The organism is Kosakonia pseudosacchari (assembly GCF_015167415.1).
Classification (GTDB): Bacteria; Pseudomonadota; Gammaproteobacteria; order Enterobacterales; family Enterobacteriaceae; genus Kosakonia; species Kosakonia pseudosacchari.
The window spans coordinates 864,193-979,535 of record NZ_CP063425.1 but is presented as its reverse complement, the minus strand read 5'-3'; the positions used below and the strand labels follow the sequence as shown (position 1 = coordinate 979,535).

96 protein-coding genes, 3 tRNA genes and 3 rRNA genes (2 of these 102 only partly in view) are annotated in these 115,343 nt (G+C 54.4%); 37 read left to right on the top strand and 65 right to left on the bottom strand.

The window, feature by feature from the left end:
- On the bottom strand, window positions 1-790 hold the beginning of the coding sequence (gene cysI, locus IP581_RS04485; RefSeq protein WP_097401349.1) for an assimilatory sulfite reductase (NADPH) hemoprotein subunit. It extends 923 nt beyond the left edge of the window; 790 of the gene's 1,713 nt are visible here — the first part of the coding sequence; its start codon is at window positions 788-790; its stop codon lies beyond the left edge, outside the window.
- Window positions 790-2,595 (bottom strand): NADPH-dependent assimilatory sulfite reductase flavoprotein subunit, encoded by a 1,806-nt coding sequence (gene cysJ, locus IP581_RS04480; protein WP_097401348.1) that lies wholly within the window; start codon window positions 2,593-2,595, stop codon window positions 790-792. The genes cysI and cysJ overlap by 1 nt, the downstream gene beginning before the upstream one ends.
- Before the next feature lie 355 nt (window positions 2,596-2,950).
- On the opposite strand from cysJ, the gene queD reads away from it, so the two are divergent.
- Complete coding sequence (gene queD / locus IP581_RS04475; RefSeq protein ID WP_017458754.1) at window positions 2,951-3,313, top strand: 6-carboxytetrahydropterin synthase QueD; 363 nt, start codon at window positions 2,951-2,953, stop codon at window positions 3,311-3,313.
- 98 nt (window positions 3,314-3,411) lie between these two features.
- Here the strand turns inward: queD and IP581_RS04470 are convergent, their stop codons facing one another.
- Together IP581_RS04470 and queE are read right to left on the bottom strand one after the other, a co-directional pair.
- Window positions 3,412-4,197, bottom strand: a complete 786-nt coding sequence (locus tag IP581_RS04470; protein WP_097401347.1) for an SDR family oxidoreductase — start codon at window positions 4,195-4,197, stop codon at window positions 3,412-3,414.
- Between the two features lie 232 nt (window positions 4,198-4,429).
- A complete protein-coding gene (gene queE, locus IP581_RS04465; RefSeq protein ID WP_193821842.1) occupies window positions 4,430-5,101 on the bottom strand; it encodes a 7-carboxy-7-deazaguanine synthase QueE in 672 nt (223 codons plus the stop codon).
- 198 nt (window positions 5,102-5,299) lie between these two features.
- Here queE and IP581_RS04460 point away from each other — a divergent pair, with 198 nt between their 5' ends.
- Window positions 5,300-6,238 (top strand): TPM domain-containing protein, encoded by a 939-nt coding sequence (locus tag IP581_RS04460; RefSeq protein ID WP_193821841.1) that lies wholly within the window; start codon window positions 5,300-5,302, stop codon window positions 6,236-6,238.
- Between the two features lie 299 nt (window positions 6,239-6,537).
- A complete protein-coding gene (locus IP581_RS04455) occupies window positions 6,538-7,647 on the top strand; it encodes an SDR family oxidoreductase (protein WP_086873153.1) in 1,110 nt (369 codons plus the stop codon).
- A gap of 64 nt (window positions 7,648-7,711) precedes the next feature.
- Here the strand turns inward: IP581_RS04455 and eno are convergent, their stop codons facing one another.
- From eno to rlmD, 5 genes are all read right to left on the bottom strand, one after another.
- Window positions 7,712-9,010, bottom strand: a complete 1,299-nt coding sequence (eno, locus tag IP581_RS04450; RefSeq protein ID WP_086873152.1) for a phosphopyruvate hydratase — start codon at window positions 9,008-9,010, stop codon at window positions 7,712-7,714.
- Between the two features lie 81 nt (window positions 9,011-9,091).
- The gene (gene pyrG, locus IP581_RS04445; RefSeq protein WP_017458748.1) at window positions 9,092-10,729 is read right to left on the bottom strand and encodes a glutamine hydrolyzing CTP synthase; all 1,638 of its coding nucleotides are present in this window, start codon (window positions 10,727-10,729) and stop codon (window positions 9,092-9,094) included.
- 352 nt (window positions 10,730-11,081) lie between these two features.
- Window positions 11,082-11,873 (bottom strand): nucleoside triphosphate pyrophosphohydrolase, encoded by a 792-nt coding sequence (gene mazG, locus IP581_RS04440; RefSeq protein ID WP_086873151.1) that lies wholly within the window; start codon window positions 11,871-11,873, stop codon window positions 11,082-11,084.
- A 64-nt stretch (window positions 11,874-11,937) separates the two neighbouring features.
- Window positions 11,938-14,175, bottom strand: a complete 2,238-nt coding sequence (gene relA, locus IP581_RS04435; protein WP_017458746.1) for a GTP diphosphokinase — start codon at window positions 14,173-14,175, stop codon at window positions 11,938-11,940.
- A gap of 52 nt (window positions 14,176-14,227) precedes the next feature.
- Window positions 14,228-15,529 carry a 23S rRNA (uracil(1939)-C(5))-methyltransferase RlmD gene (gene rlmD, locus IP581_RS04430; protein WP_193821840.1) on the bottom strand — a complete coding sequence of 434 codons (1,302 nt, stop codon included), beginning with the start codon at window positions 15,527-15,529 and terminating at the stop codon, window positions 14,228-14,230.
- A gap of 57 nt (window positions 15,530-15,586) precedes the next feature.
- Here rlmD and barA point away from each other — a divergent pair, with 57 nt between their 5' ends.
- Entirely contained in the window at window positions 15,587-18,355 is a 2,769-nt protein-coding gene (barA, locus tag IP581_RS04425) for a two-component sensor histidine kinase BarA (RefSeq protein WP_193821839.1), read from the top strand.
- Between the two features lie 153 nt (window positions 18,356-18,508).
- Here the strand turns inward: barA and IP581_RS04420 are convergent, their stop codons facing one another.
- The 4 genes from IP581_RS04420 to IP581_RS04405 form a co-directional block, all read right to left on the bottom strand.
- Window positions 18,509-19,648, bottom strand: a complete 1,140-nt coding sequence (locus IP581_RS04420) for a glycerate kinase (protein WP_097401343.1) — start codon at window positions 19,646-19,648, stop codon at window positions 18,509-18,511.
- 87 nt (window positions 19,649-19,735) lie between these two features.
- The gene (gene gudD, locus IP581_RS04415; RefSeq protein ID WP_193821838.1) at window positions 19,736-21,076 is read right to left on the bottom strand and encodes a glucarate dehydratase; all 1,341 of its coding nucleotides are present in this window, start codon (window positions 21,074-21,076) and stop codon (window positions 19,736-19,738) included.
- A gap of 21 nt (window positions 21,077-21,097) precedes the next feature.
- Entirely contained in the window at window positions 21,098-22,438 is a 1,341-nt protein-coding gene (locus IP581_RS04410) for an enolase C-terminal domain-like protein (RefSeq protein WP_086873146.1), read from the bottom strand.
- Complete coding sequence (locus tag IP581_RS04405) at window positions 22,438-23,793, bottom strand: MFS transporter (RefSeq protein ID WP_097401340.1); 1,356 nt, start codon at window positions 23,791-23,793, stop codon at window positions 22,438-22,440. The genes IP581_RS04410 and IP581_RS04405 overlap by 1 nt, the downstream gene beginning before the upstream one ends.
- A gap of 73 nt (window positions 23,794-23,866) precedes the next feature.
- Here IP581_RS04405 and IP581_RS04400 point away from each other — a divergent pair, with 73 nt between their 5' ends.
- On the top strand, window positions 23,867-24,103 hold the full coding sequence (locus IP581_RS04400; RefSeq protein WP_086873144.1) for a hypothetical protein: 237 nt from the start codon (window positions 23,867-23,869) through the stop codon (window positions 24,101-24,103).
- A 71-nt stretch (window positions 24,104-24,174) separates the two neighbouring features.
- On the opposite strand, the gene IP581_RS04395 is transcribed toward IP581_RS04400, so the two are convergent.
- From IP581_RS04395 to syd, 4 genes are all read right to left on the bottom strand, one after another.
- Window positions 24,175-24,624 carry a flavodoxin gene (locus tag IP581_RS04395; RefSeq protein ID WP_193821837.1) on the bottom strand — a complete coding sequence of 150 codons (450 nt, stop codon included), beginning with the start codon at window positions 24,622-24,624 and terminating at the stop codon, window positions 24,175-24,177.
- A gap of 5 nt (window positions 24,625-24,629) precedes the next feature.
- On the bottom strand, window positions 24,630-25,424 hold the full coding sequence (gene truC, locus IP581_RS04390; protein ID WP_193821836.1) for a tRNA pseudouridine(65) synthase TruC: 795 nt from the start codon (window positions 25,422-25,424) through the stop codon (window positions 24,630-24,632).
- Window positions 25,424-25,753 carry a YqcC family protein gene (locus IP581_RS04385; protein ID WP_086873267.1) on the bottom strand — a complete coding sequence of 110 codons (330 nt, stop codon included), beginning with the start codon at window positions 25,751-25,753 and terminating at the stop codon, window positions 25,424-25,426. Before IP581_RS04385 ends, truC begins: the two co-directional genes overlap by 1 nt.
- 631 nt (window positions 25,754-26,384) lie before the next feature.
- Window positions 26,385-26,930 (bottom strand): SecY-interacting protein, encoded by a 546-nt coding sequence (gene syd / locus IP581_RS04380; RefSeq protein ID WP_086873142.1) that lies wholly within the window; start codon window positions 26,928-26,930, stop codon window positions 26,385-26,387.
- Between the two features lie 69 nt (window positions 26,931-26,999).
- Here syd and queF point away from each other — a divergent pair, with 69 nt between their 5' ends.
- The 5 genes from queF to xni all read left to right on the top strand — a co-directional run bounded on the left by queF (window position 27,000) and on the right by xni (window position 33,357).
- Window positions 27,000-27,845: an NADPH-dependent 7-cyano-7-deazaguanine reductase QueF gene (gene queF, locus IP581_RS04375; protein ID WP_193821835.1), complete on the top strand. Its 846-nt coding sequence runs from the start codon at window positions 27,000-27,002 to the stop codon at window positions 27,843-27,845.
- 118 nt (window positions 27,846-27,963) lie between these two features.
- The gene (ppnN, locus tag IP581_RS04370; protein ID WP_086873140.1) at window positions 27,964-29,328 is read left to right on the top strand and encodes a nucleotide 5'-monophosphate nucleosidase PpnN; all 1,365 of its coding nucleotides are present in this window, start codon (window positions 27,964-27,966) and stop codon (window positions 29,326-29,328) included.
- Window positions 29,329-29,779: 451 nt separating this feature from the next.
- A complete protein-coding gene (locus IP581_RS04365) occupies window positions 29,780-31,069 on the top strand; it encodes an HAAAP family serine/threonine permease (RefSeq protein ID WP_086873139.1) in 1,290 nt (429 codons plus the stop codon).
- A 58-nt stretch (window positions 31,070-31,127) separates the two neighbouring features.
- A complete protein-coding gene (locus IP581_RS04360) occupies window positions 31,128-32,495 on the top strand; it encodes an L-serine ammonia-lyase (protein ID WP_086873138.1) in 1,368 nt (455 codons plus the stop codon).
- A 109-nt stretch (window positions 32,496-32,604) separates the two neighbouring features.
- The gene (xni, locus tag IP581_RS04355) at window positions 32,605-33,357 is read left to right on the top strand and encodes a flap endonuclease Xni (RefSeq protein WP_228007813.1); all 753 of its coding nucleotides are present in this window, start codon (window positions 32,605-32,607) and stop codon (window positions 33,355-33,357) included.
- Window positions 33,358-33,393: 36 nt separating this feature from the next.
- Here xni and puuE read toward each other — a convergent pair whose 3' ends face one another.
- From puuE to IP581_RS04340, 3 genes are read right to left on the bottom strand one after another with little or no spacing between them, the layout of a single operon-like run.
- On the bottom strand, window positions 33,394-34,335 hold the full coding sequence (gene puuE / locus IP581_RS04350; protein ID WP_193821834.1) for an allantoinase PuuE: 942 nt from the start codon (window positions 34,333-34,335) through the stop codon (window positions 33,394-33,396).
- Between the two features lie 29 nt (window positions 34,336-34,364).
- Window positions 34,365-35,102 carry an aspartate/glutamate racemase family protein gene (locus tag IP581_RS04345; RefSeq protein WP_193821833.1) on the bottom strand — a complete coding sequence of 246 codons (738 nt, stop codon included), beginning with the start codon at window positions 35,100-35,102 and terminating at the stop codon, window positions 34,365-34,367.
- The gene (locus tag IP581_RS04340; RefSeq protein WP_097401334.1) at window positions 35,102-35,818 is read right to left on the bottom strand and encodes a GntR family transcriptional regulator; all 717 of its coding nucleotides are present in this window, start codon (window positions 35,816-35,818) and stop codon (window positions 35,102-35,104) included. Before IP581_RS04340 ends, IP581_RS04345 begins: the two co-directional genes overlap by 1 nt.
- Window positions 35,819-35,964: 146 nt before the next feature.
- On the opposite strand from IP581_RS04340, the gene IP581_RS04335 reads away from it, so the two are divergent.
- Window positions 35,965-37,437 (top strand): NCS1 family nucleobase:cation symporter-1, encoded by a 1,473-nt coding sequence (locus IP581_RS04335; protein WP_193821832.1) that lies wholly within the window; start codon window positions 35,965-35,967, stop codon window positions 37,435-37,437.
- Window positions 37,438-37,483: 46 nt separating this feature from the next.
- Here IP581_RS04335 and IP581_RS04330 read toward each other — a convergent pair.
- Window positions 37,484-37,560, bottom strand: a tRNA-Asp gene (locus IP581_RS04330).
- Window positions 37,561-37,695: 135 nt separating this feature from the next.
- Entirely contained in the window at window positions 37,696-38,427 is a 732-nt protein-coding gene (dnaQ, locus tag IP581_RS04325; protein WP_086873132.1) for a DNA polymerase III subunit epsilon, read from the bottom strand.
- On the opposite strand from dnaQ, the gene rnhA reads away from it, so the two are divergent.
- Entirely contained in the window at window positions 38,381-38,947 is a 567-nt protein-coding gene (gene rnhA / locus IP581_RS04320) for a ribonuclease HI (protein ID WP_161796289.1), read from the top strand. The two genes, dnaQ and rnhA, sit on opposite strands and share 47 nt — an antisense overlap.
- Here the strand turns inward: rnhA and IP581_RS04315 are convergent.
- Window positions 38,944-39,651, bottom strand: a complete 708-nt coding sequence (locus IP581_RS04315) for a class I SAM-dependent methyltransferase (protein WP_086873131.1) — start codon at window positions 39,649-39,651, stop codon at window positions 38,944-38,946. The genes rnhA and IP581_RS04315 overlap by 4 nt on opposite strands.
- Before the next feature lie 33 nt (window positions 39,652-39,684).
- Here IP581_RS04315 and gloB point away from each other — a divergent pair, with 33 nt between their 5' ends.
- On the top strand, window positions 39,685-40,440 hold the full coding sequence (gene gloB / locus IP581_RS04310) for a hydroxyacylglutathione hydrolase (protein ID WP_193821831.1): 756 nt from the start codon (window positions 39,685-39,687) through the stop codon (window positions 40,438-40,440).
- A 74-nt stretch (window positions 40,441-40,514) separates the two neighbouring features.
- The gene (gene mltD, locus IP581_RS04305; RefSeq protein ID WP_193821830.1) at window positions 40,515-41,885 is read left to right on the top strand and encodes a murein transglycosylase D; all 1,371 of its coding nucleotides are present in this window, start codon (window positions 40,515-40,517) and stop codon (window positions 41,883-41,885) included.
- Between the two features lie 61 nt (window positions 41,886-41,946).
- On the opposite strand, the gene IP581_RS04300 is transcribed toward mltD, so the two are convergent.
- Window positions 41,947-42,744, bottom strand: coding sequence for an endonuclease/exonuclease/phosphatase family protein (locus IP581_RS04300; protein ID WP_071908240.1), 798 nt, complete (start codon window positions 42,742-42,744; stop codon window positions 41,947-41,949).
- 231 nt (window positions 42,745-42,975) lie between these two features.
- Here IP581_RS04300 and yafC point away from each other — a divergent pair, with 231 nt between their 5' ends.
- Window positions 42,976-43,863 (top strand): DNA-binding transcriptional regulator YafC, encoded by an 888-nt coding sequence (yafC, locus tag IP581_RS04295; RefSeq protein ID WP_086873128.1) that lies wholly within the window; start codon window positions 42,976-42,978, stop codon window positions 43,861-43,863.
- Window positions 43,864-43,900: 37 nt separating this feature from the next.
- On the opposite strand, the gene dkgB is transcribed toward yafC, so the two are convergent.
- Complete coding sequence (gene dkgB / locus IP581_RS04290; protein WP_193821829.1) at window positions 43,901-44,704, bottom strand: 2,5-didehydrogluconate reductase DkgB; 804 nt, start codon at window positions 44,702-44,704, stop codon at window positions 43,901-43,903.
- 202 nt (window positions 44,705-44,906) lie between these two features.
- On the opposite strand from dkgB, the gene IP581_RS04285 reads away from it, so the two are divergent.
- Genes IP581_RS04285 through fabF form a run of 4 tightly spaced genes read left to right on the top strand, consistent with a single transcriptional unit; the run spans window position 44,907 to window position 49,344 of the window.
- Complete coding sequence (locus tag IP581_RS04285) at window positions 44,907-45,461, top strand: winged helix-turn-helix transcriptional regulator (RefSeq protein WP_097401330.1); 555 nt, start codon at window positions 44,907-44,909, stop codon at window positions 45,459-45,461.
- Complete coding sequence (locus IP581_RS04280) at window positions 45,448-46,491, top strand: HlyD family secretion protein (protein ID WP_193821828.1); 1,044 nt, start codon at window positions 45,448-45,450, stop codon at window positions 46,489-46,491. The genes IP581_RS04285 and IP581_RS04280 overlap by 14 nt, the downstream gene beginning before the upstream one ends.
- Window positions 46,488-48,050, top strand: a complete 1,563-nt coding sequence (locus tag IP581_RS04275) for a DHA2 family efflux MFS transporter permease subunit (protein ID WP_086873124.1) — start codon at window positions 46,488-46,490, stop codon at window positions 48,048-48,050. The genes IP581_RS04280 and IP581_RS04275 overlap by 4 nt, the downstream gene beginning before the upstream one ends.
- 19 nt (window positions 48,051-48,069) lie before the next feature.
- Window positions 48,070-49,344, top strand: a complete 1,275-nt coding sequence (fabF, locus tag IP581_RS04270; RefSeq protein WP_193822640.1) for a beta-ketoacyl-ACP synthase II — start codon at window positions 48,070-48,072, stop codon at window positions 49,342-49,344.
- Window positions 49,345-49,435: 91 nt separating this feature from the next.
- Here fabF and IP581_RS04265 read toward each other — a convergent pair.
- The 6 genes from IP581_RS04265 to gmhB all read right to left on the bottom strand — a co-directional run bounded on the left by IP581_RS04265 (window position 49,436) and on the right by gmhB (window position 55,613).
- A tRNA-Asp gene (locus IP581_RS04265) sits at window positions 49,436-49,512 on the bottom strand.
- A 55-nt stretch (window positions 49,513-49,567) separates the two neighbouring features.
- Window positions 49,568-49,683, bottom strand: a 5S ribosomal RNA gene (gene rrf, locus IP581_RS04260).
- A 191-nt stretch (window positions 49,684-49,874) separates the two neighbouring features.
- Window positions 49,875-52,782 (bottom strand): 23S ribosomal RNA (locus IP581_RS04255).
- Between the two features lie 193 nt (window positions 52,783-52,975).
- Window positions 52,976-53,051, bottom strand: a tRNA-Glu gene (locus IP581_RS04250).
- 83 nt (window positions 53,052-53,134) lie between these two features.
- Window positions 53,135-54,674, bottom strand: a 16S ribosomal RNA gene (locus IP581_RS04245).
- Together the 16S, 23S and 5S rRNA genes with 2 tRNA genes alongside form the textbook arrangement of a ribosomal RNA operon.
- 372 nt (window positions 54,675-55,046) lie before the next feature.
- Complete coding sequence (gmhB, locus tag IP581_RS04240; protein ID WP_045512055.1) at window positions 55,047-55,613, bottom strand: D-glycero-beta-D-manno-heptose 1,7-bisphosphate 7-phosphatase; 567 nt, start codon at window positions 55,611-55,613, stop codon at window positions 55,047-55,049.
- Between the two features lie 189 nt (window positions 55,614-55,802).
- Here gmhB and metN point away from each other — a divergent pair, with 189 nt between their 5' ends.
- The 6 genes from metN (at window position 55,803) to proS (ending at window position 61,386) form a co-directional block, all read left to right on the top strand.
- Entirely contained in the window at window positions 55,803-56,834 is a 1,032-nt protein-coding gene (gene metN, locus IP581_RS04235; RefSeq protein ID WP_193821827.1) for a methionine ABC transporter ATP-binding protein MetN, read from the top strand.
- Complete coding sequence (locus IP581_RS04230) at window positions 56,827-57,480, top strand: methionine ABC transporter permease MetI (protein WP_086870659.1); 654 nt, start codon at window positions 56,827-56,829, stop codon at window positions 57,478-57,480. The genes metN and IP581_RS04230 overlap by 8 nt, the downstream gene beginning before the upstream one ends.
- A gap of 42 nt (window positions 57,481-57,522) precedes the next feature.
- Entirely contained in the window at window positions 57,523-58,338 is an 816-nt protein-coding gene (locus IP581_RS04225; RefSeq protein WP_086870657.1) for a MetQ/NlpA family lipoprotein, read from the top strand.
- A 108-nt stretch (window positions 58,339-58,446) separates the two neighbouring features.
- Window positions 58,447-58,851: an Rcs stress response system protein RcsF gene (rcsF, locus tag IP581_RS04220; RefSeq protein ID WP_086870655.1), complete on the top strand. Its 405-nt coding sequence runs from the start codon at window positions 58,447-58,449 to the stop codon at window positions 58,849-58,851.
- On the top strand, window positions 58,848-59,555 hold the full coding sequence (gene tsaA / locus IP581_RS04215) for a tRNA (N6-threonylcarbamoyladenosine(37)-N6)-methyltransferase TrmO (protein ID WP_193821826.1): 708 nt from the start codon (window positions 58,848-58,850) through the stop codon (window positions 59,553-59,555). The genes rcsF and tsaA overlap by 4 nt, the downstream gene beginning before the upstream one ends.
- A gap of 112 nt (window positions 59,556-59,667) precedes the next feature.
- On the top strand, window positions 59,668-61,386 hold the full coding sequence (gene proS / locus IP581_RS04210) for a proline--tRNA ligase (RefSeq protein ID WP_086870651.1): 1,719 nt from the start codon (window positions 59,668-59,670) through the stop codon (window positions 61,384-61,386).
- A gap of 208 nt (window positions 61,387-61,594) precedes the next feature.
- On the opposite strand, the gene nlpE is transcribed toward proS, so the two are convergent.
- The 3 genes from nlpE to IP581_RS04195 are packed head-to-tail and all read right to left on the bottom strand — an operon-like array spanning window position 61,595 to window position 63,283.
- A complete protein-coding gene (nlpE, locus tag IP581_RS04205; RefSeq protein WP_193821825.1) occupies window positions 61,595-62,290 on the bottom strand; it encodes an envelope stress response activation lipoprotein NlpE in 696 nt (231 codons plus the stop codon).
- Window positions 62,291-62,315: 25 nt separating this feature from the next.
- On the bottom strand, window positions 62,316-62,738 hold the full coding sequence (gene arfB / locus IP581_RS04200; RefSeq protein WP_193821824.1) for an alternative ribosome rescue aminoacyl-tRNA hydrolase ArfB: 423 nt from the start codon (window positions 62,736-62,738) through the stop codon (window positions 62,316-62,318).
- Entirely contained in the window at window positions 62,735-63,283 is a 549-nt protein-coding gene (locus IP581_RS04195) for a YaeQ family protein (RefSeq protein ID WP_097401322.1), read from the bottom strand. Before IP581_RS04195 ends, arfB begins: the two co-directional genes overlap by 4 nt.
- A gap of 195 nt (window positions 63,284-63,478) precedes the next feature.
- Between IP581_RS04195 and IP581_RS04190 the strand changes: the two genes are divergently transcribed.
- Both IP581_RS04190 and rof read left to right on the top strand, forming a co-directional pair.
- On the top strand, window positions 63,479-63,679 hold the full coding sequence (locus IP581_RS04190) for a YaeP family protein (RefSeq protein WP_017458016.1): 201 nt from the start codon (window positions 63,479-63,481) through the stop codon (window positions 63,677-63,679).
- Window positions 63,666-63,926, top strand: a complete 261-nt coding sequence (gene rof / locus IP581_RS04185) for a Rho-binding antiterminator (RefSeq protein ID WP_017458015.1) — start codon at window positions 63,666-63,668, stop codon at window positions 63,924-63,926. The genes IP581_RS04190 and rof overlap by 14 nt, the downstream gene beginning before the upstream one ends.
- A gap of 27 nt (window positions 63,927-63,953) precedes the next feature.
- On the opposite strand, the gene tilS is transcribed toward rof, so the two are convergent.
- From tilS to rpsB, 20 genes are all read right to left on the bottom strand, one after another.
- The gene (gene tilS, locus IP581_RS04180) at window positions 63,954-65,249 is read right to left on the bottom strand and encodes a tRNA lysidine(34) synthetase TilS (protein WP_193821823.1); all 1,296 of its coding nucleotides are present in this window, start codon (window positions 65,247-65,249) and stop codon (window positions 63,954-63,956) included.
- A gap of 62 nt (window positions 65,250-65,311) precedes the next feature.
- On the bottom strand, window positions 65,312-65,701 hold the full coding sequence (locus IP581_RS04175; protein ID WP_086870645.1) for a VOC family protein: 390 nt from the start codon (window positions 65,699-65,701) through the stop codon (window positions 65,312-65,314).
- A 58-nt stretch (window positions 65,702-65,759) separates the two neighbouring features.
- A complete protein-coding gene (locus IP581_RS04170) occupies window positions 65,760-67,898 on the bottom strand; it encodes a lysine decarboxylase LdcC (RefSeq protein WP_193821822.1) in 2,139 nt (712 codons plus the stop codon).
- Between the two features lie 99 nt (window positions 67,899-67,997).
- A complete protein-coding gene (gene accA, locus IP581_RS04165; RefSeq protein WP_017458011.1) occupies window positions 67,998-68,957 on the bottom strand; it encodes an acetyl-CoA carboxylase carboxyl transferase subunit alpha in 960 nt (319 codons plus the stop codon).
- Between the two features lie 12 nt (window positions 68,958-68,969).
- Complete coding sequence (gene dnaE, locus IP581_RS04160; RefSeq protein WP_086870639.1) at window positions 68,970-72,452, bottom strand: DNA polymerase III subunit alpha; 3,483 nt, start codon at window positions 72,450-72,452, stop codon at window positions 68,970-68,972.
- A 39-nt stretch (window positions 72,453-72,491) separates the two neighbouring features.
- Window positions 72,492-73,088, bottom strand: a complete 597-nt coding sequence (gene rnhB / locus IP581_RS04155; RefSeq protein WP_086870637.1) for a ribonuclease HII — start codon at window positions 73,086-73,088, stop codon at window positions 72,492-72,494.
- Window positions 73,085-74,233 (bottom strand): lipid-A-disaccharide synthase, encoded by a 1,149-nt coding sequence (gene lpxB, locus IP581_RS04150; protein ID WP_193821821.1) that lies wholly within the window; start codon window positions 74,231-74,233, stop codon window positions 73,085-73,087. The genes rnhB and lpxB overlap by 4 nt, the downstream gene beginning before the upstream one ends.
- Window positions 74,233-75,021, bottom strand: coding sequence for an acyl-ACP--UDP-N-acetylglucosamine O-acyltransferase (gene lpxA, locus IP581_RS04145; protein ID WP_086870633.1), 789 nt, complete (start codon window positions 75,019-75,021; stop codon window positions 74,233-74,235). Before lpxA ends, lpxB begins: the two co-directional genes overlap by 1 nt.
- A 3-nt stretch (window positions 75,022-75,024) precedes the next feature.
- Window positions 75,025-75,480 (bottom strand): 3-hydroxyacyl-ACP dehydratase FabZ, encoded by a 456-nt coding sequence (fabZ, locus tag IP581_RS04140; RefSeq protein ID WP_017458006.1) that lies wholly within the window; start codon window positions 75,478-75,480, stop codon window positions 75,025-75,027.
- A gap of 161 nt (window positions 75,481-75,641) precedes the next feature.
- A complete protein-coding gene (gene lpxD / locus IP581_RS04135) occupies window positions 75,642-76,670 on the bottom strand; it encodes a UDP-3-O-(3-hydroxymyristoyl)glucosamine N-acyltransferase (protein WP_193821820.1) in 1,029 nt (342 codons plus the stop codon).
- 3 nt (window positions 76,671-76,673) lie between these two features.
- Window positions 76,674-77,168: a molecular chaperone Skp gene (skp, locus tag IP581_RS04130; RefSeq protein ID WP_020456611.1), complete on the bottom strand. Its 495-nt coding sequence runs from the start codon at window positions 77,166-77,168 to the stop codon at window positions 76,674-76,676.
- Between the two features lie 117 nt (window positions 77,169-77,285).
- Window positions 77,286-79,703: an outer membrane protein assembly factor BamA gene (bamA, locus tag IP581_RS04125; protein WP_086870630.1), complete on the bottom strand. Its 2,418-nt coding sequence runs from the start codon at window positions 79,701-79,703 to the stop codon at window positions 77,286-77,288.
- A 31-nt stretch (window positions 79,704-79,734) separates the two neighbouring features.
- Complete coding sequence (gene rseP / locus IP581_RS04120; RefSeq protein WP_193821819.1) at window positions 79,735-81,084, bottom strand: sigma E protease regulator RseP; 1,350 nt, start codon at window positions 81,082-81,084, stop codon at window positions 79,735-79,737.
- Window positions 81,085-81,095: 11 nt separating this feature from the next.
- Window positions 81,096-81,953, bottom strand: a complete 858-nt coding sequence (gene cdsA, locus IP581_RS04115) for a phosphatidate cytidylyltransferase (RefSeq protein WP_193821818.1) — start codon at window positions 81,951-81,953, stop codon at window positions 81,096-81,098.
- A gap of 12 nt (window positions 81,954-81,965) precedes the next feature.
- A complete protein-coding gene (ispU, locus tag IP581_RS04110; RefSeq protein WP_017458000.1) occupies window positions 81,966-82,724 on the bottom strand; it encodes a (2E,6E)-farnesyl-diphosphate-specific ditrans,polycis-undecaprenyl-diphosphate synthase in 759 nt (252 codons plus the stop codon).
- Between the two features lie 183 nt (window positions 82,725-82,907).
- Window positions 82,908-84,107: a 1-deoxy-D-xylulose-5-phosphate reductoisomerase gene (ispC, locus tag IP581_RS04105; RefSeq protein WP_193821817.1), complete on the bottom strand. Its 1,200-nt coding sequence runs from the start codon at window positions 84,105-84,107 to the stop codon at window positions 82,908-82,910.
- A gap of 97 nt (window positions 84,108-84,204) precedes the next feature.
- The gene (gene frr, locus IP581_RS04100; protein ID WP_017457998.1) at window positions 84,205-84,762 is read right to left on the bottom strand and encodes a ribosome recycling factor; all 558 of its coding nucleotides are present in this window, start codon (window positions 84,760-84,762) and stop codon (window positions 84,205-84,207) included.
- A gap of 149 nt (window positions 84,763-84,911) precedes the next feature.
- On the bottom strand, window positions 84,912-85,637 hold the full coding sequence (gene pyrH, locus IP581_RS04095; protein ID WP_017457997.1) for a UMP kinase: 726 nt from the start codon (window positions 85,635-85,637) through the stop codon (window positions 84,912-84,914).
- 147 nt (window positions 85,638-85,784) lie between these two features.
- Window positions 85,785-86,636 (bottom strand): translation elongation factor Ts, encoded by an 852-nt coding sequence (gene tsf / locus IP581_RS04090; protein WP_086870622.1) that lies wholly within the window; start codon window positions 86,634-86,636, stop codon window positions 85,785-85,787.
- A 138-nt stretch (window positions 86,637-86,774) separates the two neighbouring features.
- The gene (gene rpsB, locus IP581_RS04085; RefSeq protein ID WP_086870620.1) at window positions 86,775-87,500 is read right to left on the bottom strand and encodes a 30S ribosomal protein S2; all 726 of its coding nucleotides are present in this window, start codon (window positions 87,498-87,500) and stop codon (window positions 86,775-86,777) included.
- A gap of 309 nt (window positions 87,501-87,809) precedes the next feature.
- Between rpsB and map the strand changes: the two genes are divergently transcribed.
- The 4 genes from map (at window position 87,810) to IP581_RS04065 (ending at window position 92,801) form a co-directional block, all read left to right on the top strand.
- Window positions 87,810-88,601 carry a type I methionyl aminopeptidase gene (map, locus tag IP581_RS04080; protein ID WP_086870619.1) on the top strand — a complete coding sequence of 264 codons (792 nt, stop codon included), beginning with the start codon at window positions 87,810-87,812 and terminating at the stop codon, window positions 88,599-88,601.
- A 156-nt stretch (window positions 88,602-88,757) separates the two neighbouring features.
- Window positions 88,758-91,433: a bifunctional uridylyltransferase/uridylyl-removing protein GlnD gene (gene glnD / locus IP581_RS04075; RefSeq protein ID WP_193821816.1), complete on the top strand. Its 2,676-nt coding sequence runs from the start codon at window positions 88,758-88,760 to the stop codon at window positions 91,431-91,433.
- Window positions 91,434-91,465: 32 nt separating this feature from the next.
- Entirely contained in the window at window positions 91,466-92,290 is an 825-nt protein-coding gene (dapD, locus tag IP581_RS04070; RefSeq protein WP_017457992.1) for a 2,3,4,5-tetrahydropyridine-2,6-dicarboxylate N-succinyltransferase, read from the top strand.
- A gap of 121 nt (window positions 92,291-92,411) precedes the next feature.
- Window positions 92,412-92,801, top strand: coding sequence for a DUF3461 family protein (locus IP581_RS04065; RefSeq protein WP_017457991.1), 390 nt, complete (start codon window positions 92,412-92,414; stop codon window positions 92,799-92,801).
- Between the two features lie 53 nt (window positions 92,802-92,854).
- Here IP581_RS04065 and cdaR read toward each other — a convergent pair whose 3' ends face one another.
- The 3 genes from cdaR to dgt form a co-directional block, all read right to left on the bottom strand.
- Window positions 92,855-94,012 carry a DNA-binding transcriptional regulator CdaR gene (gene cdaR / locus IP581_RS04060; protein WP_020456602.1) on the bottom strand — a complete coding sequence of 386 codons (1,158 nt, stop codon included), beginning with the start codon at window positions 94,010-94,012 and terminating at the stop codon, window positions 92,855-92,857.
- Window positions 94,013-94,172: 160 nt separating this feature from the next.
- Window positions 94,173-95,609, bottom strand: a complete 1,437-nt coding sequence (gene degP, locus IP581_RS04055; protein ID WP_086870615.1) for a serine endoprotease DegP — start codon at window positions 95,607-95,609, stop codon at window positions 94,173-94,175.
- Window positions 95,610-95,742: 133 nt separating this feature from the next.
- Window positions 95,743-97,257, bottom strand: coding sequence for a dGTPase (gene dgt / locus IP581_RS04050; protein WP_086870613.1), 1,515 nt, complete (start codon window positions 97,255-97,257; stop codon window positions 95,743-95,745).
- Between the two features lie 106 nt (window positions 97,258-97,363).
- Between dgt and mtnN the strand changes: the two genes are divergently transcribed.
- From mtnN to IP581_RS04035, 3 genes are read left to right on the top strand one after another with little or no spacing between them, the layout of a single operon-like run.
- Complete coding sequence (gene mtnN / locus IP581_RS04045; RefSeq protein ID WP_086870611.1) at window positions 97,364-98,062, top strand: 5'-methylthioadenosine/S-adenosylhomocysteine nucleosidase; 699 nt, start codon at window positions 97,364-97,366, stop codon at window positions 98,060-98,062.
- Complete coding sequence (gene btuF, locus IP581_RS04040; protein ID WP_193821815.1) at window positions 98,055-98,855, top strand: vitamin B12 ABC transporter substrate-binding protein BtuF; 801 nt, start codon at window positions 98,055-98,057, stop codon at window positions 98,853-98,855. The genes mtnN and btuF overlap by 8 nt, the downstream gene beginning before the upstream one ends.
- Before the next feature lie 14 nt (window positions 98,856-98,869).
- On the top strand, window positions 98,870-99,493 hold the full coding sequence (locus IP581_RS04035) for a TRIC cation channel family protein (protein WP_193821814.1): 624 nt from the start codon (window positions 98,870-98,872) through the stop codon (window positions 99,491-99,493).
- 48 nt (window positions 99,494-99,541) lie between these two features.
- On the opposite strand, the gene erpA is transcribed toward IP581_RS04035, so the two are convergent.
- Together erpA and clcA are read right to left on the bottom strand one after the other, a co-directional pair.
- Window positions 99,542-99,886 carry an iron-sulfur cluster insertion protein ErpA gene (gene erpA / locus IP581_RS04030; RefSeq protein ID WP_017457984.1) on the bottom strand — a complete coding sequence of 115 codons (345 nt, stop codon included), beginning with the start codon at window positions 99,884-99,886 and terminating at the stop codon, window positions 99,542-99,544.
- Window positions 99,887-99,967: 81 nt separating this feature from the next.
- The gene (clcA, locus tag IP581_RS04025) at window positions 99,968-101,374 is read right to left on the bottom strand and encodes a H(+)/Cl(-) exchange transporter ClcA (RefSeq protein WP_193821813.1); all 1,407 of its coding nucleotides are present in this window, start codon (window positions 101,372-101,374) and stop codon (window positions 99,968-99,970) included.
- 170 nt (window positions 101,375-101,544) lie between these two features.
- On the opposite strand from clcA, the gene hemL reads away from it, so the two are divergent.
- Window positions 101,545-102,825 carry a glutamate-1-semialdehyde 2,1-aminomutase gene (gene hemL, locus IP581_RS04020; protein ID WP_193821812.1) on the top strand — a complete coding sequence of 427 codons (1,281 nt, stop codon included), beginning with the start codon at window positions 101,545-101,547 and terminating at the stop codon, window positions 102,823-102,825.
- 36 nt (window positions 102,826-102,861) lie between these two features.
- Here hemL and fhuB read toward each other — a convergent pair whose 3' ends face one another.
- The 6 genes from fhuB to hrpB all read right to left on the bottom strand — a co-directional run bounded on the left by fhuB (window position 102,862) and on the right by hrpB (window position 114,081).
- Window positions 102,862-104,844, bottom strand: coding sequence for a Fe(3+)-hydroxamate ABC transporter permease FhuB (gene fhuB / locus IP581_RS04015; protein WP_193821811.1), 1,983 nt, complete (start codon window positions 104,842-104,844; stop codon window positions 102,862-102,864).
- Window positions 104,841-105,731, bottom strand: a complete 891-nt coding sequence (fhuD, locus tag IP581_RS04010) for a Fe(3+)-hydroxamate ABC transporter substrate-binding protein FhuD (protein WP_193821810.1) — start codon at window positions 105,729-105,731, stop codon at window positions 104,841-104,843. Before fhuD ends, fhuB begins: the two co-directional genes overlap by 4 nt.
- A complete protein-coding gene (fhuC, locus tag IP581_RS04005) occupies window positions 105,731-106,528 on the bottom strand; it encodes a Fe3+-hydroxamate ABC transporter ATP-binding protein FhuC (protein WP_086870599.1) in 798 nt (265 codons plus the stop codon). Before fhuC ends, fhuD begins: the two co-directional genes overlap by 1 nt.
- A 47-nt stretch (window positions 106,529-106,575) precedes the next feature.
- Window positions 106,576-108,753, bottom strand: coding sequence for a ferrichrome porin FhuA (gene fhuA / locus IP581_RS04000; RefSeq protein ID WP_193821809.1), 2,178 nt, complete (start codon window positions 108,751-108,753; stop codon window positions 106,576-106,578).
- A 252-nt stretch (window positions 108,754-109,005) separates the two neighbouring features.
- Window positions 109,006-111,534 carry a bifunctional glycosyl transferase/transpeptidase gene (gene mrcB, locus IP581_RS03995; protein WP_086870597.1) on the bottom strand — a complete coding sequence of 843 codons (2,529 nt, stop codon included), beginning with the start codon at window positions 111,532-111,534 and terminating at the stop codon, window positions 109,006-109,008.
- A 117-nt stretch (window positions 111,535-111,651) separates the two neighbouring features.
- Complete coding sequence (hrpB, locus tag IP581_RS03990) at window positions 111,652-114,081, bottom strand: ATP-dependent helicase HrpB (protein ID WP_193821808.1); 2,430 nt, start codon at window positions 114,079-114,081, stop codon at window positions 111,652-111,654.
- Window positions 114,082-114,154: 73 nt separating this feature from the next.
- Between hrpB and thpR the strand changes: the two genes are divergently transcribed.
- Both thpR and sfsA read left to right on the top strand, forming a co-directional pair.
- Window positions 114,155-114,685: an RNA 2',3'-cyclic phosphodiesterase gene (gene thpR / locus IP581_RS03985; RefSeq protein WP_086870593.1), complete on the top strand. Its 531-nt coding sequence runs from the start codon at window positions 114,155-114,157 to the stop codon at window positions 114,683-114,685.
- Window positions 114,686-114,694: 9 nt separating this feature from the next.
- Window positions 114,695-115,343, top strand: the 5' portion of a protein-coding gene (gene sfsA / locus IP581_RS03980) for a DNA/RNA nuclease SfsA (RefSeq protein ID WP_086870591.1). It continues 56 nt past the right edge of the window; 649 of the gene's 705 nt are visible here — the first part of the coding sequence; it begins with the start codon at window positions 114,695-114,697; the stop codon falls past the right edge of the window.

Here is a 115,343-nt window from a genome sequence, read left to right as displayed (position 1 = left end):
TGTTGCCATGCTCGATAGACAGACCGCCGCCCACCAGCAGGTTAAAGCCCACCAGCTTGCCGTTTTCCGCAATCGCCACGAAGTTCATGTCGTTGGCGTGCAGATCGATATCGTTCTGAGGCGGAATAACCACCGTGGTTTTGAACTTACGCGGCAAATAAGTCTGGCCTAAGATTGGCTCTTCATCGGTGGTCGCCACTTTTTCCTGATCGAGCCAGATCTCGGCATAAGCGCGCGTGCGCGGCAGCAGATGTTCAGAGATCTTTTTCGCCCATTCGTAAGCTTCAGCGTGCAGTTCAGATTCGTACGGATTCGAGGTACAGAGCACGTTACGGTTCATGTCGTTGGCGGTCGCCAGCGCGTCCAGCCCAACGGCGTGCAGCATCTGGTGCGCCGGTTTCACATTTTTTTTCAGAATGCCGTGAAACTGGAAGGTCTGACGGTTGGTCAGGCGGATGCTGCCGTAGATCGTGTTGTCATGGGCGAATTGATCAATCGCCTGCCACTGCCTGGTGGTGATGACGCCCCCCGGCAGACGGCAACGCAGCATCATCGCGTGGCGCGGTTCCAGCTTCTGCTCGGCACGCTCGGCGCGGATATCGCGATCGTCTTGCTGATACATGCCGTGAAAACGGATCAGCAGAAAGTTGTCGCCGTTGAAGCCGCCGGTCAGACCGTCATGTAGATCTTCAGCAATCGTACCGCGCAGGTAGTTGCTTTCGCGTTTCATACGTTCGGCGTCGGTCAGTTTGCCTTCGACCACCAGTGGGCCTGGGTGTTTTTCGCTCATTAGTAGACATCTCGCTGATAACGGCGCTCAACGCGCAGCTCACTTAAAAATTCATCCGCCGCTTCGGTGTCCATGCCACCAAATTCGGCAATCACATCCAGTAAAGCCTGCTCAACGTCTTTCGCCATGCGATTGGCGTCGCCGCAGACATAAATGTGCGCGCCGTCGTTGATCCAGCGCCACAGCTCCGCGCCCTGTTCGCGCAGTTTGTCTTGTACGTAAATTTTTTCTTTTTGATCGCGGGACCAGGCCAAATCAATACGATTAAGCACGCCCTCTTTTACATAGCGCTGCCATTCAACCTGGTAGAGGAAATCTTCGGTAAAGTGCGGGTTGCCAAAGAACAGCCAGTTTTTACCTGGCGCTTCATCGGCGGCGCGCTGCTGCATAAAGGCGCGGAACGGCGCGATACCGGTGCCCGGCCCAATCATGATCACCGGTGTTTCCGGGTTGGCGGGAAGGCGGAAATTATCGTTATGCTCAATAAACACCCGAACTTCGCCCTCTTCTTCTACGCGATCGGCGAGGAAGCTGGAGGCACCGCCCGCGCGGGCGCGGCCTTCGACGTCATAACGCACCACGCCGACGGTGATATGCACTTCGCTCTCTACTTCCGCCTGCGAAGAGGCAATGGAGTAAAGGCGCGGCGTCAGCGGGCGCAGCAGGCCAATCAGCGCGTCCGCATCCAGCTGCGCCGGAGAGAAACGCACCATGTCGACAATCGGTGTGGTCGCGGCGTAGTGCTGCAACTGTGCTTTGTCGCCAACCAGCGGCAGCAATGATTCGCTGCGCGTCAGGGTGGCGTAATTTTCCACGATATTGGCGGTGTTAACCGTCAATTCGAAATGCCACTGCAACGCTTGTGCGAGCGGCAGGGTTTTGCCATCGACCGTGACGGGCTCATCGCCTTTCAGCCACAGCAGTTCAACCAGCTCTTTAACCAGTGCCGGATCGTTCTGATACCAGACGCCGAGCGCATCGCCCGGCTGGTAACGCAAACCAGAATCACCCAGATCGATTTCGATATGACGCACATCTTTTTCTGAATTGCGCCCGGTGATTTTCTGATTAACCGACAGGCTTGCGCTAAGCGGGGCTTCTTTGGTGTAGGGGCTGGAGACGATTTCATTCACCGCGCCGCTGGCGGCAACAGCGGCTTGCGCAGGCGAAGAGGCTGGCGCACGGGCTTTCAGCACCTCGACCACACGGGCGCGCCATTCTGTGGCGGCGGCCTGGTATTCGACATCGGCATCGACGCGATCCAGCAGACGTTCAGCGCCCAGCTCCGCCAGCTTGCTGTCGAAATCTTTCCCGGCCTGGCAGAAAAACTCATACGAGGTGTCGCCCAGACCGAAGACCGCAAAGGCGGTGCCATCCAGTTTTGGCGCTTTTTTCGAGAACAGGAATTTATGCAGCGCAACGGCTTCTTCCGGCGCGTCCCCTTCACCCTGCGTTGAGGCAACGACGATCAGCAGTTTCTCATTCGCTATCTGTTTGAATTTGTAGTCGCCCGCGTTGACCAGCGTGACATTGAGTTTCGCGGCCAATAAATCATCGCGCAGCGCTTCGGCTACACGGCGGGCGTTACCGGTTTGCGAAGCGGAAATCAGCGTAATAGAGGACGCTTCTGCGACCGGTGGTGCAGCGACAACCGCGCCGGCCGGCTGCTGATTCAGCACGCCCCAGAAATAGCCGGAAACCCAGGCGAGCTGGGTGGGTGTTAAATCAGTGGTGGCCGCCTGGAGGCGCGCCAGTTGCTCCGGATTAAGCGGAAGCAACGCGGAAGGTGGGACCTGGGTCGTCATGCGTCGTATTGTTCCAGTAGCAATTCCCTTTCGTCTTTCGCGCAGCTTGTGAACGCGCCAATGCCGCGAAATCCATGGGATATCATTTTAAAAAAGTGAAGTGAAACTAAGGTTAACGGTGGGGATAATAACAATTAAAGAAAGGTTGGAAATAACAAATAACCAAAAGAACTAACCTGTTTTAGTTATAGTTGTTAACACTAAAACAGGTTAAATAACTCATTGAATTATATTCACAAAATGAATGTATCGTGGCTTAGCTTCTACCGTAACCGCTTTTAGTGATTTTAATTAATGCTAAAAAAGGTCATTTCCGCTACCATGCGGCGGTTTTTTGTAAGCCTGAGAGTTCATTATGTCGACCACGTTGTTTAAAGATTTCACTTTCGAAGCCGCGCATCACCTGCCGCATGTTCCGCAGGGGCACAAATGCGGTCGTCTGCATGGTCACTCGTTTATGGTGCGCCTGGAGATCACCGGCGAGGTGGATCCTTATACCGGCTGGATAATGGACTTCGCCGAACTGAAAGCCGCGTTTAAACCGCTTTACGAGCGCCTGGATCACTACTATTTGAATGAGATCCCGGGGCTGGAAAACCCCACCAGCGAAGTGCTGGCGAAATGGATTTGGGATCAGATGAAACCGGTGGTGCCGCTGCTGAGCGCGGTGATGGTAAAAGAGACCTGCACGGCAGGTTGCGTTTATCGCGGCGAATAAATTACTGTCGTACCGCCAACCTGCAAGCCGACCAGGCCTGCAGGTTGACAGCACAGGTGCCCACGCGTTATCTGCTCCCCTCACAGAGGGCAGTCTGTTTAACGCACCAGATAGCCGCCATCGACGACCAGCAAATGACCATTCACATAATCCGAGGCGCGGCTGGCGAGAAAAATTACCGCGCCCATTAAATCCTGCGTATCTCCCCAGCGCATAGCCGGTGTGTGATCAATTCCCCATTTATATTGCTTGCGATCGTTACGAATTATTTGCGTGATATCCGTGGAGAAATATCCCGGCGCAATACCGTTTACCTGAATATTAAATTGCGCTAATTCGTCACAATAGGCTTTTGTTAAACCGGCGAGCGCATGTTTTGTCGCGGAATAAGCGGGCGATCCTTGCTGGCCTAAAAATGAACGCACCGAGCAAATATTGATAATTTTGCCACGCAGGTTTTTCGCCATCACTTTTGCTGCTTCGTGACATAATTCAAAGGCCGCCGTTAGATTCACATTAATCATCGGATCCCAGTCAGCACGATTAAACGCCCAGACATTATTCATTTTGCAGATGCCCGCATTATTAACCAGAATATCTACCGTGCCAAATCGCTCGCAACAGGCGCTGATGATCTTTTGCGGCGCCCCTTCGGCGGTAATATCCACTTCCATAAATTCAACATCTACGCCCTGCTGTTTAATGGCTTCTTCTGTTTCCCCACCATCCGAAGTAATCGCCGGAATAAAAACATTGGCCCCGGCTTTTGCCAGCGCAACGGAAAATGCCTGTCCTAATCCACTATTACCGCCGGTGACAATAGCGGTTTTTCCCTGCAAGGAGAAAAAGTCCAGTGAAAAATTATTAATTGATCTCATTGACATTGCGTGTTCCAAAATCCTTTTAGAAAAAAGCGACACTCCGCAATAACGAAGCGACGCTTGCAATATTTAAATATTAAGAATGCACGTTTTCTGGCGCAGAGAAGTAAAATACACAGATAAATAAAATAACCTTTGATAGAGGTCAAAGTAAAATTATCACGAGAATTCACTTCGGAATAATCACTTTGTTTTCCCTTTTTGCATGAAAAAACCCGCCAGCGGCGGGTTTGTATTAAGCAATATTGAGATATTTGTGCGTCTGCATCGACAGCCGCCAGTTGCGGGCGATACAGGTTTCAATACACAAGCGTGTCGCATCCTCTTTCTGGCTTATCGGCTGCAGGGCGATCACCCGCTGCTTATCATCGTGCAGCTGCGCCAGAAGCTCGTCCAGCGCTTCAATATCGCGCAGGCGGCCAACAGGGTGCTTAATCTCATCGGCGCGTTCCAGCGCCTGCTGAAGGACATCATAACCGCCGCGCATATTCACTTTCGGCGATACGGTGACCCAGGTGGCATGCGACGTACGAACGTCATGCGTGCCGCTGGTTTCAATCTGACAGCTAAAGCCATTGTGCTCCAGCAGCGTGGTTAACGCCGTGAGATCGTGAATGCAGGGCTCACCGCCGGTAATCACCACATGGCGTGCTGTCCAGCCCTGGCGCTGGATAATAGCGAGCAGATCTTCGCTGCTTGCCGCGCCCCATTTGTCGCTCTCTTTGGTCTTCGCGAGAATGCTGTACAGCGAAACCTCCCGATCCGCGAGCTTATCCCAGGTGTGTTTGGTATCGCACCAAGCGCAACCAACCGGGCATCCCTGTAAACGAATAAAAATGGCGGGAACGCCGGTGAAGTAACCCTCGCCTTGCAGGGTCTGGAACATCTCGTTAATCGGGTACTGCATCGTCGCTCTTATTACCGGGGAAAAACGCCATTATTGCAGATAACCCGCGGGGGATCATGTGCCATTTGCGCCGCGCACGGCGGACTATTTAAGCCGCTGATAATGAAAACTATCAGTTATGGCAAATTGTCATTACCTGCTATCAACCGCTATTCTATGAGGGTTATTTCCCTGAGTTGCCCCCCAAGGATGATGCAAATGGCGCGCATAGTGGCACTGCTGCTGGTGCTGAGTTTTACCCTTCCGGCGCTGGCTGTGCCTGTTCCACCGATGAATGGCGTGGTTAACGATCCCGAATCTCAATTAAGCCTCTGGCAGCGTAAAGCGCTTATTCAGCAGGTGAGCGATCTGAATGCCCGCACGGGTACGCAAACCGTCGTACTGCTGATACCCGCGGCCCATGGCGAAACCATTGAACAGTTTGCCAACGCGGTTTTTAACCACTGGCACCCCGGCGATGCTACGCGTAATGACGGCGTGTTGGTGCTGGTCGCCTGGCAGGACAGAAAAGTGCGTATCGAGGTGGGAAGCGGTCTTGAAGATATGTTAACCAACGCGCTGGCAAAGCAAATTATTGATGAATATATGCTTCCAGCCTTCCGGCAGAATGACCTGAATAGCGGAATCGTGCGCGGCGTTGAGGGGATCAGCACCGTTCTTGCCAGCCAGCCCCTGCCCAAAGCGCAACCCCCTTCGTTTTTCGAGCAAATGGCCGCTTGGTTTTCTCTGTGGAAGAGTTTACTAATGTTGGCGGTGGTCATCATTGCCCTGACGGTTAAGGGCAAAATCCGCACGCTGGCAGGGCTGTTTCTTATCGCCTGCCCTCTGGCCGTGATATTGTTCGCTTACAGCGAGCAAAACCCTTTGCTGCTGCCTTTTACGCTATTCTGCGCTGCCGTGCCCGCCTTTAGCTTGCTGATGATGTTGTGCGTATGGTTGATTTACCCGCAGCGGCTTACCACCGCAGGCCGGCAAAAATATCATGAGAGCAGGCAGCTCACTTATTCTCGTGGAAGCGAGATAAGTACCGACACAACCACTTACACCAGCAGCGAGAGTTCCAGCCATAGCAGTAGCGATAATTCCAACGGTGGCGGCGGATCGAGTGACGGCGGCGGCGCGTCGGGGAACTGGTAAGCCATCAATCGCAAAACAAATGATGTAACCAAATATTATTTATTTTACATTTTGAATGATATTTACGACTAATTTGCAGGCGAATGAACTAAAAATAAGTCATTAAATATCATCGACATAAATATTTCCCGAGGCGTGACGGAATCTTTTCATTTTATTGGTTGTCGTAGACAAATCCCCTGCGCTTTTTTCCTTAAAAACCCTTAATAAACCCGCGATTTTGCCCGCCAGTTGATTGATATGGCGTTTAGCTTTCTGTGCCTACAATCCGCCAGAACAACCATGATGAGAAAGCGTTGATGAATACATTATTGATTACGGGTGTCACTGGGTTTCTTGGCGGGGCGGTATTAGAAAAAATTCTTCATAACAATCTACCAATGAATTTATTGCTGCTGGTTCGTGCCGAAGATAGCGAAGCCGGGCTGGCGCGCGTTAAAAGTAATATGCGCAAATTCAACCTCAGTGATGAGGTACTGAACGCACTTTCAACGTCGCAGATCCTGCTCGGCGATTTGGGCGAACCAGAAGGTTTTATTGCCGATCCACGCCTGGAAAATGTAACCCACGTGCTGAACTGCGCAGCGGTAGCCTCTTTTGGTAACAATCCGCTGGTCTGGAAAGTCAACGTGGAAGGCACGCTGACGTTTGCCCGCCGGATGTCGCACGTTGCCGGGTTACAGCGTTTTCTGCACGTTGGCACCGCGATGTCATGCACGCCGGAGCCGGATTCACTGGTACCGGAAAGCAGCGAGTTTCGCGAGAACGCCGAGCATCTGGTGGCCTATACGCACTCCAAATCCACTATCGAGCAACTGATGCGCAAAGAGTGCCCGCAGTTGCCGCTGGTGATCGCACGTCCCTCTATTGTCGTCGGCCATACCAGCCATGGCTGTACCCCGTCTACCAGTATCTTCTGGGTGTTCAGCATGGGGCTGATGCTGCAAAAATTTATGTGTTCGCTGGAAGATCGCGTGGATGTGATCCCGGTGGATTACTGCGCCGACGCGCTGCTGATGCTGCTTAGCGGCAAGATTGCACAGGGTGAAGTGGTGCATATCTCGGCCGGGGAAGAGAATAGCGTACGCTTTGCCGATATCGACAGGGCAATGGCGAAGGCACTGGAAAAAGCGCCGGTTGGCGATAAATACGCGCAGGTTAGCTATGAAACGCTGGTGAAAATGCGCCGCGAGTTGAAGGATATCTTCGGGCCGTGCAACGAGCGCCTGATGCTGAAAGCGATGCGTCTTTACGGAGCGTTTGCCACACTTAACGTGCGTTTCAGCAATGATAAGCTGCTCAGCATGGGCATGCCGAAGCCGCCGCGTTTTACCGATTATATCGCCCGCTGCGTGCAGACAACGCGCGGCCTGACGATACCACAGCAGATGGAAGTCGATTTTAAATAGTCAGAAAAAGCCAAAAAAATGCCAGTCAACTGACTGGCATTTTTATTTGATCAACGCTTAGCGATTACGCCTGGCCTTTGATCTCTTTACGACCGTGGTACGGTGCTTGTTCACCCAGCGCTTCTTCGATACGAATCAGCTGGTTGTATTTAGCAACGCGGTCAGAACGGCTCATAGAACCGGTTTTGATCTGGCCTGCAGCAGTACCAACAGCCAGGTCAGCGATGGTAGCGTCTTCAGTTTCGCCAGAACGGTGAGAGATGACAGCGGTGTAGCCAGCGTCTTTCGCCATTTTGATCGCAGCCAGGGTTTCGGTCAGAGAACCGATCTGGTTGAATTTGATCAGGATGGAGTTAACGATGCCTTTTTCGATGCCTTCTTTCAGGATTTTGGTGTTGGTTACGAACAGGTCGTCGCCCACCAGCTGGATTTTGTCGCCCAGCACTTTGGTCTGGTAAGCAAAGCCAGTCCAGTCAGATTCGTCCAGACCATCTTCGATGGAAACGATCGGGTACTGTTTGGTCAGATCTTCCAGGAAGTGAGTGAACTCTTCAGAGGTGAACGCTTTGTTGCCTTCGCCAGCCAGAACGTATTTACCGTCTTTGTAGAACTCAGATGCTGCGCAGTCCATCGCCAGAGTGATGTCTTTGCCCAGCTCGTAGCCCGCAGCTTTAACCGCTTCAGCGATAACAGCCAGTGCTTCTGCGTTGGAACCCAGGTTCGGCGCGTAGCCACCTTCGTCACCCACAGCTGTGTTCATGCCTTTGGATTTCAGGACTTTCGCCAGGTTGTGGAACACTTCTGAACCCATACGTACCGCTTCTTTCAGGCTTTTCGCGCCAACCGGCTGAATCATGAATTCCTGAATGTCGACGTTGTTATCAGCGTGCTCACCACCGTTGATGATGTTCATCATCGGAACCGGCATGGAGTATTTACCCGGGGTGCCGTTCAGTTCAGCGATGTGTGCGTACAGCGGCAGACCTTTAGAGGCAGCAGCAGCTTTAGCAACAGCCAGAGACACGGCCAGGATTGCGTTTGCACCGAAGTTGGATTTGTTTTCGGTACCATCCAGATCGATCATGATTTTGTCGATGCCAGCCTGGTCTTTCGCGTCTTTACCCAGGATTGCCTGAGCGATCGGGCCGTTAACCGCGCCAACCGCTTTCAGTACGCCTTTACCCATGAAGCGGGATTTGTCGCCATCGCGCAGTTCCAGCGCTTCGCGGGAACCAGTGGAAGCACCTGACGGCGCAGCAGCCAGACCTACGAAACCACCTTCCAGGTGTACTTCGGCTTCAACAGTCGGGTTACCACGGGAGTCGATGATTTCACGACCGATGACTTTAACGATTTTGGACATTAGGTTTTCCTCAGTACAAGTTAAACTAAAACTCCAGACAAACAACGCGTACCGATGGTACGCGTTGCTGTTGTAACTTTTTTACTTCGCCTGGCGCTTCTGATACTCGCTGGCGGCTTTCACAAAACCGGCAAACAGCGGATGTCCATCACGCGGCGTAGAAGTAAATTCCGGGTGGAACTGACAAGCGACGAACCACGGATGATTCGGCACTTCGATGATCTCGACCAACTGATCATCCCCGGAACGGCCCGCAACACGCAGACCCGCAGCTTCGATTTGTTTCAACAGCATATTGTTGACTTCGTAACGATGGCGATGGCGTTCAATAATGGTTGGCGCGCCATACAGCTGGCGAACCAGGCTGTCATCACCAAGCTGGCACTGCTGTGCGCCGAGGCGCATGGTGCCACCGAGATCGCTCTTCTCCGAACGTTGCTCAACGTTGCCGTCTTCGTCACGCCATTCGGTAATAAGCGCCACAACCGGGTATTTACAGTCTGGCACAAATTCCGTGGAGTTGGCGTTCTCCATCCCGACTACGTTACGTGCGAACTCAATCAACGCAACCTGCATACCCAGGCAAATACCCAGGTAAGGAATATTGTTTTCACGCGCATAGCGCGCGGTGGCGATCTTGCCTTCCACACCGCGGTAGCCGAAGCCGCCAGGGATCAGAATGGCATCGAGACCTTTGAGGATCTCTACGCCGCGCGTTTCAACATCCTGCGAGTCAATCAGCTTGATGTTGACGGTGACGCGGTTTTTCAGACCACCGTGTTTCAGTGCTTCAATAACCGATTTGTATGCGTCCGGAAGTTCAATGTACTTACCGACCATACCAATGGTGACTTCGCCTGACGGATTCGCTTCTTCGTAAATCACCTGTTCCCATTCGGCCAGGTTTGCTTCCGGACAGTTCAAGCTGAATCGTTTACAAATATAATCGTCCAGCCCCTGAGATTTCAACAGGCCCGGGATTTTATAAATGGAATCGACGTCTTTCAGAGAAATCACAGCTTTTTCTGGAACGTTACAGAACAAAGCAATTTTTGCACGTTCATTAGCAGGAACCGCGCGATCGGAACGGCAAATCAGGATATCAGGCTGAATACCGATAGAGAGCAGCTCTTTAACAGAGTGCTGCGTCGGTTTGGTTTTCACTTCACCGGAAGCTGCCATATAAGGCACCAGCGTCAGGTGCATGTAGAGCGTGCGCTCACGGCCCACTTCTACCGCCATCTGACGGATAGCTTCAAGGAACGGCAGGGATTCGATGTCACCCACCGTACCGCCGATTTCGACCAGCGCAACGTCATGGCCTTCGCCACCGGCAATAATGCGTTCTTTAATCGCGTTGGTGATGTGCGGAATAACCTGTACGGTTGCACCCAGATAGTCGCCACGACGCTCTTTGCGCAAAACCTCGGAATAGATACGACCAGTGGTGAAGTTGTTGCGACGGGTCATTTTGGTGCGGATAAAACGCTCGTAGTGACCCAAATCCAGATCGGTTTCAGCGCCGTCTTCGGTAACGAACACTTCACCATGCTGGATTGGACTCATCGTCCCTGGATCGACGTTGATGTACGGATCCAATTTCATCATGGTGACGTTGAGGCCACGGGCTTCAAGAATAGCTGCCAGGGAGGCTGCGGCAATGCCTTTACCCAGAGAGGATACGACCCCGCCGGTCACAAAAATATAGTTCGTTGTCATGCTGAACCTGAGAAGTTAGGTTTAAAAGACGATGGAATAACCAGGACGGGAAAGCAGTATACCCGATGATGGTCTACGCCACAAACTTTCATTGCCCCTCTCCTCTGTTCTTCAGGCCGCATCTGCATTGGCTTCTTTCGCTCACCCCAGACGCAGCGCATTTCGCTGCGGCTGAAGATTCGCTCGGTTGCCGCCTTGCTGCGACCCGAATTACTCGAAGAGGCGATTCTCAAGGCATTTCTACAAACTTAAGGAGTGTGAAAATAGCCACTTTTGGGTAAATGTTTTTGACGCAAATCAAGCGCTTGTTATTTAAAAAATCACACAAATCGCGCTTACTGGAACAAATGCTTTAAAGATCATGTTCCTGGCGTTTTACCTGTTGCCAGACATTTTCCATTGTTTCCAGATCTACACCGGTCATTTCCAGACCGCGTTCGCGCACAATACGCTCAACTTCGCGAAAACGCCGCTCAAATTTCAGGTTGGCTTTTTGCAACGCCACTTCCGCTTTGACGCCAAGATGGCGTGAAAGATTAACAGTCGCGAACAGCAAATCGCCGACCTCTTCTTCCAGTTTCGCTTCGTCTACCACCGCTTGTTTGGCTTCGTCCATGACTTCGTCGATCTCTTCATACACTTTGTCGAGTACCGGGCCTAGCGACGTCCAGTCAAAGCCGACGGTCGAGCAGCGTTTCTGGATTTTGTGTGCGCGCATCAGCGCAGGCAGGCTATGGGGAATATCGTCCAGCGCGGAGTGCTGAGATTTTTCCGCGCGCTCTTCGCTTTTAATTTGTTCCCAACGCGCCAGCACTTCCGTGCTGTTGCCCGCATGCGCGTCACCGAAAATGTGCGGATGGCGGCGCTCCAGTTTGTCGCAGATGGCGGCGCAAATATCATTAAAATCGAAACGCCCTTCTTCCTGCGCCATCTGCGCATAAAAAACGACCTGGAACAGCAAATCGCCCAGCTCGCCGCGTAAGTCGTCAAAATCTTCGCGCGAAATCGCGTCCAGCACTTCGTATGTCTCTTCCAGCGTGTAAGGCGCAATGGTGGCGTAAGTCTGCTCTTTGTCCCACGGACAGCCGTTTTCCGGGTCGCGCAGGCGTTGCATAATCCCGAGCAGACGATCGATTTGAGTCATGAGAAATCCCTGATAATGAGTGTTGAGCCTCACCCATCAAGGCGAGGCTCGGATGAAGAGAGAATCAGCCACCGTGCAGGCGGCGAGCGTCGATGACATCCGGCACCTGGTTGAGTTTGCCAAGCACGCGGCCCAGCACTTGCAGGTTGTAGATTTCGATGTTCATATCGATGGTGGCCAGCTGTTCTTTGGTGTCGCTGCGGCTGGCGACGCCGAGCACGTTCACCTTCTCATTGGCGAGGATCGTGGTGATGTCGCGCAGCAGACCGCTGCGGTCGTTCGCCGTGACGCGCACCACCAGCGAGTAACCCGCCGAGTAGCTTTCGCCCCAGACGGCGTCGACGATACGTTCCGGCGCTACGTTACGCAGCTCTTCCAACTGATCGCAGTCGGCGCGGTGAATAGAGATCCCGCGGCCCTGGGTGATAAACCCGACAATCTCATCCCCCGGGATCGGCTGACAGCAACGCGCGATATGATGCATCAGATTGCCTACACCTTCGACAACGACGCGGCCATTGTCTTTGCTGCGGCTTTGCGGCGTGTACGTTTTCTGTTGCAGCTGCTTCAGCGCGGCGGCGTCCTGCTCCTCGGCGCTCGGTTTATTGAACTGCGACTGCAGGAAATTCACCATCTGATTAAGACGGATATCCCCACCGCCAATCGCCGCCAGCAACTCGTCCAGCTCGTTAAAGTTGTAGCGCGGCAGCAGGAATTTTTCCGCCTCTTTCAGGCTAATGCCAAGATGCGCCAGCTCATCGTCGAGGATTTGACGCCCCGCAAGAATGTTTTTGTCGCGATCCTGTTTCCGGAACCAGGCATGGATCTTCGAGCGCCCACGACTGGTGGTCACATAGCCCAGGTTCGGGTTCAGCCAGTCGCGGCTTGGGTTCGGTTGCTTCTGGGTGATAATTTCGATCTGATCGCCCATTTGCAATTGATAAGTGAACGGCACGATGCGCCCGCCGATCTTCGCGCCGATGCAACGGTGCCCGACATCGCTGTGAATATGGTAAGCAAAGTCCAGCGGCGTCGAGCCAGCAGGCAAGTCCACCACATCGCCTTTCGGGGTAAAGACATAAACGCGGTCGTCGAACACCTGGCTGCGAACTTCGTCGAGCATCTCGCCGGAATCGGCCATCTCTTCCTGCCAGGCGATCAGTTTACGCAGCCATGCAATGCGGTCTTCGTGCGCCGAACGCGGGCCGCCAACGGTAGCGGTGCCCTCTTTGTACTTCCAGTGCGCAGCGACGCCAAGCTCCGCATCTTCATGCATCTGGCGGGTACGAATCTGGATTTCTACGGTCTTCCCGCCAGGACCAAGCACCACCGTATGGATGGACTGGTAACCATTCGGCTTCGGATTGGCAACGTAATCGTCGAACTCGTCCGGCAGATGGCGGTAATGGGTATGCACAATCCCCAGCGCAGCGTAGCAGTCCTGCAGGCGCTCAGCGACGATACGCACGGCGCGCACATCAAACAGCTCATCAAAGGCGAGATGTTTTTTCTGCATTTTGCGCCAGATGCTGTAGATGTGTTTCGGGCGGCCATACACTTCCGCTTTGACGCCTTCGGTCTTCATTTCGGCACGCAAATGCCCAACAAATTCGTCAATGTAGTGTTCACGATCGATACGGCGTTCGTGCAGCAGTTTGGCGATGCGTTTGTACTCCGCCGGATGCAGGTAACGGAAGCAGTAATCCTCCAGTTCCCATTTGAGCTGCCCGATGCCCAACCGGTTCGCCAGCGGCGCGTAGATATTCGTACACTCTTTCGCCGCCAGTACGCGTTCATCTTCCGGCGCATCTTTCACTTCGCGCAGATGGGCGATACGTTCCGCCAGCTTGATAACCACGCAACGGAAATCATCCACCATCGCCAGCAGCATACGACGAACGTTATCGACTTGTTCGGAGGAGACGGAATCGGTATGCGTGGCTTTCAACTGGCGGATAGCCGCCATATCACGTACACCATGAATCAGGTTGACTACCGACGTGCCGACGCTTTCGCGCAGCACCTCTTCACTGACCACTTCCGCATCGGCCAGCGGGAACAGCAGCGCCGCGCGCAGCGTGTCGGTATCCATGCTGAGCATGGAGAGGATCTCCACCATCTCCACACCGCGCCACAGCAGTAATTCCGCGTTCGGATGTCCCTGTGTTTGTCGCAGACAATATGCCCAGGTTTCGGTTAAGCGTTCACACGACGGCTGACTGGTGATCCCCAGACTCGCGATCCATTTGGCCGGATCGAATTCACCCGCTTTGTTCAAATGTGCACTTCGTACCGCAACCATTGTCCTCTCCTTTCAGGGACCGGGCCTGTCGAACTCGACAAGCCGAAATTAATCATTTGTGATTCACAAACAACACCATCGATTCCAGGTGGCCAGTGTGCGGGAACATGTCCAGCATCGCCAGCCGCTGAATCTGGTAACCCGCATTCAATAGCGCTTCACTGTCGCGGGCAAGGGTGGCGGGGTTACAGGAAACGTACACCACTCTGCCCGGCGATAATTTTAGAATATGTTGCATCACCCCGGCAGCGCCTGCGCGTGCCGGGTCGAGTAAAACTTTGTCAAACCCACGGCTCGCCCAGTGCTGTTTCGTGACATCTTCCTCCAGATTTTCATGAAAGAATGTCACATTCTGCAAGCCATTCTGTTGCGCGTTATCCTGCGCTTTCGCCACCAGATCGGCGACGCCCTCCACTCCGACCACGCTGGCCGCACGTTTCGCCAGTGGCAGCGTGAAATTGCCCATGCCGCAGAACAGATCCAGCACCCGGTCGCCGGGCTGCACATCGAGCCATTCCAGCGCTCGCGCCACCATCTGCTGGTTAACCCCATCGTTAACCTGAATAAAATCCCGCGGGCTGAACGTTAAGCGTAGCCCGTCAGAGCTGTAGCAGGGAGACTCCCCGCTAACCTGTTCTAGTATCTCGCTTTGTGGCGCGAGATACAGAGAGAGTTCCTGAGAATGCGAAAACTGTTCCAGTTTTTCTCTGTCTGTTGCACTTAATGCAGCGGTGTGACGTAAAACCATTAATGGGCCATTATCGGCCTCTACCAGCTCGACATGACCAAGTTGACGCACGGCCTGCAACCCGCTCAGACATTCACGCAGCGGCGCCAGTAATGCTTCAAGACGGGGCACCAACACCGGGCAGCGGGTGACATTAATAATGTCGTTACCGCCCGCTTTACGAAACCCCATCTCCAGACTTTGGCTTTTGGGCTGCCAGCTCAGGCTAAGCCGCGCGCGGCGGCGATATCCCCAGGGTTCGCCTGCAATCACTTCATCAACGCCCTGTTTCATCAAACGTGCCAGCGCCGCGCTTTTGCTGCGCTGTTGCAGGGCAATACTGGCATGCTGCTGCTGACAACCACCGCAAACGCCAAAATGCAGGCACTGCGGCGTAACGCGCTCATCGCTATCATTCAGGCGGCGTTTCACCTCACCACGTGAAAACTGCCGCTTATCCTCTTTAAGCACCACGTCCGCCGTTTCGCCGGGTAAAAGCCCCGGAATGAACAGCGCTTTCCCGTTATGGCGCGCAACCCCCTGCCCAAAAGGATCAAGATCAGTTACGGTTACGGTTACTTTTTGACTAGTCGTCACACGTCGTTTTGCAGAGTAGAATTGCGCCATTGCCGGGATTTATCTCATTTACAGATTAATGGCCTAATTCTCCCATAACGGAACTCCATGACCAACTACAGCTTGCGCGCACGCATGATGATTCTGATCCTGGCGCCCACCGTGCTTATCGGTGTGTTGCTCAGCATCTTCTTCGTTGTTCACCGCTATAACGATTTGCAGCGTCAACTGGAAGACGCAGGCACCAGCATTATTGAGCCGCTGGCGGTCTCCAGCGAATACAGCATGACGCTGCAGGACAAAGATGCGATTGGCCAACTGGTGAGCGTTTTGCATCGCCGCCATTCCGATATTGTGCGGGCAATTTCCGTTTACGATGGGCAGAATAACGTATTCGTTTCCTCTAATTTCCAGCTTGATGGCGATAATCTCCGGCTGGCGGAAGGGCAACCTTTTCCGCGCAGGCTCAGCGTCTCCCGGCGCGGCGATGTAATGATCCTGCGCACGCCTATCCTCTCCGAGGGCTATACGCAAACCAACACGGCGCTACCGGCGGATAAAATCACCGGCAATATGCTCGGTTATGTGGCGCTGGAGCTGGATCTCAAATCGGTACGTTTACAGCAGTACAAAGAGATTTTTATCTCCAGCCTGATGATTTTGTTCTGTATTGGCATTGCGCTGATTTTCGGCTGGCGCTTAATGCGCGATGTAACCAGCCCGATTCGTAATATGGTCAACACCGTAGACCGCATTCGTCGCGGGCAACTCGACAGCCGCGTCGAAGGCTTTATGCTTGGCGAGCTGGATATGTTGAAAAACGGTATCAATTCAATGGCGATGTCGCTGGCGGCCTACCACGAAGAGATGCAGCACAACATTGACCAGTCCACTTCCGATCTACGCGAAACACTGGAGCAGATGGAGATCCAGAACGTCGAGCTGGATCTGGCGAAAAAGCGCGCCCAGGAAGCGGCGCGCATCAAATCTGAGTTTCTCGCCAATATGTCCCATGAGCTGCGTACACCGCTGAATGGCGTGATTGGCTTTACCCGCCTGACACTGAAATCTGAGCTCAACCCCACGCAGCGCGATCACCTGCTGACAATTGAACGTTCGGCGAACAACCTGCTGGCAATCATTAACGACGTGCTCGATTTCTCCAAGCTCGAAGCGGGCAAGTTAATTCTGGAAAGCATCCCGTTCCCGCTGCGCAATACGCTCGATGAGGTGGTGATACTGCTGGCGCACTCGGCGCACGACAAAGGGCTGGAACTGACGCTGAATATCAAAAACGATGTGCCGGATAACGTGATTGGCGACCCGCTGCGCCTGCAACAGGTGATCACCAATCTTGTCGGTAACGCCATCAAGTTCACCGAGCATGGCAATATCGACATTGTGGTTGAGAAGCGCGCCATCAGTAACAACAAAGTGCAGGTGGAGATGCAGATCCGCGATACCGGCATCGGCATCCCCGAGCGCGATCAGTCGCGGCTATTCCAGGCGTTTCGTCAGGCCGATGCCAGCATCTCTCGCCGCCACGGCGGCACCGGGCTGGGGCTGGTGATAACCCAAAAGCTGGTCAATGAAATGGGCGGCGATATCTCCTTCCATAGCCAGCCGAATCGCGGCTCCACTTTCTGGTTCCACATTAATCTCGATCTCAATCCAAACGCCATCAGCGAAGCGCCAGCCACAGGCTGTCTGGCGGGCAAACGCCTTGCCTATGTCGAGCCCAATGCGACAGCCGCGCAAAGTACGCTGGACGTATTGCATGAAACGCCGCTGGAGGTGATTTATAGCCCGTCGTTCTCGGCGCTGCCGCAGGCGCATTACGACATTCTGCTGATGGCCATTCCGGTGACGGTGCGTGAGCCGCTCAACATGCAGCACGACCGCCTTGCTCGGGCCGCCGCCATGACCGACTACCTGCTGTTAGCGCTGCCTTGCCATGCCCAGGTGAACGCCGAGGAGCTGAAACAAGACGGCGCGGCGGCCTGCCTGCTGAAACCGCTGACCACCACCCGCCTGCTGCCCGCGCTCACGGAATATTGCCGTGCGACCCGTATTACGCAGGCTCAGCCGCCAGATGAAACAAAACTGCCGATGACGGTAATGGCCGTGGACGATAACCCGGCCAACCTGAAGCTCATCGGCGCGTTGCTGGAAGATCAGGTGCAGCATGTCGAGCTTTGCGAAAGCGGGATACAGGCTATCGAGCGCGCCCGACAGCTCCAGTTCGATCTGATCCTGATGGATATTCAGATGCCGGACATGGATGGCATCCGCGCCTGCGAGCTGATTCGCCAGTTGCCGCACCAGCAGCAAACGCCGGTTATCGCCGTGACTGCCCATGCCATGGCCGGGCAAAAAGAGAAACTGCTCAGCGCCGGGATGAACGATTATCTGGCGAAGCCCATTGAAGAGGATAAGCTGCGCAGCTTGCTGCGCCGTTATAAGCCCGGCCCGGATATGGGCAGTTGGCTGGTGCCGCCGGAACAGGCAGTGCCACCTGCGGACATCGTCGTTGACGCCGATACGACGCTCGACTGGCAACTGGCACTGCGCCAGGCGGCCGGGAAAACAGATCTGGCGCGTGAGATGCTGCATATGCTGGTCGAGTTCCTGCCGGAGATCCGCAATATGGTGGAAGAACAGCTGGTTGGCGAAGCGCCGCAAGGGCTTTCTGAAGGGATCCATAAGCTGCACGGCAGTTGCGGTTACAGCGGTGTTCCGCGGCTGAAAAATCTCTGCCAGTTGATTGAGCAGCAGTTACGCAGTGGCGTGGCGCCCGAAGAGCTGGAGCCGGAGTTCCTGGAACTGCTTGATGAGATGGATAACGTCACGCGCGAAGCACATAAATTGCTGGGGTAGCCTGCCGCATAACCGCTGGCGGGCGTTGAGTTCAGACACGTTGCGCGAGTTGATAGCCAACCCGTTAATTTTCCACTCAGCGTATCAGCACCCGGCGAGTGAGAATGCGCAGATATAAGCCCGGTAAGCGTGCAGCTACCGGGCGGTTTGCGGTTACAGCTTTTGCCCTGCTTTCAGCACTGCCGCCACGTTGCGCGCGGTCATACGAACATTTTCGCCGGCATTTTCCAGCGCGTCCTCCAGCGAACAGACCTTGTAGATCACACTGAACACCGCATCGATACCGTGATGGTGCACCACACCAACATCGGCGGTCAGACTGCCGGCAATGCCGATTACCGGAATATTATGTCGCTTCGCGACTTTCGCTACGCCCACAGGCACTTTGCCATGCACCGTCTGGCTATCGATACGCCCTTCGCCAGTGATCACCAGGTCAGCGCCAATCACGTACTCATCCAGCGCCAGCGCATCGGTGACAATCTCTATACCCTGGCGCAACTCAGCGCCGCAAAACGCATACAGCGCGGCACCCATCCCGCCTGCCGCACCGCCGCCTGCCAGGTGCAGCACGTCCAAATCCAGATCGCGGGCAATGATCCGCGCATAATGTCCAAGCGCTTTATCGAGCCTTTCGATCATCTCCGGCGTCGCCCCTTTCTGCGGGCCAAACACCGCCGAAGCGCCCTCTTTTCCGGTGAGGGGATTGGTCACGTCGCAGGCCACTTCGATACGGCACCCGGCAAGGCGTTTATCCAGTTGCGCGATATCAATACGCGCCAGCGTTTCCAGCGCCGCACCACCCAGCGCAATCTGCTGGCCTTTCTCATCCAGTAGCTTTGCACCCAATGCCTGCACCATGCCAGCGCCACCGTCATTGGTCGCGCTGCCGCCGATGCCAATGATGATATGTTTTACACCCGCGTCCAGCGCATGGCGAATCAACTCGCCGGTGCCCCACGACGTGGTGATGAGCGGATCGCGTTTGGCCGGTGGCACCATTTCCAGCCCGCTGGCGGCGGCCATTTCGATAAAAGCGGATTGCTCGTCGCCAGAAAGCCCGTAGAACCCTTCCGCCTGCTCGCCGAGCGGGCCTTTTACCGCGACCTTAACGATACGCCCGTCGGTGGCGGCGACCATGGCTTCAACCGTCCCTTCGCCACCATCCGCCACCGGTATTTTGACGTATTCCGCCGTGGGGAAAATTTCACGAAAACCGCTCTCAATCGCGGTCGCCACATCCAGGGCACTTAAACTTTCTTTGTAAGAGTCTGGTGCGATCACAATTTTCATAAGCCATCCTTACGCATATTCACCGCTTTAAGCATACACCCAGGAAAGATGAGGAAATGCCAGCCCCCGCAAGGACTGGCAATTTCATCAACGCACCATGCACGGACGCTTGTTATCAAATTTCCAGCCCGGGATCAGGTATTGCATTCCCATTGCATCGTCACGCGCACCGAGGCCGTGTTTTTGATACAGCTCGTTGGCTTTCATCACCTGGTCCATATCCAGCTCCACGCCAAGACCCGGTTTGTTCGGTACCTGCACCATCCCGCCTTTAATCTCGAACGGCTGTTTAGTCAGGCGCTGGTTGCCCTCCTGCCAGATCCAGTGCGTATCGATAGCGGTGATATTGCCCGGTGCCGCAGCGGCAACATGGGTAAACATCGCCAGCGAAATATCAAAGTGGTTATTCGAGTGCGAGCCCCAGGTCAGACCGAACTCGTGACACATTTGCGCTACACGTACCGATCCCTGCATGGTCCAGAAGTGCGGGTCCGCCAGCGGGATATCCACCGATTGCAGTGACAACGTGTGACCCATTTGACGCCAGTCGGTGGCGATCATATTGGTCGCCGTCGGCAGGCCGGTCGCGCGGCGGAACTCCGCCATCACTTCACGACCGGAGAAGCCCTGTTCCGCGCCGCACGGATCTTCTGCATAGGCCAGTACGCCTTTCAGGTGCTTACCGATGTTGATCGCTTCATCCAGCGACCAGGCACCGTTCGGATCGAGCGTGACGCGGGCCTGCGGGAAGCGTTTTGCCAGCGCAGAAATTGCTTCGGCTTCTTCCATTCCCGCCAGCACGCCGCCTTTCAGTTTGAAATCGTTAAAACCGTATTTCTCATAGGCCGCTTCCGCCAGGCGCACCACACGATCCGGCGTCATCGCCTCTTCGTGGCGCACGCGATACCAGTCGCACCTGTCATCCGGCTGGCTCTGATACGGCAGCGGTGTTTTTTTGCTGTCACCCACGAAGAACAGGTAACCGAGCATCTCCACTTCGCTGCGCTGTTGGCCTTCGCCAAGCAGGGAAGCGACGTTGACGCCGAGGTGCTGGCCGAGCAGATCCAGCATCGCCGCTTCAATACCGGTCACCACGTGGATCGTAGTACGCAGATCGAAAGTTTGCAGACCACGGCCACCGGCGTCGCGATCGGCAAAGGTATTGCGCACGGTGTTGAGGACGTTTTTGTACTCACCCAACGTTTTACCCACCACCAGCGGAATGGCGTCTTCCAGTGTTTTACGGATTTTCTCGCCGCCGGGGATTTCCCCGACACCGGTGTGACCGGCGTTGTCTTTAATCACCACGATATTGCGGGTGAAGAACGGAGCGTGCGCGCCGCTCAGGTTCATCAGCATGCTGTCGTGGCCCGCAACCGGGATGACCTGCATGGAGGAAACAACGGGTGTCGAACTGTATGTGCTCATTTTTTTAATCCTTTTGCTCTATCAATGACGTCCAAAAACGGGGCGTTTCTTGTCAAACGTCCAGCCAGGGATGAGGTACTGCATCGGGCCTGCGTCATTGCGCGCACCGCCGGGCAGCTTCTTGTATGCCGCGTGCGCTTTTTCGATTTGACTCCAGTCGATCTCCACGCCAAGGCCTGGCGCATCGGGCACGGCGATTTTTCCCTGGCGGATCTCCAGCGGCTGTTTGGTCAGGCGCGCGTCACCCTCCTGCCAGATCCAGTGCGTGTCGATGGCGGTCGGCGTTCCCGGTGCTGCCGCGCCAACGTGGGTGAACATCGCCAGTGAAATGTCGAAATGGTTGTTGGAGTGACAACCCCAGGTTAAGCCCCAGTCGTCGCACAGTTGCGCCACGCGTACCGCGCCGGAAAGCGTCCAGAAGTGCGGATCGGCCAGCGGGATATCCACCGCGTTTAACATCACCGCGTGCCCCATTTCACGCCAGTTGGTGGCAATCATATTGGTGGCGACCGGCAAGCCGGTGGCGCGACGGAACTCCGCCATCACTTCACGCCCGGAGAAGCCCTGCTCTGCGCCACACGGATCTTCCGCGTAGGTCAGCACGTCGTTGAGGCCTTTGCACAGGCTGATGGCTTCGTCGAGCAGCCAGGCCCCGTTGGGATCGACAGTAATACGCGCGTCCGGGAAACGTTTTTTCAGCGCCCGCACGGTGTCGATCTCGTGTTCACCCGGCAGTACGCCGCCCTTGAGTTTGAAATCTTTAAAACCGTAGCGATCCTGCGACGCTTCCGCCAGGCGCACTACCGCATCGCTGTTCATCGCTTCCTGATGACGCAGGCGATACCACTCGTGGTTACCCGGTGTCGCCTCCAGATAAGGCAGATCGGTTTTGGTGCGATCGCCGACATAAAACAGATACCCCAGCACCGTCACCGCATCACGCTGTTTACCGGGGCCAAGCAGCTCGCACACCGGGACGTTCAGCGCTTTACCTAACAGATCCAGCAGAGCGGCTTCCAGCGCCGCCACCGCGTTCACGCGCAGCTCAAACGTCCAGGCGCCTTTACCGAAGGTGTCGAAATCCGCCGCCTGGTTGCCTTTGTGTACCCGCTGCACCACTTTATTCAACCGCGCGACTTCCTGCCCCACCACCATCGGCGTGGCGTCGACCAGCGTGTTGTAGATCACCTCGCCGCCCGGCGCTTCACCGACGCCAGTGTTACCGGCGTTGTCGGTGAGCACCACGATGTTGCGGGTGAAGTAAGCGTTATGCGCACCGCCGATGTTCATTAGCATGCTGTCATGCCCGGCCACGGGAATGACTTTCATCTCTGTGATAATGGGGCTTGCTTGTGTGTTCATCATTCACGTCCTGTCACAGGTTTCAGCACGATACGCTTGATATCGCCCACCAGAACCAGGTAGCTCAGTACCGCCACCAGCGCATGGATACCGACATAAATCAACGCGCCGCTAAACGAGCCGGTAGTACCGACGATGTAGCCAATGGCAATCGGCGTCACGATGCCGGAGATATTACCGAACATGTTGAACAGACCGCCGCTCAGACCGCTGATCTCTTTCGGCGCGGTATCTGCCATCACCGCCCAGCCCAGCGCACCAATACCTTTACCGAAGAACGCCAGCGCCATGAAAGCGATAATCAGCGTTTCGGAGTCGGTGTAGTTGCAGAACACCATGCTCATGGAGAGCAGCATCCCCAATACGATTGGCGTTTTACGCGCCACGTTCAGCGAGCCGTAGCGGCGCATTAACCAGTCGGAAATGATCCCGCCCAGCACGCCACCGACAAAGCCGCAGATCGCCGGGATTGACGCAACAAAGCCTGCTTTCAAAATCGACATGCCGCGCGCCTGCACCAGGTAAACCGGGAACCAGGTGATAAAGAAATAGGTCAGGGCGTTAATACAGTACTGGCCCAGATAGACGCCGATCATCATGCGGGAACCCAGCAGTTGCTTGATCTGCCCCCATTTTTCTGAGAACGGAACATGGTGCGCGCTTTTCGCCTGATCCATGTTGATCAGCGCGCCACCTTCAGCAATATATTCCAGCTCTTTTTTGTTCACGCCAGGGTGTTGGTTCGGCTCGTGGATCATTTTCAGCCACAGGAAGCTGATAAAGATGCCCAGACCGCCCATAAAGAAGAAGACGTGCGACCAGCCCACCTCGTGGGTCAGCCAGCCCATGATCGGCGCGAAGATCACCGTCGCAAAATATTGCGCGGAGTTAAAAATCGCCACCGCTGTGCCCCTCTCCTGCGCCGGGAACCATGCCGCGACAATACGGCTGTTACCAGGGAAAGAAGGGGATTCGGCCAGACCGACCATAAAGCGCAGGGTGAAGAGCGCAACGATGATGCCAAAGCCGCTGAAGATGTCGACGAAGCCCTGCAGCAAGGTAAACAGCGACCAGGTGAAGATCGACCAGAAATAGACGCGTTTTGATCCGAAGCGATCCAGCAACCAGCCGCCCGGTATCTGGCCAATCACATAAGCCCATGAAAACGCGGAGAAAACATAACCCATACCGACCGGATCCAGGCCAATCGCTTTGGACATCTCCGAACCGGCAATCGACAACGTGGCGCGATCGCCATAGTTGAAGGATGTGACGATAAACAGCATCACCACTATCCAGTAGCGGGCGTTGGTACGCTTTTCAGCGCCGCTCGCCGCCTGGCTAAATGTACTCATGGTTGTACTCCCGAAGCATAAATGTTCTTTTGTCCATTCATCCTGTACGGCGCAACCTGTAGGGGAAGACAGGATGATGTCGTTGTGTTTTTTGCTGCACCTGCCGGGTTTGCCACACCCGGCGGGCCGCGTTTTTTTAACTGGCGAGAAAAAGTATATGGAGCCCCTTTTCAACTCTCACCGTGCAACAACACAACATTCGCCGGGCGCGGCTATTCCCTTTAAGGCATTAGCCCAGGCGGATGGGGAGTACTTCACGGAAATGAAAATGGAGCATGACCGAAGGCGGTCAAAAGAGAGGCAGCGTTAAAGAGTGTGAAATGCGTCGCTTGACGCGGCAAAAAGAGGGTATTCCTCCCCGCTTACGGAGAGGAATACCGCTTATTTAAGCAGGGTCGCCCAGTGCTCAACCCACGGATTTGAAACGGTTTCCGGTTCCGGGTCTTCGCTGGCGTCAATCAGCAACACCTCGCCGATACGCTGTGCGCCTTGCTCTTGCAGCAAGGCATCGAACTGCTTGCCCCCACCGCAGAAATGGGCGTATGTGCTATCGCCCAGGGCAATCACGCCATAGTGCAGATCGGGCTGATAACCCACGGTGTCGCGCAGATAATGGAATAGCGGCGCAATGCTTTCCGGCAAATCGCCCTGACCGGTCGTGGAGGTAATGATCAGCGCGTAATTGCCTTTGTTGTTTTCCCAGTCGCTGACGTCGGGATCTTCAAATACCGTCGCCTTGTGGCCCTGCGCCTGTAAGATCTCCTGCGCTTCTTCCGCCACCAGCAGCGAATTGCCGTACATGGTGCCAACAAAAATTCCGACCTTCGCCATGCTCATCACTCCTTGCGTGATTCCAGATTGCCCTCATCCTGGCGGCTCACTGGCAAGAACTCAACCCTTTCATTTTCAGGGAGAAGCCCGCGCCAGCCAAAGTGCGACAACGCGCTCATCCAGCGCTCATCCAGCCCGGCGCGAATGGTTAACGGCGCGCCGGTAAATGGGTGCGTGAGCGTTAGCTGGCTGGCATGCAGCATCAAGCGGTTGCAGCCAAAGTGTTCTGCCGCGCTGCGATTTTGCCGCAAATCGCCATGTTTACTGTCGCCAATAATCGGATGGCGCAGATGCGCCAGATGGCGACGCAATTGGTGCTTGCGGCCCGTTTTCGGTTCCAGTTCAACCAGACCATAGCGCGTGGTGGGAAATTTGCTCGTCGCCACCGGCATTTCGCACGTTGCCAGCCCGCGATAGTGCGTTACGGCAGGCTGCGCCTCTTTATCGGCGCGGGCGAACTTGTCGGCCACTTTATCCAGCTCTTCGACCAGCGGATAATCAAGCAACGCCTCTTCCATCAGCCAGCCGCGCACAATCGCGTGATAGCGTTTTTGAATCTGATGTTGCTCAAACTGCTGTGCTAAGCGGCGACCGGCCTCGCTGGATAACCCCATTAGCAACACGCCGGAAGTGGGTCTGTCGAGGCGATGGGCGGTAAAAACGTGCTGGCCGATTTGGTCGCGCACGGTTTGCATTACCACCACTTTTTCATCGCGATCCAACCAGCTTCGGTGTACCAGCCAGCCGGAAGGTTTATTCACCGCAACCAGCCACTCATCCTGGTAAATAATCTCCAGCATCAGGTGTTTTCGTCGCTGAACAGCGCATCGAGCTGCTGTAAATGTACCAGCATAACTTCGCGCGCGGGGTGCGTCGCATCCAGGGCGATTTCATAGTATGGCGCAATGGCAAACGCCTGCGGCAACGGTTGCTGACCATCCAGCAGAGCGTGCATACGCGGAATAAGCACCCATTGCAGCCACTCGAATGGCTCAAGAGTGTCCATGCAAAAAGGCTGCGTGCTTTCAAAGGCGCTTGCCGCAGGCGCGTTGGTTTGCCAAAGATTCTGTTCACGCAGTTGCGCTTCGAGAAGATGAAGTTGCTCACGCACGCGTTGATGTTGAGTCATATAAACCCCCGGACTAATCAGACTGGCGCGCAGCATACCAAAGAGCGGGATAAATAAAAAAAGGGAGCACTGTAAAAACAGTGCTCCCGGTTCGTTTCGCAGCAGTCCCGCTACTCGTGTGCTCCCTGCTCATCCTTGAAAACTTTTCCTGCGGTCTCCTGACCCGTTCATCCTTAAACAGCGCATCATGCTCACACCACCCCGATGTGACCTGGCCTCATCCATAAAGCGTGTCCTGGATCATCCTGATCTGCCGAACATCCTTATCGGCTCTCATTCTCCGTCCTGGAGGTGTCCGTTAACGCATTCCAGCGATGTCCCTTTGCTTCGTCCTGAAGCCTATCCTTGTAGCACCGTCCTGGTGAGTCCTCGAAACAACATCATCCTGATGTACGCTTCGTTGTCAGACTCCGTGTCGACTCAGATAGAATTACCCATTACGTAGCGTCTTACAAGAATACTTAACGCAAATTTACCTTTGAATGAAACCATAGGATATGCAAGGTTTTAGATTAACCTCATGATTTATATTCATTATGAATGAGAAGGCTCATAAGAATTATGGAAAAAGACCCTGCGATCTCTTACAGGTCGTGTAAGAGATCTCTCACAAGATGAGTAGTAGAGAGGATTACACAACGGGTTCGAGTTGGTCGAGGAATGCTGCGAGGCTTGGGGCAAGAACGGTGCGCTGACGCGTACCCAGTGTCTCTTTCACCACTTCGCCGCTCAGGTTACACAACGAAATCACATCCAGTTCGCTGTCGAGCGTGGCAATAAAAAGTGTAGGTGATAACTTCAGTCTTTTCTGCGTCACCAGGTGACCAATCAGATTTTCCTGCATACGCACGAAGTCATCTTCACTCCACGTTTGCAGCAGCGTCAGCGTCAATTCGCCAAAACGCGCGGTCATATCACCGGCAAATTGTGTGGTGTAAAAGGTATGGAGCGGCGTTTGTACCACAATTTCCATAGCCTGTTCAATGGGGTTTACATTTCGTTCGGGCACGAACGGTTGTGGCTGCCAGATAACGTATTTATCGGTGGAAGAAATAATGCACGGCGAGGGAATACCGTAAAGTTCTTCGCTTTGCGGCCAGCTGTCTCGCTGTGCGTGCCACGCATTACAGTAACGTTCCGTAAAGGCTTTCAGGGCATGCGCCGTCTCTTTTTCCACCGATTTCTCTCTTCACATAAGCCAGGATAAACTCTGCGTCATAGTTTACCTGCAAAATGGCGATGAAACATGTCCTCTTATGATAACCACCAGGCGCTGGCTGGCCTGACGCTTGGCAAAACCACCGATTACCGCGACACTTACGACGCCAGCTTGCTGCAAGGCGTTCCCCGTTCGTTAAACCGCGATCCGTTAGGCTTAAAAGCCGGGAGCCTGCCTTTTCGCGGCGCGGATATCTGGACGCTGTATGAGCTCTCCTGGCTCAATGCGAAAGGTTTGCCGCAGGTAGCCGTCGGTCACGTGGAGCTGGATCACGCCAGCATCAATCTGGTGGAATCGAAAAGCTTCAAGCTCTATCTAAATAGTTTTAACCAGACACGTTTTGCCAGCTGGCAAGAGGTGCGCGACACGCTGCAACGCGATTTGAGCGCCTGCGCCCAGGGTGACGTCAGCGTGGTGCTGTACCGTATTGATGAGCTGGAAGGGCAGCCTGTCGCTCATTTCCATGGCACCTGTATCGACGATCAGGATATTGAGATCGATAACTACGACTTTGACGCCACGCTGTTAACCGATGCCGCCAGCGGTAACGTTGTCGAAGAGACGCTGGTCAGCCATTTATTGAAATCGAACTGCCTGATCACCCACCAGCCAGACTGGGGCTCGGTGCAAATTCAGTATCGCGGCGCGAAAATCGACCGTGAAAAATTGCTGCGCTACCTGGTCTCTTTCCGCCATCACAATGAATTTCATGAACAGTGCGTCGAGCGCATTTTTACGGACATTCAACGTTTCTGCCAGCCGGAAAAACTGAGCGTCTACGCGCGCTATACCCGACGCGGCGGGCTGGATATCAACCCATGGCGTACCAATACCGACTTTGTTCCGGCCACCGGACGGCTAGTGCGCCAGTAAAACACAACATTTTACGACTCTGCGTAGAAGATCCCACGCGACAGGTTGTTAAACGTCATAAGCCAGGGCTATTGTAATCACGGGAAAGATAAAATTTTCGTCCCGTAAAGGAGTTCACTTGATTACACATATTAGCCCGCTTGGCTCAATGGATATGCTGTCGCAGCTGGAAGTCGATATGCTTAAACGCACGGCCAGCAGTGACCTGTATCAACTGTTTCGCAACTGCTCGCTCGCTGTACTGAACTCAGGGAGCCAGACCGACAGCAGCAAAGAGCTGCTCTCCCGTAACGAAAGTTTTGATATCAACGTGTTACGCCGTGAACGTGGCGTAAAGCTGGAGTTGATCAACCCACCGGAAGAGGCCTTTGTCGACGGGCGTATTATCCGCTCGCTACAGGCCAACCTGTTTGCTGTTCTGCGCGATATTCTCTTCGTTAATGGGCAGATTCATAACGCCGGACGCGTCCAGCATTTAAATCTGGAAAGCTCCATTCATATCACCAACCTGGTCTTTTCCATTTTGCGTAATGCCCGCGCGCTGCATGTCGGCGAAGCGCCGAGCATGGTGGTCTGCTGGGGTGGTCACTCCATTAACGAAACCGAGTACCTGTACGCTCGCCGCGTGGGAACCCAGCTTGGTCTGCGCGAGCTAAATATCTGTACGGGCTGCGGCCCGGGCGCGATGGAAGCGCCCATGAAAGGTGCCGCGGTCGGTCACGCACAGCAACGTTATAAAGAGGGCCGTTTTATCGGCATGACCGAGCCGTCGATCATTGCCGCTGAACCGCCAAACCCGCTGGTCAACGAACTGATCATCATGCCGGATATTGAAAAACGTCTGGAAGCCTTTGTCCGTATCGCCCACGGCATCATTATCTTCCCAGGCGGCGTAGGCACGGCGGAAGAGTTGTTGTATCTGCTGGGGATTTTGATGAACCCGGCCAACAAAAACCAGGTATTGCCGCTGATTCTGACCGGGCCGAAAGAGAGTGCGGATTATTTCCGCGTGCTGGACGAATTTATCGTCAACACGCTGGGCGAAGCCGCACGCAGCCACTACACCATCATCATCAATGATGCGGCAGAAGTGGCGCGGCAGATGAAAAAAGCGATGCCGCGGGTAAAAGAAAACCGTCGTGAAACCGGGGATGCCTATAGTTTCAACTGGTCTATCCGCATCGCGCCGGATCTGCAGGTGCCGTTTGAACCGACGCACGAAAATATGGCTAACCTGAAACTTTATCCGGATCAGCCGGTGGAAACGCTAGCGGCGGATCTGCGCCGGGCGTTCTCGGGCATCGTGGCGGGTAACGTGAAAGAGCACGGCATTCGGGCAATTGAGGAGTTCGGCCCGTATAAAATTCATGGCGATAGCGACATGATGCGCCGCATGGATGACCTGCTACAGGGCTTTGTCGCCCAGCATCGTATGAAACTGCCAGGCAGCGCGTATATTCCTTGCTACGAAATCTGCGCCTGATCTTCCAGGGCGACACATAAGTCGCCCTTATACCTCGGATTTTCCCCCGTCTGACACTCAGCAATATCGCCAGCATATTCTTACGTTTCAGTTGCCTTTAAACGTCGATAAATCACTGCGATAGCGGTTTTTTACAGGGCATTTATCGTCTTTCAACGGTGTGCGTTTGATCGCAAATCTTGCTGGTGATAGCCTTCGCGCCCATAAATGTCACCTCCCGATCATTAAGCAGAGAGATGGTCTAAATATATCCACATAAAAAGTGATTTATTGCAATTGCGATCGCGATCACTGATAGAGTCATAACATAAATGTATCTTTCCGCCGCAAATAATTACGGAAAGAAATTATAAAAAAACCGTGATTGACCGAATTTAATATTACCGCCAGCCTGCCAGGCAATGTATTCGCCCGTCATGCCAGCATTTTGCTTTTCCCAGGAGATTTATAAATGGAAACCACTCAAACCAGTACGCTGGCCACATCGGCTACACGAAGTTCATGGCGCAAAACGGATACCATGTGGATGCTGGGCCTGTACGGTACTGCCATCGGCGCTGGTGTACTGTTCCTGCCAATTAACGCCGGCGTTGGCGGTTTAATTCCGCTGATCATCATGGCCATCCTCGCTTTCCCAATGACGTACTTCGCCCACCGCGGTCTGACCCGCTTTGTGCTGTCGGGTAAAAACCCAGGCGAAGACATCACCGAAGTGGTTGAAGAACACTTTGGTATCGGCGCGGGTAAACTGATTACCCTGCTCTACTTCTTCGCTATCTACCCGATCCTGCTGGTGTACAGCGTGGCCATTACCAACACCGTTGACAGCTTTATGACCCACCAGCTGGGCATGACGCCGCCGCCGCGCGCTATTCTGTCGCTGATCCTGATTGTCGGCATGATGACCATCGTGCGTTTTGGCGAGCAGATGATTGTAAAAGCGATGAGTATTCTGGTGTTCCCGTTTGTTATCGCCCTGATGTTGCTGGCGGTTTACCTGATCCCGCAGTGGAACGGCGCAGCACTCGATACACTCTCTTTGAACAGCACTTCCGCGACCGGTAACGGCCTGTGGATGACTCTGTGGCTGGCCATTCCGGTGATGGTGTTCTCCTTTAACCACTCGCCGATCATCTCCTCGTTCGCGGTTGCAAAACGTGAAGAGTACGGCGATGAAGCAGAGAGCAAATGTTCACGTATTCTGGCGTTCGCACACATCATGATGGTGCTGACGGTAATGTTCTTCGTGTTCAGCTGCGTGCTGAGCCTCTCTCCGGCTGACCTGGCGTCGGCGAAACAGCAGAACATTTCGATTCTCTCTTACCTGGCAAACCACTTTAACGCACCGATCATCGCCTGGATGGCGCCGATCATCGCGATGATCGCCATCACCAAATCCTTCCTCGGCCACTATCTGGGTGCACGTGAAGGTTTCAACGGTATGGTGATCAAATCTCTGCGTGGCAAAGGTAAAAGCATCGAAATCAACAAGCTGAACCGCATTACCGCGCTGTTTATGCTGCTGACCACCTGGGCTGTTGCGACCTGGAACCCGAGCATCCTCGGGATGATTGAAACTCTGGGCGGCCCGATTATCGCGATGATCCTGTTCCTGATGCCGATGTACGCCATCGCCAAAGTACCGGCAATGCGTAAATACAGCGGTAAAATCAGCAACATCTTCATTGTTATCATGGGCCTTATCGCTATCTCCGCGATCTTCTACTCTCTGTTCAGCTAATCTCTTTCGCGCCGCTCTCCACGGGCGGCGCGACTCTCATTGCAATGGATAATGCGTCATGATCAGCGTATTCGATATTTTTAAAATCGGCATTGGCCCTTCCAGCTCGCATACCGTTGGCCCAATGAAAGCCGGAAAGCAATTCACTGACGATCTGATTGCCCGCAGCATGCTGCACGACGTGACCCGTGTGGTGGTGGACGTTTACGGTTCCCTCTCCCTGACCGGTAAAGGGCACCATACCGATATCGCTATTATTATGGGCCTGGCGGGTAACCTGCCGGATAGCGTCGACATTGATGCTATTCCGGGATTTATTCAGGATGTCAACACGCACGGCCGCCTGCTGCTGGCTAACGGCGAGCACGAAGTCGAGTTTCCTGTCGATCAATGCATGAACTTCCATGCCGATAACCTCTCGCTACATGAGAATGGCATGCGTATTACCGCGCTCGCGGGCGACAAGGTTATCTACAGCCAGACCTATTACTCCATCGGCGGCGGCTTTATTGTCGACGAAGAACATTTTGGCCAGACCAACAACGCGCCTGTCGACGTACCTTACCCGTACAAAAATGCGGCGGATCTGCAACGTCACTGCCAGGAAACCGGGCTGTCGCTCTCTGGCCTGATGATGAAGAACGAACTGGCGCTACACAGCAAAGAGGCGCTGGAACAGCATCTCGCGCGCGTCTGGGAAGTGATGCAGGGTGGTATTGAGCGCGGAATTAGCACCGAAGGCGTGCTGCCAGGCAAATTACGCGTTCCGCGTCGCGCCGCCGCGCTGCGTCGCATGCTGGTCAGCAGCGATAACACCAGTAAAGATCCGATGCAGGTCGTCGACTGGATCAACATGTTCGCACTGGCGGTCAACGAAGAGAACGCCGCCGGTGGCCGCGTAGTGACCGCGCCAACCAACGGCGCGTGCGGCATTGTGCCGGCAGTGCTGGCTTATTACGACAAGTTTATTCGCCAGGTGAACGCCAATTCACTGGCGCGCTACCTGCTGGTCGCCAGCGCGATTGGATCGCTCTATAAAATGAACGCGTCTATCTCCGGTGCTGAAGTGGGTTGCCAGGGCGAAGTCGGCGTAGCTTGTTCCATGGCCGCCGCAGGCCTTGCGGAACTGCTCGGCGCAAGCCCGGCGCAGGTCTGCATCGCGGCAGAAATCGGTATGGAACACAACCTCGGACTGACCTGCGATCCAGTCGCGGGCCAGGTACAGGTTCCGTGCATCGAGCGCAACGCCATTGCTTCGGTGAAAGCGGTGAACGCCGCGCGTATGGCCCTGCGCCGTACCAGCGAGCCGCGCGTCTGCCTGGATAAAGTCATCGAAACCATGTACGAAACCGGGAAAGATATGAACGCCAAGTACCGCGAAACCTCACGCGGTGGGCTGGCGATGAAGATCGTCACCTGCGATTAAGCCCAGGAAGATGCCTCGTTTTGCGAGGCATCTTCCTGATTATCCCCCGCTTCATAGCCTCACGCCGCACGCGATGTTACCCTTAGGCACGATTTCAAGGAGGGTATCTGTGGCTCATCTGTTAATTGTCGACGCGCTTAATCTTATCCGCCGGATCCACGCGGTGCAGGGATCGCCCTGTGTAGACACCTGCCTGCACGCGCTGGAGCAGCTTGTGGTTCACAGCCAGCCGACTCACGCCGTGGCGGTGTTCGATGATGAGGCCCGCAGCCAGGGCTGGCGCCACCAGTTATTACCCGACTATAAAGCCGGGCGACCTCCTATGCCGGAGACGCTTCATGCCGAGATGCCCGCGTTGCGCAGCGCCTTTGAGCAGCGCGGCATTCGTTGTTGGGCAACGCCGGGTAACGAAGCGGACGATCTCGCCGCGACGCTGGCGGTGAAAATGGCGCAGGCCGGGCAGCAGGCGACGATTGTTTCCACGGATAAAGGCTATTGCCAGCTGCTTTCCCCGACCATTCGCATCCGCGACTATTTCCAGAAACGCTGGCTGGATGCGCCCTTTATTGCGCAGGAGTATGGCGTCACGCCAGAGCAATTGCCGGATTACTGGGGGCTGGCGGGGATCAGCAGTTCTAAAGTGCCAGGCGTTGCTGGCATTGGCCCGAAAAGCGCCACCCAGTTGTTAAACACCTTCCCGACGCTGGAAGCGCTGTACGACAACCTCGCGGACGTGCCGGAAAAGTGGCGGCAAAAACTGGAAGCGCATAAAGCAATGGCCTTTATCTGTCGAGATGTCGCGCGTCTGCAAACAGATCTGCAACTGGACGGCAACTTACAACAGCTACGTCTGACGCGCTGAGCAAAGCCCGCACGGTGGCGGGCTTTTCGCCTCGCTTTAGACCTTATACGGATGGTGCTTCAGCCAATGTTCGGCGATATCCTGGCGACGGCAGATCCAGACGTCACTGTGGCTTTGCACGTAATCAAGAAAACGTTGCAGTGCGCGAAAGCGCCCGGGCCGCCCGAGCAGGCGGCAGTGCATGCCAATCGACATCATCTTTGGCGCATGCTCACCTTCTTCGTACAGCACATCGAAACTGTCTTTCAGGTAGGTATAAAACTGCTCGGCGGTGTTAAAACCCTGAGCCGTGGCAAAGCGCATATCATTGGCATCAAGCGTATACGGCACAATCAAATGCGGTTTCCCTTCCACCGTGGTCCAGAAGGGTAAATCATCGCCGTAATAATCGCTGTCGTAGAGAAAATCGCCCTGCTCGACCACCAGCTTGCGGGTGTTGGGGCTGTCACGCCCGGTATACCAGCCAAGCGGCTTTTTGCCGAACAGCGTTTGCAGGATTTCAATCGCCTGCTGCATGTGCTGTCGTTCGGTTTGAATATCGAGATCCTGATAATGGATCCAGCGCCAGCCGTGGCTTACTACATCGTAATCAGCCGCTTTGATCGCCGCGACAATCTCCGGGTTGCGCGCCAGCGCCATTGCCACGCCAAAAACCGTGAGCGGCAGGCCACGCTGCTGAAAAGCCTGATGAATACGCCAGAATCCGGCGCGCGATCCATATTCGTACAGCGAGTCCATCGACATATGCCGCGCGGGATAGCTGGCCGCGCCAATAATATCCGACAAAAATTGCTCTGAACCCGCGTCGCCATGCAGCACATGGTTCTCGCCGCCCTCTTCAAAATTAAGGACAAACTGGACGGCAATGCGCGCGCCGCCCGGCCAGCGGGGGTGCGGCGGTTTTCCCGCATAACCCGCCATATCGCGGGGGTAGTCGGCGGTGAAATGCCAGAAAGGTTTGTCCGTTGCTGATTGCATGCTGATTCGACCTCTTTACGGGGCCGCTTTCAGCAAAGCTGTTCAAAACATCCTGAAAGCGGCTTTTTATTGGGATACGCGAGATCGCCGTATTTACTGGTGCCAAGTCCCAGCGCGAGAAGAGATTCCACCATCTTCACCGCGGCCGTCACACCGTCGATCACCGGCATGCCCAGCTCTTGCGTCAGCTCGCGGGCAAGATTCGCCATGCCGCCGCAGCCCAGCACAATGGCACCGCTGTGATCTTCCCGTTTGGCTTGTATACAACGTTCGCGTACCTTTTGCTGAGCAAGACCCGTGCCATCTTCCAGCGCCAGTACAGGTAAATCGATCGCGTGCAGCGCAGCACAGTGATGTTCGAAGCCATACTGACGCAGTAAATGACGGGCAATAATTACCGTGCGCGGCAGCGTGGTAACAATCGAAAACCGCGTCGCCACTAGCGTTGCCAGGTGCATCGCCGCTTCAGCAATACCGACAACCGGCCCGCTCGCCAGCTCGCGCGCCGCCAGTAATCCGGGGTCACCAAAACAGGCAATCACGTGTCCCTGTGCGCCCTGGGTTTTACCCTGTTTGATTTGCTCCAGCACGCCAATCGCCGCAATGGCCTCATCAAAATGCCCTTCGATGGATTCCACCCCCTGCGAGGGGCAACTGGCGAGAATGGTGGTGCCGGGTGCCGCCACGCTGCGCGCCGCACGGGCAATGGTGTTGGTCATATCAGGGCTGGTATTGGGATTGATAACTTGTATACAAAACTGGCTCATCAGTGTTCTCCTGGGGCACCAAACAGTCGGGCAAAATCTGGCAATGTCTCGCCGCTGCGCTCAAAACGCAGGCTGGAAACGATGTGATCAAAGTGGTGGGCCATCGCATCACTGAGCCCTGACAGATCTTTTTTACGCAGCAGCGTAATCAGTTGGTCATGATCGTCACAGCGGCAACCGCGCTGCCAGGGCGCGCCCCAGGCGGCTATCACCAGCGACGAACGCTGCGCCAGCGTGGTGATAATGTCAGTCACCACCGCATTAGCGGAAATGGCCTGCAGCTGGATATGAAAAGCCGCAGAATGGCGGATAGCCGCCGCGCCATCATGGTTTTGATGCGCCTCTTCTTCCTGCGCGATGATCTTTTCCAGCCCGGCAAGGTGTGGCGGCTGAAGATGTTCCAGCACCAGCGGCAGGTTGGCGCATTCGATCATTTTACGGGTAGTAAAGATAGCTTTTGACTCTTCAACACTGGGATTGGCGACAAATGCACCACGTCTGGGCGTCATGGTGATCATTTGCACCGTCGCAAGGCGGGTTAATACTTTGCGGATCCCGGTACGGCTGACGCCAAAAACCTCCGCCAGCGCTTCTTCCGGCAGTTTACTTCCCGGTGGCAACTGATGTTCAACGATGGCGGTCATTAACGATTGCCAAATGACATGCTCTTTATCTTCCAGATCTGCAGGGGTTCGCAGCCCTATTTGCTGGTTCATAACGCACTTCCTTTGTTACTCAATTCATCTATTTTTGTATACACCGTTAATTTATTTTGTATACATAAAATTAAAACCTGGCCTGGTTAATGCAACGAGGGATAGCAGACTACACGTCACTATCTGTATTCAGAGGAGCAGAATCCATGCCAAACCTTGAACCAAATTACGATGCTCGCTACAGCCCACGCCTGACCAATGAAGATTTGGCGCCGACCCGCCATCAGACCTGGAGCTGGTACAATATTTTCTCTTTCTGGATGTCCGATGTGCATAGCATGGGCGGCTATGTGGTCGCCGCCAGCTTCTTCGCCTTAGGGCTTGCCAGCTGGCAGGTGCTACTTTGCCTGCTGTTGGGGATCTGTATTGTGCAGCTGTGCGCAAACCTGGTGGCGAAACCGAGCCAAATGGCCGGTGTGCCGTATGCGGTGATCTGCCGTCAGGCATTTGGCGTATTCGGCGCGAATATCCCGGCGGTGATCCGTGGGTTGATTGCGTTTGCGTGGTACGGCATTCAGACCTATCTGGCCGCCAACGCGTTGATGCTGGTGATCCTGAAGTTTTGGCCCGCCCTGACTCCCCTGACCAACGGCCATTTTCTGGGCCTGTCGCATTTGGGCTGGCTCTGTTTCGGCATTATGTGGGTGCTGCAAGCACTGGTGTTCTGGCACGGAATGAGCGCGATTAAACGCTTTATCGATATCGCAGGCCCGGCGGTATACGTGGTGATGATGGCGCTGGCAGGGTGGATCCTCTGGCAAACGGGTTTCGAGGGCATCTCTTTTACGCTCGCCAGCAAACAACTGACGGCCGGTGAGCAAACCTGGCAGATGATCACCGCGACAGCGTTAGTGGTTTCTTATTTCTCCGGCCCGCTGCTCAATTTTGGCGATTTTTCCCGCTATGGTAAAAGCATGCAGGAGATCCGCCGCGGCAACCGCTGGGGTTTGCCGTTTAACTTCCTGCTGTTTTCCATTGTCACAGTGGTGATTGTTTCCGGCACACAATCGCTGTTTGGCAAGATGATCACTGACCCTATCGAAACGGTGAGCCATGTAGGCAGCAGCCTGGCGATGGCAATTGGCCTGTTGACGATGATCACTGCCACTATCGGCATTAATATTGTGGCGAACTTTGTCTCCCCGGCCTTCGATTTTTCTAACTGCTCCCCGCAGAAAATCAGTTTCCGTACCGGTGGGATGATCGCAGCTATCGGCTCGGTACTGCTGACGCCGTGGAATTTGTTCCAGTCTCCGGAGTTGATCCACTACACGCTGGATGTGCTCGGCGCGTTTATTGGCCCGCTGTTCGGTATCTTACTGACCGATTTTTATCTGATTAAACGCGGAAATGTGTTTGTCGACGATCTGTTTACCGACTCACCAAACGGGCGTTACTGGTACAAAAACGGCTTCAACCCGAAAGCGATTGCGGCGCTGGTGCCGTCAGTGGCGGTTGGGCTGATTATTAGCTTTATTCCTGCGCTGCATGAAGTGGCCAACTTTAGCTGGTTTATTGGCGCGTTCCTTGGTGCGGGTTGCTACCGCTTTCTGGCACGCCGTGAACGCGAAGGTGTGAGCAGCACATTTACCGCCCAGCGCGTGACGGCAAAAGAGTAGAAACGACGAAGGCCTGAATCATTGCTGATTCAGGCCTTCTGAATAGTGGCGGAACGGACGGGACTCGAACCCGCGACCCCCTGCGTGACAGGCAGGTATTCTAACCGACTGAACTACCGCTCCGCGTTGTGTTCCTGTTAGGGAACGAGGCGCATATTACGGATTGCACCTGGTGCCGTCAACGCTTTTTCCATCGTTTTGAATTGTTTGCTGCAAAAATCACCCGTGCGGCGATTTTCCAGCGTTAACAAAACGATTTTACCCGCGCCACAGGCAGCTTCCGCCCTTCTTCTGCACTAAATCAAGCCGTGATTCATGGGCCATCAGCTCCTCATCACTGGCTAAAACCACGCGCAAGCGGTTTGCCTGACGAACAACACGCTGGATCCCCGCATCGCCTGTTTGCGTTTGCCCTTCGCCTTCCATCGCAAATTTCATTGATGTCTGGCCGCCGGTCATCATCAGATAGACATCGGCAAGGATTTGGGCATCGAGTAATGCCCCGTGCAGCGTACGTTTGCTGTTGTCTATTTCGTAACGCGAGCAGAGCGCATCGAGGCTGTTACGCTTGCCGGGGAACATTTTACGCGCCAGCGCCAGGCTGTCGGTGATTTTGCAAAACGTTTCGGTTTTTGGAATCTCGCGGTTCAGCTTGCTGAACTCATAATCCATAAAGCCGATATCAAACGACGCGTTATGAATGACCAGCTCCGCACCGCGGATATATTCAATAAACTCATCGGCAATGTCAGCAAACGTCGGTTTATCGAGCAGGAATTCGTCGGCGATACCGTGAACGCCAAACGCTTCCGGATCCACCAGCCGGTCGGGCTTGAGATAAATATGGTAATTATTACCGGTCAGGCGGCGGTTGATCACCTCCACCGCACCGATCTCAATAATCTTGTGCCCTTCATAGTGGGCGCCAATCTGGTTCATACCGGTGGTTTCGGTATCGAGGACGATCTGTCGTGTAATTGCTGTGCTCATAGCGGCCATTTATGTCAGACTTGTCGTTTTAAACACAGGAAGTCTACCAGAGATGCTTAAACAGGTAGAAATTTTCACCGACGGATCTTGTCTTGGCAATCCGGGTCCGGGCGGTTACGGGGCGATTTTACGCTATCGTCAGCATGAAAGATTGTTTAGCGAAGGCTACCGTCTGACCACCAATAACCGTATGGAACTGATGGCGGCTATTGTCGCACTGGAAGCGTTAAAAGAGCATTGCGAAGTGGTGCTCAGTACCGATAGCCAGTATGTGCGCCAGGGCATCACGCAGTGGATCCACAACTGGAAAAAGCGCGGCTGGAAAACAGCGGAAAAAAAACCGGTCAAGAATGTCGATCTCTGGAAGCGGCTCGATGCGGCGCTGAGCCAACATCAAATCCGCTGGGAGTGGGTAAAAGGCCACGCAGGCCATCCGGAAAACGAACGCTGCGATGAGCTGGCGCGCGCCGCCGCGATGAACCCAACTCAGGAAGATGTAGGCTATCAGCCGGAAAGTTAAGACTGGCGGGTCGCGCCCACGGGCTGGCGAACCCGGGGTTTACTGAGGCTTGACTTCATGGGGTTTAGCGTAAGCGGAATGGTGCGTTTGCGCGCGACGATAAGTTGCATACACCCCAGCGCCGGTAAATGCGTGCTAAGCAGTTTCCCGCCCTGTTTTGTCCAGGGTAGCACGCGAAAGCGGCTATAATGTAACACCTCGAAATTAAGCAACGATAGCCAGTCAAACTGGCGCATCAGGGTGAACATCCGGCTTTTTACCGCAGGCGATCGGCGCGCAAAAGGAACCGCTTTGCCAAGCCCAAGCAGGCTAATCGGGTTAAAACCGCTCATCACCAGCCAGCCGTCGTCAATTAACACCCGATCGACTTCCTGCAATAACCGATGCGGATCGGTACACCAGGGAAGCGTATGCGCCAGCAAGCAGGCATCTACCGATTTTTCTGCGAACGGTAAATGCAGCGGATCGGCTCTGACCTGCGCCGGTTCGCCGCTAAGGGAAACATTGACCTGGTGGGAAATAGCGCAGCTTTCGGCATTGATTTCCGCGCTCAGATTGCCGATCTTAAGCAAATGAAATCCATACATTTTTGCAAACCACGGCTTAAGTTCTCCTTCCAGCGCTTCACGGTAATGCGCGCCTTTAGGTAAATCGCTCCAGCTTGCAGGTGCGACCAATGTCTTAGGAGTCCTTGCCGGTTTCATCACAACCTTCCGCTACGCTTTGAGAGGTAATTTATGAATCTTAACAGTATTCCGGCGTTCCAGGATAACTACATCTGGGTGCTGAACAATGATGATGGTCGCTGCCTGATTGTCGATCCAGGTGAAGCCGCACCGGTATTACGCGCAGTAGAAGAAAACCAGTGGCAGCCGGAAGCTATCTTGCTCACCCATCATCACAACGACCACGTTGGCGGCGTGAACACGTTGCGTCAGCATTTCCCGGATATAGTGGTTTATGGGCCAGAAGAAACGCAAGATAAGGGAACCACCCAGATCGTTAAAGAGGGGGACGTTATCTCCGTTTTGGGACATGATTTTTCTGTCTTTGCCACGCCAGGTCACACTTTAGGACATATCTGTTTCTTCAGTTCCCCTTATCTATTTTGCGGTGACACACTATTTTCTGGTGGCTGTGGAAGATTGTTTGAAGGGACGGCAAGCCAGATGTATCAATCCTTTTGTAAGATCGATGCGCTTCCGGATGATACGGTGATTTGCTGCGCACACGAATATACTTTAGGGAATATGAAGTTTGCGATCAGCATCTTACCGCAGGATCCTGCACTTAACGAATATTATCGAAAAGTTAATGAGTTACGTGCGAAAAATCAAAAAACACTCCCCGTAATTCTGAAAAATGAACGGCGAATTAATTTATTTTTACGCACGGAAGATGCTGATTTAATTAATATAATTAACCAAGAAACAAAGTTGCAACACCCAGAGGAGCGTTTCGCATGGTTAAGGTCAAAGAAAGATAACTTCTGATATTTCCGGGTTGCCTTTTAAAGACGACGCCGTTATCATCGCTCGTCTTTTAAGCAACTACTATTGACACACACATGAAGGCAAAAGCGATCTTATTCGCCTCTGTCTTGCTTGCTGGGTGCCAGGCGTCTAACCACGACGGTACGGTACAACAGCACGCACAGAGCCTTTCTGCAGCTGGTCAAGGGGAAGCAGGGAAGTTTACTAGTCAGGCGCGGTGGATGGACGATGGAACATTCGCCGCCCAGAATAACAGTGACTTGTGGACCTCCATTAGCGACGAGCTAAAGATGGGAATTCCGGAAAATACCCGGATTCGCGAACAAAAACTCAAGTATTTAAGCAATAAGAGCTATCTCCACGATGTAACTTTACGGGCAGAGCCGTATATGTACTGGATAGCAGGGCAAGTTAAAAAACGTAACATGCCCATGGAACTGGTACTACTACCCATAGTGGAGAGCGCTTTTGACCCACACGCGACGTCTGGCGCCAATGCCGCAGGCATTTGGCAGATCATACCGAGCACCGGGCGAAATTATGGTTTAAAGCAGACTCGCAGCTACGATGCGCGTCGTGACATTGTGGCCTCTACCACGGCCGCGCTTGACATGATGCAGCGTCTCAACCGCATGTTTGATGGCGACTGGTTACTGACAGTTGCGGCTTATAACAGCGGTGAAGGTCGCGTGTTGAAAGCGATGAAAGCCAATAAATCGCGGGGTAAACCCACCGATTTCTGGTCACTTTCATTGCCGCAGGAAACCAAGATTTACGTGCCTAAAATGCTGGCTTTGAGCGATATTCTCAAAAACAGTAAGCGCTATGGCGTGAGTCTGCCAACACCAGACGAAAGCCGTGCGCTGGCGCGAGTCAGACTGAGCAGCCCCGTTGAGGTTGATCAGCTGGCAGAAATGGCCGGGATTTCGGTGAACAAACTGAAAACCTTTAACGCTGGCGTTAAAGGTTCGACGTTAGGTTCAGCGGGTCCGCAGTACGTGATGGTGCCGAAGAAACACGCCGATCAACTGCGTGAATCACTGGCCTCCGGCGAAATCGCCGCTGTACAGCCGACACAGCTTGCGGATAACACACCGCTGCAAGGCCGGAGCTACAAGGTTCGCTCAGGCGATACGCTTTCCGCCATCGCGGCGCGTCTCGGCGTTAGCGCAAAGGATATCCAGCAGTGGAATAACCTGCGCGGTTCGAACCTGAAAGTGGGCCAGAGTCTGACGGTGGGTGCAGGTAGCAGCGCACAGCGTCTCGCCAGCAACAGCGATAGCATTACCTATCGCGTACGCAAAGGTGATTCGTTATCGAGTATTGCGAAACGTCACGGCGTGAACATCCAGGATGTGATGCGCTGGAATAACGATACCGATAATCTGCAGCCAGGCGATCAGCTGACACTGTTTGTTAAGAACAGCGCCACACCGGATTCCTGATACAAACCGATAAAAAAGCACCGTTTCCCCACGGTGCTTTTTTTTGCTTGCTTGTCGCCCCTCAAGCCGGTTTAGCTGGGGTAAACTCCACCAGCAGCGGGTTGTGATCCGATGCGCGCGTCACCAGTACCGATGCTTCCTGCACATTCAAACCACGATAAAAAACAAAATCCAGCGGACGACCAAAGGCGCGGCGGCGATTGTCATCGGTGAAACGCACCTGTCGCAACGACATATCACGCGTAAAGCGATAGAGCGCATTCATGCGCGGCCGGCTCCAGGCGTTGAAATCCCCCGCCATAATCACAGGTCCGGCGTGGCGCATAATCTGATCGCCAATCGGCAACAACTGCTTGCTATAAACATCTACACCCAGACTGAAATTCACCGCATGGACATTCACTACCATCAGGTTACGTAAATCAGGCAGTGGGTACACTGTGACCAGCGCTGATTTCGCCAGCCGTAAAATCGGCTCCCGCTCACGCAGCGGGCAGCAATAGACCGGATGCGCAGATGAAAGCGTCATCACTCCAGAGGGATGTTGCGGCAGCACAAACGCGGGAACCTGATCGGCAGCAAGATAGTTAGTGGTCGCAAACCTGACCAGTTCGGGCGTGGTTTGCGCTTCCTGTAACAACACGAGATGCGCGTCTTTGCCAAAACTCTGCAGTACCGATAACCACTCAGCGCGCTGCTGCTTAAAGATATTCCATACCAGCACACGGATTTTTTCGTCGCTGCTTAAAGGCACACCCGCAGGCAACGCTTTGCCGATACTCGCGAAAGACCCCGGCGGTAAAATTCGCTCCGCTGGCTGTCCGGCAACATATCGCATGGCATAGGTATTCTTTGGCACTTTCGGCTTCAAACCTCATTGATTTCCGCACCCGGTTCCGGGGTGGTCATTCAGTTATAGGGATTTTAGCGCACACTTTCAACGCACAATCGGCAGAAAAACTACCGGTTATGGGTTAGTGAGCGCTTATTAATGCCACCCGCGCCGCGCGTGCGTGGCATCACAGGCTTCAACATGGTTAAATAGCGCCTGGATGAATAATATCGTTGCAGTGTTGCTACAGAGGCAATAATGAAAACCACCTCAGAAGAACTCGCGATTTTTGTGGCTGTTGTTGAAAGCGGCAGCTTCAGCCGGGCAGCGGAACGCCTGGGACAGGCGAACTCGGCAATCAGCCGTGCAGTAAAAAAACTGGAAAACAAGCTGGGCGTAAATTTGCTTAATCGCACCACGCGCCAGCTCAGTTTAACCGAAGAAGGCGAGCGCTATTTCCGTCGAGTACAAAGCGTGTTACAGGAGATGGCGGCCGCAGAAACAGAGGTGATGGAAACGAAATCCACGCCGCGCGGCACGCTGCGCATTGATGCGGCAACGCCGGTCGTGCTGCATTTTCTTATGCCGCTGATTAAACCGTTTCGTGAACGCTACCCGGAAATCAATCTTTCTCTGGTCTCAAGCGAGACGTTTATCAATTTGATTGAGCGCAAAGTGGATGTGGCAATCCGCGTGGGCAAATTAACGGATTCCAGCCTGCGCGCCCGTCCGCTGTTCAAGAGCTATCGAAAAATTATCGCCTCACCGGATTACCTCGCTCGCTGTGGCAAGCCTGAAACCGTCGAAGAGTTGCGTAATCATGTGTTACTCGGGTTTACCGAACCGGTCTCCCTTAATACCTGGCCGATTGCCTCTGCCGATGGTCAACTGTTTGAAGCCACGCCGGATATCTCCTCAAATAGCGGAGAAACACTCAAACATTTGTGTCTGAGCGGTAACGGTATCGCCAGTTTATCGGACTATATGATTGATAAGGAGCTGGCAAGCGGGGAACTGGTGGATTTGCTGGCGGATAAGCGCCTGCCGGTAGAGATGCCTTTTAGTGCGGTTTATTACAGTGACCGTGCGGTGAGTACGCGTATACGCGCCTTTATCGATTTTATTAGCGAACATCTGCCGCAATAACAACAACGGGAGCATTACGCTCCCGTTAAATTTCTGCTTAATCCCACTTCGGCGCCAGGCCTTCCGGGCTGACCAGACGGTCATTGCAATCAAGCTTCGCGATTTCCGCTTTATCTTCCGCATCCAGCTTCAGCGACTGTGCCAGCAGGTTGCTTGCCAGGTTCTCACGCTTGGTCGAGGACGGGATAACCGCATAACCTTCGCCCATCGCCCATGCCAGGATGACCTGTGCCGGCGTGGCGTTATGTTTCTGTGCGATACGTCCAATCACTTCGTCTTTCAGCGCTTTACCGTATGCGAGCGTCATGTAAGAGGTGATATGGATACCGTGCTGTTTCGCCCAGTCAACGACTTTGCGGTTTTGCAGATACGGCGACAATTCAATCTGGTTAGTGGCGATGTTTTCCGCGCCCACAGCGGCAATCGCCTGCTCCATCAGCGGAATGGTGAAGTTCGATACCCCAATCTGGCGTGTCAGCCCCTGCGCTTTTGCCTTCATCAGCTCCTGCATAGAGACATCAACCGCCACAGCGGCACCCGGAGACGGCCAGTGGATCAGGGTCAGATCAACATAATCCGTGCCTAATTTTTTCAGGCTCTCTTTCAGGCTGGGGATCAGTTTGTCAGTGCCCAAATTTTCGGTCCAGATTTTGGTGGTAATAAACAGCTCTTCACGCGCAACGCCGCTCTGAGCCAGCGCTTCGCCAATGGCAGCTTCGTTACCATAGATCTGCGCGGTATCAATCACGCGATAGCCCAGTTCAAGGGCGTTTTTTACAGAAGCGATAACCGCTTCGTCAGTTAAACGGAAGGTGCCAAGACCAAATGCAGGGATAGCCATAAGAATTCCTCTTTCTGATTTCGTAATGTTTCGTTGCGCTGATTATTCCCCGCTTCAGCAAGGGGAAAAAGAGGCGAAAACGCAGAGGTTTTTTGCCAGAGAAGCAAAAGTAAGGAATTCGGAGCGTAAAGCTAGTAACTTGCATTTTGAAAGTCACTATGTCACCGTAAGCGCAGAATCTAATCAGTAACCGGATCAGACCATGAAAAATGAACCGCTTTGCAACGCTCCCTGCCCCATTGCCCGTAGCTTAGGCCGCATTGGTGACAGCTGGAGCATAATCATCCTGCGCGACGCTTTTGCCGGTTTCACTCGTTTCGATGAGTTCCAGAAAAGCGCTAATGTCGCCCCCAACATTCTCTCCCGCCGCCTGAAAGAGTTGGTTGATGACGGGCTGCTGGAAAAAGTGAGCTACAGCACAACACCGCCGCGCTATGAATATCACCTGACGGCTCTCGGGCGCGATTTTCGCCCGGTGATCCTCGCCCTGGTGGAGTGGGGAAACCGTCACTTCTCGCCAGAAGGCGCGCAAATAGAGTTAGTCGAGCGTGAAACACAGCGTCCGGTCGAGACCATCCTCATTGATAAAGCAACCGGCGAACCCATCACGCCAGAGAAATATGCCCTGGTGCCCGGCCCTGCAGCGGCCCCGGTTATCCATTACCGCCACGATTATTTACAACGCAAACACGCTGGCGATAACACGCAAAAATTCGCCCCCCTTCACTATGTGAGCCGCAATAATGACGCTCAGTAAAAAGAAAAAGGCGCTCACCTTGGTGCTGTTAGCCGCAGCGCTGTTCGCCGCTGCGGGTTATGGCGTGTACTGGTGGCAAAGCGGGCGATTTATACAGTCCACCGACGATGCCTATGTGGGTGGTGATATCAGCGCCATCTCCAGTAAAGTGTCCGGTTATGTCCAGCAGATTGCCGTTCAGGACAATATGCTGGTCAGGAAAGGTGATCTTTTAATCCGTCTTGATGACAGAGATTACCAGGCAGCACTGGTAAAAGCTGCAGGTGAGGTAGCCGCGCAGCAGGCGGCGCTGGCTGATATTGCCGCGACGCGCCAGTTGCAGTTGGCGACCATTGAAGGCGCAACAGCATCGTTGGCGGCAGCCAAAGCGGTGAGTGATAAGTCAGCCAATGACAATCGGCGTTACAGCGCGCTGGTTATGTCCAGTGCCGTTTCTGCGCAGGTACGGGAAAATGCGGCGGCGGATTATCGCCAGGCACGTGCGCAGGAGAGCAAAGCGCAGGCAGACAACGCTGTCGCCATGCGCCAGCTGGCTGTGCTTGATGCGCGAGAAAAACAGACGCAAGCGGCGCTGCAGCAAGCCCAGGCGAATCTTGAAATCGCGAAATTAAACCTGAACTATACCGAGATCCGCGCCCCGTTCGATGGCGTTATAGGTAATCGCCGGGCCTGGTCCGGCTCCTTCGTCGGCGGCGGCACCCAGCTGCTTTCACTGGTTCCCGCAGAAGGGTTGTGGGTGGACGCTAATTTCAAAGAGAGCCAGCTTGCCCACATGCTTCCAGGCCAACGCGCGACCATTGTGGCGGATGTCATGCCGGGTCGAACATTCCACGGTCATGTTCTCAGCGTTTCCCCCGCGACCGGTTCACGATTTAGTCTTCTCCCGGCAGAAAATGCTACCGGAAATTTCACTAAGATCGTCCAGCGTGTGCCCGTGCGTATCGCGCTGGATGGCGAAGCGGCAAAACTCGGTGTATTGCGCCCGGGATTTTCTGTCATCGTTACCGTTGACGAAAAGAGCGCGCCATGAGCACGACCGATGCTGTACCGCTGCAGCCTGGCGTTTCAATGCCGGTGAGTCAGAAAGTGTTTGCCTTCGCGACTATGTGTGTGGGCATGTTTATCGCCCTGATTGATATCCAGATTGTATCGGCGTCGCTGCGTGATATCGGGGGAGGGCTTTCTGCTGGCGATGATGAAACAGTATGGGTACAAACCAGCTATCTGATCGCCGAGATCATCATTATTCCTCTCTCCGGCTGGCTGGCGCGGGTGATGTCCACGCGCTGGCTGTTTGCCGCTTCCGCCGCCGGGTTTACGGTGATGAGCCTGCTCTGCGGCTGGGCGTGGAATATCCAAAGTATGATCGTTTTTCGCGCGTTACAAGGGCTGGCGGGAGGCTCAATGATCCCGCTGGTTTTCACCACTGCATTTGCTTTTTTTCAGGGCAAACAGCGCGTTATCGCTGCCGCGACAATTGGTGGTTTAGCATCGCTGGCGCCGACGCTCGGCCCCACCGTCGGTGGCTGGATAACAGAAAATTTCAGCTGGCACTGGCTGTTTTATATCAACATCGTGCCGGGGCTTTACATCGCCCTCGCCGTGCCACTGCTGGTCAAAATAGATACACCTAATCCGTCGCTATTACGCGGCGCGGATTACCTGAGCATCCTGCTGCTCGCGGTATCGCTGGGGTGTCTGGAATATACCCTCGAAGAAGGCCCGCGCTGGGGCTGGTTTGATGACAGCACATTAACACTTACTGGCTGGCTAGCCTTGCTGAGCGGTATTGGTTTCGTTATTCGTACACTGCGACACGCACAACCGGTCATGGATCTTCGCGCCCTTAAGGACAGAACGTTCACACTGGGCTGCTACTTCTCGTTTATGGCGGGGGTTGGCATCTTTGCTACGATCTATCTAACGCCCTTATTTCTTGGCACGGTGCGCGGCTTTAGCGCACTGGAAATTGGTCTGGCGGTGTTTTCCACCGGGCTTTTTCAGGTGCTGTCGATCCCGTTCTATGCGTGGCTTGCAAATCGGGTCGATTTACGCTGGTTGCTGATGGCAGGGCTGCTTGGATTTGCGTTGTCGATGTACAGTTTTATTCCGCTCACCCATGAGTGGGGAGCGCAAGAACTCCTGTTACCACAAGCATTTCGTGGGCTGGCACAACAATTTGCGGTTGCCCCGACGGTCACGTTGACGCTTGGCAGCCTGCCGCCAACGCGGCTGAAGCTGGCATCAGGTCTGTTCAATTTGATGCGCAATCTGGGTGGCGCGATTGGCATCGCCTTGTGCGGCACCGTGATTAATGACCGAACCAATTTGCACTACAGCCGCCTCGCGGATCATCTCAATAATGCCTCTCTTTCCGTAACGGAATTCGTTCAGAGCACCGCCAGCAGATTGGTTAGCCAGGGGATTTCACCCGATATCGCCAACAGTGCTGCGCTAAAGAATCTTTCGGCTATCACGTTGCGTGAAGCTCGGACACAGGCATTTTCAGATGCTTTCTATCTGATCATGTTAGGGTTTTTAATCGCTGCGCTGCTGGTTCCTTTAATGAAAAAACCGCAAACAGCATGATATTTCAGGAGAATTGATGATGAGCGTTTCAACAAAACGCATCGTAGTAACAGGTATGGGAATTGTCAGCCCGCTGGGTTGTGGTGTCTCGCATGTGTGGCAATCGCTATTACAGGGTAAATCAGGGATTAGCCGGCTTGCAGATGAGATTGTCGATGATATTTCCTGCAAAGTGGCAGGACAGGTCCCTTCTATAGAAGAAGATCCGCAATATGGTTTTGATCCGCTGGTGGCTATTCCAGCCAAAGAGCGCAAAAAGATGGATCGTTTTATTGAGTTCGCACTGGTGGCGGCAAAAGAAGCCCTGACGCAGGCGAACTGGTTCCCACAGGATCAAACAGAAAAAGATCGCACTGCCACGGTAATTGCGACCGGGATCGGTGGGTTTAACGAAATCGCCAATGCCGTGCACACAACGGACGATCGTGGACCTCGTCGCCTCTCCCCTTTTACCATCCCCTCCTTCCTCGCCAACCTCGCTGCCGGACATGTTTCAATTGCGCATGGTTTTCGCGGCCCCATAGGCGCACCGGTAACCGCCTGTGCCGCAGGGGCGCAGGCCATCGGCGACGCCGCGCGCATGATCCGTAGCGGTGAAGCGGATATCGCGCTGTGTGGCGGCAGTGAGGCGGCAATACACCGGGTTAGTCTTGCCGGTTTTGCGGCTGCAAGAGCCCTATCAAGCAGTTTTAACGACGATCCAACGGCAGCATCACGGCCATTTGATTGCGATCGTGATGGTTTTGTGATGGGAGAAGGCGCCGGATTGCTCGTTATCGAATCGCTGGAACATGCCCTGGCACGCGGCGCTACACCGCTGGCAGAGCTGGTGGGATACGGAACCAGCGCGGATGCGTACCATCTGACGGCAGGCCCGGAAGATGGTAACGGCGCGCGTCGCGCCATGGAAGCAGCCATTCGCCAGGCAGAGATTACCACTGCGGATATTCAGCATATTAATGCGCATGCGACCTCAACACAGGTCGGTGACAAAGGAGAACTGGCAGCGATTAAGGGACTTTTTGGTAACGCTCCGGTTGCAATTACCTCTACAAAATCAGCGACGGGCCACCTGCTGGGCGCGGCAGGGGGTATCGAAGCTATTTTCACTATCCAGGCTTTACGTGATCAGGTTGTACCGCCAACGCTAAATTTGCATCACCCTGATGACGAGGCAGAAGGATTGCATTTGGTTGCGCTGACTGCACAGCCGTTGGAGATGCGCTATGCCTTATCCAATGGATTTGGTTTTGGTGGCGTCAACGCCAGCCTGCTGCTGAAACGCTGGGAGTAACACACGCTAAAAAGGGCGTGGTTGCCCTTTTTAGCGAAATAACAGACGAAAAAAAACCGCATCTCGTTAGAGATGCGGCTCTTAAAATAAGTGGCGGAACGGACGGGACTCGAACCCGCGACCCCCTGCGTGACAGGCAGGTATTCTAACCGACTGAACTACCGCTCCACCGAATTTCTTTACAACCACCGGTTTGTTGCCCCGGTTTCACTGCTAATTTGATGCCTGGCAGTTCCCTACTCTCGCATGGGGAGACCCCACACTACCATCGGCGCTACGGCGTTTCACTTCTGAGTTCGGCATGGGGTCAGGTGGGACCACCGCGCTAGTGCCGCCAGGCAAATTCTTTGTGCCCTGTCCTGTGTCTTTTGCACCGGTACCGCGTTGGCTGCATTCACGAACGTCAGTCACATACCCCTGTATGCTCCTTCCGTCGCCTCATTTGCCGCCTTGTCCCAGCGCAAAATCCTTCGGACTCTGAATCAATGCTGAAAATTCTGTCTCTCACGCCAAAACACCTTCGGCGTTGTAAGGTTAAGCCTCACGGTTCATTAGTACCGGTTAGCTCAACGCATCGCTGCGCTTACACACCCGGCCTATCAACGTCGTCGTCTTCAACGTTCCTTCAGGAGACTCAAAGTCTCAGGGAGAACTCATCTCGGGGCAAGTTTCGTGCTTAGATGCTTTCAGCACTTATCTCTTCCGCATTTAGCTACCGGGCAGTGCCATTGGCATGACAACCCGAACACCAGTGATGCGTCCACTCCGGTCCTCTCGTACTAGGAGCAGCCCCCCTCAATTCTCCAGCGCCCACGGCAGATAGGGACCGAACTGTCTCACGACGTTCTAAACCCAGCTCGCGTACCACTTTAAATGGCGAACAGCCATACCCTTGGGACCTACTTCAGCCCCAGGATGTGATGAGCCGACATCGAGGTGCCAAACACCGCCGTCGATATGAACTCTTGGGCGGTATCAGCCTGTTATCCCCGGAGTACCTTTTATCCGTTGAGCGATGGCCCTTCCATTCAGAACCACCGGATCACTATGACCTGCTTTCGCACCTGCTCGCGCCGTCACGCTCGCAGTCAAGCCAGCTTATGCCATTGCACTAACCTCCTGATGTCCGACCAGGATTAGCTGACCTTCGTGCTCCTCCGTTACGCTTTAGGAGGAGACCGCCCCAGTCAAACTACCCACCAGACACTGTCCGCAACCCGGGTAACGGGTCCACGTTAGAACACCAGCCATTAAAGGGTGGTATTTCAAGGACGGCTCCACGCAGACTGGCGTCCACGCTTCAAAGCCTCCCACCTATCCTACACATCAAGGACCAGTGTTCAGTGTCAAGCTATAGTAAAGGTTCACGGGGTCTTTCCGTCTTGCCGCGGGTACACTGCATCTTCACAGCGAGTTCAATTTCACTGAGTCTCGGGTGGAGACAGCCTGGCCATCATTACGCCATTCGTGCAGGTCGGAACTTACCCGACAAGGAATTTCGCTACCTTAGGACCGTTATAGTTACGGCCGCCGTTTACCGGGGCTTCGATCAAGAGCTTCTCCTTACGGATGACCCCATCAATTAACCTTCCGGCACCGGGCAGGCGTCACACCGTATACGTCCACTTTCGTGTTTGCACAGTGCTGTGTTTTTAATAAACAGTTGCAGCCAGCTGGTATCTTCGACTGGTTTCAGCTCCATGAGCAAGTCACTTCACCTACGCACCAGCGTGCCTTCTCCCGAAGTTACGGCACCATTTTGCCTAGTTCCTTCACCCGAGTTCTCTCAAGCGCCTTGGTATTCTCTACCTGACCACCTGTGTCGGTTTGGGGTACGATTTCGTGTTACCTGGAGCTTAGAGGCTTTTCCTGGAAGCAGGGCATTTGTTACTTCAGCACCGTAGTGCCTCGTCATCACGCCTCAGTGTTAAAGCACTCCGGATTTGCCTGGAGCACACACCTTCACGCTTAAACCGGGACAACCGTCGCCCGGCCAACATAGCCTTCTCCGTCCCCCCTTCGCAGTAACACCAAGTACAGGAATATTAACCTGTTTCCCATCGACTACGCCTTTCGGCCTCGCCTTAGGGGTCGACTCACCCTGCCCCGATTAACGTTGGACAGGAACCCTTGGTCTTCCGGCGAGCGGGCTTTTCACCCGCTTTATCGTTACTTATGTCAGCATTCGCACTTCTGATACCTCCAGCAACCCTCACAGGCCACCTTCGCAGGCTTACAGAACGCTCCCCTACCCAACAACACATAAGTGTTGCTGCCGCAGCTTCGGTGCATGGTTTAGCCCCGTTACATCTTCCGCGCAGGCCGACTCGACCAGTGAGCTATTACGCTTTCTTTAAATGATGGCTGCTTCTAAGCCAACATCCTGGCTGTCTGGGCCTTCCCACATCGTTTCCCACTTAACCATGACTTTGGGACCTTAGCTGGCGGTCTGGGTTGTTTCCCTCTTCACGACGGACGTTAGCACCCGCCGTGTGTCTCCCGTGATAACATTCTCCGGTATTCGTAGTTTGCATCGGGTTGGTAAGCCGGGATGGCCCCCTAGCCGAAACAGTGCTCTACCCCCGGAGATGAATTCACGAGGCGCTACCTAAATAGCTTTCGGGGAGAACCAGCTATCTCCCGGTTTGATTGGCCTTTCACCCCCAGCCACAGGTCATCCGCTAATTTTTCAACATTAGTCGGTTCGGTCCTCCAGTTAGTGTTACCCAACCTTCAACCTGCCCATGGCTAGATCACCGGGTTTCGGGTCTATACCCTGCAACTTAACGCCCAGTTAAGACTCGGTTTCCCTTCGGCTCCCCTATTCGGTTAACCTTGCTACAGAATATAAGTCGCTGACCCATTATACAAAAGGTACGCAGTCACACCCCGAAGGATGCTCCCACTGCTTGTACGTACACGGTTTCAGGTTCTTTTTCACTCCCCTCGCCGGGGTTCTTTTCGCCTTTCCCTCACGGTACTGGTTCACTATCGGTCAGTCAGGAGTATTTAGCCTTGGAGGATGGTCCCCCCATATTCAGACAGGATACCACGTGTCCCGCCCTACTCATCGAGCTCACAGCCTGTGTGCTTTTGTGTACGGGGCTGTCACCCTGTATCGCGCGACTTTCCAGACGCTTCCACTAACACACAAGCTGATTCAGGCTCTGGGCTCCTCCCCGTTCGCTCGCCGCTACTGGGGGAATCTCGGTTGATTTCTTTTCCTCGGGGTACTTAGATGTTTCAGTTCCCCCGGTTCGCCTCATTAACCTATGGATTCAGTTAATGATAGTGTGACGAGTCACACTGGGTTTCCCCATTCGGACATCGCCGGCTATAACGGTTCATATCACCTTACCGGCGCTTTTCGCAGATTAGCACGTCCTTCATCGCCTCTGACTGCCAGGGCATCCACCGTGTACGCTTAGTCGCTTAACCTCACAACCCGAAGATGTTTCGTGAAACATCCGCGTGTCGCAAAAATTTGAGAGACTCACAGAACAGTTCGCACTGTTCAGTGTTTCAATTTTCAGCTTGATCCAGATTTTTAAAGAGCAAATATCTCAAACATGACTCGTGAGTCAGTTTTGAGATACAGATGGGCAACGCCTTTCACACATTACCGCGCAAGTGGCGTCCCCTAGGGGATTCGAACCCCTGTTACCGCCGTGAAAGGGCGGTGTCCTGGGCCTCTAGACGAAGGGGACGTAAAGTCTCGCTCGCAAGACGCCTTGCTTTTACTTTTCATCAGACAATCTGTGTGGACACTGCAGGGAACGGTTCTTTAAGGTAAGGAGGTGATCCAACCGCAGGTTCCCCTACGGTTACCTTGTTACGACTTCACCCCAGTCATGAATCACAAAGTGGTAAGCGCCCTCCCGGAGGTTAAGCTACCTACTTCTTTTGCAACCCACTCCCATGGTGTGACGGGCGGTGTGTACAAGGCCCGGGAACGTATTCACCGTGGCATTCTGATCCACGATTACTAGCGATTCCGACTTCATGGAGTCGAGTTGCAGACTCCAATCCGGACTACGACGCACTTTATGAGGTCCGCTTGCTCTCGCGAGGTCGCTTCTCTTTGTATGCGCCATTGTAGCACGTGTGTAGCCCTGGTCGTAAGGGCCATGATGACTTGACGTCATCCCCACCTTCCTCCAGTTTATCACTGGCAGTCTCCTTTGAGTTCCCGGCCGGACCGCTGGCAACAAAGGATAAGGGTTGCGCTCGTTGCGGGACTTAACCCAACATTTCACAACACGAGCTGACGACAGCCATGCAGCACCTGTCTCACAGTTCCCGAAGGCACCAAGCCATCTCTGGCAAGTTCTGTGGATGTCAAGACCAGGTAAGGTTCTTCGCGTTGCATCGAATTAAACCACATGCTCCACCGCTTGTGCGGGCCCCCGTCAATTCATTTGAGTTTTAACCTTGCGGCCGTACTCCCCAGGCGGTCTATTTAACGCGTTAGCTCCGGAAGCCACGCCTCAAGGGCACAACCTCCAAATAGACATCGTTTACGGCGTGGACTACCAGGGTATCTAATCCTGTTTGCTCCCCACGCTTTCGCACCTGAGCGTCAGTCTTCGTCCAGGAGGCCGCCTTCGCCACCGGTATTCCTCCAGATCTCTACGCATTTCACCGCTACACCTGGAATTCTACCTCCCTCTACGAGACTCAAGCCTGCCAGTTTCGGATGCAGTTCCCAGGTTGAGCCCGGGGATTTCACATCCGACTTGACAGACCGCCTGCGTGCGCTTTACGCCCAGTAATTCCGATTAACGCTTGCACCCTCCGTATTACCGCGGCTGCTGGCACGGAGTTAGCCGGTGCTTCTTCTGCGGGTAACGTCAATCAACACGGTTATTAACCGTACTGCCTTCCTCCCCGCTGAAAGTACTTTACAACCCGAAGGCCTTCTTCATACACGCGGCATGGCTGCATCAGGCTTGCGCCCATTGTGCAATATTCCCCACTGCTGCCTCCCGTAGGAGTCTGGACCGTGTCTCAGTTCCAGTGTGGCTGGTCATCCTCTCAGACCAGCTAGGGATCGTCGCCTAGGTGAGCCGTTACCCCACCTACTAGCTAATCCCATCTGGGCACATCTGATGGCAAGAGGCCCGAAGGTCCCCCTCTTTGGTCTTGCGACATTATGCGGTATTAGCTACCGTTTCCAGTAGTTATCCCCCTCCATCAGGCAGTTTCCCAGACATTACTCACCCGTCCGCCACTCGTCACCCGAGAGCAAGCTCTCTGTGCTACCGTTCGACTTGCATGTGTTAGGCCTGCCGCCAGCGTTCAATCTGAGCCATGATCAAACTCTTCAATTTAAAAGTTTGATGCTCGATGAATTAAACTTCGTAATGAATTACGTGTTCACTCACTGAGACTTGGTATTCATTTTTCGTCTTGCGACGTCAAGAATCCAGTCACCCTGAGTGCCCACACAGATTGTCTGATAAATTGTTAAAGAGCAGGTGCGACGCGCTTCAGCGCTCTGTCGCGAGGTGGCGTATATTACGCTTTCCTCTTTCAGAGTCAACCCTGATTTTCAGGAATTTTTCTCTTCAACCGAACCGGCTGTTTGTGTGAAGTGATTCACATCCGCCGTGTCGATGGAGGCGCATTATAGGGAGCCGGGGCTGAATGACAAGCGGAAAAACACATTTTTATTTCAACCGCTCATCTTTTCGTCATAACGGCTATTTTTGGTGCTTTTTAATGGCTGCAGGCAGCTCCGCAAGGCTATTAATTACCCAATCGGCGCTATTTTCAGCTTCCGGCGTGACAGGTTTACCGGTGCGTACCAGTACTTTTGTTCCTACTTGTGCGGCAGAGGCCGCCTGCATATCTTCCAGCTTATCGCCAACCATATAAGAAGCGGCCATATCAATGTGCAGAAAATCGCGCGCCGAGATGAGCATGCCCGGGTGCGGTTTACGGCAGTCACAAACCTGACGGAACTCTTCCACAGTTCCCTGCGGGTGATGTGGGCAATAGTAGATGCCGTCCAAATCAACGCCGCGATCGGCTAAAGACCAGTCCATCCACTCGGTTAACGTTTCAAACTGCGCCTCGGTGAATTTTCCGCGCGCGATACCAGACTGGTTAGTCACCAGCACCAACGCATAACCCATTTCTTTCAGTTCGCGCATGGCATCAATAACGCCGTCAATAAATTCAAATTCATCAATCTCATGGACGTAGCCGTGATCAACATTAATAGTGCCATCACGATCGAGAAAAATAGCGGGTACAGACTTTGCCACGGGTTTGCTCCTGAAAAAGGCATATGTTCTTAGTATCTCATGTTTCGCTACACAGGAAAGTGCTCATCGTTGATGAGCAACATTGATTTAGACGTCTGGATGCCTTACCATCCGCTCTGTTTACGGCTGAAAGTCGTAACCGGCAGAAGAAAATGCCACGGCTAACTCTCATACGATAAAAATAATCTAATGATTAAACTTTCGAATATCACCAAAGTGTTCCAGCAAGGAAACCGTACGATTCAGGCGCTTAACAACGTTAGCCTGCACGTTCCTGCTGGCCAAATTTATGGCGTTATTGGCGCGTCAGGCGCGGGGAAAAGTACGCTTATCCGCTGCGTGAACTTGCTTGAACGCCCATCGCAGGGCAATGTACTGGTCGACGGCCAGGATCTGACGCAACTGTCAGAAGCGGAATTAACCAAAGCGCGCCGCCAAATTGGCATGATCTTCCAGCACTTTAATCTGCTCTCTTCACGAACCGTTTTCGGTAACGTTGCTTTACCACTGGAACTGGATAACACCCCGCGCGAAGAGATCAATCGCCGGGTGGCAGAACTTCTCGAGCTGGTAGGTCTGGCTGATAAGCACGACAGTTACCCGGCCAATCTTTCCGGCGGGCAAAAACAGCGTGTCGCCATTGCACGTGCGCTGGCCAGCAACCCGAAAGTGTTGTTATGTGATGAAGCCACCAGCGCCTTAGATCCCGCCACAACACGTTCTATTCTTGAACTGCTCAAAGATATTAACCGTCGCCTCGGGCTGACCATCCTGCTCATTACGCATGAAATGGATGTGGTAAAACGCATTTGTGATTGCGTGGCGGTAATCAGCAACGGTGAGCTGATTGAACAGGATACGGTGAGCGAAGTGTTCTCCCATCCGAAAACACCGCTGGCGCAGCAGTTTATCCAGTCCACGCTGCACCTGGATATTCCGGAAGATTACCTCCAGCGCTTACAGGCGCAGCCGCAAGCGGACAGTGTACCGATGTTGCGGATGGAGTTTACCGGTCAGTCCGTCGATGCCCCGCTGCTGTCGGAAACGGCGCGTCGTTTTAACGTGAACAACAACATTATCAGCGCGCAGATGGATTACGCGGGCGGCGTGAAGTTCGGCATTATGCTGACCGAAATGCACGGCACCCCGGAGGATACCCAGGCGGCAATCGCCTGGCTGCAAGAACACCATGTAAAAGTAGAGGTACTCGGTTATGTCTGAGGCAATGATGTGGCTTTTTGCCCGCAGCATCTGGGAAACATTATTTATGACCTTTGCTTCAGGCCTGCTGGGTTTTATCGTCGGTCTGCCGTTCGGCGTACTGCTGTATGTGACGCGTCCGGGTCAGATCATGCAAAACCCTGGGCTGTATCGCGTGATTTCCGCCCTGGTGAATATTTTCCGCTCCATCCCGTTTATCATTTTGCTGGTGTGGATGATTCCTTTCACCCGCGTGATTGTTGGCACATCTATTGGCCTCTACGCGGTTATCGTTCCACTGACCGTCGGTGCCGCGCCGTTTATTGCCCGCATGGTAGAAAATACCCTGCTGGAGCTGCCTGCGGGTCTGATTGAAGCATCACGCGCCATGGGCGCAACCCCGATGCAGATCATCCGCAAAGTTTTGCTGCCGGAAGCGTTGCCGGGGCTGATTAACGCGGCGACCATTACGCTTATTACCCTGGTGGGTTACTCAGCGATGGGCGGTGCCGTTGGTGCGGGCGGTTTAGGTCAGTTGGGTATCCGCTACGGTTACGTGACCTACGATCCGTTAGTGATGAATACCGTACTAATATTGCTCGTGGTGCTGGTTTACTTAATTCAGTTCGCTGGCGATCGTATCGTCCGGGCTGTGACGCATAAATAACGTTACACACAACATAACGACTCAGATAGAAAGGAAAATAGCATGGCTTTTAAATTCAAGACCTTTGCGGCAGTTGGTGCTCTGCTGGGTTCTCTGGCGCTGGCTGGTTGCGGCCAGGACGAAAAAGATCCTAATCACATTAAAGTCGGTGTGATTGTTGGTGCGGAAGAGCAAGTTGCTGAAGTCGCCCAGAAAGTCGCCAAAGAGAAATATGGTCTGGACGTTGAGCTGGTTACCTTTAACGACTACGTGCTGCCGAACGAAGCGCTGAGTAAAGGCGACATTGACGCGAACGCCTTCCAGCATAAACCGTATCTGGATCAGCAGATCAAAGACCGTGGCTTCAAACTGGTTCCGGTCGGCAACACTTTCGTTTACCCCATCGCTGGTTACTCCAAAAAAATCAAAGCGCTGTCTGAGCTGCAGGATGGTTCTCAGGTAGCGATTCCGAACGACCCAACCAACCTCGGCCGTTCGCTGCTGCTGCTGCAAAAACAGGGTCTTATCAAACTGAAAGATGGTGTGGGTCTGCAGCCGTCCGTGCTGGATATCACCGAAAACCCGAAAAACCTGAAAATTGTTGAACTGGAAGCCCCGCAACTACCGCGTTCACTGGACGATGCGCAGATTGCTCTGGCGGTCATCAACACCACTTACGCCAGCCAGATTGGCCTGACGCCGGAAAAAGACGGCATCTTCGTTGAAGATAAAGACTCCCCGTACGTCAACCTGATCGTCGCGCGTGAAGATAACAAGGACGCGGAAAACGTGAAGAAATTCGTTCAGGCTTACCAGTCTGACGAAGTTAGCGAAGCAGCAAGAAAAGTCTTCAACGGCGGCGCAGTGAAAGGCTGGTAATCTCCTCAGTCTGTAATATCATTCAAGGCGGGCGCAAGCCCGCCTTGTCATTTGTGCACGCGCCTGATTCAATAAGCGGCGTTAAGAAAATTACTTCGAGGATATATTATGCGTGCTTTACCGATCTGTTTATTAGCACTCATGCTAAGTGGCTGCTCCTTGCTAAGCAGATCTCCTGTCGAACCTGTAAAAAGCACCGCTGCGGCGCCAAAAGTAGAACCGGAGAAACCGAAAGTCACGCGTCCTGCCCCTGTACGGGTCATTACGGATGCCACTGAACTGGTGGGTAAACCGTTCCGCGATCTGGGCGAAGTTACCGGCGAATCTTGCCAGGCCAGCAATCAGGACTCTCCGCCGAATATCCCTACCGCGCGTAAACGCATGCAGATCAATGCATCTAAGCTGAAAGCTAACGCGGTTCTGCAGCACAGCTGCGAAGTGACCAGCGGCACGCCGGGTTGCTACCGTCAGGCGGTTTGCGTAGGTTCTGCACTCAATATCTCATCCAAATGAGTACATTTGCTTTCGAGCAAATCGGCGTTATCCGCTCACCCTATAAAGAGAAGTTCGCCGTACCGCGCCAGCCAGGCCTTGTGAAACACGGCGGCGGCGAACTTCATTTGCTTCCTCCTTATAACCAGCCCGATGCCGTGCGTGGTCTTGAAGATTTCAGCCACCTGTGGGTGCTTTTCGTATTTCATCAAACGATGGAAGGCGGCTGGCGGCCAACCGTGCGCCCGCCCCGGCTGGGAGGAAATGCGAGGATGGGCGTTTTCGCCACGCGTTCGACCTTCCGCCCCAACCCGATCGGGATGTCACTGGTTGAGTTGCACGGCATCCGCTGCCAGAAAGATCAGGTGATTTTACAACTTGGCAGTCTTGATCTGGTCGATGGCACGCCGGTGGTGGATATCAAACCCTATTTGCCGTTTGCTGAAGCCTTGCCGGATGCGCAAGCCAGTTACGCGCAACAGGCACCCGCGGCTGATGTCGCCGTCACCTTTACACCGGATGTCGAAGCGCAGCTTAGTGGGCTTGAAAAGCGCTACCCGCACTTCAAAACCTTTCTGTGCGAAGTGCTGGCGCAGGATCCGCGCCCGGCTTATAAAAAAGGGGAAGAGCAGGGAAAAACTTACGCCGTCTGGCTGCTGGATTTTAACGTGCGCTGGCGCGTAACCGAGGGCGGCTTTGAAGTGTTTGCGCTCGAAGCGCGCTAATTTTATCCCCCTCTCTTTTTGCATCTCTGCCAGGCTGATAAACTAAACCACTTTTTTCTGTGTCAGGCCTGTCTTAGGCCTGTTCCGATTGTCCAAATGGAACCGTAACAACATGCGTACTAGCCAATACTTGCTCTCCACTCTGAAGGAGACGCCTGCCGACGCCGAAGTCATCAGCCACCAGCTGATGCTGCGCGCCGGGATGATCCGCAAACTGGCCTCCGGGTTATACACCTGGCTGCCAACCGGTTTGCGCGTTCTGAAAAAAGTCGAAAACATCGTGCGTGAAGAGATGAATAACGCCGGTGCGATTGAGGTGTCCATGCCAGTAGTGCAGCCCGCCGACCTGTGGCAGGAAAGCGGCCGCTGGGAGCAATATGGCCCGGAACTGCTGCGTTTTGTCGATCGCGGCGATCGTCCGTTTGTCCTCGGCCCAACGCATGAAGAAGTGATCACCGACCTGATCCGTAACGAGCTGAACTCGTACAAACAGCTGCCGCTGAACTTCTTCCAGATCCAGACTAAGTTCCGTGACGAAGTGCGCCCGCGTTTCGGTGTCATGCGTTCGCGCGAATTCCTGATGAAAGATGCCTACTCTTTCCATACCTCTCAGGAATCGTTGCAGGAGACGTACGATGCGATGTACGCCGCCTACAGCAAAATCTTCAGCCGTATGGGTCTGGATTTCCGCGCCGTACAGGCAGATACCGGCTCGATCGGCGGTAGCGCCTCGCATGAATTCCAGGTGCTGGCACAAAGCGGTGAAGACGATGTGATCTTCTCTGACTCCTCCGATTTTGCCGCCAACATTGAGTTTGCCGAAGCGCTGGCTCCCAAAGAGCCGCGTGCGGCTGCCACGCAGGAAATGACGCTGGTTGATACGCCGAACGCCAAAACCATCGCTGAGCTGGTTGAGCAGTTCAACCTGCCGATTGAAAAAACCGTGAAAACTCTGCTGGTTAAAGCCGTTGAAGGCAGCAGCTATCCGCTGGTTGCGCTGCTGGTGCGCGGCGATCATGAGCTGAACGAAGTTAAAGCAGAAAAACTGCCGCAGGTTGCCGCGCCGTTGACCTTCGCCACCGAAGCGGAAATCCGCGCGGTAGTGAACGCAGGCCCGGGTTCGCTTGGTCCGGTGAATATGCCGATTCCGGTCGTGATTGACCGTACCGTTGCGGCGATGAGCGATTTCTCCGCTGGCGCGAATATTGATGGCAAACACTACTTTGGCATCAACTGGGATCGTGATGTGGTCACCCCGGAAGTGGCAGATATTCGTAATGTTGTTGCCGGCGATCCGAGCCCGGACGGCAAAGGGACGCTGCTTATTAAACGCGGTATCGAAGTTGGTCACATCTTCCAGTTGGGCACCAAATACTCCCAGGCGCTGAATGCCGCCGTGCAGGGTGAAGATGGTCGCAACCAGATCCTGACTATGGGTTGCTACGGTATCGGCGTAACGCGCGTAGTGGCTGCGGCCATTGAGCAGAACCACGACGAGCGCGGGATCATCTGGCCAGACGCAATTGCGCCGTTCCAGGTCGCACTGCTGCCAATGAACATGCACAAATCTTATCGTGTGCAGGAGCTGGCGGAAAAACTCTACGCTGAGCTGCGTGCGCAGGGTATTGAAGTGCTGATGGACGATCGTAAAGAGCGCCCGGGTGTGATGTTTGCCGATATGGAACTGATCGGTATCCCGCACACGGTGGTGATTGGCGATCGCAACCTCGACAATGACGATATCGAATATAAATACCGTCGCAATGGCGAGAAGCAGCTGATCAAAACCGGGGATATCCTCAACTATCTGGTTAACGCCATCAAAGGCTAAGCGAGCCAACAAAAAGCCCCGCACTGCGGGGCTTTTTTATCACTACCGGAAAACCACATGACGGGCATCTGGTTTTAGCGCTGCCTTATTATTACTGGGCTTAAATCAAGAATGATCAACAGAGGTTTCATTGTAAACGCAGGTTTCGCATGCCCTTCATGATAAATCATGCCGCCTTCTGTGAAGGCGGTTTTTGCACTGCTAATGCTTAATCATCACAGCCTTTATTGGGGCTAAACTTACCGCGTTTATTCGTCACCAGCACTTTCTGCGCCGCACCGGTGTCCGGATTTGGCTCAACGGTGAAATGCCCTTCGACCACCAGCAGAATAGGTTTGGTTTCTGTTCCGCGTGCGGCCGCATAGTCACGCTCAAGCTGCGCATTGCTGGCAACGGTTACCTTCTTGCCGGTTGCGCAATCGGTAAATACTGCCGCATCCGCCATGTACATATACATGCCACGCATCGCCATTGGCGTCGCAGGTAGCGCGGCTTTTACAGGCTGTAGCGTGTAATTGAGCTGAGAAGTGATGGGATTGCCTTCCCGATCAAGCATCTCCAGCGCATCGCCTTTGGCGCGGAAAAAGGTTTTATCACCGTGCGTATCGGTGAGGATCAGTTTATCCGCCGTACGCGCCCAGTTACCATACGTGGCAAACACTGCGGGCGCTTTTCCCCCCTGATAGCGCTGATTCATCACCCAGCTCCCGTCTTTCTCCAGGAACAGAGAAGTTTCAATCCCTTCACAATCCGCGCAAGGTAAAACACCGCGCCAGCTTTGCTGCATTGGTTTCAATTCTTCAACCTGTGTTGGCTGCACCGTCTCGACGTCGCCACGGTTGTTACAGCCGAAAAGCGCAAAGAGCGTACACCCCGCCAGCACGGATAAAATCGCTTTTTTCACACTCGATTCCTTCTGCCCAATTCTGTTAGCCTTCATGACCACGTACTTTGCCGCGTAACGCTTTTACCGACGACTTTTGCGCCTTGCCCGATAACCGACGCTCTTTCGATGCGCGGGTTGGGCGCGTTGCCCGACGGCTCTTCTGCACGACGGTTAATTCTTTAATTAACGCCACCAGACGAGCGATTGCCGCTTCGCGGTTCATCTCCTGGCTGCGATATTCCTGTGCTTTTATCACCACCCAGCCTTCGCTGCTAATCAGATGGTGCGACGCTTCCAGCAAACGCGTTTTGTAATACTCTGGCAGGCTTGAAGCCCGGATGTCAAAACGCAGGTGGATCGCCGTTGAGCTCTTATTGACATGTTGACCGCCCGCACCCTGCGACCGCACAGCCGTGATGTCCAGCTCTTCGTCAGCAATAAAGACCGAACGGGAGATCGCAATCATTGCGGCTGCTGCCAGGCTTCAAGGTGAATTTCCAGATTCTGGTTCTCGTCTGATAACCAGATAGCGCCATCCTGCAAGGTCGCTTGCAGCGTCATGGTGCGATCGCTGGCAAACGCGCTCAACCCGGCCAGTTGCACATCATCCAGATACCAGATGCTCAGATTGCTAAATGCCGCGCAGCGCGCCTGATTCTGCTGCCACCAGATCTGCGCCGCACGAGAATTATAGGTAAAAAGCGCCACCGCTTTCGCCTGAGAGCAGGCTTTCTTTAGCCGTTTTTCATCCGGCAACCCGAGCTCAACCCACAGGTCGATCCCCAGATAATCATTGCGTAGCCAGAGTTCCGGTTCATCGTCAGCACTGAGACCGCGGGTAAACTGCAGGCGTTCATCCGCGTATTTCATCCACGCCAGCAGGCGCAGCATCATACGTTCTTGCGTTTCGGAAGGGTGGCGAGCCAGCGTCAGCGTTGCATCTAAAAACTGATTACGATCCAAATCGGCAACGTTCACCGTCGCTTTATAAATTGTCGCTTTTAATGCCATATCACCGCTCCTTCATAAAATGGCCGCTATTGTAGCGAATATAAGCATAAAGCGCTGTTATCTCTTGTCGGAGCGGGTATTCATCGCCCTGATAATGATAAACAAGCTGTGGTATAGTCACCTTGCTAAACAGAGTTTAACTTCGTAGGCTTAATGTTATCTCACAGTAAAGTCAGGTTGCTGACAGGAGGTGATGTGAACAATTATTGTGAGTTAGTACGCAGACGTTATGCGGAAATCGCCAGCGGAGATTTAGGGTATATCCCGGATGCGCTGGGGTGCGTGTTGAAAGTGCTGAATGAAATGGCGTCGGATGACACCCTTTCAGAGTCGGTCAGGGAAAAGGCGGCGTATGCTGCCGCGAACTTACTGGTGAGCGATTATGTCAATGAATGATGCCTATCAACCCATCAACTGTGATGACTATGACAACCTTGAACTCGCCTGCCAGCATCATCTTTTATTGAAGCTGGAAATGAAAGACGGCGAGGTGCTCAGCGCCAAAGCCAATGATTTAGTCTCACGTAAAAATGTGGAGTATCTGGTGGTTGATGTCGCAGGCGCTGCGCGCGAACTGCGTCTCGATAAAATTGCCAGCTTCAGCCATCCTGAAATCGGCACCGTTGTGGTGAGCGAGTCCTGACATTTTGCGGGCAGCGCCTGTTGCCCGTTAACTTCGCCACTCAAGTCGTACGCCCGTTTGCTCCGCGCTTTTCGCCCCTTCCCGCGTGACAAATAGCCCCGCCGCCGCAATCAACGTTTCACCATAAAACAGCAGCGGCGTGGTATCGCGTCGCCAGGGCGCCACACCGAGTTCCTGCCAGATTTTCTTCAGCTTGCGCCCGCCGCTGCGCCCAACGATATGCAACATACCGGGAGCCTGAAAACGGATCGAAACCGCCTCGCCAGCGTTGGGCGGGCGGATTTCTCCCCCCGCTAATAGCAAAAGCTCACCAAGATTCGCCGGTAATAGTAGCGGTTCGAAAGGTGCCAGCCACGGCAGTAGCGTATCGCGCTGGCTTTCAATTGTGCGGATCCACCACAGGCTCGACTGATAACGACGCACGTCAAACTCGCCGAGTCGCAGACACGGTGAAGCATCTTCACGTGCCAGCGCCACTTCCTGCCACAAGCGGTCAAGCATGGCGCGTGATGGCATGACTGCACCGCGCTGCGCCAGCCAGCGCCGCAATAGTGCCCGACGGCGCGCATCGCTTAGCGCAAATAGAGGGGCAAGTTCCAGCGCCCCTTCAGCCGTCGTCGCCGCATCAAGTTCCTCCGCCAGTAGCTCATCAAGTAACCGCTCTTGTTCGCCACACAGCGCGGCACTACGCGCAACGGCATCAGCAAAATGCGGCCAGCGCGCGGTCAGTGCCGGCAAAACCTGCAAGCGTAAAAAATTACGATCGAAGCTGGCGTCGGCGTTACTTTCATCCTCGATCCATGAAAGCGCATGGTGAAGCGCCCACTGGTGCAACTCATCACGAGTTTGTGTCAGTAACGGACGAATAAGCTGGGTTCCGGCAAACGGCATGCTTTCGGGCATGGCCGCCAGCCCGGCAGGCCCGCTGCCGCGTTTTAACGCCAGCAGGAACGTTTCGCATTGATCGTCCAGATGCTGCGCCGTAACCAGCACTTCACCGGGCATCAATGCCTCCGCAAACGCCTGATAACGTGCGTTGCGCGCCTGCGCTTCAATCCCTTCCCCGTTGTTCACCAGTTGAACGCGAATGACGCGAAGCGGGATCTGCCAGCGCGCGCAAATATCCTCACAATGCTCCGCCCATGCATCGGCGTGTGGACTAAGCCCGTGATGAATATGAATGGCTCGCAGCTTGAGTTCGGGTAATTGCTGGCGCCAAAGCATCAATTTATGCAGCAGGACGGTCGAATCCAGCCCACCGCTAAACGCCACCAGAAACTGGCGCGATGTGGTTAGCATTGATGCAAAAAAGGGCGTGGTCATAGTGATTATCAAAACGGAGTAATGCCCGGCACGTTACCGGGCATTCGCGGAAGTGGCAAGTACTACTGCTGGTAAAGCTCCAGCGGCAGGCCATCAGGATCGGTAAAGAAGGTGAAGCGTTTATCGGTGCAGGGATCGATGCGGATTTCTTCGCACTGCACACCGTGAGCAGCCAGATGCGCCACTGCCTTGTCGATATCATCAACGCTAAAGGCCAGATGGCGCAGCCCACAGGCTTCTGGCCGGCTGGGACGCGCAGGCGGGAACGGGAAAGAAAACAGCTCAATCACATACTGACCGTTCAGCGCCAGGTCACCTTTCCATGAATCACGCGCTTCGCGATAGACTTCGCTTTGCAGCGTAAACCCCAGGATATCGCAGTAAAACGCTTTGCTCTTCGCGTAGTCCGTAGCGATGATGGCAATATGATGAACCTGTTTTAAACCCAGCATAGTTTCTCCTTTTCTGAATGCCAGAACGTTACGCCTGCCGGTGTTTGCCCGCAATAGATCAGCGGCTTTTTAAGACTCGTACCCGATAAACGCCCTCTTCGTCCCGCTTCGCACCATGAATATCCGTCTCAAAACCAGGATAGTGGCGGCCAATGGCGCAGAGCATCAACAGGAAATCCAGCACGGCTCTGCTCGCTTCGGTGATCATTTCGCCGGGCATCACCAGCGGCACGCCTGGCGGATAAGGCAGGATCATATTCGCCGAAATCCGCCCGTTCAGCCGCTCCAGCTCAATGGTTTCCACCTCGCCCTGAATTTGCCGCTGCCAGGCCTGGTGCGGTGTCAGCTTCATTTCCGGCAACACATCAAACGCTTGCAGCATTAAGCGTGGAAGATCGTGCTGGCGGATGAGCTTATGGATCCCCTGCGCCAGATCCTGAATGCGCATATTGCGGTAGAAATCGGGATCTTCGGCGTAAAGATCCGGCAGCATATTCTTCACGCGCAGATTCAGATCGTAGGCGCGTTTAAACTCCATCAACCCGCGTAGCAAACCCATCGCACGGGTTTTATCAATGCCAATACTGAACAGGAACAGCAAATTATAGGGCCCGGTTTTCTCGACCACCACGCCGCGCTCATCAAGGAATTTCGCCACCAGCGCCGCCGGGATCCCTTCGTCGCTCATATTCCCCTGCTCGTCCATCCCCGGCGTCAGAATGGTCACTTTAACCGGATCGAGAAACATATGGTCGGCATCCGCGTCGCGGAAACCGTGCCATGCATCACCGGGCGCAACCGGCCAGCAGTCAGCCTCTTCAATCTCTTCTGGCTGCCAGATATCAAAGAACCAGCCATCGGCTTCATCTTTCAGCCGCTGAACTTCTTTACGGAAATGCAGCGCGCGCTCGACGGAGCGGTTAATCAGCCGTTTGCCAGGATTCCCACGCAGCATCGCAGCAGCCGTTTCGATAGAGGCCACCAACGGGTAACTCGGCGAGGTGGTGGTGTGCATCATAAAGGCTTCGTTAAAGGTGTCTTCATCATATTCACCTTTAATATGAATCAGCGACGCCTGCGAAAATGCTGCCAGCATTTTGTGCGTCGACTGGGTTTCGAAGAACACTTTTCCCGGTACCCGCTCACCGCTCATACCGCTTTTCCCGGCGTAGATCGGGTGAAAATTGGTATACGGAACCCAGGCAGAATCGAAGTGGATCGATGGCACATCGAGCGTCTTTTTGATCCAGTCGGTGTTATACAACAATCCGTCATAGGTGGAGTTGGTGATCACCGCATGTACCGGCCAGCGTGCGCCCGCCGTTTTTGCCACCTTCTGTTCGATGCTGGCATGGGTAAATTCACGGCGTGGAATACCGCCCAGAATCCCCAGCGCATTGCGCCCGGGTTTCAGCCATAGCGGCGTAACGTCACTCATCATCAGCAGATGCGCCAGTGACTTATGGCAGTTACGGTCAATTAACAAGGTGCTACCGGCCGGAGCGGCATACATGCCGACAATTTTATTCGACGTGGAAGTACCGTTGGTCACCATGTAGCTCTGCTCCGCGCCAAAGGTGCGGGCGATATACTCTTCGGCTTCCAGATGCGGGCCTGTGTGATCCAGTAACGAGCCCAACTCCGTGACCGAAATAGAGACATCCGCTTTTAACGTATTGCCGCCGAAAAAATCGTAAAACAGGCAGCCAACCGGGCTTTTCTGATAAGCCGTACCCGCCATATGTCCGGGTGTACAAAAGGTATATTTGCCCTCTTTCACATAGGTAAACAGCGCACGGGTAAACGGTGGTGTGATGGTTTCCAGGTACTCGCGGGTGTACTGACCGATACGCGTAGCAATATCTTCGGACACGCCCAGCGCATACTCGAAAAACCACAGCGCCATGCGCATATCCTGGATGCTGACATCCATCGTCGAGTGGGTATTGATAAAGGCGTACAGTGGGAGATATTCGTTAAGCTGATTGATTTCGCTGCACAGATCGAGGGAGTACTCGTCCCAGTCAAAGATAACACCGCAGATGCGTGGGTTGTGTTCGATAAATTTCAGTAAGTCGGTGCTGTTTTGCGGCCAGATAAGTTGAAAACCCTGCGCCTGTAATGCCTGCTCCAGCTCCTTAATTGGCTCATCTTTATAGAAAACGCCATGTGGTCCCATGATGGCAATAATATTCACGGCTACCTCCGTTAAAAACCTTAGCTAAGCATAGTTGAGCTAAACGGCAGGTATAAAAAAAGCCGCACAGCGGTGCGGCTTTTCAGAGTGGGATGAGGATCAGGCGTAGCCGTAGCTCATCAGACGCTGGTAACGGCGGTTACGCAGATCATCTTTGCTCAGCACGTCCAGATCGGCCAGATCGGCCAGCAGCTGCGCTTTCAGCGAAGCCGCCATCGTTTCCGGGTTACGGTGAGCGCCGCCCAGCGGTTCCGGAATGATCGAGTCGATCAGTTTCAGCTCTTTCAGACGCGGGGCGATAATCCCCATCGCTTCAGCAGCCAGCGGCGCTTTGTCGGCACTTTTCCACAGAATCGATGCGCAGCCTTCCGGAGAGATAACAGAATAGGTGCTGTATTGCAGCATATTCACTTTATCGCCCACACCAATCGCCAGTGCGCCGCCGGAGCCGCCTTCACCAATCACAGTGCAGATAACCGGCACGTTCAGGCGGGACATTTCACGCAGGTTACGCGCGATCGCTTCAGACTGACCACGCTCTTCCGCGCCAACCCCCGGATAAGCACCCGGCGTGTCGATAAAGGTAATGATCGGCATGTTAAAGCGTTCTGCCATTTCCATCAGACGCAGCGCTTTGCGATAACCTTCCGGCGCTGGCATGCCGAAGTTACGGCGGATTTTCTCTTTGGTTTCGCGGCCTTTCTGGTGACCGATGATCATCACCGGACGCCCATCCAGACGCGCGATCCCGCCAACAATGGCTTTATCGTCAGCGTAAGCGCGATCGCCAGCCAGTTCGTCGAACTCGTCGAAAGCCAGGCGGACATAATCCAGGGTGTATGGACGCAGCGGATGGCGAGCCAACTGCGCGACCTGCCATGCGCCAAGATCGGCGAAAATTTTACGTGTCAGCTCAACGCTTTTTTCACGCAGACGATGCACTTCTTCGTCGATGTTAATATCCAGTTTTTCATCCTGACGGCCAACGGCGGTCAGAGAATCGATTTTCGCTTCCAGCTCAGCAATCGGCTGTTCGAAATCAAGGAAATTCAGACTCATAGTATTCCTGTATTAGTCAAACTCCAGTTCCACCTGCTCCGAACCTATGAGGCCACGCAGATCGTTGAGTAAACGATCGCTCGGAGAGACGCGCCACGTTGCGCCGAAACGTAATCGCGCGCGCGCATCCGCCCTCTGATAGTAGAGATGTACTGGAATGGTTCCCGAACGGTGGGGTTCCAGAGACTGACGGAGTCGGTTTAAAAGCTGGTCATCAATTTGCCTGTCCGTCAGCGAGATAGCAAGCCCACGGGCATATTTTTCCCGGGCTTCGTCAATGTCCATCACTTCGCGGGCGGTCATTTTAAGCCCCCCACTGAAGTCATCAAAGCTGACCTGTCCGCTGACGATAAGTATGCGGTCTTTTTCCAGCAGTTGCTGGTATTTATCCAGGGCGTCAGTGAACAACATCACTTCAAGACGCCCGGAACGGTCATCCAGGGTACAGATGCCGATACGATTGCCGCGCTTGGTGACCATAACCCGCGCGGCAATGACGAGCCCCGCCGCCGTGGTCACTTTCCCACGTTCGGTCGGATGCATGTCTTTCAGCCGGTAGCCTCCGACATAGCGCTCAATTTCTTTTAAATACTGGTTAATCGGGTGCCCGGTCAGGTACAACCCTAACGTTTCACGCTCGCCGTCCAGCACCACCTGTTCCGGCCATGGCTGGCAGCTGGCGTAGGACTGCTCGATCTGCTCCGGTTCTTCTGCCAGCACGCCAAACATATCTGCCTGCCCAATCGCTTCTGCTTTCGAGTGCTGATCGGCGGCTTTCAGCGCATCGCCCAGCGCGTTCATCAGCGCGGCACGATGCGGGCCAAGGCGATCAAACGCCCCGGACATAATCAATTTTTCCAGCACCCGGCGATTGAGTTTTTTGATATCGGTGCGGGCGCACAGATCAAACAGTTCACGGAAATAGCCGCCGTTGTTACGCGCTTCAATGATCGCCTCGATCGGCCCTTCACCCACGCCTTTGATCGCGCCAATGCCGTAAACAATTTCGCCATCGTCATTGACGTGGAAATGGTACAGACCCGAGTTGATATCCGGCGGCAGAATTTTCAGCCCCATGCGCCAGCACTCATCGACCAGGCCGACCACTTTCTCGGTGTTGTCCATATCGGCGGTCATTACCGCCGCCATAAACTCGGCCGGATAGTGCGCCTTCAGCCACAGCGTCTGGTATGACACCAAAGCATAGGCGGCAGAGTGCGATTTGTTAAATCCGTAACCGGCGAATTTTTCCACCAGGTCAAAGATTTTCATCGCCAGTTCGCCATCGACGCCGTTTTTCTTCGCGCCTTCTTCAAACGTGCCGCGCTGCTTGGCCATCTCTTCCGGCTTTTTCTTGCCCATCGCACGGCGCAACATGTCCGCGCCGCCAAGAGTGTAACCGGAAAGCACCTGGGCAATCTGCATCACCTGTTCCTGATACAGAATGATGCCATAGGTTGGCTCCAGCACCGGCTTCAGGCTCTCGTGCTGCCATTGAACATCCGGGTAGGAGATCTCTTCGCGCCCGTGTTTACGGTCGATGAAGTTATCCACCATGCCCGATTGCAGCGGTCCCGGACGGAACAGCGCCACCAGCGCGATCATATCTTCGAAGCAGTCGGGCTGCAGGCGTTTGATCAGATCTTTCATGCCGCGGGATTCAAGCTGGAAAACCGCCGTGGTTTCCGAGCGTTGCAGCATATCGAAACTTTTCTTGTCATCCAGCGGAATAGCGGCGATATCCAGTGGCGGCTCGCCATTCTTCTCGCGCCGGGCGTTAATCATTTCCAGCGCCCAGTTAATGATGGTCAGCGTTCGCAGCCCGAGGAAGTCAAACTTCACCAGGCCCGCATATTCCACATCGTTTTTATCGAACTGGGTAACCGGGTGCTGACCGGCTTCATCACAATACAGCGGCGCAAAGTCGGTAATTTTGGTTGGCGCGATAACCACCCCACCGGCGTGTTTCCCGGCGTTTCGCGTGACCCCTTCCAGCTTCCGCGCCATATCAATCAGCGCTTTGACTTCTTCGTCGGCTTCGTAAATTTCCGGCAGTTGTGGTTCGGCTTCAAACGCTTTGGCCAGCGTCATCCCCGGATCGGGCGGCACCAGTTTTGAAATTCGGTCGACAAAGCCATACGGGTGACCAAGCACACGACCAACGTCGCGGATAACCGCTTTCGCCGCCATGGTACCAAAGGTGATGATCTGCGATACCGCATCGCGCCCGTACATATCCGCTACGTGCTCGATAACCTGGTCGCGTTTTTCCATGCAGAAATCGACGTCGAAGTCAGGCATCGACACACGTTCCGGGTTAAGGAAACGTTCGAACAGCAGGTCAAATTCCAGCGGATCAAGATCGGTAATTTTCAGCGCATAAGCGACCAGCGAACCCGCACCGGAACCACGCCCCGGCCCTACCGGCACGCCGTTATCTTTTGACCACTGGATAAATTCCATCACGATGAGGAAGTAGCCCGGGAACCCCATCTGGTTGATAACCTGGAGTTCAACATCGAGACGTTCATCGTAAGGTGGGCGCTTTTCAGCGCGCACGTTCTCATCCGGGAAGAGAAAAGCCAGTCGTTCTTCCAGCCCCTGTTTGGATTTCGCTACGAGGAAATCCTCAGTGGTCATATCACCTGTCGGGAACTGCGGCAGGAAGTATTCGCCAAGACGAACGGTGACGTTACAGCGTTTGGCGATTTCGACCGTGTTCTCCAGCGCTTCCGGGATATCCGAGAAGAGCTCACACATCTCCTCTTCGCTGCGCATGTATTGCTGCGGCGAATAGTTACGCGGGCGTTTGGGATCATCGAGGGTAAAACCGTCGTGGATCGCCACGCGGATCTCATGGGCGTCGAAGTCGCCGGCATCAATAAACCGCACATCGTTGGTAGCAACTACCGGCAAACCATGCTCTTCTGCCAGTGCGACGGCGGCATGCAGGTAAGACTCTTCGTCCGCTCGCCCCGTACGGATCAGTTCCAGGTAGTAGCGATCGTGAAAATGGGTTTTATAGAACTCAAGGCACTGCTCTACCAGTGCGCTATTGCCACGCAGCACACTTTTACCCACGTCGCCCATGCGCCCGCCGGAAAGCAGAATCAGCCCTTCATTGAGTTCTACCAGCCAATCCCGGTCGATCCACGGACCCAGCGCACCATAACCACGCTGGTAGGCACGCGAAATAAGCAGTGTCAGGTTTTGATAACCCGTATTGTTGATAGCGAGAACGGTGAGCTGCGTCAGCTCGTCACCGAGCAGATCGCTTTGCACATGAAAATCAGCACCGACGATTGGTTTCATCCCGGCACCGTGCGCCGTTCCGTAAAACTTCACCAGACCACACAGGTTGGTAAAATCGGTGATCGCCAGCGCAGGCATGCCGAGCGCGGCCGCCTTTTTCACCAGCGGCCCGGTTTTCGCCAACCCGTCAATCATGGAATAGTCGCTATGCACCCGCAGGTGTACGAAACGTGGTTCAGCCATTTTTAGATTCCAGCCTGGTTTATTTCACGTTCACAAGAATCAGGACGCAAGACCCAACGCGCGTTTGACCGGCGCAAAGCTGCGTCGGTGATGCTCGGTTGCGCCGTGCTCCGCCAGTCTCTCCAGATGGAAAGCCGTAGGATAGCCTTTATGCTGCGCAAAACCATATTGCGGAAAAATGATATCAAGTGCTGCCATCTCCGCATCGCGCGCCACTTTGGCGAGAATCGATGCGGCGCTAATTTCTGCGACACGGCTATCGCCTTTTACCACCGCCAGCGAAGGCATCGGCAAAGCCGGGCAACGGTTACCGTCGATCAGCACGAACTCGGGCGCGATTGCCAGCCCGGCAACAGCACGCTGCATCGCCAGCATGGTGGCATGCAAAATATTCAACTCGTCGATTTCATGCGGCTCTGCGCGGCCCAGGCTCCAGGCCAGCGCTTTCTCTTTGATCTCATCGCAGAGCGACAAACGACGTTTTTCGGATAATTTTTTAGAATCGTTCAGACCGACAATAGGACGCTCGGGATCAAGGATCACCGCCGCTGTCACCACCGCGCCCACCAACGGGCCGCGACCGACTTCATCCACACCCGCGACCAAATGCGTATGCGGATAAACAAACTCTATCATTGTGCTAACTCCAGTACGGCGTCAGCCGCCTGTTCATCGGCATTGCAGCGAATCTGCAAATGCAATTCGCGGAAAATGTCGTGCATCTCGTGACTGGTTTTGCCGTTGGCCAGTAAGGGTTCCAGCGCGGCAGCGAGCGCCTGGGGATTGCATTCATCCTGGAGCAACTCTTTCACCAGCTCACGCCCGGCAAGCAAGTTTGGCAGCGAAACATAAGGCGTTTTTACCAGACGTTTTGCCAGCCAGAAAGTGAATGGCTTCATACGATAGCCAACGACCATCGGGCATTTCGCCAGCATGCACTCCAGCGCAGCGGTTCCCGAGGCCAGCAGCGCGGCGTCTGCGGCGATCATCGCCTCCCGCGCCTGGCCATCCAGCATATGCACCGGCAGCTCCGGCGCGACTTCCGCTTTGATGCGTTCAAACTGTTCACGCCGTTTCGCATTAACCAGCGGCACCACCACTTCCAGATCGGGGTAGCGCTCACGCAACAACTGCGCGGTGCGCAGGAAGTCCGCGCTCAGCATGTCGACTTCCGCCCCGCGACTACCCGGCAGTAAAGCCAGACAATGCACGTTATCGGCAATACCCAGGTGCGCCCGCGCCGCGTTCTTATCAGGATCCAGAGGCATGGCATCCGCCATGGTATGGCCGATAAAACGGCACGGGACATTAAATTTATCGTAAAACGCTTTTTCGAAAGGCAGAAACGCGAGCACCAGATTGGTAGCTCTGCCGATTTTGAAAACGCGTTTTTGTCGCCACGCCCAGACGGACGGACTGACATAATGGATGGTTTTGATACCCTGCTTTTTCAGATTGCCTTCGAGGGTAATGTTGAAGTCCGGTGCGTCGATACCGACAAAGACATCCGGTTTCAGTTCGCTAAAACGACGGGTTAAATCGGCGCGGATATGCAGCAGACGGCGCAAACGGCCCAGCACCTCAACGATGCCCATTACCGCCAGCTCTTCCATTTCATACCAGGCTTCGCAGCCTTCGGCTTGCATACGCGGCCCGGCGACACCAACAAAACGCGCATTCGGCAGGCGAGCCCGCAGCGCACGGATAAGACCGGCACCAAGAATATCGCCGGAGGTTTCTCCGGCGACGAGGGCTATCGTAAGAGGACGCGCGTCGATCATTAACGGATCAAACCACGTGTTGAACGCTCAAAGAATTGCATGAATGCGTCAACCTCCGGATGCTTAGCAGCAAGCTCAGCAATTTCCGGTTTCGCCTCTTCCAGCGTTTTACCGCTGCGGTACAGCAATTTGTACGCGTTACGAATAGCCACTAACGCTTCTCTGCTAAAGCCGCGACGTTTCAGACCTTCAATGTTCACACCGAACGGTGTGGCATGGTTGCCCTGAGCGATCACGTAAGGCGGTACGTCCTGGGCAACGCCAGAACAGCCGCCAACCATCACGTGCGCACCGATAATGCAGAACTGATGCACTGCGGTCATGCCACCGATGATTGCAAAGTCGTCGACGGAAACATGTCCCCCCAACGTTGCGTTATTTGCGAGGATACAGCGATTCCCAACGATGCAATCGTGCGCAATGTGCGCATTGATCATCAGCAAGTTATCGCTGCCCACCTTCGTTAATCCACCACCCTGTACTGTGCCACGGTGGATGGTGACGCTTTCGCGGATGCGGTTGCGATCGCCAATTTCCACACGAGTCGGTTCACCAGCATATTTTAAATCCTGGTTAACCTCGCCGATGGAGGCGAACTGATAAATCTCGTTGTCACGACCGATAGTCGTATGACCATTCACGACGACATGAGATTTCAGTACGGTACCCTCACCAATTTCGACGTGAGGTCCCACAATACAAAATGGGCCAATGTGAGCGTTAGCACCGATAACGGCACCGTCTTCAACAATGGCGGTAGGATGAATAAAGGCGGTTTTATCAATCACGTATCAGGCCTCCCGGCTACGTGCACACATCATAGTAGCTTCACAAACAATTTTACCGTCTACCAGCGCAACCCCTTTAAAACGGGTCAGGCCACGGCGGGTTTTTTCGAAAGTGACTTCCATGATCATCTGATCGCCTGGCACAACAGGACGCTTAAAGCGCGCTTCGTCGATACCGGCGAAGTAATACAGCTCACCCGGCTCCAGTTTACCAACGCTTTTAAACGCCAGAATACCGGTTGCCTGCGCCATTGCTTCAAGAATCAGCACGCCCGGGAAAATCGGTTTGCCAGGGAAGTGCCCCTGGAAAAACGGCTCGTTTACCGAAACATTTTTGACTGCGCGCAGAAAACGACCTTCTTCAAAATCCAGCACGCGATCAACCAGTAAGAACGGGTAGCGGTGCGGCAGAAGCTCCAGGATCTCTTCAATGTGCAGAGTATGAGTGTCAGTAGTCAAAATACTCTTCCTGTCCAAATATACTAAAAGGCAATAATAACACGGCCCGCGGCAATCATAAGAATGCCAACAGGCCGGGAAGTATATACACTTTATTCTTCGAGGTGCAGAGGCTTTTCTGTCCCCCGAATTCTTCTGTGTACAAGCGTTATGCGGATGAATTATTCGTCTTGCTGATTAACCTTGCGCTCGATAGCTTTCAGGCGCTTGCTCATATCATCAATATTCATCACCAGGGCTGCGGTTTTTCGCCACACTTTATTCGGTTGCAGCGGGATACCTGAGGAGTAAATACCCGGCTCAGTGATAGGGCGCATGACCATCCCCATCCCCGTTACGGTAACCTTGTCGCAAATTTCCATGTGCCCGTTGATTACGCTGGCGCCGCCAATCATGCAATAGCGACCAATTTTCAAACTACCCGCCATGATAACGCCACCTGCAACCGCGGTATTGTCGCCAATCACAACGTTATGTGCAATCTGACACTGATTATCGATGATGACGCCATTACCAATACGGGTGTCATCCAGCGCACCACGATCGATTGTGGTACATGCGCCGATCTCGACGTTATTGCCGATAATAACGCGACCAAGCTGGGGAATTTTAACCCAGTTGCCACGATCGTTGGCATAACCAAAACCATCGGAACCGATCACCGTGCCTGATTGGATCAGGCAATTTTCACCGATCTCAATCTCATGGTAAATGGATACATTGGCCCACAGACGCGAACCCGCGCCAATTTTCGTATTTTTCCCAACGAAGCAACCCGGGCCGATGACCACGTTATCGCCCAGGCTAACGCCAGATTCGATCACGGCGTTCGCACCAATCGCTACGTTGCTACCAAGCTTAGCCGTTGGATCAATTACTGCTCCAGGCGCGATGTTTTGCGCAGGCTGCGGCGTGGTATCAAGAATTTGCGCCATACGTGCGTAGGTCAGGTAAGGATTTTTTACGACCAGCGCAGCGCTGTTGGCAAAAGGAAGATCGTCCTGCGTCATTACAACGGCAGAGGCCTGACATGCGGTCAGGTGTTCACGGTACTTAGGATTGACCATGAAAGTGATGTGGCCCGCTACGGCAGATTGCATGGACGCAACGCCGGTGATGACGATATCGCCATCACCGTGTAGTTCTGCATCCAACTGCTGAGCTAAATCAGCCAGTCGAATTGAAGGCATTACTTATTTAACCTGTTTCAGTACATCAGCAGTGATGTCTTTTACATCGTTGCTGTTGTAAATAACGGCGTTGGAAGGAATAACCAGATCAACACCCTGATCAGAAGCCACTTTTTTCACCGCGGTCTGGATACGAGTCACCAGTTTGCCACGTTCTTCATTAGAACGACGGGCCTGATCCTGCTCGAAAGCCTGCGCTTTTTGAGCAAATGCCTGACGACCAGAAGTGATGTCTTTTTCCAGCTTGCTGCGATCGCTTGCCTTCATCGTGGAACCATCGCGCTGCAAACGCTGTGCTTTTGCTTGCAGGTCGGATTCCATGCTTTGCAGTTCGCTCGCGCGGCCGCCGAATTCGTTTTTCATCGTCTGAGAAACGCCGGAAGTCTGCGCAACCTGCTGCAGCAGGCTACCCATATCAACAATCGCAATTTTGTCAGCGGCCTGAGCCGACGCAGCCATTGCCAAACCGAAACCTGCAGCTAATAACAACTTTTTCACAATTAACTCCTTACCATCCCGTTTGTACCCGGAGGTACAGTTCTTTGCGTGGCCGGGCTTACTATTGAAAACCCCAGCCATCACTACACTGCTGGTGCATTCCATTGCAGTACGGCGTTACCAGGTTTTACCAATGTTAAACTGGAACTGTTCCGCTTTGTCTCCATCGTACTTTTTAAACGGCTGGGCGTAGGAGAAAACCAACGGCCCCAATGGGGACATCCATTGTAATGCGATACCGGCAGACATACGGATATTGCTCGGATCGCTATAATCCGGAATACCCAGCGCTTTCATCTGCGCGGTATTTTGCCAGTTTGTATCCCACACGCTACCCGCATCCCAGAAGAACGAGGTACGCACAGAGTTGGCGTATTTATCACTGATAAACGGCGTCGGTGTAATCAGCTCGGCGCTGACAACGCCCATGGCGTTACCGCCCACCGCATCATCAGACTTACAGATTGAATCTGCAATCGTGTTCTTACAGTTGCTCTGGTTGTTACCGCCGTAGTAAACCGCTTTCGGACCAATGTTGTTGGACTGGAAGCCACGCACGGTGCTGGAGCCACCTGCGTAGAAGTTCTCATAGAACGGCATCTCTTTGCCACCTAAACCATCACCGTAGCCCCAACGTGTACGACCTAAGACCACCCATTTGTGATCGTCGTCAATCGGGAAGTAGGAAGCGGTGTCGACAGTGACTTTGTAGAACTCGTTATCCGAGCCCGGAACCGTTACTTTACCGTTCAGGTTGACGCGTGAACCTTTCGTCGGGAAATAGCCGCGGTCAAGGTTGTTGTAAGTCCAGCCGTAGTTAAAGGTGAAATCATCCGCCGAATAACCGTTGCTGTCGTTCTGCGTGCTGGCGTTCTGTCCCACGGAATCCAGGTAACGCCACATTGCCACCTGCGGTTCCATCTTCGACAGGCTGTTATGAACATAGCCTAAGCCGGCGCGCAGCGTGTTGTATTCGTTGATCGGGAAACCGAGCGTACCATCAAGACCGTAGCTCTTGTTGGTATAGGACGACAGATCCGCATCGTCAGCTTTAAAGTCGTTATAGAAGATACGACCGCCGAGGCTCACGCCATCCACCGTAAAGTACGGGTTGGTGACGGAGAACTCTGAGTAGGTCTGGTAGTCGTTTTTGGTCCCGCTGATACCGACAGAGTAGCCGGTACCTAACCAGTTATCCTGTTGAACGCCAACCTGGAAGCTGACGCCGCTCTCGGTGCCGTAGCCAACGCCGAAGTTAAAGCTACCGGTGTTACGCTCTTTTACCTTATAGACAACATCAACCTGATCCGGGCTACCCGGAATACGCTGGGTTTCCGTATCGACCGTTTCAAAATAGCCCAGACGGTTCAGACGCTCTTTACCTTGATCGACCAGATCGCTGCCCAGCCACGCCCCTTCCATCTGGCGCATTTCGCGACGCAGTACGGAATCTTTAGAGGTATCGTTACCTTCAAAACGGATCTTACGCACATAGAAGCGGTTACCAGCATCGACGTTGATATGCAGTTTAACCGTTTTGTCCGTGTCGTTGATTTCAGGCTGCGATTGAACGCGCGGATAGGCGTAACCATAGCGACCAAGAAGCTTTTTAATGTCATCTTCCATTTTGGTCACTTTGGCGCCGTTATACAGCTCGCCCGGCTCGATTTTCGTCAGGCTTTCAATTTCCGCAGAGTGGCCTGCGAGATTACCGCTAACCTGCACACCAGAAAGTTTGTACTGATCGCCCTCGGTCACGTTAACCGTAATGTAGATGCCTTTTTTGTCCGGCGTCAGGCTAACCTGAGTCGAATCAATGTTGAAACGTGCGTAACCACGATCCAGATAGTAGCTGCGCAGGGTTTCCAGGTCGCCCGCCAGTTTCTGTTTCTGGTATTTACGATCGCCGACAACGTTCCACCACGGCACTTCATCACGCAGCTGGAAAGTGGAGATCAGCTGTTCCGTCGTGAAGGCATGGTTGCCGACAATGTTAATCTGTTGGATTTGCGCGGAAACGCCTTCCTGGAAGACCAGCTTCAGGTCAACACGGTTACGCGGCAATGGGGTGACGACAGCTTTGACGCTGGCGCTGTACTTACCCACGCTGTAATAGAAGTCTTCCAGCCCTTTTTCAATATCGGAGAGGGTGGTGCGATCCAGTGATTCACCCACACGGACGCCAGAAGCTTCAAGGTTCTGTTTCAGCATGTCATCTTTCACCGACTTGTTGCCGGAGAAGGTGATGCTGGCGATTGTCGGGCGTTCTTTCACCTGAACGAGGAGCGTATCACCATCACGCAGGACACGAACATCCTCGAAGTTGCCGGTGGCAAACAACGCGCGAATGGTGTTACTGATATCTTCATCATTCACCGTATCGCCAGGACGAACTGGCATACTGAGGAGGGCCGCACCAACGGCGACACGCTGTAGGCCTTCGAAATGAATATCCTTCACTACGAATCCATCAGCACCGTATACGGTGGCGCTGCTAAACAGCAGCGACGCTATGAGCAACTTTTTCATCGCCATCGTTATTATGCGTTCTTCCTAACAAACTCTCTTACAAGCGAGAGAAATCATTGAAAAGTGCAAGCCCCATTAACAGCACCAGCAAGATAGAGCCAATGCGATAACTAAAGTCTTGAACTCGCTCGGATACCGGTCCGCCCTTCAGCTTCTCAATCGCCAAAAACAGCAGATGCCCGCCGTCAAGAACGGGCAGAGGGAACAGGTTAATGATGCCTAAGTTCACGCTTATCAAAGCAAGGAACATCAGGTAGTAAATCAACCCGAACTCCGCTGACATCCCAGCCCCCTGAGCGATAGAAATCGGCCCACTGAGGTTGTTCAGTTTTACATCACCGGTGATCAATTTCCCCAACATACTGACCGTTAGCTTCATCAACTGCCACGTTTTATCCGTGGCCTCAACGATGGCGCTAAATGGCCCGTACTGGCGTACTGTTTTGTATTCATCTGGCAGAGGAATGACTTTGGGCACCACGCCCGCAAACCCTTCTGCCTTGCTACCGGGCTTTGTATCCGGTATCAACGTCAAAGACAAAGGAGCCCCTTGTCTTTCCACTTCCAGCGCTAACGACGTACCTGGGTTATCCCGTACCAGCGTAACGAACGTCATCCACTGCGTTAACTGCTGACCATCGACTTTAACGATCCTGTCGCCAGCTTGCAAACCCGCTTTGCTGGCGGCGGAACCGGGTTGCACCTCCGCAAGCACCGGTTCAAGCTGCGCCGCCCGAGGACGAATCCCCAGCGACATAACCGGATCATCTTTATCAGGCGCAAAGGCCCAGTGACGTAAATCCAGCACCTTTTCCTGACGATTGTTACTGCCGAATGGCGCTACGCTGACGGTCGTCTGGCTATCGCCAATTTTAGACACCAACTGTAAGCGCACAGCATCCCAATCAGGCGTTTCGATACCATCAATCGCTTTAAGTTCCGTGCCGGGTGCAATTTGCGCGTTTGCAGCGATAGAGTTGGGCGTTATTTCACCAACAACCGGACGAACGCCAGGGACACCGATGATAAACACCAGCCAGTAAGCGAAGATGGCAAAGATAAAGTTAGCGATGGGACCGGCAGCGATAACAGCGGCACGCTGACCGACCGTTTTATTATTGAAAGCGTAGTGGCGCATTTCCGGCGTAACCGCCTCAACGCGCTCATCCAGCATTTTGACATAACCGCCCAGGGGGATCAGGGCGATGACAAATTCGGTGCCGTGTTTGTCGGTGCGACGCCAGAGCGCTTTACCAAAACCGATGGAAAAACGCTCAACCCGCACGCCACAGCGGCGAGCAACCCAGAAATGGCCAAATTCATGCACGGTGATCAATACACCAAGCGCAACAATGAACGCCGCCAGATTCCAGAGAATGCTCAGCATAAAACCTTCCGTCAAATCGTCCTGAAAACCAGCAATAACAGGCAGGCAAATACAGGAACTGCCGCTGTCAGGCTGTCAATGCGATCCAGTATACCGCCATGACCCGGAATAAGATGCCCACTATCTTTAATTCCGGCTTCACGCTTGAACATACTTTCCGTGAGATCGCCCAATACAGAGGCTAACGCCGCAACCACCGAGCAAATAAAGAGCGTCGATGAAGTCACATCCAGATTCGCCCACGCACCGTAACCCCAGGAGATAATACCCGCCGTCAGCAAGCCTCCCAGGAAACCTTGCCAGGTTTTCCCCGGTGAGACTTTCGGTGCAAGTTTATGTTTACCAAATAGTTTGCCAAACATATAAGCGCCTGAATCTGCTCCCCAGACGAGGATCATCACATACAGCAACCACAGTGCGCCGCTGTAGTGGTTTACATCGTAATGCCACACGCGCAGCGCCAGCATGCCCCAGAAAAAAGGGATAATCGTCAAGATCCCGAAAATCAGGCGCAAAATTTTAGAGTGACGCCATACCGCGGCAGATGACGGGTAACTCAGCACCAGCACCAACGCCACCAGCCACCAGGCAAGAGAAGCCCAGAGCGAAATCGTCACCAGCGGATGATGGGTATTATGGTGATATTCCGGCAACGTAAACAGCATAAGGGCGAGTAAAAACCCGCATAATACGGCCAACCAAACCCGTTGACTCCGGGAAGTAAAGCCGCTTAATTGCCCCCACTCCCACGCAGCGAGCATGCAAACAGCGAGCGTAACGATCGCGAATCCCACCGGCGGCAGCAAAAAAAGCGCTGCAATAACAATGGGTATCAATACAAAAGCAGAAATCAGGCGATACTTCAGCAAAAGCAACCCCCATCAGGCTTTGTCGCCACCTGGCTCGGTACCGCCGAAACGACGCTCTCGATTGGCAAAGGCATGCAGCGCACCTTCAAAGTCTTGTTCATCAAAATCGGGCCAAAGAACATCTGTAAAGTAAAGTTCGGCATAGGCAATTTGCCAAAGTAAAAAATTACTTATGCGATGTTCCCCGCCAGTCCTAATCACTAAATCCACAGGAGCCAGCTCATGCATGCAGACTTGCTTATTGAGCGTTTCTTCATCAATTTGATCCGGGCGCAACAGCCCTTCCTGCACCTGCTCGGCAAGCTGCCGGACTCCCTGTACGATATCCCAGCGTCCACCATAGTTCGCTGCGATATTCAGCGTCAGCCCGGTATTCTGGGCGGTTAACGCTTCCGCTTTGCGGATTCTCTCCTGCAAACGCGTATTAAAACGACTGGTATCGCCAATAATGCGTAAACGCACATTATGGCGGTGCAGGCTTTTTACTTCGCTATCCAGCGCCCACACAAACAACTCCATCAGCGCACTCACTTCCTGCGCCGGGCGATTCCAGTTCTCGCTACTAAAAGCATAAAGCGTCAGCGCATCAATACCATTATTGGCGGCAAAAGAGACCGCACGGCGTACAGACTTCGCTCCGGCCCGATGACCAAAAGCCCGGAGTTTCCCTTGTCTTTTCGCCCAGCGACCATTGCCATCCATAATTATCGCTACATGGCGGCAGCCATGCGTTGGCAAACTTTCGCTTATCGGTTGGTTAGCAGACAACATAACGCGTTTTAGTCCCTGAAAAGGATTTAGCGGTACTCAGGAATACAAAAGCCTTTACGCAAAAAAGCCGTGTAAACCACGGCTTACACCAAACGCCATAATACGAACTGGCAATTTTGTGGCGCAGACTATATCACCGAAGCCCAACGCTAACAAATAGCACCGTCACTCATCGCTGTAATATCACTGGCTTGCGAGGCGCATCACTTGTTTTTGCGCAACGTCGCGTGCCTGTGCATCTACAGCCAGCACGTCATCAATGCTCTGCGGTTCGCGTAAATCCATCTGTTCAAGCACAGAAAGATTCAGGGCGGCAATATCTGTGAAACGGATAGCCGATGCCAGGAATGCCGAAACCGTTACCTCATTCGCCGCATTGAGCGCCGTTGTTGCCGCCTGCCCTTCGTCAGAAGCATCAATGGCCAGCTTCAGGCAAGGATAGCGGTCAAAATCGGGCTGCGCGAAACTTAACGAACTTAGTTTGCAAAAATCGAGGGCATTAACACCTGACGGCACGCGTTCCGGCCAGGCCATCGTATGAGCGATGGGCGTACGCATATCCGGCTCACCCAGTTGTGCCAATACACTGCCATCCTGGTAACGCACCATGGAGTGGATCACCGATTGCGGGTGAATCAACACTTCCATCTGGCGGGCAGAGGCATTAAACAACCAGCGCGCTTCAATGTATTCCAGACCTTTATTCATCATAGTGGCGGAGTCAACGGAGATTTTGCGCCCCATTGACCAGTTCGGGTGCCGACATGCCTGATCCGGCGTCATTGCGGCCAGATCGGAAAGTGGGGTCTCCCGGAACGGGCCACCAGACCCGGTAAGCAGAATAGACGAAACGCCATTCTGCTCCAGATCAGCGTACCCCAGGTTATGTTGAATTGTTTCCGGTAAACTCTGAAAAATAGCGTTATGCTCGCTGTCTACAGGCAAAAGCTGCGCCCCGCTCTCCTTCACCGCATCCATAAACAGACGGCCACACGTCACCAGAGCCTCTTTATTCGCCAGCAGCACCGTCTTCCCGGCGCGAATAGCAGCAAGCGTGGGTACCAGGCCCGCAGCGCCCACAATGGCCGCCATCACCTGATCGACGCCGCTCAGCGCCGCCATTTCACAGGCTGCCTGTTGGCCACTCAGCACGTCTGTTCGGCTACCATGTTCCCGCAAAACACGCTTCACCTGTTGCGCGCTTTCGTCATCGTCCATCACCGCAAATTTGGGAGAAAACTCAAGGCACTGCTCAACCATGCGGGTAACGTTTTTACCGGCAACCAGCGCAGTAACGGAGAAACGATCGGGATTGTGGCGAACCACGGCCAGCGTGCTGCAACCAATAGAACCCGTTGAGCCCAGAAGAGTTAAATGCTTCATGAAACGCTCGCAACATTGCAAGGATAAAAAGCAAAACGCCGCCAGCAAAGCCACTTTCGCAGCTCTCTGTACGGCGTTTTAGTCGGTTTGTTTCGAATCAGAACTGCATCAGTTCCGCTTCTTTGTCCGCCAGCGCCGCATCCACTTTTTTGATTGCAGCATCGGTCAGCTTCTGGACGTCATCCTGAGAACGACGATCGTCGTCTTCACTGATTTCTTTATCTTTCAGCAGTGCTTTCACTTTATCGTTCGCGTCACGACGAACGTTACGAACCGCAACGCGCGCTTGTTCCGCTTCGCCGCGTACAACTTTGATCAGGTCTTTACGACGCTCTTCGGTCAGTGCCGGCAGCGGAACGCGAATATCGCTGCCCGCAGAGCTCGGGTTTAAACCGAGATCGGAGGTCAAAATTGCTTTTTCAACAGCCGGGCTCATTGAGCGGTCAAACACGTTGATTTTCAGCGTACGGGAGTCTTCAACGGTAACGCTAGCCAACTGACGCAGCGGTGTCGGCGTACCGTAATATTCCACAACGATGCCATCCAGCAGGCTCGGGGAAGCGCGGCCAGTGCGCACTTTGCTGATTTGAGTTTTGAACGCTTCGACGCATTTATCCATGCGTACTTCAGCATCTTTTCTGATATCGCTAATCACGTTACGGATCCTTGAAATCTTGTCGCAGGCAGGCCATACGGCGGGTGTGCTAAGTATAGCCTGTTCAATTTTTGGCACCCTGAAGATGCCAGAAAGAACTGCTCAATAAATTAAAGCGGAATCTTACCTTTATTTATTGCTTACGGGAATTATTCCGTAATCAATGTGCCTTCTTTTTCGCCCATGACAACACGACGCAGCGCGCCAGGTTTGTTCATGTTGAACACGCGAATCGGCAGTTTGTGGTCGCGAGCCAGCGTAAAGGCCGCCAGATCCATCACTTTCAGTTCCTTATCCAGCACTTCGCTGTAGCTCAGCTGTTCGCACAGCGTGGCTGTCGGATCGAGCACCGGATCGGCGGTAAAGACGCCGTCCACTTTGGTCGCTTTCAACACCACATCCGCTTCAATCTCGATACCGCGCAGGCAAGCTGCGGAATCGGTCGTAAAGAACGGATTACCCGTACCGGCGCTGAAAATGACCACACGGTTGTTGCGCAGCAGGCTAATCGCCTCTGCCCAGCTGTAGTTGTCGCAAACACCATTTAACGGAAACGCGGACATCAGACGTGCGTTCACATAGGCACGATGCAGCGCATCACGCATTGCCAGGCCGTTCATCACGGTCGCCAGCATACCCATGTGGTCGCCCACTACGCGGTTCATCCCCGCTTTCGCCAGACCCGCCCCACGGAACAGGTTGCCGCCACCAATCACCACGCCAACCTGAACCCCAAGTTCGACCAGCTCTTTAATTTCTTGCGCCATACGGTCAAGAATGCTTGCGTCAATACCGAAGCCTTCGGATCCCTGGAGCGCTTCGCCGCTCAGCTTAAGCAGAATGCGTTTGTAGACGGGTTTTGCATTGGTAGCCATGTTTCTTTCCTGAGACTGTCAACAATTGGACGGGGTTAATACCGGCGCTTATGATACGTCGCCTGCCAGCGCAAACACTAGTGTGCTGGCTGATTTTCAGATGAAGGGCATAAAAAGAAGCCGCCCTCAGGCGGCTCCTTTTATTGATTAAGACTGCTTGGACATTGCAGCAACTTCTGCTGCGAAGTCAGTCTCAACTTTCTCGATGCCTTCGCCCACTTCGAAGCGGATGAAGCCAGTTACGTCAGCGTTGTGCTCTTTCAGCAGCTGAGCAACAGATTTGCTCGGATCCATAACGAAAGGCTGGCCAGTCAGAGAAACTTCGCCGGTGAATTTCTTCATGCGGCCTTCAACCATTTTCTCTGCGATTTCTTTCGGTTTGCCAGACTGCATGGCGATGTCCAGCTGAACCTGGTACTCTTTTTCTACGACTTCAGCGGATACGTCTTCCGGTTTAACGAATTCCGGCTTGCTTGCAGCGATGTGCATTGCCAGCTGTTTAACCAGCTCGTCATCAGCGCCTTTAGCCGCAACCAGAACACCGATACGCGCGCCATGCTGGTAAGAACCCAGAACGTCACCTTCCAGAGCGGAAACGCGACGGATGTTGATGTTCTCACCGATTTTAGCAACCAGTGCAACGCGCTCTTCTTCGAACTGCGCTTTCAGAACTTCAACGTCGGTGATTTTGCCAGCAACAGCAGCGTCCAGAACTTTGTTAGCAAATGCCTGGAAACCACCGTCTTTTGCCACGAAGTCAGTCTGGCAGTTAACTTCCAGAATGATGCCGTAGGTGCCGTCGATTTTGGTGATGATCACGCCGTCAGCAGCAACGTTGCCTGCTTTTTTCGCCGCTTTGATCGCACCAGACTTACGCATGTTCTCGATCGCCAGCTCGATGTCGCCATTCGCTTCAGTCAGCGCTTTTTTGCAATCCATCATGCCTGCGCCAGTACGTTCACGCAGCTCTTTTACCAGGGATGCGGTAATTTCAGCCATTCTTTATTCCTCGGGAGAGATATGACCTGCACGGTTTGCAACCAAACAGGCTTAAAAGTGAAAAAGGGGGCCATAAACAGGCCCCCTAACCAAACTCGGTACTACCTGCTCAATAAGGGGCTCAACGAGCGTGCCTTATTACTCAGCTTCTACGAAGCTTTCTTCCGCCTGAGTAGCCAGATCCGAAGAACGGCCTTCACGAACGGTAGCAGCAACGGCATTCAGGTACAGGCTAACAGCACGGATTGCGTCATCGTTACCCGGGATAACGAAGTCAACGCCGTCCGGATCGGAGTTGGTATCAACGATAGCAAATACCGGGATACCCAGGTTGTTTGCTTCTTTGATTGCGATGTGCTCGTGGTCAGCGTCGATAACGAACAGTGCGTCCGGCAGGCCGCCCATATCTTTGATACCGCCCAGGCTGTTTTCCAGCTTGTCCAGTTCACGAGTGCGCATCAGCGCTTCTTTCTTGGTCAGCTTGTCGAAGGTACCGTCCTGAGACTGAGTTTCCAGGTCTTTCAGACGTTTGATGGACTGACGAACGGTTTTCCAGTTAGTCAGCATACCGCCCAGCCAGCGATGGTTCACGAAGAACTGGTCGCAGCTCAGAGCAGCTTCTTTTACCGCTTCGCTTGCTGCGCGTTTTGTACCAACGAACAGAATTTTGCCTTTACGAGCAGAAATTTTGTGCAGTTCAGCCAGAGCGTCGTTGAACATCGGTACAGTTTGCTCAAGGTTGATGATGTGAACTTTGTTACGCGCACCGAAGATGAACGGCTTCATTTTCGGGTTCCAGTAACGGGTCTGGTGACCAAAGTGAACACCAGCCTTGAGCATGTCGCGCATGGAAACAGTTGCCATGTTTAAAACCTCTATATAAAAGTTGGGGTTATGCCTCCACGTATCCCATATTACCGACCCCGAAGGGCACCCCGGAATATGTGCCGATACGTGTGTGTTATTACACAAAGTGAGATTTGTGGCTCCCATCCCAAAACAGGAACGGAAGTCCGGCGCGCTTTATACCATAAAACCCCGCCGGAAACCAATAGTTGTTGACGCAGCGTGCTGTTAATGATTCTCGATTTGGCACAACACTTGCCCGACTGTTACCATTGACAGCACTAATCCTGGTATAGTCGAAAAAATCGACACTGATGGACACATTCCATGGCTATCTCTATTAAGACACCTGAAGAAATCGAAAAAATGCGCGTCGCGGGTCGACTCGCCGCCGAAGTACTGGAGATGATTGAACCGCACATTAAGCCGGGCGTCAGCACCGGTGAACTGGATCGCATCTGCAACGACTACATCGTCAAAGAGCAGCACGCCATTTCCGCCTGCCTTGGTTATCATGGTTTCCCGAAATCCGTTTGCATCTCTATTAACGAAGTAGTGTGCCACGGTATTCCGGATGACGAAAAATTGTTGAAAGATGGCGACATCGTCAACATCGACGTAACCGTGATTAAAGACGAGTACCACGGCGACACCTCCAAAATGTTTATCGTCGGTAAACCGACGATTCTGGGCGAGCGCCTGTGCCGCGTAACCCAGGAGAGCCTTTACCTGGCACTGCGCATGGTCAAACCAGGCATCCGCCTGCGTACGCTGGGCGCCGCCATTCAGAAATATGTTGAAGGTGAAGGCTTCTCCGTCGTGCGCGAATATTGCGGCCACGGTATTGGCCGCGGTTTCCATGAAGAGCCGCAGGTGCTGCACTACGATGCGGACGATGGCGGTGTGGTGCTGCAAGCGGGCATGACGTTTACCGTCGAGCCGATGGTAAACGCCGGTGATTACCGTATTCGCACCATGAAAGATGGCTGGACGGTGAAAACCAAAGACCGCAGCCTCTCTGCGCAGTATGAGCACACGATTGTCGTCACCGAAACCGGCTGCGAGATCCTGACGCTGCGTAAAGATGACACCATCGATGCCGTGCTGACTGCCGCCTGATTCTGACATTGCCAAACGCACTAAACGGTCCGCTCTGCGGGCCGTTTTTTTTACCGCACTCCCCTGCTGCGTCATACATATAAACGACTTTTCATTTTTCATTATCTCTTTTAAGTTGTTTTGCTATGCATATGCACTCCAGACGGGTGGCCCATAATGAGCAACATCACTTCAGAACAATTTGTCAGCGCGGTACAACCCACCCTTCCCGGCCAGCCTGAATATCCAGGGGTTTGGTCACAAGATCAATTCCAGTGCGCACATATCAAAGCGCATATTGAAGCGTTCCAGCAGTGGCTGGGGCATGTCTTTGACGCGGGTATTTCAGCCGAGCAATTAATCGAAGCCCGCACCGAATTTATTGATCAACTTCTGCAACGCTTATGGCTGGAGTACGGTTTTGGCGACGTCAGCGATACTGCGCTGGTAGCGGTCGGCGGTTACGGTCGCGGCGAGCTGCATCCGCTATCGGATATTGATTTACTGATCCTCAGCCGTACCAAGCTTTCCGACGAACAAGCGCAAAAGATTGGCGAGCTGCTCACGCTGCTGTGGGATGTCAAACTCGAAGTGGGACACAGCGTTCGTACGCTGGATGAGTGCTTACAGGAAGGATTATCGGATCTCACTGTCGCAACCAACTTAATTGAATCACGCCTGCTGATTGGCGACGTTGCGCTGTTTCTGGAACTGCAAAAGCATATTTTTAGCGACAACTTCTGGCCATCGGAAACCTTTTTCCCGGCAAAAGTGGCGGAACAAAACGAGCGCCACCAGCGCTATCACGGCACCAGTTACAACCTGGAACCCGATATAAAAAGTAGCCCCGGCGGTCTGCGTGATATTCACACCCTGCAATGGGTTGCTCGTCGTCACTTTGGTGCCACCTCGCTGGATGAAATGGTGGGCTTTGGCTTTCTGACTGAAGCCGAGCGCAATGAGCTGAACGAGTGTTTGCACCTGCTTTGGCGAATCCGTTTCGCACTGCATCTGGAAGTGAATCGCTACGACAACCGGCTTCTGTTCGACAGGCAACTGAGCGTAGCGCAGCGTCTGAATTATGTCGGCGAAGGCAACCAGCCCGTCGAACATATGATGAAGGATTTCTTCCGCGTCACCCGCCGTGTCGCGGAACTGAACCAGATGCTGTTACAGCTCTTCGATGAAGCGATTCTGGCGCTGACCACCGACGAAAAACCGCGCCCGATTGACGACGAGTTCCAGTTGCGTGGTTCACTTATCGATTTGCGTGACGAAACGCTGTTTATCCGTGAGCCGCAGGCCATCCTGCGCATGTTCTATATTATGGTGCGCAACAGCACCATTACTGGCATCTACTCCACCACGCTGCGCCACTTGCGCCACGCCCGCCGCCATCTGACGCAGCCGCTGTGTTATATCGCCGAAGCGCGCTCTATTTTCCTCAGCATGTTACGCCATCCAGGCGCCGTCAGCCGTGGTCTGCTGCCGATGCACCGCCACAGCGTGTTGTGGGCTTATATGCCACAGTGGTCGCACATCGTTGGCCAGATGCAGTTTGACCTGTTCCACGCCTATACCGTGGATGAACACACCATTCGCGTGTTGCTGAAGCTGGAAAGTTTTGCCAAAGAAGAGACGCGCAATAAGCACCCTTTATGCGTGGAACTGTGGCCGCGTTTAACCCACCCGGAGCTGATCCTGATTGCGGCGTTGTTTCATGATATCGCCAAAGGCCGTGGCGGCGACCACTCCGTGCTGGGCGCACAGGATGTGCTGAAGTTCGCTGAATTACATGGGCTTAACTCACGCGAAACCCAGCTTGTCGCCTGGCTGGTGCGCCATCACCTGTTAATGTCGGTCACCGCCCAGCGCCGTGATATTCAGGATCCGGAAGTGATCAAGCAGTTTGCCGAAGAGGTACAAACGGAGAACCGTCTGCGCTTCCTTGTCTGCCTGACTGTGGCGGATATCTGTGCCACTAACGAAACCCTTTGGAACAGCTGGAAGCAGAGCTTGCTGCGCGAGCTCTATTTCGCGACTGAAAAACAGCTGCGTCGCGGCATGCAAAATACGCCGGACATGCGCGAGCGTGTGCGCCATCACCAGCTTCAGGCGCTGGCGTTGTTACGTATGGACAACATTGATGAAGAGCAATTGCATCAGATTTGGGCACGCTGTCGGGCGAACTACTTTGTGCGCCATAGCCCAAACCAGCTCGCCTGGCATGCACGGCACTTATTGCAACATGATCTGAGCAAACCGATGATTTTGCTTAGCCCACAGGCGACGCGCGGCGGCACGGAGATCTTTATCTGGAGCCCTGACCGCCCCTATCTGTTCGCGGCAGTGTGCGCCGAGCTTGATCGCCGCAACCTGAGCGTCCACGACGCGCAGATTTTTACCACCCGCGACGGCATGGCAATGGACACCTTTATAGTGCTGGAACCGGACGGCAGCCCACTCTCCGCCGATCGCCACGATGCGATTTGTTTCGGGCTGGAACAGGCCATTACACAACACACCTGGCAGCCGCCGCAGCCGCGCCGCCAGCCTGCCAAATTGCGCCACTTTACCGTCGATACCGAAGTGAATTTCCTGCCGACCCATACCGACAGAAAATCGTTTCTTGAATTGATTGCCCTTGACCAGCCAGGGCTGCTTGCCCGCGTCGGGCAGGTGTTTGCGGATCTGGGAATTTCGCTGCACGGGGCGAGAATTACAACCATTGGTGAGCGAGTAGAAGATTTATTCATAATCGCCACTGCCGACCGGCGTGGCCTTAATAATGCGCTGCAAAAGGAGGTGCAACAACGGTTGACAGAGGCCCTCAATCCAAACGATAAAGGGTGATTATTTTTTTACACAGATGGAAAGAGTAAACAATGCAGCAGTTACAGAACGTTATTGAAGCCGCTTTCGAGCGTCGCGCAGAGATCACCCCGGCAAATGCCGATACCGTTACCCGTGAAGCGGTGAATCAGGTTATTGCCCTGCTCGATTCCGGCGCACTTCGCGTCGCAGAAAAAATCGATGGCCAGTGGGTCACTCACCAGTGGCTGAAGAAAGCGGTTCTGCTCTCTTTCCGCATTAACGATAACCAGGTTATCGACGGTGCGGAAAGCCGCTACTTCGACAAAGTCCCGATGAAATTCGCCGACTACGACGAAGCGCGTTTCCAGAAAGAAGGTTTCCGCGTAGTGCCGCCAGCAGCAGTGCGCCAGGGTGCGTTTATCGCCCGCAATACCGTGCTGATGCCGTCTTATGTCAATATCGGCGCTTATGTTGATGAAGGCACCATGGTGGATACCTGGGCGACCGTCGGCTCTTGTGCGCAGATCGGTAAAAACGTTCACCTTTCCGGTGGTGTAGGTATTGGCGGCGTTCTGGAACCACTGCAGGCAAACCCGACTATCATTGAAGATAACTGCTTTATCGGCGCACGTTCTGAAGTGGTGGAAGGTGTTATCGTTGAAGAAGGTTCTGTCATCTCGATGGGTGTATACATCGGTCAGAGCACGCGTATTTACGATCGTGAAACCGGCGAAGTGCATTATGGCCGCGTACCGGCAGGCTCAGTGGTTGTTTCCGGCAACCTGCCGTCTAAAGATGGCAAATACAGCCTGTATTGCGCGGTAATCGTGAAAAAAGTGGATGCGAAAACGCGCGGCAAAGTAGGTATTAACGAACTGCTGCGTACCATCGACTAAGTCTGTCCCTCTTCCTGTCTGGAAGAGGGTGATATATCCCGCCTTTTTTGCATTCACAGGTGGCAAAAATAGATTTTTTCGTTAATTATTCATAGGTTATGTTGAGCTTAAGGGTACCGCTATGTACGATAATCTGAAAAGTTTAGGCATCACCAATCCCGATGAAATCGATCGCTATAGCCTCCGCCAGGAAGCCAATAACGATATTCTGAAAATCTATTTTCATAAGGATAAAGGCGAGTTTTTTGCCAAGAGCGTCAAATTCAAATACCCACGCCAGCGTAAAACTGTTGTCGCCGACGGTGTCGGTCAGGGGTATAAAGAGGTGCAGGAAATCAGCCCGAACCTGCGCTATGTGATTGATGAATTGGATCAAATCTGCCAGCGCGATCGCACGGAAGTGGATCTGAAACGTAAGATCCTGGACGATCTGCGCCACCTGGAAAGTGTTGTTACCAACAAGATCAACGAAATCGAATCCGATCTTGAAAAGCTGACACGCGGCAAGTAAAACGCGGGGTCTATCGCATTGTGCCGGGCTAACGACCCGGCACAATATTACTATCAATGTTGTTCGTCTAACTGCAGCGCCACATACAGCAACAACCGATCATCGAAGTTCCCCAAATCCAGCCCGGTCAGTTCCGAAATCCGGTTCAAACGATACTCCAGCGTATTGCGATGAATAAACAGCGCTTTAGATGTTGCCAGCGGCTGCACATTGTGGCGAAACCATGCTGCCAGCGTGCGGCGCAACAGGCCGTTATTATCCATCGCTTTTAAACGTGACAATGGTCGTGCCAGCTCGTTGGCCTGCCAACCGCCGCGTAAGCTGTCGAGCAACACCGGTAACATCAAATCCTGGTAAAAATAGCTACGGCTTTCCGGCATACGCTGTTTACCCACCATCATGGTGGTGCGTGCGGTACGGTAAGAACGGGCAATGCTGCCAGGACCGGTGAAATAATTGCCCAGCGCGACGCGAAAACGCAGCTGGCCGTTCTCTTTCATACGCGTGATCAGCTGCTCCACCCGCTTGCGATGATCTTCCGCATCCCAGCGACCAAACTGGTTAAGCGCTGGTTTCAGCACGACCATTTCGGTCAGCGAAACAATAGCAATCAGGTTGTTGCGCTCGGGTGTGGTAAGGGCATTTTGCAGTTGCTGTAACTCAGCCATGGCGCTGTCTACGCCCAACTGACCGCTGTCCACTTCCACCACCGCCACCACGCGCGGCTGGTTTAAATCAATACCTAAACGCTGCGCCCATTCGGTCAGAGCAGGCGTGTGCTCTTCCGCCTGGATCAGGTTCATGACCAGTTCTTCGCGCAGACGGCTGTCCTGCGCCAACAGATGCATCAGACGAGATTGTTCCAGCATCATCTCGGCGGTCATGCAGACTAATTCGCCATATTTGCGTAACGTCTCAGGTTCACCCGTCAGGCCAATAACACCCACGATTTCCCCTTCAAGACGTAACGGCAGGTTGATGCCCTGGCGCACGCCGTGCAGATGGCGGGCAACCGCATCGTCGATATCCACCACGCGCCCTTGCGAGAGCACCAGTAGCGCCCCTTCGTGCAATTCACCAATTCGTTCGCGGTCACCGCTACCAATGATGCGGCCCCGTGCATCCATCACGTTAATGTTCGTATCGATGATGCGCATCGTGCGCGCCACGATATCCTGTGCCATTTTGGTATCAAGATGCCAGCCAGCCATGTAACCCTCCCGTGTGCAGAGCCCAAGCATAGGGAAGATAATTACCGTACGCACTGTGCAATTGCACAAAGCGGCATTCAGAAGTATGGAGTTGTGGAAGGCTTCACAAAACAGAGGAAAGGCCCTCTTCCCGTCGTCAGGGAAGAGGGTGTAGAGCGGATTACTGCATCAGCAGGTAGATAGAGGTGTCACCGCGCTGAATGTTCAACGCCAGCACAGAAGGTTTACTGTCGAGGATTTTGCGCAACTCGGCGATATTTTTCACCGGCTGCTGGTTCGCGCCGACAATCACATCGCCTTTTTTCAGGCCAATCTGCGCCGCCGGGGTATTGGCTTTCACCGAATTAACCACCACGCCGCCATCTTTGCCTTTGTTGCTCATCTCCGCACCTTCAATACCGCTGAAGATGGTGCTGGAATCAACCTGATTCTGGCTGCTTTGCTGCAACTCAAGCGTAATGTTCACCGGTTTGCCATCGCGCAGCAGGCCAAGCGCAACTTTGCTGCCGATCGGCATTGAACCGACTTCCGCACGCAGCGCGGCAAAGCTGCTAATCGGTTTACCGTTAAGCGAGGTGATCACATCCCCTGCTTTCACACCGGCTTTCGCGGCGGCAGAATTCGGCATGACCTGGCTGACAAACGCCCCGCGCTGCGCATCGACTTTCATCGCTTTCGCCAGCTCGGAATTCAGCTCGGTTCCCATAATGCCCAGTTCGCCACGACGAACCTGGCCGAACTCGACCATCTGCCCGGTGAGGTTTTTCACCATGTTACTTGGGATGGCAAAACCGATACCAATGTTGCCGCCATCCGGTGCGAGGATCGCGGTATTAATACCGATCAGTTCACCATTCAGGTTCACCAGCGCGCCACCGGAGTTACCGCGGTTAATCGCGGCATCCGTCTGGATAAAGTTTTCGTAGTTTTCCGCATTCAGGCCGCTGCGACCCAGCGCGGAGACAATCCCGGACGTCACCGTTTCACCGAGGCCAAACGGGTTACCAATCGCCACGGTGTAATCCCCCACGCGCAGCGCATCGGAATCCGCCAGTTTAATCGCCGTCAGGTTTTTCGGATCCTGAATCTGAATCAGCGCAATGTCGGAACGCGGGTCTTTACCCACCACTTTGGCGTCAAATTTACGCCCGTCACTCAGCTGCACTTTGATAGTAGTAGCGTTATCGACCACGTGGTTGTTGGTCACCACATAGCCTTTCGCGGCATCAATGATTACGCCGGAACCCAGCGCCATAAATTTCTGCTGCTGGCTATCGCCCTGCCCGCCCGGTGCGCCGCCGCCCTGACAGAACGGCGAACTCTGGAACGGGGAACCATCCTGGCAGAACGGTGAATTATCACCAAAGAACTGCTGGAAGTTGCGCGGCATACGCGGTGTGTTTACCGTGGTGCTGCCTTCAACATTGATACTCACCACTGATGGCATCACTTTTTCCAGCATCGGCGCGAGGCTAGGCATTTGCTGCGATGTCGTGGCCGTGGACGATGCCGTTTCCGCTGCCATAGCCGACAGAGGAGACAGCGCCAAACTTAAACTTAAAGCCAGTGCACTCATTGCTAACGTGGTTTTTTTCATGTCTCTCACTCTTTACCGATTAACGCAAACTGCTGTGTATGTGTCACTCAGAGTCGATTTATAGCGTGAAGTTCAGGTATTAAGTGTCTGGAAAAAGTAAAAATTTATTGTCGTTCTTTACAATTCAACGGTGTTATTCCACCGCCATCAAACGACGATATTCATCCCATGAATATAAATCCGTCATCCCACTGATATAATCCTGAATTAATCGACAACGATGATAATACTCCAGCACCGGATACTCTGCCGCGTCGGGCGATAATTTGCTCACCGCCTCAACATAGGCTAGCCGGTGGCGCGTCGAAAGTTTTTGAAACAGGCGCGATTCAATCGGAAAACGACGCAAACGCTCTTTTTCCACCAGCTCGGCAAAATCCGCCGTTGATAATTGTAACAGCGGACGATAAATATCCAGCAAACCACTGATGACGCGATAGCCTTGTAATTCCAGCTGCTCAACGTCGGGATGGCTGAACACCTGTTTTATGGCGACATTTTTATATAATTCAAGTAGCTGACTAAAGCCGCTTTCATCTTCCAGTAACGCATGATTGAATTCGCCGCTGAAAATCTGCGGCAAGTTATCAATAAATCGCTGTGCCGCGTACGGCACCAGTTTATTCAGCGTATTGACGCGCAGATACATGAAAAATTGATCTTCCGCGCTGCGACTCATCGAATTAGCACGTGATTTCTCCCACGCGTTTTCAACAACCTGAGCAAACAACGATCCTTTTTCATGCTGCCCCCAGGCGTCATAAAGATGCTGATAAAGTTGTTCCGCGCTAAATATCCGTTTTTCTACCGCATCTTCTAAATCCGCCACGCAATAGGAAATATCATCCGCCGCTTCCATTATCCACGTCAGCGGAAAGCGGCTGTAAGTATCGAGATTTAATTCTTTACGCAGCCGTTCTACATAGGCTTCTTCAGAAAAATAGTAACCCGGTTTTTTCATTAAATAGCTGTGTGATGCCGGCGGCTCACCAATCCACCACGCCGGGCGCGTATATTTTAAAATACAGCCGACCTGTGCCCAGGTCAGGTTCATACGCATTAATGTGTGAACCAGGCGGATCCCCTGGGCGTTACCTTCAAAATGGCTTAAATCATGGCGCACTTTCCGGCGTAATGCGTTCAGCGTGTCTTCGCCTTCACGCAATTTAAGCGCCACCACTTCGCAGCGATCGTCCGAGAGCGGTTGGCTCACCGCATCATCCGGCGCCAGACGCTGGCGAAACCAATCATTGATTGCCGCTTCACCAAAATGGCCAAACGGCGGGTTGCCGATATCATGCATCAGGCACGCCATCTCAACGATACTTTCGAACGGCCCGGTCAACTCATCCAGACCGTAGGTTTCCAGCAGGCGCTGCTCTTTCAGGCGGCTCAAAATCTCTTTGGCGATATAACGCCCCACTTGCTGAACTTCCAGCGAATGCGTCAAACGCGTGCGCACCGCCGCGTTACGCTCCAGCGGGAAGACCTGGGTTTTTTGCTGCAAACGTCGGATAGCGGCAGAGTTGATAATGCGCCCACGATCGCTTTCAAAGATGCGCAGTATTTCACGTTCGGTTTTTACACCCTGCGGTGAACGGTAGCGGCGGCGCCAGTTTATCTTGTTGCGAAAGTCGATCTCTGCCATTTCCTCTCCTGTGCTTAGCGTCACGGGATATCATGCAATTGTGTATGCCATGATAGACTATGCCCTGAAAACGTAATCCTGTCTTATCACATTAGCGAGTATCTCCATGAAAATTGGCATTATTGGTGCAATGGAAGAAGAAGTTACGCTGCTGCGTGACAAAATCGAGAACCGTCAGACGCTGAACGTCGGCGGGAGCGAAATCTACACCGGTACGCTGAATGGTACAGAGGTTGCGCTACTGAAATCCGGCATTGGTAAAGTGGCTGCCGCCATGGGCGCGACGCTGCTGCTGGAGCGCTGCCAGCCGGATGTGATCATCAACACCGGTTCTGCCGGTGGCCTTGCAGCGACGCTGAAAGTGGGCGATATCGTGGTTTCCGACGAAGCGCGTTATCACGATGCTGACGTAACCGCCTTTGGCTATGATATTGGTCAATTACCCGGCTGCCCGGCGGGTTTCAAAGCGGATGACAAACTGGTTGCCGCAGCAGAAGCCTGCATTGGCGAGCTGAACCTGCACGCCGTACGCGGCCTTATCGTCAGTGGCGACGCCTTTATTAACGGTGCCGACGGTCTGGCGAAAATCCGCCACAACTTCCCGCAAGCGATCGCCGTTGAGATGGAAGCGACCGCCATCGCGCACGTTTGCCATAACTTTGGCGTGCCGTTTGTGGTGGTCCGCGCTATTTCCGACGTGGCGGACCAGCAATCCCATCTGAGCTTTGACGAATTCCTGGTGGTGGCTGCGAAGCAATCCAGCCTGATGGTTGAAACCCTGGTGCAGAAACTGGCGCGTGGCTAACTCTCTTTTCAGGGCGCTTGCCGCCCTGCTTATTCTGCTTCCGGCGTGGATTTTCGCCGCACCGCGTGTTATCTCACTTTCGCCAGCCAATACTGAACTGCTTTTCGCTGCGGGCATTACCCCTGTCGGCGTCAGCAGCTATTCCGACTACCCGCCACAAGCCGCGCAAATTGAGCAGGTGGCAAGCTGGCAAGGGATCAATCTGGAACGTATTGTCGCGCTGAAACCGGATCTGGTACTGGCCTGGCGCGGCGGCAATACCGAACGCCAGGTAAATCAGCTCAAGCAGTTCGGTATCACCGTGATGTGGGTTGATGCGATCACCATTGAGCAGGTCATCGAGACGCTGCGTAAGCTCAAAGCATACAGCCCGCATCCGCAGCAGGCAGAACAAGCGGCGCAAATGCTGCTTTCTCAGTACCGCGAATTGAAAACCCGCTACGCCAGCCTGCCGAAAAAGCGTGTGTTCCTGCAATTTGGCGCGCAGCCGCTGTTTACCAGCGGAAAAGGTTCGATTCAAAACCAGGTGCTGGAGTTGTGCGGAGGGGAAAATATCTTTGCCGCCAGCCGCGTACCGTGGCCACAAGTGAGCCGTGAACAGGTGCTGGCGCGCCAGCCGCAGGCGATTGTGGTGGCAGGTGATGAAAAAGAGATCCCGCGAATCGAACAGTTCTGGCGAAACCAGCTCAATGTACCGATTATTTCTCTGCACGGTGACTGGTTTGAACGGGCAAGCCCGCGTATTATCCTCGCCGCTCAACAACTCTGCACTGCCCTTGCGCAGGTGAAATAACCGGGGAATTCACCATGCTGGTTTACTGGCTGGATATTATCGGCACCGCCGTATTTGCGATTTCAGGCGTTCTGCTGGCGGGAAAACTGCGAATGGATCCGTTTGGTGTGCTGGTACTCGGCGTGGTCACCGCCGTTGGTGGTGGGACGATCCGCGATATGGCGCTGGCGCACGGTCCGGTGTTCTGGGTTAAAGATCCAACGGATTTAGTGGTGGCGATGGTGACCTGCATGCTAACCATTGTGCTGGTGCGTCAGCCGCGGCGCTTGCCGAAATGGATATTACCGGTACTGGATGCCGTCGGGCTGGCGGTGTTTGTCGGCATCGGCGTGAATAAAGCCTTTCTCGCCGAAACCGGCCCGCTGGTGGCGATTTGTATGGGCGTCGTTACGGGCGTTGGCGGCGGGATTATCCGGGACGTGCTGGCACGCGAAGTGCCGATGATCCTGCGTACCGAAATCTACGCCACCGCCTGTATTGCGGGTGGCATTGTGCATGCGACGGCGTATCACTTCTTTGCCATACCGCTGGAAACGGCAAGTATGCTGGGCATGGTGGTCACGCTGGTTATCAGGCTGGCGGCGATTCGCTGGCATCTGAAGTTACCCACGTTTGCGCTTGATGAATCAGGCAGATAACAAAAAGCCGTGTCAGTGACACGGCTTTTTTATGCGCGATGGGATTGGTTAAATACTGAATGAAGAACCGCAACCACAGGTGCTGGTCGCGTTCGGGTTAGTCACCACAAAGCGGGAACCTTCCAGACCTTCGGTGTAGTCGACTGAACCACCAACCAGATATTGCAGGCTCATCGGATCAACCACCAGGCCAACGCCCTGCTTCTCAATGGTCATATCACCATCGTTGATTTGATCGTCAAAGGTAAAACCATACTGGAAGCCGCTGCAACCACCACCGGTGATGTAGACACGCAGCTTCAGATTTGGGTTATCTTCGTCCGCAATCAGGTTTTTTACTTTGTTGGCTGCCGCGTCGGTAAACTGCAGCGGCAACGCTACGTCATCACTCATGTCTTGCTCCCGTTGATACTGCGATCTGGTCAAATAGTAACCCGACCTTTTCAGCTATTATCCAATACGCTACTAAATCGTTCAAGTATTCTCCCGCGGCAACTCACTTTCGCGAGCCGCATCCTGCCTGGCAAGCGTACGTGCCAGGATCGCGGAATAGAGCGGTTTTCCGCCTAAAAACTGTGCTAACAGTGTCGCACCAAGACAGGTAATGATCATTGGCAAAATAAGCTGATAATTGTCAGTCATTTCCAGAACTAGCACGATCCCGGTCAGCGGCGCCCGCAGCGAAGCGGCCAGTAATGCCCCCATTCCGGCGATCGCGAACGTTCCCGCGTCGAGCTGATAATGCGGAAAAATCGCTGCGCTCGCGCTGCCAAACGCCATGCCTAATACCGTGCCAAGCGCCAGCATCGGCGCAAAAATGCCGCCAGGCGCACCGGAACTAAAACAGAGTAATGTGGTTGCCACACGAATAAGGAAAATAAACAGCAATGCGCCAACGGTATAATTGCCAGCGGTCGCAATCGGGATAAGCGCAAAACCGCCGCCGGAGAGCGCGGGTGCAATCAAGCCAAGCACGCCGCAACAACCGCCGATGACACCGCCAACCAACACCCATTTCCCGGTATGCCCGCCGTGGATACGCTGAAACAGATCCTGGGTGCGTAACACCAGCGTGTTAAATAGCGGCCCGATCGTTCCAAAAATCATGCCCAACAGCAGATAAAGCCACAGCGTATTCACCGGCGCATTGCTGAGCTTACCGACATCAATGACCGCCGCCTCGCCGTTAAACACGCGAAAGACAATGCTCGACATAATCACGCCGGTGAACACCGCTTTAATCGAGATCAGGTTGTAATGAAACTGCGAACGCATCTCTTCTATGATGAAAAGAATGCCGGCCAGCGGCGCGTTAAACGCGGCGGAAAGCCCGGCTGCCGCGCCGGTCGCCAGCAACGTATGACGCGCTTCACCGCTGCGCAGGCGAAACAGATCGCTCATCATGCGCCCGATATTACCGCCGATCTGCACGGTTGGCCCTTCTCGCCCCAGCACCATGCCCGCGCCAAGCGTTCCCATCCCGCCGAAAAACTTAACCGGTAAGACCCGCCACCAGCGCACCGGACGCAACTCCTCCAGCGCACCTTCAATTTCCGGAATACCCGAACCGCCAGCCTCAGGAGCGAATCGACGCACCAGAAAATAGCCCATCATCGCCAGCACTGCCGAGCCAATAAAGGCCAGCGGCCACACCAGTGCGCTGTCCGCCACCTGCGCCAGCGCGCCAATCCGTGCGTTCAACACCGCGTTCACGGCTTTTTCAAAAAATACGCCGACCAATCCTGTGACGGCGCCCGCGACGGCGGCAACCAGCAAAATCGCCAGTGGCGTTTTATCGCGTTGCAGCATCTGGCGCATGATGTTGCGGCGTCGCCGTTGCTCAACCTGCTGTTGTTCAAATGAAGGGGTTTGTGCTGACATGGGTTTTCGATAAGTAATACAAAAGGGGCATTTTACCCGGCAAGTGCCGCCGCGTCGCGGGCAAAATCCCTGCAAAATATGTCGTTTCACCGGGGCAAAACTTTCATAACATTCCCGTAATCACATAGAATGACCGGCATTGATTTTTCCACGAACCAGGAATGAAAAGCATGAGTAAGTCTGAAAACCTCTATAACGCAGCGCGTGAGCTTATCCCGGGCGGTGTGAACTCACCCGTACGCGCCTTTACCGGCGTGGGCGGTACGCCGCTGTTTATCGAGCGTGCTGACGGTGCTTATTTGTATGATGTCGATGGCAAAGCCTATATCGATTACGTCGGATCCTGGGGGCCCATGGTGCTCGGTCACAACCATCCGGCGATTCGCAACGCGGTGATTGAAGCCGCCAGCCGCGGCCTGAGCTTCGGCGCGCCTACCGAAATGGAAGTCAAAATGGCGGAGCTGGTCACTGAACTGGTGCCGACCATGGATATGGTGCGCATGGTGAACTCCGGCACCGAAGCGACGATGAGCGCCATTCGCCTGGCGCGCGGGTTTACCGGCCGCGATAAGATCATCAAATTCGAAGGCTGCTACCACGGTCACGCCGACTGCCTGCTGGTGAAAGCCGGCTCCGGTGCATTAACCCTGGGCCAGCCGAACTCACCGGGCGTCCCGGCTGATTTCGCTAAACATACCCTCACCTGCACCTATAACGATCTCAGCTCGGTACGCGCGGCGTTTGAGCAATATCCGCAGGAGATCGCCTGCATTATCGTCGAGCCGGTGGCCGGAAACATGAACTGTGTGCCGCCGCTGCCGGAATTCCTGCCAGGCCTGCGCGCGCTGTGCGATGAGTTTGGCGCGTTGCTGATTATTGATGAAGTGATGACCGGTTTCCGCGTCGCGCTGGCGGGTGCGCAGGATTATTACGGTGTCACACCGGATCTGACCTGCCTTGGCAAAATCATCGGCGGCGGCATGCCGGTTGGCGCATTCGGCGGGCGTCGCGAGGTGATGGACGCGCTGGCACCTACCGGCCCGGTCTACCAGGCGGGTACGCTCTCCGGTAACCCGATTGCCATGGCGGCGGGCTATGCCTGTTTAACCGAAGTTGCCCAACCGGGCATTCACTCCACGCTGACCGAGCTGACCACGCAACTGGCCAACGGCCTGCTTGAAGCCGCGCAGGACGCCGGCATTCCGCTGGTGGTCAACCATGTCGGCGGGATGTTTGGTCTGTTCTTTACCGATGCCGATACCGTGACCAGCTACCAGGATGTGGTGAAGTGCGACGTTGAACGTTTTAAACGCTTCTTCCATCTGATGCTGGAAGAAGGCGTTTATCTGGCACCGTCAGCGTTTGAAGCGGGCTTTATGTCTGTTGCGCACAGTGAAGAGGACATTGATAACACCATCGATGCCGCGCGTCGCGCATTCGCCAAATTGTAATTCGCAAAGCCTCTCCCCGACGGGAGAGGCGCTCTTTTAGCGGCTCTGCTTTCTCAGCAAATAGATAAAGTATGGCGCGCCGATAAAGGTCGACAGCAACCCGGCAGGGATCTGAAACGGAAACAGCAGCATCCGTCCGCACCAGTCGGCAAACACCAGCAGTAATCCCCCCACCAGCGCCGAAATCACCATATGCGGCATCGTGCGCCGAAAACCCATCATCCGCGCGATATGCGGAGCCATCAGGCCAACAAAACTCAGCGGGCCAATGGTCATCGTCGCTGTTGCCGTGAGCGCTGCCGCCAGTAACAGCAGGCCGACGCGCGACGATGTCAACGCCATCCCGACCGAACGCGCGGTATCACCGCCGAGCGGCAAGATCATTAACCAGCGACGACACAGCGGTGTCAACGCCAGCAAAATCACCATCATCGCTCCGGTACGCCAGACCTGCTCAGCAGAGGCATTATAAGTACTCCCGGAGATCCACGTCAGGATCGTCGCCATACGCGGGTCGCCACTTGCCTGCAGCATCATCAGCAGCATGGTGAACGCGGTGCTGAGCGCCATCCCCGCCAGCAGCATTCGGTGCGGCGAAAATCCGCCGCGACCGGCGGCAACCATAATGATCAGTAGCGTCATCGCCGCGCCCAGACTACCGGCAGGCATCAACCAGCCAAACGCGTTACCCGGTACGAAGAACAGCATTAACACCACGCCAAACGCCGCGCCTGAGCTTATGCCCAGCACTTCCGGGCTGGCCATCGGATTGCCGGTCAGGCGCTGAATAATACAGCCCGCCACCGCCAGCATCACGCCAGCGGTAAGCGCCGCGACAATGCGCGGCCGGCGCCACGGCATCAGTTCCTCAAGCAACTGACCGCTTGCGAAGTGCCAGCCTGCCGCATCACGCCCGAAGGTCAGTGCTAGCCCCATCGCCAGCAGCAGGAGCACTAAGCCACCCAGCGCAAACCACTGTACCTGCTGACGCTCAGCGGCCACGTTATCCCCGGCGTTCATTGCCGGAGCGCTCATACTGCGCAGCCGTGGCAACAGCCACAGCAACAGCGGCGCACCAATCAGCGCGGTAATCGAACCGGTGGAAACCTCCATCCATACGCGTGTCAGCCACCAGATCACTTGATCGGAAAGCCAGAGGATCAGCGCGCCAATCAGTGGTGCCAGCAGCAGGCGTGACAACAAACGACGCGCACCGAGCATTTTCGCCAGCAGCGGTGCAAACAGGCCGATAAAACCGATGATCCCGACCGCATTGACCAGCAACGCACTCAGCGCAATCGCCAGCGTCAGCGCCGCCAGACGCGCCAGCGACAGCGCCAGGCCAAGATTACGCGCAACGCCGTCATCCAGCCCCATCAGCGTCAGCGGGCGCAACAGCAGCAACGTTAACACCGCACAGCCAAGCAGCTGCGGCCACAAGCGCTGCACGATGCTCCAGTCGGTTTGCGTTAGCGTCCCGGTGCTCCATAAAAACATGCTTTGCAGCTGATCGTGATGGAACAGCGCCAGCAACTGGTTAATCGCCCCGCAATACAAGCTCACCACCAGACCGGCGAGGATCAACGTCACCGGCGACAAGCGCTTGCCCCAGGCAACGCCAAACACCAGCGCACCGACCGCACATGCCCCGGCAAGCGCGGCAAACTGTGAAGCCAGCACACCGGGGATCGCCCACAGCGTGGTCACGGTAATGCCCAGTTGCGCGCCGGTCGCCACACCGAGCGTGGTCGGTTCGGCAAGCGGGTTACGCAGCACCTGCTGAAACAGCACGCCGACCAGGCCAAGCCCGGCGCCTACCAGCAGAGAAATCACCAGACGCGGCAACAGGCTGTAGTGAAACAGCATCTGATCGATAAAGTTGATGTCCGGCGCGACGAATGCCTGCGCCCACTGCGCACGCGGCAAGGCGACGGTTAAATTGTTCCAGGTAAGCGCGGCGGCAGTGATAAACAGCACCGTCAGCAGCAACGCCGGGAAAGGCGAAACACGTCGGTTCATGCCCGGCCTCCCAGCGCGTTGTCCAGCACGCGGATAAAATGCATCGCCGACAGCGTTGCACCATAAAACCAGACCGCCGGAACCCGCTGGAAACGCCCGGCGCGCACGAAGGGCATTGCCTGCCACAACGGCGTCGCCATCAGTTTTTGCATATCCTGCTCGTTACCGTGATCGAAACAGATAACATCAACGTCTTTGTATTCCGCCAGCCGGTCGATACCCACCGCCACGCTGCCCCAGAAAGAGGTTTCGCCGTGCCAGGCGTTACGAATACCCACGCTATCGAGCACTTCCTGGAACAGGCAGTTCGGCCCGAACGCCAGCACATGGCGCGGGTCGAGCAAGGTGATCATCAACAACGGGCGATCGCCACGGCGCGCAAAATGCGGTTTTCGCGCTTCAATCAGGGCATCAAATTCGTCGAGATGTTTTTTCGCCGCCGCTTCCAGATTCAGGATCTGCGCCATCTCGTTTAACGAGTGCCTGGCCATGGCGAGAGGCTTTTTGCCATCGCTAAAAGTGAAGCCGCGTCCCGGCGCGATTTTCGCCAGCTTCGCTTCGGAAGGGCCATAACCTGCCGACCACACCAGCCAGGAGGGTTTCATTTGCGTCAGTAATTCGAGATTGGGCTCGGTACGTAGCCCAACGTCAATCACCGAAGCGGGCAGCGCAGGCTCGTTGACCCACAAGTTGTAACTCTGCACATCCGCCACGCCATAAGGCGCGACGCCGAGCGCCAGCAGCAATTCAACCGGCAGCCACTCCAGCGCGACAATACGCGTGGGATCGATCGCCGCTGCTTGCGCGCTGCGCATGTTCCACAACAGGGGAGAGAGCGCCATCGCCGTCAGTAAGCGACGACGGCTAATGTGATGTAATCCAGTCATCAGTAGACAAAACTCACCGGTGCTGCCCCCGCAGGATGCGGCAGGATCCCCATCGGGATGCCGTAAATCTGTTCCAGCGTTTCGGCGCGCATTAACCTTTCCGGCGTCCCTTCGGCGATCATTTCACCGCCGCGCAGCGCCACCAGATAATCGCAATATCGCGCCGCCATATTGATATCGTGCAGCACAGCAATCACCGTCAGCCCGCGCTGCTGGCTCAACCGGTGCACCAGCGCCAGCACATCCACCTGATGGGCGATGTCCAGCGCCGAGGTGGGTTCATCCAGCAGCAGGCAGCGGCTGTCCTGTGCTACCAGCATGGCGATCCACGCGCGTTGGCGCTCACCGCCGGAAAGGCTATCCACCAGGCGGTGCGCCAGCGGTTTTAACCCCACCAGCGCAATCGCTTCTTCCACTTTTTCTCTGTCGGCAATACCAAAACGTCCCAACGCCCCGTGCCACGGGTAGCGGCCAATCGCCACCAGTTCACGAACCGTCATCCCTTCCGCCTGCGGCAACTGCTGCGGCAGATAGGCCACTTTGCGGGCGAACGCTTTGCTGTTCCAGCTCTCAAGCGGCTGCCCATCAAGCAGGATATCCCCGTCCGATGGCGGCTGGTGGCGGCCAAGCATTTTCAGCAGAGTGGATTTACCGGAACCGTTGTGACCAATCAAACCGGTGACTTTACCCACCGGAAAGGTGAGCGACAACGGGTGCAGCAACGTGCGTCCGGGCACACGAAAGGTGACATCGGTAAGTTGAAAGGTGGTATCGGGAAGCGCTTTGTTTTCCTGCATGATTGCCAACTTATAAAAGGGCACGGCGAACCGTGCCCGAAGAGAGATTAGAAGCGGAAGGTTGCTGTCGCCACCACCTGGCGTTCTGCGCCCCAGAAGCAGCCATAGGTGTCGAAACAGCTTGAGACGTATTCACGATCAAGCAGGTTAGTGACGTTCACGGCAAGGCTGGAGCCCGCCAGGCCAAAGCGTGCCAGATCGTATTTCACCACGGCATCCATCACCGCCGCACTACCGACCTTGAATGTGTTATTCGGATCGCCGTAGCTGGAACCGATTAAACGGCCACCTGTACCCACGGTCAGGCCAGAAAGCATGCCCGAGTTGAAAGTGTAGTCACCCCACAAGGAAGCCATATGTTTCGGGATTTGTACCGGCGTTTTGCCTTTCAGCGTGGTGTCCTGCGTGTACTCGGCATTGGTATAGGTGTAGGACGCCGTTACGTTGACGTTCGCGTTAACTGCGGCTTTTGCCTCCAGTTCAACGCCACGAGAGCGAATTTCACCTGCAGGAACTTGTGCGAACGGGTTAGTCGGATCCGTAGTCAGGTTGTTTGTTTTGGTGAGCTGATAAAGCGCGCCCGTAATAACAACCGGCATATCTTTCGGTACGTATTTCACGCCCGCTTCGTATTGCTTACCTTTCGACGGCGCATAAGCCACGTTATCAGCAGGGGTCGCAGCCCAGGCTTTTGACGGGTTAGGCTCAAAAGATTCGCTATAGCTGGCATAAGGCGTAATGCCATTATCGAAGAGGTAGTTCACCCCGGCACGCCAGGTAAACTGATTGTCATCGCGCTTCACTTTCTGGCCGCTACTGCGAATAAGCGTTGCCTGTTCGGACCAGTCATAACGACCGCCGACGGTTGCCACCCACTTATTCCATTCCAGTTGGTCCTGAACATACAGCCCGGTTTGGTGTTGGGTATTTAACTGGAAAGGCGTCGCGGTCGGGAAATCAACATCGGTATAAACCGGATTATTCATATCCAGCGTAGGCGCACTTCCGTAGGCGTTTTTGATGTCATTACGAAAACGGGAGTAATCAATGCCCGTCAGAACGATGTGGGAAACATTACCCGTCGCGAATTTACTTTCTAACTGGGTGTCGACGCCGAAATCGCTGTAGTCTTCGTCAGCCACAATGATTGAACGTGTAAGCTGATCGTTTGTAGCGCCAAAGCCATAAACGGTTTTCTGCGAGGTTTTAATCTGGCTGTAGCGCAGGTTCTGGCGAACGGTGAACACATCATCAAACGCGTGTTCAAAACTGTAACCCACCAGACGCTGATAACGGGAATATTCGTTGTTCGGCGCACTGTCAGTAAAGCCTGGCGAGACACGTTTTCCCGAAGCCAATGGCTCAACCGTGCCCTCTTTTGGCAACCAACCGTAATAACCCGTATTCGGTTCGTTCTGAATGTTCGCCAGCAATGTCAGGTTGGTTTTATCATCCGGGCGCCAGCTAAATGACGGTGCAATGGCGTAGCGTTTTTGTTTCGCAAAGTCCTGCTGCTCATCGTTAGAACGTGCAAGACCGGTCAAGCGGTAAGCATACTTGCCGTCATCATCCAACGCATCGCTAAAATCGAAACCAGTCTGGTAGAGATTATCGGTGCCCATTTTGAACTGAATTTCATGCAGCGGCTCGGTGGTCGGACGCTTGCTGACCATCGCGATGATACCGCCCGGATTGCTCTTACCGTACAGAACGGAAGTCGGTCCGCGCATCAGTTCAACACGCTCCAGCATGTAGGGATCGATGGTCGCACCGCTGTAGTAATCCCCCTGCAGTTTAATGCCATCCAGGTAGTTGTTCTGCGTAGGTCCAGGTGTGGAGAAACCACGAATGCTGACGAAGTCGTAAGTGTTCGATGCACCACGGTTGCTAACCACCACGCCAGGCGTATAACCCAGCGCTTCTTTCACCGAGGCAGGCTGACGGATTTGCATCTCTTCATTCGTTACCACCGAAACAGACTGCGGCGTCTTTTCAATCGGGGTATCCGTTTTGGTCGCCGTGGCGGAACGTTTTGCCGCGATAGTTGGTGCCGGTCCCCATGCGCTTTCCTGCGGAGCCGCGCTGGTGGTAACGGTGATGGTCTCTTCTTTTTGGGTTGTTGCAGCCTGTGCGTAAACAGACATGCCGCTAACCGCTGTGGCTACTACAACTGCGATTTTACGCAGCGTAGTGTTGACTGGCTGAGCAGTGTTAGGACGCGCCATTGGTTTATCTCTGATTCAAATGAGTGAACGATAACGTAAACGAGAATTATTATTATGACCGCAGCATAATATGCGAAGCGCTGTGCGCATAGCAAGCAGTAAGCCGCCTGAAACAGCGTGAAGGATGAAGAAATAACCAGACGAAAAGCAGGTGGTTAACAGGGGTTTAAAACAACGTTATTTGCATGTTTAAGGCGTTAAAAAACCCCCGGTGTCGCCATCGGGGGTTTCAGGTTTTGTCACGACAGATAGTTAATTACCGCCAAACATCTCTTTGATCCAGCCAGCGACACCATCGCTTTTCTGCTCCTGCTGCGGCGGCTGTTGAGGCTGCTGCTGCGCTGGTTGCTGCGGCTGCTGGGACTGATCAAATGGGTTGCCGCTTGGCGGCTGCACCTGGTTTTGCTGACACAGCGTTTCCGGGTTCGTCGTCCAGACCGGAAGCTGACGCACGCCGCCACCGCCGCAAACGAAATTACCCATGTCGTCAACGCCCATATTGGTAATGTCTTCCGGAGGTGTCAGATCCAACGGGATCGGCGACTGGTTTTCCAGATAACGCTGGTAAATCGCCATCGCGCCACTGGCACCATACAGCTTCGTCGGCTGGTTATTATCACGGCCGACCCAGGTAATGGTCACTTCGCGCCCGTCAATGCCCGCAAACCAGGTATCAACGTTGTTGTTGGTGGTACCAGTTTTACCCGCCAGATGCAGGCCCGGATACTTCGCGCCAAGCTGGCGGCCAGTGCCGCGCTGGACAACCTGCTGCATCGTCCACAGCGTCATGTATGCCGCCTGCGCCGGTACGGCGCGCTCGGCCTGCGGGAAGCTCTGATACAGCACCGTGCCATCTTCAGCAATGACCGAACGCAGCGCGGAAAGCGGCGCGCGGTTACCACCGCTGGCGATGGTCTGGAAGGCCTGCGCCACTTCAATCGGCGTCAGGTTCAGCGCCCCGAGCAACATAGACGGCATGCCGGTCAGTTGATCTTTCGGCGCGCCAAGTTTCTGCCAGGTATCGGTTACAGCAGGTAAACCCACTGCCATCCCGAGGTTCACCGTCGGTACGTTCATCGAGCGGGTCAACGCATCGACCAGCATCACCTGGCCGCTAAAACGACGGTCATCGTTCTGCGGCGCCCACACCTGGCCGTTAGACAAGCGCAGCGAAATCGGCGCATCGGCAATCCAGGTATTCAGGCGATAGATGTTCGGCTGGCTCAGCGCCGTCAGATAGGTTGCCGGTTTCGCCAGCGAACCAATGGAGCGGCGCGCCTGCATCGCACGGTTATAGCCCGCGAATTGCGGCGTCGCACCGCCGACCATCGCGCGCACTTCACCGGTGTAGCGGTCAACTACCACCATTGCCGTTTCAAGATCGGTCAGCTTGCGCTGTTTGATCAGCAGCGGAATACCTTCCACTGCCGCTTTTTCGGCGGCGTCCTGCGCCACGGAATCAAAAGTGGTGAAGATCTTCACGCCGGAGAGATCTTTCACCTTATCGCCGAGCTTAGCCTGCAACTCCTGGCGTACCATCTGCATAAATGCCGGCTGCGGTGAAATCACCCCGCCGCGCGGCTGCACGCCGAGCGGACGCGCGCTCAGCATGTCATACAACTCCTGGTCGATAACGTTCTGCTGTTGCAGCAAACGCAGTACCAGGTTACGGCGTTCCAGCGCCAGTTTCGGGTTACGCCACGGGTTGTAGATTGACGCGCCTTTCACCATCCCCACCAGCAATGCCTGCTGATCAAGGCTCAGCTCTTCCACCGGGCGGCCAAAATAGTAGAGGCTCGCCAGCGGGAAACCGCGGATCTCATTGTCGCCGCTCTGACCGAGGTACACCTCGTTCATATACAGCTCAAGAATGCGATCTTTGCTGTAGCGGGCATCCATAATCAGCGCCATATAGGCTTCGTTGGCTTTACGCCAGTAAGAGCGCTCGCTGCTGAGGAACAGGTTTTTCACCAGCTGCTGCGTCAGCGTACTCGCCCCTTGCACCGTGCGTCCGGCGGTCAGGTTCGCCAGCACCGCACGGCCAATGGAGTAAAAGCTGATGCCGTCGTGCTCGTAGAAGTGGCGGTCTTCGGTCGCCAGCAGCGTATCCACCAGCAGATCCGGGAAACCATTGCGCGGTACGAACAGACGCTGCTCGCCATTCGGCGAAGAGAGCATGGTGATCAGGCGCGGATCGAGGCGGAAGAAACCGAACTGGCGGTTGCTGTCCATATTCTCGATGGTTTCCAGACGAGAGCCGTCAAAGGTCAGACGCGCGCGCACCTGCCCTTCTTTACTGTCCGGGAAATCAAACGGACGGCGGATCATCTCAATGCTTTTCGCCTGCACGGTAAACTCGCCGGGACGCGTCATCTTCGTCACCTGGCGGTACTGCGTAGCTTCCAGCAGTTTCACCATCTCGTTTTTACTGATTGCCATATCCGGTTCGAGGTTGACCATACGGCCATACACCGCGGCAGGCAGTTGCCAGACTTTGCCGTCGATACGGGCACGGATTTTTTGATCCAGATAAACGCCATAAATGGCGCACAGCACGGCCAGAACGATGGCAATTTTTAACAGCAGCCAGAACCAGCCGCGTTTGCCGCGTGGCTTCTTGCCTTTGCCTCTTCCTTTTTTCGGCATCGGTTCCTCGTCTTCATCGTCATCTTCATACTCGTCGTACTCCTCTTCCCGAAGTCGACGACGGCTGATTTTCTCTTTCGCCGGACGCGCTGGTTTCCCCTTGCGTCCAATTGGCTCGCGGTCATTCCCCGCCATGCTTTACTCTCCGCAACTTTCAGGCGCAAGGGCCTGATTCTCAACTCTTCCGCACCGGGGCAGAAGAAGAAATCTCTCAATTTATCGCACGGTTCGATGGCGAGAAGCCCATCCCTGTTACGAATACTTTTTGGTGCGCCGCGTCGGTGCCGTATTGGCCGGATCGTCCGGCCAGACATGCTTCGGGTAGCGCCCTTTCATCTCTTTTTGCACTTCGCGATACGCGCCCGCCCAAAACGCGCTTAAATCACGGGTGATTTGCAGCGGACGTTGCGCCGGGGAAAGCAACTCCAGCACCAGCGCCACGCGCCCTTGCGCAATGACAGGCGTTGTCGCTTCGCCAAACATCTCTTGCATGCGCACCGCCAGCGCCGGTGGGTTATCTTCGTGATAACGAATCGCTATCCGGCTTCCCGTCGGCACAGTGTAATGCGCAGGCAGCTCACTATCCAGACGTTGACGTAATGACCACGGCATCGCATTTTGTAACGCCTGGCTTAAATCGAGCGCTTTCAGCTCACGCAGCGAGCGGATACCGCTCATTTGCGGCAATAACCACTGCTCAAGGTTTTCCAGCAGCGAGGCCTCATCGACCGCAGGCCAGTCAACCTCCGGTAGCCACTTCGCCGCACAGTGTAAACGCAAACGCAATTGCTCGGCGTCCGACGTCCAGTTCAGTACCCGCAAGCCTTTATCACGAATGCCGTTCAGCATCGCCTGATGCAACTCCTCTTCAGAGGGCTTCGCCAGCGGCTGCACTTTTAACGTCAGTTGGCCTATCTGGCTGCGACGAAACGCTTTTAATGTGCCCTGCACCTCGTCCCACTCAACCGTGTCGGACTGCTGCAATAAATGTGGGCAGCGGATGATAAGCGCGTCGATATCCAGCGGCAGCGCCAGCAAAATGCGCGCATCCGGTGATGCGCTGCCCTGCAACAGCAGAGGTGCTATCAGCCATTCGTGGCGGTTGAGCGCATCATCGGCATCCAGCGTTGCGCCCATGCCGTTCGCCAGTTGATAGCGACCTTCCTGCCCGCGCCGGCGGGCAATGCGATCGGCAAAGGCGCTTGCCAGCAACGGCGCAAGAGCGGTGTTGTCCAGCTCGCCATCACTGCTGTTCAGGCGGCGTGCCAGCTGGCGCGCACGCTGCTGCCAGTTTGGCTGGTTGCGTGAAAACGCCGCGCTTAAATCACTGTTTGCGCCGCGCGGTGGCTCTTCCAGAATCGCCGCCAGCTTCGACGCCGTGGCAATTTCGTCGCGACCATTCGCCGCCGCCAGCATCGCCGCAAGCCGCGGATCGTTACCGAGCGCCGCCATGCGTTGTCCAAACGGCGTCAGCCGCCCGTCCTCAAGCGCCTGCAACTGGCTGAGCAGCTTGCGTGCCGCCGCGAGATTCACCGCTGGCGGCAGATCCAGCCATTTGAGCTGGGCAGGATCCTGGCATCCCCACTGTATTAATTCCATCAACAGTCCGGATAAATCACTACTCAATATTTCTGGGCTGCTCTGCGCCGCCGCGCGCTCCGCTTGCTCTTTACTCAGTAAATGCACGCAAATGCCAGGCTCAAGGCGACCGGCACGCCCGGCGCGCTGCGTCATCGAAGCAACACTAATGCGCTGTGTCACCAGCCGGGTTAAGCCGCTGCGGGCATCAAACCGCGCGACGCGCTCCTGGGCGCTATCCACCACCAGGCGAATGCCTTCAATGGTCAAACTGGTTTCGGCGATATTGGTAGCAAGCACCACTTTTCGCAGCCCTTTGGGCGCGGGCAAAATGGCTTTGCGCTGCTCACTGAGCGGTAGCGCGCCATAGAGCGGGCAGAGGAGAACATCGCTGCCGACGCGGGAAGCCAGTTGCTCCTGTACGCGCTGGATTTCACCAACACCGGGTAAAAACAGCAGCAGCGAACCGGGTTCATTACGCAGCACTTCCGCTGTCGCCTGGGCAATCGCCTCGTCAAAGCGAAGATGAGTCGGCAATGGCTGATAGCGTTGCTCAACCGGATAGGCACGCCCGGCGGAAATAATGGCTGGCGCATCCGGCAGCAGCGCTTGTAAACGTGCATTATCAAGCGTTGCCGACATCACCAGCAGTTTGAGGTCATCGCGCAGCCCTTGCTGCACATCCAGCAGCAATGCCAGGGCGAGATCCGCTTGCAGGCTGCGCTCGTGAAATTCATCGAGGATCACCAGCCCCACACCGCTGAGTTCCGGATCTTGCTGCACCAGCCGCGTCAAAATGCCTTCTGTCACCACTTCGAGCCGGGTAGTCGGCCCTACGCAGGTTTCCGCACGCATACGGTACCCCACGGTTTCGCCGGGTTTTTCATCAAGCAGCTCCGCCAGTCGCTGTGCCACATTGCGCGCCGCCAGCCGACGCGGCTCAAGCAGCAAAATACGGCCATCAATGTCGCCGTGTTGCAGCAGTTGCAACGGCAACCAGGTCGATTTCCCTGCGCCAGTGGGCGCGCTTAACAGTACCTGTGGCGCGGTGCGCAGGGCAGAAAGAATATCGGGCAGAACGGCGGCGACTGGCAGTGAGGACACAAAAGCTCCGGAGGGTTAACATAAGCCGGCCAGCAGTATAACATCGCCGTAAACCTTTGACCTCGAGCCTGCCATGTCTGAACCAAAAAGGCTGTTTTTCGCCCTTGAACTCCCTGCGGATATTCAGACGCAGGTGGTGCAGTGGCGTGCGCAGCAGTTCCCGCCGGATGCGGGGCGACCGATTGCAGCGGCGAATCTGCATCTGACGCTGGCGTTTCTCGGCGAAATCAGTGCGGAAAAACAGCGCGCACTGGAAGCGCTGGCCGGACGGATACGTCAGCCAGGTTTCACGCTCACGCTGGACGATGCCGGGCAATGGCTGCGTTCGCGCGTCGTCTGGCTCGGTTCACGCCAGCCGCCGCGCGGGCTGCTGCAACTGGCGGATATGCTCCGCGCCCAGGCTTCCCGCAGCGGGTGTTATCAAAGCCCGCAGCCGTTTCACCCGCACATTACGCTGCTGCGCGACGCCAGCCACGCCGTCACTATTCCACCGCCGGGTTTTCGCTGGTCATTTCCGGTGACGGCGTTTGCACTGTATGAATCGCAATTTATTCAGGGTCGAACCCGCTACACGCCGTTGCATCGCTGGACGCTCAAAAACTAAGGATTCTCCATGGATTTTTCCCCGCCGCTTAACGCCGCCACGCTGATTCAGCGTTATAAACGCTTCCTTGCGGATGTGGTTACGCCTGAAGGGGAAACCCTCACGCTGCATTGCCCGAACACCGGTGCGATGACCGGTTGTGCGACGCCAGGCGACACGGTCTGGTATTCCACGTCGAATAATCCTAAGCGCAAATATGCCCATACGTGGGAATTATCCCAAACCCAACAGGGGGCATTTATTTGCGTCAATACTCAGCGGGCAAATATGCTGACAAAAGAAGCAATATTAGCAGGCAGCCTGCCTGAGTTAACCGGATATAGCACGCTGAAAAGCGAAGTAAAATATGGTGCGGAAGGTAGCAGAATTGATTTTCTGTTACAGGCAGATGACCGGCGCAACTGCTATATTGAAGTGAAATCGGTCACGCTCGCCGAGCAGCAGTCAGGCTACTTCCCGGATGCCGTCACCCTGCGGGGACAGAAGCATTTACGGGAATTAATGAGCGTCGCGGCCAACGGCGATCGCGCGGTAATTCTGTTTGCCGTTCTGCACTCCGCCGTTGAACATTTTTCTCCCGCACGCCATATTGATGAGGAATACGCACGATTACTGAATGAAGCACAACGCCGTGGGGTGGAAGTAATCGCTTATAAAG

Excerpts from the sequence above, each read along its gene's own strand:
- dnaE (WP_086870639.1), bottom strand. The coding sequence starts at position 72,452 with ATGGCTGAACCACGTTTCGTACACCTGCGGGTGCATAGCGACTATTCC.
- IP581_RS04340 (WP_097401334.1), bottom strand. The coding sequence starts at position 35,818 with ATGAACCAGCAAATAGGGCTGCGAACCCCTGCAGATCTGGAAGATAAA.
- relA (WP_017458746.1), bottom strand. The coding sequence starts at position 14,175 with ATGGTTGCGGTACGAAGTGCACATTTGAACAAAGCGGGTGAATTCGAT.
- rcsF (WP_086870655.1), top strand. The coding sequence starts at position 58,447 with ATGCGTGCTTTACCGATCTGTTTATTAGCACTCATGCTAAGTGGCTGC.
- rof (WP_017458015.1), top strand. The coding sequence starts at position 63,666 with ATGTCAATGAATGATGCCTATCAACCCATCAACTGTGATGACTATGAC.
- fhuC (WP_086870599.1), bottom strand. The coding sequence starts at position 106,528 with ATGCAGGAAAACAAAGCGCTTCCCGATACCACCTTTCAACTTACCGAT.
- accA (WP_017458011.1), bottom strand. The coding sequence starts at position 68,957 with ATGAGTCTGAATTTCCTTGATTTCGAACAGCCGATTGCTGAGCTGGAA.
- pyrH (WP_017457997.1), bottom strand. The coding sequence starts at position 85,637 with ATGGCTACCAATGCAAAACCCGTCTACAAACGCATTCTGCTTAAGCTG.
- tsaA (WP_193821826.1), top strand. The coding sequence starts at position 58,848 with ATGAGTACATTTGCTTTCGAGCAAATCGGCGTTATCCGCTCACCCTAT.
- IP581_RS04275 (WP_086873124.1), top strand. The coding sequence starts at position 46,488 with ATGAGCACGACCGATGCTGTACCGCTGCAGCCTGGCGTTTCAATGCCG.
- eno (WP_086873152.1), bottom strand. The coding sequence starts at position 9,010 with ATGTCCAAAATCGTTAAAGTCATCGGTCGTGAAATCATCGACTCCCGT.
- degP (WP_086870615.1), bottom strand. The coding sequence starts at position 95,609 with ATGAAAAAAACCACGTTAGCAATGAGTGCACTGGCTTTAAGTTTAAGT.
- tilS (WP_193821823.1), bottom strand. The coding sequence starts at position 65,249 with ATGACCACGCCCTTTTTTGCATCAATGCTAACCACATCGCGCCAGTTT.
- IP581_RS04410 (WP_086873146.1), bottom strand. The coding sequence starts at position 22,438 with ATGAACACACAAGCAAGCCCCATTATCACAGAGATGAAAGTCATTCCC.
- IP581_RS04335 (WP_193821832.1), top strand. The coding sequence starts at position 35,965 with ATGCCAAACCTTGAACCAAATTACGATGCTCGCTACAGCCCACGCCTG.
- queD (WP_017458754.1), top strand. The coding sequence starts at position 2,951 with ATGTCGACCACGTTGTTTAAAGATTTCACTTTCGAAGCCGCGCATCAC.
- mltD (WP_193821830.1), top strand. The coding sequence starts at position 40,515 with ATGAAGGCAAAAGCGATCTTATTCGCCTCTGTCTTGCTTGCTGGGTGC.
- IP581_RS04400 (WP_086873144.1), top strand. The coding sequence starts at position 23,867 with ATGATGTCGTTGTGTTTTTTGCTGCACCTGCCGGGTTTGCCACACCCG.
- clcA (WP_193821813.1), bottom strand. The coding sequence starts at position 101,374 with ATGTCAGCACAAACCCCTTCATTTGAACAACAGCAGGTTGAGCAACGG.
- fhuD (WP_193821810.1), bottom strand. The coding sequence starts at position 105,731 with ATGACTGGATTACATCACATTAGCCGTCGTCGCTTACTGACGGCGATG.
- cdaR (WP_020456602.1), bottom strand. The coding sequence starts at position 94,012 with ATGGCTGGCTGGCATCTTGATACCAAAATGGCACAGGATATCGTGGCG.
- IP581_RS04230 (WP_086870659.1), top strand. The coding sequence starts at position 56,827 with ATGTCTGAGGCAATGATGTGGCTTTTTGCCCGCAGCATCTGGGAAACA.
- tsf (WP_086870622.1), bottom strand. The coding sequence starts at position 86,636 with ATGGCTGAAATTACCGCATCCCTGGTAAAAGAGCTGCGTGAACGTACT.
- thpR (WP_086870593.1), top strand. The coding sequence starts at position 114,155 with ATGTCTGAACCAAAAAGGCTGTTTTTCGCCCTTGAACTCCCTGCGGAT.
- truC (WP_193821836.1), bottom strand. The coding sequence starts at position 25,424 with ATGCTGGAGATTATTTACCAGGATGAGTGGCTGGTTGCGGTGAATAAA.
- fabF (WP_193822640.1), top strand. The coding sequence starts at position 48,070 with ATGAGCGTTTCAACAAAACGCATCGTAGTAACAGGTATGGGAATTGTC.
- lpxD (WP_193821820.1), bottom strand. The coding sequence starts at position 76,670 with ATGCCTTCAATTCGACTGGCTGATTTAGCTCAGCAGTTGGATGCAGAA.
- dkgB (WP_193821829.1), bottom strand. The coding sequence starts at position 44,704 with ATGGCTATCCCTGCATTTGGTCTTGGCACCTTCCGTTTAACTGACGAA.
- gloB (WP_193821831.1), top strand. The coding sequence starts at position 39,685 with ATGAATCTTAACAGTATTCCGGCGTTCCAGGATAACTACATCTGGGTG.
- dnaQ (WP_086873132.1), bottom strand. The coding sequence starts at position 38,427 with ATGAGCACAGCAATTACACGACAGATCGTCCTCGATACCGAAACCACC.
- puuE (WP_193821834.1), bottom strand. The coding sequence starts at position 34,335 with ATGCAATCAGCAACGGACAAACCTTTCTGGCATTTCACCGCCGACTAC.
- fhuA (WP_193821809.1), bottom strand. The coding sequence starts at position 108,753 with ATGGCGCGTCCTAACACTGCTCAGCCAGTCAACACTACGCTGCGTAAA.
- yafC (WP_086873128.1), top strand. The coding sequence starts at position 42,976 with ATGAAAACCACCTCAGAAGAACTCGCGATTTTTGTGGCTGTTGTTGAA.
- ispC (WP_193821817.1), bottom strand. The coding sequence starts at position 84,107 with ATGAAGCATTTAACTCTTCTGGGCTCAACGGGTTCTATTGGTTGCAGC.
- IP581_RS04395 (WP_193821837.1), bottom strand. The coding sequence starts at position 24,624 with ATGGCGAAGGTCGGAATTTTTGTTGGCACCATGTACGGCAATTCGCTG.
- proS (WP_086870651.1), top strand. The coding sequence starts at position 59,668 with ATGCGTACTAGCCAATACTTGCTCTCCACTCTGAAGGAGACGCCTGCC.
- hemL (WP_193821812.1), top strand. The coding sequence starts at position 101,545 with ATGAGTAAGTCTGAAAACCTCTATAACGCAGCGCGTGAGCTTATCCCG.
- glnD (WP_193821816.1), top strand. The coding sequence starts at position 88,758 with ATGAGCAACATCACTTCAGAACAATTTGTCAGCGCGGTACAACCCACC.
- IP581_RS04195 (WP_097401322.1), bottom strand. The coding sequence starts at position 63,283 with ATGGCATTAAAAGCGACAATTTATAAAGCGACGGTGAACGTTGCCGAT.
- metN (WP_193821827.1), top strand. The coding sequence starts at position 55,803 with ATGATTAAACTTTCGAATATCACCAAAGTGTTCCAGCAAGGAAACCGT.
- queF (WP_193821835.1), top strand. The coding sequence starts at position 27,000 with ATGTCCTCTTATGATAACCACCAGGCGCTGGCTGGCCTGACGCTTGGC.
- IP581_RS04470 (WP_097401347.1), bottom strand. The coding sequence starts at position 4,197 with ATGTCAATGAGATCAATTAATAATTTTTCACTGGACTTTTTCTCCTTG.
- bamA (WP_086870630.1), bottom strand. The coding sequence starts at position 79,703 with ATGGCGATGAAAAAGTTGCTCATAGCGTCGCTGCTGTTTAGCAGCGCC.
- IP581_RS04065 (WP_017457991.1), top strand. The coding sequence starts at position 92,412 with ATGTACGATAATCTGAAAAGTTTAGGCATCACCAATCCCGATGAAATC.
- IP581_RS04405 (WP_097401340.1), bottom strand. The coding sequence starts at position 23,793 with ATGAGTACATTTAGCCAGGCGGCGAGCGGCGCTGAAAAGCGTACCAAC.
- IP581_RS04285 (WP_097401330.1), top strand. The coding sequence starts at position 44,907 with ATGAAAAATGAACCGCTTTGCAACGCTCCCTGCCCCATTGCCCGTAGC.
- mrcB (WP_086870597.1), bottom strand. The coding sequence starts at position 111,534 with ATGGCGGGGAATGACCGCGAGCCAATTGGACGCAAGGGGAAACCAGCG.
- ispU (WP_017458000.1), bottom strand. The coding sequence starts at position 82,724 with ATGTTGTCTGCTAACCAACCGATAAGCGAAAGTTTGCCAACGCATGGC.
- IP581_RS04035 (WP_193821814.1), top strand. The coding sequence starts at position 98,870 with ATGCTGGTTTACTGGCTGGATATTATCGGCACCGCCGTATTTGCGATT.
- IP581_RS04360 (WP_086873138.1), top strand. The coding sequence starts at position 31,128 with ATGATCAGCGTATTCGATATTTTTAAAATCGGCATTGGCCCTTCCAGC.
- dapD (WP_017457992.1), top strand. The coding sequence starts at position 91,466 with ATGCAGCAGTTACAGAACGTTATTGAAGCCGCTTTCGAGCGTCGCGCA.
- rseP (WP_193821819.1), bottom strand. The coding sequence starts at position 81,084 with ATGCTGAGCATTCTCTGGAATCTGGCGGCGTTCATTGTTGCGCTTGGT.
- IP581_RS04365 (WP_086873139.1), top strand. The coding sequence starts at position 29,780 with ATGGAAACCACTCAAACCAGTACGCTGGCCACATCGGCTACACGAAGT.
- IP581_RS04385 (WP_086873267.1), bottom strand. The coding sequence starts at position 25,753 with ATGACTCAACATCAACGCGTGCGTGAGCAACTTCATCTTCTCGAAGCG.
- rpsB (WP_086870620.1), bottom strand. The coding sequence starts at position 87,500 with ATGGCAACTGTTTCCATGCGCGACATGCTCAAGGCTGGTGTTCACTTT.
- IP581_RS04460 (WP_193821841.1), top strand. The coding sequence starts at position 5,300 with ATGGCGCGCATAGTGGCACTGCTGCTGGTGCTGAGTTTTACCCTTCCG.
- IP581_RS04315 (WP_086873131.1), bottom strand. The coding sequence starts at position 39,651 with ATGAAACCGGCAAGGACTCCTAAGACATTGGTCGCACCTGCAAGCTGG.
- gudD (WP_193821838.1), bottom strand. The coding sequence starts at position 21,076 with ATGAGCACATACAGTTCGACACCCGTTGTTTCCTCCATGCAGGTCATC.
- arfB (WP_193821824.1), bottom strand. The coding sequence starts at position 62,738 with ATGATTGCGATCTCCCGTTCGGTCTTTATTGCTGACGAAGAGCTGGAC.
- IP581_RS04420 (WP_097401343.1), bottom strand. The coding sequence starts at position 19,648 with ATGAAAATTGTGATCGCACCAGACTCTTACAAAGAAAGTTTAAGTGCC.
- IP581_RS04280 (WP_193821828.1), top strand. The coding sequence starts at position 45,448 with ATGACGCTCAGTAAAAAGAAAAAGGCGCTCACCTTGGTGCTGTTAGCC.
- map (WP_086870619.1), top strand. The coding sequence starts at position 87,810 with ATGGCTATCTCTATTAAGACACCTGAAGAAATCGAAAAAATGCGCGTC.
- rnhB (WP_086870637.1), bottom strand. The coding sequence starts at position 73,088 with ATGATAGAGTTTGTTTATCCGCATACGCATTTGGTCGCGGGTGTGGAT.
- IP581_RS04455 (WP_086873153.1), top strand. The coding sequence starts at position 6,538 with ATGAATACATTATTGATTACGGGTGTCACTGGGTTTCTTGGCGGGGCG.
- pyrG (WP_017458748.1), bottom strand. The coding sequence starts at position 10,729 with ATGACAACGAACTATATTTTTGTGACCGGCGGGGTCGTATCCTCTCTG.
- mtnN (WP_086870611.1), top strand. The coding sequence starts at position 97,364 with ATGAAAATTGGCATTATTGGTGCAATGGAAGAAGAAGTTACGCTGCTG.
- rlmD (WP_193821840.1), bottom strand. The coding sequence starts at position 15,529 with ATGGCGCAATTCTACTCTGCAAAACGACGTGTGACGACTAGTCAAAAA.
- IP581_RS04175 (WP_086870645.1), bottom strand. The coding sequence starts at position 65,701 with ATGCTGGGTTTAAAACAGGTTCATCATATTGCCATCATCGCTACGGAC.
- mazG (WP_086873151.1), bottom strand. The coding sequence starts at position 11,873 with ATGACTCAAATCGATCGTCTGCTCGGGATTATGCAACGCCTGCGCGAC.
- barA (WP_193821839.1), top strand. The coding sequence starts at position 15,587 with ATGACCAACTACAGCTTGCGCGCACGCATGATGATTCTGATCCTGGCG.
- cysJ (WP_097401348.1), bottom strand. The coding sequence starts at position 2,595 with ATGACGACCCAGGTCCCACCTTCCGCGTTGCTTCCGCTTAATCCGGAG.
- fhuB (WP_193821811.1), bottom strand. The coding sequence starts at position 104,844 with ATGAACCGACGTGTTTCGCCTTTCCCGGCGTTGCTGCTGACGGTGCTG.
- queE (WP_193821842.1), bottom strand. The coding sequence starts at position 5,101 with ATGCAGTACCCGATTAACGAGATGTTCCAGACCCTGCAAGGCGAGGGT.
- erpA (WP_017457984.1), bottom strand. The coding sequence starts at position 99,886 with ATGAGTGATGACGTAGCGTTGCCGCTGCAGTTTACCGACGCGGCAGCC.
- lpxB (WP_193821821.1), bottom strand. The coding sequence starts at position 74,233 with ATGATCGACGCGCGTCCTCTTACGATAGCCCTCGTCGCCGGAGAAACC.
- IP581_RS04225 (WP_086870657.1), top strand. The coding sequence starts at position 57,523 with ATGGCTTTTAAATTCAAGACCTTTGCGGCAGTTGGTGCTCTGCTGGGT.
- IP581_RS04345 (WP_193821833.1), bottom strand. The coding sequence starts at position 35,102 with ATGAGCCAGTTTTGTATACAAGTTATCAATCCCAATACCAGCCCTGAT.
- dgt (WP_086870613.1), bottom strand. The coding sequence starts at position 97,257 with ATGGCAGAGATCGACTTTCGCAACAAGATAAACTGGCGCCGCCGCTAC.